Source organism: Paenibacillus sabuli (assembly GCF_014705605.1).
Taxonomy (GTDB): domain Bacteria; phylum Bacillota; class Bacilli; order Paenibacillales; family Paenibacillaceae; genus Paenibacillus_D; species Paenibacillus_D sabuli.
Genome location: NZ_JACXIZ010000041.1, coordinates 1 through 93,116 on the forward strand (window position 1 = coordinate 1; position 93,116 = coordinate 93,116).

The 93,116-nt window shown below is 59.4% G+C and carries 69 protein-coding genes, 1 pseudogene and 1 riboswitch; of the genes and pseudogenes, 16 read left to right on the forward strand and 54 right to left on the reverse strand.

What is annotated here, in order from left to right:
• Window positions 1-2,133: FAD-dependent oxidoreductase (locus IDH44_RS20330; protein WP_190920654.1), on the reverse strand; the 2,133-nt coding region annotated here is incomplete at its 3' end.
• A 190-nt stretch (window positions 2,134-2,323) separates the two neighbouring features.
• Here IDH44_RS20330 and IDH44_RS20335 point away from each other — a divergent pair.
• The gene (locus IDH44_RS20335; protein WP_190920655.1) at window positions 2,324-3,421 is read left to right on the forward strand and encodes an AraC family transcriptional regulator; all 1,098 of its coding nucleotides are present in this window, start codon (window positions 2,324-2,326) and stop codon (window positions 3,419-3,421) included.
• A 408-nt stretch (window positions 3,422-3,829) separates the two neighbouring features.
• Here IDH44_RS20335 and IDH44_RS20340 read toward each other — a convergent pair whose 3' ends face one another.
• From IDH44_RS20340 to IDH44_RS20445, 22 genes are all read right to left on the reverse strand, one after another.
• A complete protein-coding gene (locus IDH44_RS20340; protein WP_190920656.1) occupies window positions 3,830-4,588 on the reverse strand; it encodes a MerR family transcriptional regulator in 759 nt (252 codons plus the stop codon).
• Window positions 4,589-4,729: 141 nt separating this feature from the next.
• On the reverse strand, window positions 4,730-5,698 hold the full coding sequence (locus tag IDH44_RS20345; protein WP_190920657.1) for an RpnC/YadD family protein: 969 nt from the start codon (window positions 5,696-5,698) through the stop codon (window positions 4,730-4,732).
• An 80-nt stretch (window positions 5,699-5,778) separates the two neighbouring features.
• On the reverse strand, window positions 5,779-6,813 hold the full coding sequence (locus IDH44_RS20350; RefSeq protein ID WP_190920658.1) for a copper amine oxidase N-terminal domain-containing protein: 1,035 nt from the start codon (window positions 6,811-6,813) through the stop codon (window positions 5,779-5,781).
• 39 nt (window positions 6,814-6,852) lie between these two features.
• Window positions 6,853-7,800 (reverse strand): hypothetical protein, encoded by a 948-nt coding sequence (locus IDH44_RS20355; protein ID WP_190920659.1) that lies wholly within the window; start codon window positions 7,798-7,800, stop codon window positions 6,853-6,855.
• 54 nt (window positions 7,801-7,854) lie between these two features.
• Window positions 7,855-8,331, reverse strand: coding sequence for a VanZ family protein (locus IDH44_RS20360; RefSeq protein ID WP_190920660.1), 477 nt, complete (start codon window positions 8,329-8,331; stop codon window positions 7,855-7,857).
• A gap of 81 nt (window positions 8,332-8,412) precedes the next feature.
• The gene (locus tag IDH44_RS20365; protein WP_190920661.1) at window positions 8,413-9,441 is read right to left on the reverse strand and encodes an SDR family NAD(P)-dependent oxidoreductase; all 1,029 of its coding nucleotides are present in this window, start codon (window positions 9,439-9,441) and stop codon (window positions 8,413-8,415) included.
• Complete coding sequence (locus IDH44_RS20370) at window positions 9,434-10,792, reverse strand: UDP-glucose dehydrogenase family protein (protein ID WP_190920662.1); 1,359 nt, start codon at window positions 10,790-10,792, stop codon at window positions 9,434-9,436. The genes IDH44_RS20365 and IDH44_RS20370 overlap by 8 nt, the downstream gene beginning before the upstream one ends.
• 15 nt (window positions 10,793-10,807) lie before the next feature.
• Window positions 10,808-12,130, reverse strand: coding sequence for a nucleotide sugar dehydrogenase (locus IDH44_RS20375; RefSeq protein ID WP_190920663.1), 1,323 nt, complete (start codon window positions 12,128-12,130; stop codon window positions 10,808-10,810).
• 2 nt (window positions 12,131-12,132) lie between these two features.
• Window positions 12,133-13,416 (reverse strand): oligosaccharide flippase family protein, encoded by a 1,284-nt coding sequence (locus tag IDH44_RS20380; protein WP_190920664.1) that lies wholly within the window; start codon window positions 13,414-13,416, stop codon window positions 12,133-12,135.
• 20 nt (window positions 13,417-13,436) lie between these two features.
• Window positions 13,437-14,570: a glycosyltransferase family 4 protein gene (locus IDH44_RS20385; protein ID WP_190920665.1), complete on the reverse strand. Its 1,134-nt coding sequence runs from the start codon at window positions 14,568-14,570 to the stop codon at window positions 13,437-13,439.
• A 31-nt stretch (window positions 14,571-14,601) separates the two neighbouring features.
• Entirely contained in the window at window positions 14,602-15,714 is a 1,113-nt protein-coding gene (locus tag IDH44_RS20390; protein WP_190920666.1) for a glycosyltransferase, read from the reverse strand.
• Window positions 15,715-15,744: 30 nt separating this feature from the next.
• A complete protein-coding gene (locus IDH44_RS20395; RefSeq protein ID WP_190920667.1) occupies window positions 15,745-16,884 on the reverse strand; it encodes an O-antigen ligase family protein in 1,140 nt (379 codons plus the stop codon).
• 143 nt (window positions 16,885-17,027) lie between these two features.
• A complete protein-coding gene (locus IDH44_RS20400; protein ID WP_190920668.1) occupies window positions 17,028-18,212 on the reverse strand; it encodes a glycosyltransferase in 1,185 nt (394 codons plus the stop codon).
• 14 nt (window positions 18,213-18,226) lie between these two features.
• The gene (locus tag IDH44_RS20405; protein WP_190920669.1) at window positions 18,227-19,042 is read right to left on the reverse strand and encodes a glycosyltransferase; all 816 of its coding nucleotides are present in this window, start codon (window positions 19,040-19,042) and stop codon (window positions 18,227-18,229) included.
• A gap of 48 nt (window positions 19,043-19,090) precedes the next feature.
• Window positions 19,091-19,978, reverse strand: coding sequence for an NAD-dependent epimerase/dehydratase family protein (locus tag IDH44_RS20410; protein WP_190920670.1), 888 nt, complete (start codon window positions 19,976-19,978; stop codon window positions 19,091-19,093).
• Entirely contained in the window at window positions 19,975-20,595 is a 621-nt protein-coding gene (locus IDH44_RS20415; protein WP_190920671.1) for a sugar transferase, read from the reverse strand. Before IDH44_RS20415 ends, IDH44_RS20410 begins: the two co-directional genes overlap by 4 nt.
• A 38-nt stretch (window positions 20,596-20,633) precedes the next feature.
• Window positions 20,634-21,353, reverse strand: coding sequence for a hypothetical protein (locus tag IDH44_RS20420; protein WP_190920672.1), 720 nt, complete (start codon window positions 21,351-21,353; stop codon window positions 20,634-20,636).
• Window positions 21,350-23,278, reverse strand: a complete 1,929-nt coding sequence (locus tag IDH44_RS20425; RefSeq protein WP_190920673.1) for a polysaccharide biosynthesis protein — start codon at window positions 23,276-23,278, stop codon at window positions 21,350-21,352. The genes IDH44_RS20420 and IDH44_RS20425 overlap by 4 nt, the downstream gene beginning before the upstream one ends.
• Window positions 23,279-23,318: 40 nt before the next feature.
• On the reverse strand, window positions 23,319-24,011 hold the full coding sequence (locus tag IDH44_RS20430) for a CpsD/CapB family tyrosine-protein kinase (protein WP_190920674.1): 693 nt from the start codon (window positions 24,009-24,011) through the stop codon (window positions 23,319-23,321).
• Window positions 23,995-24,759: a YveK family protein gene (locus IDH44_RS20435; protein ID WP_190920675.1), complete on the reverse strand. Its 765-nt coding sequence runs from the start codon at window positions 24,757-24,759 to the stop codon at window positions 23,995-23,997. Before IDH44_RS20435 ends, IDH44_RS20430 begins: the two co-directional genes overlap by 17 nt.
• A 131-nt stretch (window positions 24,760-24,890) precedes the next feature.
• Window positions 24,891-27,368: an S-layer homology domain-containing protein gene (locus tag IDH44_RS20440; protein WP_190920676.1), complete on the reverse strand. Its 2,478-nt coding sequence runs from the start codon at window positions 27,366-27,368 to the stop codon at window positions 24,891-24,893.
• A 291-nt stretch (window positions 27,369-27,659) separates the two neighbouring features.
• A complete protein-coding gene (locus tag IDH44_RS20445) occupies window positions 27,660-28,442 on the reverse strand; it encodes a tyrosine-protein phosphatase (RefSeq protein ID WP_190920677.1) in 783 nt (260 codons plus the stop codon).
• 197 nt (window positions 28,443-28,639) lie between these two features.
• On the opposite strand from IDH44_RS20445, the gene IDH44_RS20450 reads away from it, so the two are divergent.
• Complete coding sequence (locus IDH44_RS20450; RefSeq protein WP_190920678.1) at window positions 28,640-29,686, forward strand: hypothetical protein; 1,047 nt, start codon at window positions 28,640-28,642, stop codon at window positions 29,684-29,686.
• 18 nt (window positions 29,687-29,704) lie between these two features.
• On the opposite strand, the gene IDH44_RS20455 is transcribed toward IDH44_RS20450, so the two are convergent.
• A complete protein-coding gene (locus tag IDH44_RS20455; protein WP_190920679.1) occupies window positions 29,705-30,703 on the reverse strand; it encodes an HD-GYP domain-containing protein in 999 nt (332 codons plus the stop codon).
• Window positions 30,696-32,576: a DUF342 domain-containing protein gene (locus tag IDH44_RS20460; RefSeq protein ID WP_190920680.1), complete on the reverse strand. Its 1,881-nt coding sequence runs from the start codon at window positions 32,574-32,576 to the stop codon at window positions 30,696-30,698. Before IDH44_RS20460 ends, IDH44_RS20455 begins: the two co-directional genes overlap by 8 nt.
• A gap of 79 nt (window positions 32,577-32,655) precedes the next feature.
• Window positions 32,656-32,741: riboswitch (cyclic di-GMP riboswitch) on the reverse strand.
• Window positions 32,742-32,997: 256 nt separating this feature from the next.
• Between IDH44_RS20460 and IDH44_RS20465 the strand changes: the two genes are divergently transcribed.
• Complete coding sequence (locus IDH44_RS20465; protein ID WP_190920681.1) at window positions 32,998-33,249, forward strand: helix-turn-helix domain-containing protein; 252 nt, start codon at window positions 32,998-33,000, stop codon at window positions 33,247-33,249.
• Between the two features lie 249 nt (window positions 33,250-33,498).
• On the opposite strand, the gene IDH44_RS20470 is transcribed toward IDH44_RS20465, so the two are convergent.
• The 3 genes from IDH44_RS20470 to IDH44_RS20480 form a co-directional block, all read right to left on the reverse strand.
• Window positions 33,499-33,921, reverse strand: a complete 423-nt coding sequence (locus IDH44_RS20470; protein ID WP_190920682.1) for a VOC family protein — start codon at window positions 33,919-33,921, stop codon at window positions 33,499-33,501.
• 489 nt (window positions 33,922-34,410) lie between these two features.
• Window positions 34,411-35,157 carry a type I methionyl aminopeptidase gene (gene map, locus IDH44_RS20475; RefSeq protein ID WP_190920683.1) on the reverse strand — a complete coding sequence of 249 codons (747 nt, stop codon included), beginning with the start codon at window positions 35,155-35,157 and terminating at the stop codon, window positions 34,411-34,413.
• 157 nt (window positions 35,158-35,314) lie between these two features.
• Entirely contained in the window at window positions 35,315-37,192 is a 1,878-nt protein-coding gene (locus IDH44_RS20480) for an ADP-ribosylglycohydrolase family protein (protein ID WP_190920684.1), read from the reverse strand.
• Window positions 37,193-37,334: 142 nt separating this feature from the next.
• Between IDH44_RS20480 and IDH44_RS20485 the strand changes: the two genes are divergently transcribed.
• Window positions 37,335-38,240, forward strand: a complete 906-nt coding sequence (locus tag IDH44_RS20485) for an AraC family transcriptional regulator (RefSeq protein WP_190920685.1) — start codon at window positions 37,335-37,337, stop codon at window positions 38,238-38,240.
• Between the two features lie 30 nt (window positions 38,241-38,270).
• Here the strand turns inward: IDH44_RS20485 and IDH44_RS20490 are convergent, their stop codons facing one another.
• Window positions 38,271-39,689 carry a sulfatase family protein gene (locus tag IDH44_RS20490; protein ID WP_190920686.1) on the reverse strand — a complete coding sequence of 473 codons (1,419 nt, stop codon included), beginning with the start codon at window positions 39,687-39,689 and terminating at the stop codon, window positions 38,271-38,273.
• A gap of 102 nt (window positions 39,690-39,791) precedes the next feature.
• Between IDH44_RS20490 and IDH44_RS20495 the strand changes: the two genes are divergently transcribed.
• On the forward strand, window positions 39,792-40,571 hold the full coding sequence (locus IDH44_RS20495; RefSeq protein WP_190920687.1) for an AraC family transcriptional regulator: 780 nt from the start codon (window positions 39,792-39,794) through the stop codon (window positions 40,569-40,571).
• 140 nt (window positions 40,572-40,711) lie between these two features.
• On the opposite strand, the gene IDH44_RS20500 is transcribed toward IDH44_RS20495, so the two are convergent.
• The gene (locus IDH44_RS20500; RefSeq protein WP_190920688.1) at window positions 40,712-42,766 is read right to left on the reverse strand and encodes an AraC family transcriptional regulator; all 2,055 of its coding nucleotides are present in this window, start codon (window positions 42,764-42,766) and stop codon (window positions 40,712-40,714) included.
• 80 nt (window positions 42,767-42,846) lie between these two features.
• Window positions 42,847-43,902: a zinc-dependent alcohol dehydrogenase gene (locus IDH44_RS20505; protein WP_223869879.1), complete on the reverse strand. Its 1,056-nt coding sequence runs from the start codon at window positions 43,900-43,902 to the stop codon at window positions 42,847-42,849.
• A 176-nt stretch (window positions 43,903-44,078) separates the two neighbouring features.
• On the opposite strand from IDH44_RS20505, the gene IDH44_RS20510 reads away from it, so the two are divergent.
• On the forward strand, window positions 44,079-44,945 hold the full coding sequence (locus IDH44_RS20510; protein ID WP_190920689.1) for an AraC family transcriptional regulator: 867 nt from the start codon (window positions 44,079-44,081) through the stop codon (window positions 44,943-44,945).
• A gap of 3 nt (window positions 44,946-44,948) precedes the next feature.
• Here IDH44_RS20510 and IDH44_RS27245 read toward each other — a convergent pair whose 3' ends face one another.
• The 4 genes and pseudogenes from IDH44_RS27245 to IDH44_RS20525 form a co-directional block, all read right to left on the reverse strand.
• Entirely contained in the window at window positions 44,949-45,071 is a 123-nt protein-coding gene (locus IDH44_RS27245; RefSeq protein ID WP_317890226.1) for a hypothetical protein, read from the reverse strand.
• A gap of 245 nt (window positions 45,072-45,316) precedes the next feature.
• Window positions 45,317-45,385 (reverse strand): annotated as a pseudogene (locus IDH44_RS27250) (hypothetical protein); the annotation flags it as partial.
• Window positions 45,386-45,763: 378 nt separating this feature from the next.
• Complete coding sequence (locus tag IDH44_RS20520) at window positions 45,764-48,244, reverse strand: pullulanase X25 domain-containing protein (protein WP_317890225.1); 2,481 nt, start codon at window positions 48,242-48,244, stop codon at window positions 45,764-45,766.
• 66 nt (window positions 48,245-48,310) lie between these two features.
• A complete protein-coding gene (locus IDH44_RS20525; RefSeq protein ID WP_190920690.1) occupies window positions 48,311-49,435 on the reverse strand; it encodes an AraC family transcriptional regulator in 1,125 nt (374 codons plus the stop codon).
• Between the two features lie 191 nt (window positions 49,436-49,626).
• On the opposite strand from IDH44_RS20525, the gene IDH44_RS20530 reads away from it, so the two are divergent.
• Complete coding sequence (locus IDH44_RS20530) at window positions 49,627-50,208, forward strand: NAD(P)H-dependent oxidoreductase (RefSeq protein ID WP_190920691.1); 582 nt, start codon at window positions 49,627-49,629, stop codon at window positions 50,206-50,208.
• 123 nt (window positions 50,209-50,331) lie between these two features.
• Here the strand turns inward: IDH44_RS20530 and IDH44_RS20535 are convergent, their stop codons facing one another.
• The 9 genes from IDH44_RS20535 to IDH44_RS20575 form a co-directional block, all read right to left on the reverse strand.
• Window positions 50,332-51,432 carry a GerAB/ArcD/ProY family transporter gene (locus IDH44_RS20535; RefSeq protein ID WP_190920692.1) on the reverse strand — a complete coding sequence of 367 codons (1,101 nt, stop codon included), beginning with the start codon at window positions 51,430-51,432 and terminating at the stop codon, window positions 50,332-50,334.
• Window positions 51,429-51,674 carry a hypothetical protein gene (locus IDH44_RS20540; RefSeq protein ID WP_190920693.1) on the reverse strand — a complete coding sequence of 82 codons (246 nt, stop codon included), beginning with the start codon at window positions 51,672-51,674 and terminating at the stop codon, window positions 51,429-51,431. Before IDH44_RS20540 ends, IDH44_RS20535 begins: the two co-directional genes overlap by 4 nt.
• The gene (locus tag IDH44_RS20545) at window positions 51,671-52,849 is read right to left on the reverse strand and encodes a Ger(x)C family spore germination protein (protein WP_190920694.1); all 1,179 of its coding nucleotides are present in this window, start codon (window positions 52,847-52,849) and stop codon (window positions 51,671-51,673) included. The genes IDH44_RS20540 and IDH44_RS20545 overlap by 4 nt, the downstream gene beginning before the upstream one ends.
• On the reverse strand, window positions 52,846-54,369 hold the full coding sequence (locus tag IDH44_RS20550; protein WP_223869880.1) for a spore germination protein: 1,524 nt from the start codon (window positions 54,367-54,369) through the stop codon (window positions 52,846-52,848). The genes IDH44_RS20545 and IDH44_RS20550 overlap by 4 nt, the downstream gene beginning before the upstream one ends.
• 163 nt (window positions 54,370-54,532) lie before the next feature.
• Window positions 54,533-55,246 (reverse strand): NAD(P)-binding oxidoreductase, encoded by a 714-nt coding sequence (locus IDH44_RS20555; RefSeq protein ID WP_190920695.1) that lies wholly within the window; start codon window positions 55,244-55,246, stop codon window positions 54,533-54,535.
• 211 nt (window positions 55,247-55,457) lie between these two features.
• A complete protein-coding gene (locus tag IDH44_RS20560; RefSeq protein WP_190920696.1) occupies window positions 55,458-58,094 on the reverse strand; it encodes a LuxR C-terminal-related transcriptional regulator in 2,637 nt (878 codons plus the stop codon).
• 8 nt (window positions 58,095-58,102) lie between these two features.
• Window positions 58,103-58,249, reverse strand: a complete 147-nt coding sequence (locus IDH44_RS20565; protein WP_190920697.1) for a hypothetical protein — start codon at window positions 58,247-58,249, stop codon at window positions 58,103-58,105.
• A gap of 279 nt (window positions 58,250-58,528) precedes the next feature.
• A complete protein-coding gene (locus IDH44_RS20570) occupies window positions 58,529-61,036 on the reverse strand; it encodes a TIM-barrel domain-containing protein (protein ID WP_190920698.1) in 2,508 nt (835 codons plus the stop codon).
• Window positions 61,033-62,874 (reverse strand): glycoside hydrolase family 97 protein, encoded by a 1,842-nt coding sequence (locus IDH44_RS20575; RefSeq protein ID WP_190920699.1) that lies wholly within the window; start codon window positions 62,872-62,874, stop codon window positions 61,033-61,035. The genes IDH44_RS20570 and IDH44_RS20575 overlap by 4 nt, the downstream gene beginning before the upstream one ends.
• A 212-nt stretch (window positions 62,875-63,086) precedes the next feature.
• On the opposite strand from IDH44_RS20575, the gene IDH44_RS20580 reads away from it, so the two are divergent.
• Together IDH44_RS20580 and IDH44_RS20585 are read left to right on the forward strand one after the other, a co-directional pair.
• Window positions 63,087-64,856 carry a cache domain-containing sensor histidine kinase gene (locus IDH44_RS20580; protein ID WP_190920700.1) on the forward strand — a complete coding sequence of 590 codons (1,770 nt, stop codon included), beginning with the start codon at window positions 63,087-63,089 and terminating at the stop codon, window positions 64,854-64,856.
• Between the two features lie 98 nt (window positions 64,857-64,954).
• On the forward strand, window positions 64,955-66,562 hold the full coding sequence (locus IDH44_RS20585; RefSeq protein ID WP_190920701.1) for a response regulator transcription factor: 1,608 nt from the start codon (window positions 64,955-64,957) through the stop codon (window positions 66,560-66,562).
• A gap of 254 nt (window positions 66,563-66,816) precedes the next feature.
• On the opposite strand, the gene IDH44_RS20590 is transcribed toward IDH44_RS20585, so the two are convergent.
• The 4 genes from IDH44_RS20590 to IDH44_RS20605 all read right to left on the reverse strand — a co-directional run bounded on the left by IDH44_RS20590 (window position 66,817) and on the right by IDH44_RS20605 (window position 75,264).
• The gene (locus IDH44_RS20590) at window positions 66,817-71,829 is read right to left on the reverse strand and encodes a family 16 glycoside hydrolase (protein ID WP_190920702.1); all 5,013 of its coding nucleotides are present in this window, start codon (window positions 71,827-71,829) and stop codon (window positions 66,817-66,819) included.
• A 139-nt stretch (window positions 71,830-71,968) separates the two neighbouring features.
• Complete coding sequence (locus IDH44_RS20595; protein WP_190920703.1) at window positions 71,969-73,489, reverse strand: extracellular solute-binding protein; 1,521 nt, start codon at window positions 73,487-73,489, stop codon at window positions 71,969-71,971.
• 51 nt (window positions 73,490-73,540) lie between these two features.
• Window positions 73,541-74,410, reverse strand: a complete 870-nt coding sequence (locus IDH44_RS20600; RefSeq protein ID WP_190920704.1) for a carbohydrate ABC transporter permease — start codon at window positions 74,408-74,410, stop codon at window positions 73,541-73,543.
• Entirely contained in the window at window positions 74,404-75,264 is an 861-nt protein-coding gene (locus tag IDH44_RS20605) for an ABC transporter permease (protein WP_223869888.1), read from the reverse strand. Before IDH44_RS20605 ends, IDH44_RS20600 begins: the two co-directional genes overlap by 7 nt.
• 294 nt (window positions 75,265-75,558) lie before the next feature.
• On the opposite strand from IDH44_RS20605, the gene IDH44_RS20610 reads away from it, so the two are divergent.
• On the forward strand, window positions 75,559-75,858 hold the full coding sequence (locus IDH44_RS20610; RefSeq protein WP_190920705.1) for a hypothetical protein: 300 nt from the start codon (window positions 75,559-75,561) through the stop codon (window positions 75,856-75,858).
• A gap of 193 nt (window positions 75,859-76,051) precedes the next feature.
• Here IDH44_RS20610 and IDH44_RS20615 read toward each other — a convergent pair whose 3' ends face one another.
• From IDH44_RS20615 to IDH44_RS20640, 6 genes are all read right to left on the reverse strand, one after another.
• Window positions 76,052-77,185: an alanine racemase gene (locus tag IDH44_RS20615; protein WP_190920706.1), complete on the reverse strand. Its 1,134-nt coding sequence runs from the start codon at window positions 77,183-77,185 to the stop codon at window positions 76,052-76,054.
• A complete protein-coding gene (locus tag IDH44_RS20620; protein ID WP_190920707.1) occupies window positions 77,185-78,552 on the reverse strand; it encodes an alpha-L-fucosidase in 1,368 nt (455 codons plus the stop codon). The genes IDH44_RS20615 and IDH44_RS20620 overlap by 1 nt, the downstream gene beginning before the upstream one ends.
• A gap of 75 nt (window positions 78,553-78,627) precedes the next feature.
• Window positions 78,628-80,331, reverse strand: coding sequence for an ABC transporter substrate-binding protein (locus IDH44_RS20625; RefSeq protein WP_190920708.1), 1,704 nt, complete (start codon window positions 80,329-80,331; stop codon window positions 78,628-78,630).
• Between the two features lie 15 nt (window positions 80,332-80,346).
• The gene (locus IDH44_RS20630) at window positions 80,347-81,246 is read right to left on the reverse strand and encodes a carbohydrate ABC transporter permease (RefSeq protein ID WP_190920709.1); all 900 of its coding nucleotides are present in this window, start codon (window positions 81,244-81,246) and stop codon (window positions 80,347-80,349) included.
• A gap of 16 nt (window positions 81,247-81,262) precedes the next feature.
• Window positions 81,263-82,240 (reverse strand): ABC transporter permease, encoded by a 978-nt coding sequence (locus IDH44_RS20635; protein WP_223869881.1) that lies wholly within the window; start codon window positions 82,238-82,240, stop codon window positions 81,263-81,265.
• 1,283 nt (window positions 82,241-83,523) lie between these two features.
• Window positions 83,524-85,869 carry a helix-turn-helix domain-containing protein gene (locus tag IDH44_RS20640; RefSeq protein WP_190920710.1) on the reverse strand — a complete coding sequence of 782 codons (2,346 nt, stop codon included), beginning with the start codon at window positions 85,867-85,869 and terminating at the stop codon, window positions 83,524-83,526.
• A 192-nt stretch (window positions 85,870-86,061) separates the two neighbouring features.
• On the opposite strand from IDH44_RS20640, the gene IDH44_RS20645 reads away from it, so the two are divergent.
• From IDH44_RS20645 to IDH44_RS20670, 6 genes are read left to right on the forward strand one after another with little or no spacing between them, the layout of a single operon-like run.
• Window positions 86,062-87,063 carry a beta-ketoacyl-ACP synthase III gene (locus IDH44_RS20645; protein WP_190920711.1) on the forward strand — a complete coding sequence of 334 codons (1,002 nt, stop codon included), beginning with the start codon at window positions 86,062-86,064 and terminating at the stop codon, window positions 87,061-87,063.
• Window positions 87,053-88,291 (forward strand): ATP-grasp domain-containing protein, encoded by a 1,239-nt coding sequence (locus tag IDH44_RS20650; protein WP_190920712.1) that lies wholly within the window; start codon window positions 87,053-87,055, stop codon window positions 88,289-88,291. The genes IDH44_RS20645 and IDH44_RS20650 overlap by 11 nt, the downstream gene beginning before the upstream one ends.
• The gene (locus IDH44_RS20655; protein WP_190920713.1) at window positions 88,291-89,280 is read left to right on the forward strand and encodes an NAD-dependent epimerase/dehydratase family protein; all 990 of its coding nucleotides are present in this window, start codon (window positions 88,291-88,293) and stop codon (window positions 89,278-89,280) included. The genes IDH44_RS20650 and IDH44_RS20655 overlap by 1 nt, the downstream gene beginning before the upstream one ends.
• Window positions 89,277-90,140, forward strand: a complete 864-nt coding sequence (locus IDH44_RS20660) for an MBL fold metallo-hydrolase (protein ID WP_190920714.1) — start codon at window positions 89,277-89,279, stop codon at window positions 90,138-90,140. Before IDH44_RS20655 ends, IDH44_RS20660 begins: the two co-directional genes overlap by 4 nt.
• Window positions 90,137-91,465, forward strand: a complete 1,329-nt coding sequence (locus IDH44_RS20665; RefSeq protein ID WP_190920715.1) for a F390 synthetase-related protein — start codon at window positions 90,137-90,139, stop codon at window positions 91,463-91,465. The genes IDH44_RS20660 and IDH44_RS20665 overlap by 4 nt, the downstream gene beginning before the upstream one ends.
• Window positions 91,462-92,619, forward strand: coding sequence for a GNAT family N-acetyltransferase (locus tag IDH44_RS20670; protein WP_190920716.1), 1,158 nt, complete (start codon window positions 91,462-91,464; stop codon window positions 92,617-92,619). The genes IDH44_RS20665 and IDH44_RS20670 overlap by 4 nt, the downstream gene beginning before the upstream one ends.
• Window positions 92,620-93,116 lie beyond the last annotated feature (497 nt).

A 93,116-nucleotide genomic window follows, 5' to 3' on the forward strand; every position in this document is an offset into this window, starting at 1 on the left:
GCCGCTCGCCAGCGCGGGCAGGTCGACGAACATGCGGCGCGCCCGCGTGAGCTCCCAGCCGAGCATCGCGCCGCGCTCCACCAGCGCGACGCGGCCGCCCCCACGCGCCAGCGCCGCAGCGGCCGCGCACCCCGTCACTCCGCCGCCCACGACGATGGTGTCGTAGTGGGCCAGGCAAGGCGCTCCGTCCGGCGCGGCGGCATGATTCGCATCATGGCGCTCCGCTGCATGGCGCTCTGCTTCGCCAACGACGTGCCGCTGCATCCGGGCAAGGCTGAGGCTCGCCGCCCTGCGCGCATGCCGTCTCGGGTCGCGTACATACCGTGCAGCGATTGCCTCGCCGTCGACGCCTAGCACCTGCAGCAGCTCGCCGGCCGTCAGCTCGAGACTCCAGCGCAGCGAGCTCGCCGCCGTCGAGGTATGCTCACCCCACAGCCGGTAGTCCTCGCCGAGCTCCGGTCGCGCCAGCATCGCGCCGAGCGCGCTTCGCAGCGACGCCTGCGCCTCGGAATCGAGCTGTGTTGCAATGGCGAGGCCGTAGCGCAGCACATACAACAGATCCGTGCTGACGACCGTCTCCGCCAATAGGGTCGGCAGCTCGGATGCGGCGGCCGCAGAGCGGACGCGCGTCATAGCGATCAGCGCAGCCACCCAATAAGGCGCCCCTTTGTTGTAGCGGCGATCTGCGGTCAGCTCGTCGTCGCGACGGCGCACGAGGTCCGCGCAGACGGCGAGGCCGTCGGCATGACCGTGCAAGGCAAGCGCCAGACCGAGCGCCCGACGGCGGCGACTCCCTGGCTCGGCTGCTGCGCATTCGGCCGCTGTTGCGCCACACACTGGCTCGGCAGGAGCATGTGCGAGCCACCACAGAGCCGCGCCGCTGTCCGGACCGCCCAGCGCCTCGATCAGCTCGGCGATGCGCTCCGGATCGCCGAGCGTCGGTTCGGTGAGCGGCTGGTCACGCTTCCTGCCGCCTGGGACCGCACGCGGTCGGGATGCTCGCGTCAGATTGTCCGTAGCGAGCACGCCGCGCGCCACCAAGCGCTCCTGCAGACGCGTGACATTGAGGGTGCGCGGCATCACTCCGAGTCGGACGCTCAACGCAGCGGCTACACCGGCGACCTCTCCGACTTTGTACATATCGCGTTGCATGCGCAGTGCAATTCCCGCATCATGATCGACCGACAGCGCGCGGCAGCCGACGAGCAGCCCGTCCACGCTGCGCGGCAAAAAACAGCGATACGGCACATCTCCGCCGATCGGCTGCTTGAACAGACCGCAGATCGATACCCAGAGCTGGGCCGAATCACTCTCGTTGGCATAATCGAAAGCATGATTGTCATAGTGAGATAAACAGGTCAGCACGACATCCGGGAAGCGCCGGTCAAAGGCAAAATCGGCATGCGTCAGCCGATAATCCCCCTCGATAAGCCGGCCTTCGCGTATGCCGATCATCGGACTGAGGTCGAGGTAATGGCGGGAGCGCGCATCCTCATCCGGCAGCCACGCGTATCGGCGCCCGTCGCGATGCGCCCGCGAGAATTCGCGCACATCGGTCGGATCGGTCCATCCCGCATCGAAATTAACATAGCGCAGCACGCCGTGCTCATCCACATAGCGCGGAATATACGAGTACGTATGGAGGGCGCCGTCCCGCTCGCGGCCGAGCGTATAGGCAGCGCCCGCCAGCGCGGCGACATCCCCGTCGCCGGTGGCGTCGATGACGACCCGGGCTTCGATCTCGAGCGGACCTTCTTCCGTCTCGGCCACGACGCCTGTCACGCGCCCGTCCACCACACGCACCTCGGCGACGATCGCGCCGCCCCGGACGACGACGCCCGCTTCCTCCGCCAGCTCGGTCAGCGCCGCTCTGCGGCCTTCCGGGTGGAAGCCGCGCACCTTGCCGCCCAGCCGCGCTTGCCGCTCCCTTACGAAGCGGTCCACCTGCTCTTGCATGCCGCCGCCGGAGCCGTGGTAATAGTGATGGATGCCCGCTCGCGTTCCCGTCCCGCCAAGCGCGTGGTCTTGCTCCAGCAGAATGACGCCCGCGCCTTCCTCCGCAGCCGCCAATGCCGCGATCATGCCTGCGGTCCCGCCCCCGGCGACCAGGACCTCCGTATGCATGCGTTCCATTGCCTGCTCCTCCTTTTTAGACTATCTTCTTACTATACTTAGCCTAGCGCGGAGAAAGCTCCAGCTCAAGCTGTCAAAGCAGGTCATTTTTTAACCATTTTCGGAAAATCTCCATCAACAACTATGGTATACTGCATAAAAAGGTTAATAAAGACAAAAGGCGTTGGAGGGAAGGGAGAGAGACGAGCTTATGACGGAAGTGCGTTATACCTTTGACAAGCTGAACCACACCCTGCTGTTGCACAGCTGCGTCTTTGGCAGCCGCCCGGCGGGCGTCGGCTACAAGCGTCACCGCAATCGGATGTTCGAGCTCTTTGCCTGCCGCGAAGGCGAGGTTGTCGCTCGCGTCGGCAGACGCTCCCGCCTTATGAGAGCTGGCGACTGGGCCTGCATTCGGCCCGGCGTCGGGCACGAATTTTTTCACTCGGGCGATGGGGCGTACACGTTCTTTCACTTGCACTTCGATATCGACGATCAGGAGCTGCGCGCCAGGCTCTACACTCCAGGGCGTATCTATATCGAGGCCACTGAGCCGGCCGCCGGCCGACTGGACGAATGCGCGGCGCAGATCGAGCGTCTGCTGCCCCCCGGCTGGAACATTGCGGGGGGTGACTCGGCAGCTAAGCCGGACGACAGAAGAAAGACAGTCCCCAGCGCGAAGGAGGAAGATGCTGCGACGAATGGAGCGCACGCACAGACCGAGGAAAGCGCCCAAGCTCTCAAGTTCGAAATAACGGCCCGGGGCATTCACACGCGGCTGTCGGTCACGGGGCGGCTGGCGCTGCAGGCGCATGTCTTGCTGCTCATCCGCGAGCTGACGGAGGCGCTCGGATCGGAGTCGTCCACGCAGCCGGCGCTAGCGCGGGAGGGAGCGAGCCCCTACCGGACCGAGCTAGCGCAGCAGATCGAGGAGCAGCTCGGACAGTTGGTTCAGCGGAGCGGAACCATCAAGGACGTCGCCAGTGGGCTCGGCATCAGCGAAGACCGGATGGCGAAGGTGTTTCGAAGCGTGTACGGCATTTCCCCTCGGCAATACGTGAGCGAGCACAAGCTTGCGAAGGCCAGGGAGCTGCTAATCAGCACGACCCTGCCCGTAGGCGCAATCGCGACGCGTCTCGGCTTCGGCTCGCCGCAGCACTTCTCGCGACAGTTCCGCCGCTGGACAGGCGCCGCGCCGGGCAGCCTGCGTCCGTCCACCCCTTCGGAGGAGCGGGTGACAGCCGAGCCCGTGGACGCGGCCGCCGCGGGGACATCGCCATCCGATGGACCTCCTGCGACGGACGGGTAGGCGACGGCGGACGATTGAGCGGCAGACGAGCGTCGAGATGGACTATGGACTGCGAAACGCCCCTCCTTTGGAGAAACGATCCTCCCCTCTCATACCTTCTACGGCTAACGGTTGCGGCAGCCGCTAGCGCCATCATCTCCTACCATCACCCCGCCAGTCCGACTACCATCACCTCACTAGACCGCCCACCGTCATCCCCTCACCAGTCCGTCTACCTTCACGCAGGCACAGGCAGTATTCTAAGCGGCGTGAAATTGGCTGGAGGCGCAATCTTCCTAGCTGCAGCTCTCCTCCCGATTGAGTCACAGTGACGCAATCGAGCAGGCCAGGCGTTTGCCTGGCCTGCTCGATTAAAAAGAGCCAACCTGTTCATACAAAGGGGCGCGCTTATGCCAATGGGCCATCCACTCAGGTGCTCGTGAAGATGCGCACCGCATCGCGCAGGAAGACCGCCGTCCCCGGCTGCTTGGCGTCGTAGTGCGCCGTGAAGCGCGGATCGTCGACGTACATTTGCGCCACGCCCGCATGGGCTTCCTTCGTATACGTCGGCCAATAGAAGCTCAGCCACTGCTTGTGCAGCTCGGCCGCGCGCTGCGCCTGCTCGCTGGCCGGGTCGCCCGTCCGGACGGCCTCCGCCAGCGTAGTATACAGCTCCTCCGTCAAGCGTTCCTGCTCCTCGTGTTGCGCCTTCGTCATGCCGAGCAGCTTGGCGTTAGCTTGCTCCACGACCTCGTCGCCATAGCGGGAACGCGTCTCGCCCCCGTATTGCGCCTCATTGTCCTCTACCATCTTTTTCTTGAAGCCTTCGAATTTCTGATCGTCGGTCATGCTCCCTCTTCCTTCCTTGACGGCCAGCGTCCGTTCGAGATTGCGAATCAGCGCGTCCAGCTGTCTGCGTTCGTTCAGGAGATGCTCGCGGTGCGACCGCAGCGCGCCCAGCGCGTCATGCTCCGGCGAAGCGAGGATCGCCCTCACATCCTCCAGCTTCACCCCGAGCTCGCAGTAGAACCGAATCTGCTGCAGCAGATCGACCTCCTCGGGCCCATAGATCCGGTAGCCCGACGAATTGACCCTGGCCGGCTTCAGCAAGCCAATTTCGTCGTAGTACCGCAGGGTGCGGGCGCTGACACCTGCAAGCCGCGCGAGCTTTTGCACGGTGTATTCCATCGTGTATCCCTCCTGACAATTCACAGTATACCGGGTTGACGCAGCGTCAAGGTCAAGGGGTAGGACAAAAAAAGAGCCGATCCCGATAACCTTGAGACGGCTCTTGCTCGTTAGACCCATTACATGTGCCTGGAATACCCGCTACTCCTGGAGAATTCGCTCAATCACCGCTTCCGCCGCGTTCAGGCTGTTCACCTTGAAGATTTCGTCGACGATCTGCTCCAAATGTTCCAGCCGTCTGACCGCCATCACCTTCTGTTGAAGGCCCTTCGATGGCTCGCCATATTGCGCCGCAAGAAACCGGCAGATAAATTCGGCTTTGCCTTCTGCTTTACCTTCTGCTTTACCTTCTGCTTTACCTTCTGCTTTCCATTTCAGCTTGCCTTTCTCTTCCGCCTCTTTTGCCCAATACGTTTTCAATTCCATGATTCGGGCCTCCTCTCGGGGATGCAGCTCGTGCATATGTGCTTGAAGTTGCTTCTCTTCCGTCTCGTCCCAGCCAAAGTAGGTTTCAAAAAAGCCGGCGATCAGCGCTTGTCGGGCAGGGTCCAGTTCAAGTCTCACCATCATGCGCAAAAATTCGAACTTGACCTGAACTCTTTCTTCCGGCCGATACCCCATTTTGCTCAAAAGCGCACAAGCGACCGGATTATCTTGTTGTACATATTCTTTCCAGTTTTTCTGGTTTAACTCCAGCTTGAAGAAGCGAAATCGCAGCACGTCCAGGAACGGAAAGCCAAGCCGGAATTCGTCCGACTCCTCCCGCTTTGGCTCGTAGCTGAAGATGGCGATCGGCACAATCCGGCGGCGGTACTTCTCGTATAATCGGCTGAAATAGACAAACATCCGCTCTTCAAAGCTGGCCTGGACATACGCTTGCGGCTCGATGTGGACGATGATAAGCCCGTCCTCGCCTTTCAGCTTCGTTTGAACCAAGAGGTCGACCCGCCGCTTATCCCCGGAGGTCACATCCGTAAATACTTCCTCGGATAAAAAAACAGATTCCGTGAAATCAATAGACGCATGCGCTTCGGGAAAAAACAAAAGCATGAACTCTTCAAAAAACGTCTGGATCAGTTCCTTGAACAAACGATCATGGTCGATTGGCATGCTGCAAGCCTCCCGCACTTCTTGACCTTATTATAGCAAAAAAAGACGGAGTTGGCTGAATATTATGATAAATTCTCCGCTCAGCCCGCAAGCTGCTCCACCAGCTCGCGTCCCGCCTCCAACTCCGCCTCGAACTCGTCGCGGAACGCATCGAGGATCGCCGCGCTGTGGCCGATCGCTTCGAGCTCGTCTGCGGCACTGGCCATGATGCGTTCGAAGTCGGCCGTGCACGCCGCCACCTCGTCCTGGCCCTCGGCCAGCAAGCGCTCGCGCTCGGCGCTGTCGGCGCTCAAATATTGCACCCCGAGCGCCAAGGCCGCCGACTTGCAGGCGGAGCGCAGCGCGTCCAGCTCGTCGTAGGCCGCTTGCTTGATCCGCTGCGCTTCATCGTCGTCTGTGTCGTCATCCCCGCCGCCGGGAGCAGGACCGGGAAGGATCGGATTGCCGCCCGGCCCGCCAGGCGTCGGCGCAGGCACGGACTGAGGCGCTTCGCCGTCAGGCGCCTCCCCGTCAGTGCCCGACTCGTCCGGCTGCACCGACGGGTCAGGCTGCTCCAGCCGTGCGAGATAGGCCGGCGACTCGGCCGTGAGCGCCTTGGCCTGATTATCCCAGCCGATGCGGGCGCCGACCGCCTCCGAGAGGAAGCGCAGCGGCACATAGGTGAAGCCGTCCACATTGTAGATCGGCGTGCTCGCCGGCAGCGTCACCGATTCGCCGAGCACGACCAGGTTCACGGACGACGGCGCCGCGGTCAACGTCTCCACCGGGTACGGTTGCGGCTCCGTCTGCGCAGCGTGTCCCAGCCACTCGCGCAGCTCCTCGCGCTGCGCAGGCGTCGGCTCCGAGAGCGTGACCGTGCGGGTCGACGACGTCCAGGTGACCTGCTTTTGCAGCGCATTGGCCGCCAGGCGCAGCGGAATATACGTCGTGCCTTTGTGAATGAAGGCATATTGTCCATTGGGCAGCGACACGCGCGCCCCGTCGAAGTGCATGCTGACGTAGCGCGACTGCACCTGAATCGCCTCGCGGCCTTCGCCCGCGGCACCAGCAGTAGGAGCCACCGCCCCGCTCAGCAGGGCTGTGCCAAGCACAAGACCGAGCCATTTCTTCCTCATCTGTCCTCCACCCTTTCGCGATCTGATCTTCGTCAACTACTAGCCTTCGCCGCCGGCCGACAGCTCCGAGAGAATGCGTCCGAGCGCTTCGGCCTGCGCGGCCGCCTTGGCCGATTCGTAGCTGGCGCTCCAGTCGGGCATGCTGCCTGCGGACAGTCCCGCGTCGCGGTAGTCCGCGCGGGCGTCCTGGAGGATCCCCTGGAACGAAGCGTCGCATTCCGCTTCCGCCTCGGCCACCTTGCCGAGATAAGCTTGCTGAATCTGCTGCAGCTCGCCGCCGCTCCCGAGCTCGCCCAGGATCTGATTGACCAGCGCATCGGACTGGCTGGCGCAAGCGCGCTGCAGCTCCTGCAGACGCCCGGTATAGCGCGCGTCCAGCTCCGCCTTGGCGGCAGCGTCCCCGTCGTCCGTCTCGGTCTGCCCACCGACAGCGGGAGGCGTGTCCGATGGCGCGTCCGACGGATCGGCAGACGGGTCCGACGGCGCAGACGGGGTGTCGCCTGCTCCTCCTCCTGCGGACGATTCGCCAGTAGCAGGCGATTCGCCCGCCGCATCGTCATCGGCAGAGCCGCCCGCATCCGCAGGGGATTGCGTCTCGTCCGGATGACCGTCGATGCGCCCTTCGCCGCTCGCCCCATCCGACGAGACTGGAGAATTCGGCGCCCCATCCCCGGCATCGTCCGTAGACGCGGCGCGATCCGGCGGAGGCACGGAGCCGCCCCCGTCTTCGCCGTCAGTACCGTCTCCCCCAGCTGTGCCGCCCTCGCCCGTTCCTTCCGGACTCGATTGCTCATCGCCAGACTGCTGCGCCACCGCGGGCGCCTCTTCATCCAGGCCCAGCCTGTCCCGCGCCTGCTCCGGCGTGAGCGAGCTCGCGTACCAATAGCTGCCTCCGACGACCAGCCCGGCGAACAGCACCAGCCCGATGGCCCCCCACAGGATACGCTTGCGCCATGGCTGCGGTTGTCGGGTAGTGGAATGCTTCATGGCATTCAGCTCCTTCCTGTTCCTCTCGCTTGCTCACACTGGTCACGCTCCGCGTCATCGATTACCCGAATCGGGCGCGTCCTTGGGTCCCCTGCGCCTGCGGAGCCGACTGCCCAAGGCGTACAAGCCGACGCCGAGCGATGCGCCGGCGCTGTCGATCAGCACGTCCCGCACCTGTGCGCCCCGCCCGGGCACGAACATCTGATGCACCTCGTCCGCCACCGCGTACAGCACGCATAGCAGCAGCGCCAAGCCTGCCGAGCGCCAGAGCCGGATACGGAGACTGCGCAGCGCCAGCATCGCGACGAAGCCCATGCCCAGATAGATGAAGAAGTGCGCATTCTTGCGCACGATATGGTTCAGACTGCGCGTATCCCAGCTTGCATCCGGCGCCACCCAGCCCAGCACGGACGCGATGGCCCGGGAGAAGCCGTCGCTCAGCTCGCGGGAGGTCGACGCCGGCTGATGCGACAGCATGAAGATCAGCCCCATCGCCAGCACGACCAGCAGCCATTTCAAGCTTGTGCGCATAGGCGGTCGTCCTTTCTTGCAGCCTCCAACGGGCCGCGTTCGTCCGCGCGTATTCGATTGCCACGCCGGCCTTTATGCAGATTACGACTTGCGGCCGTAATAGGCCACATACCAATCCGCGAAATGCTGGAGCCCGACCTCGATCGGCGTCTCCGGCTTAAAGCCGATCGCCTCCTGCAAGTGCGCAGTCGAGGCATAGGTGGCCGGAACGTCGCCGGGCTTGAGCGGCTCGAATATTTTCTCGAACGTTACACCTTGCCCCATCGCCTTGGACAAGGCGCGTTCCAAGGCTTCGATGAAGGTCATCAGCTTCTCGGGTCGGTTGTTGCCAATATTGTACACCTTGTGCCGCGGCTGCTCGGCCGGAGGGCGCCCGATCAGGCGCTCGATACCGGTCACGATGTCTTCGATGTATGTAAAATCGCGATACAGATCGTGTTCAAAATCGCCGTTGTTGAAAATCCGAATCGGCTTGCCCGCAAAATAACTGTCGGCGAACCCGAAATACGCCATGTCCGGACGGCCCATCGGGCCATATACCGTAAAAAAACGCAGCCCCGTCGCAGGGATGTTGTACAAATGGCTATACGTATGGGCCATCAGCTCGTTCGATTTTTTGGTGGCGGCATAGAGGGAGACCGGATGATCGACAAAATCCGTCTCCTCAAACGGCACCTTCTTGTTCGCTCCGTATACCGAGCTGGAGGAAGCATACAGCAAGTGCTCGACCGGGTAATGCCGACACGCTTCCAGCAGATTAAAAAATCCGATCAGGTTGGTCTGAATGTAGACATCGGGATTCTCAATCGAATACCGCACACCGGCTTGCGCCGCCAGGTGGATCACCACCCGGGGGCGATGGGCAGCGAACACGTCCGTCAACGACGCCTTGTCCGCAACATCCACATGGGCGAACGCGAAGTTGTCATAAGGATGGAGCATGTCCAGCCGTGCTTGCTTCAAGCCGACATCGTAGTAATCGTTCAGATTGTCTACACCGATGACACGGCAGCCCTGCTCCAATAATCGCTTGGACAAGAAGGAGCCGATAAATCCGGCTGCACCGGTAATGAGATAAACGCCGTCTTCGGATACGCTCGGATTAGCCAAGGATCTTCGACTCCTTTACGCGGCTTCGCAGGGAGGGCTCCCGGCCAATCGAATGGTACTCCACGTTCGCATCTCGCATCTGCGCCACCTCATACAGATTGCGGCCGTCGTAGACCAGCGGCGTCCGCATCAGCCGGTGATAGGCTTCCGGAGCCAGCTGCCGGATCTCTCCCCACTCCGTCAGAATGAAGCAGACATTCGCCTCCGTGAGCGCTTCCTCGGGGTCGGACACATAACGAATGCTGCCCTTGCCATGCGCGCCTTCCGGATACAGCCGCGCAAAGTTGGCTGCGCCGACGGGATCATACGCATGCACCTCCGCGCCTTGCTCCAGCAGGAGCGGCACATTTTCCAGCGAAGCCGCCTCGCGCAGATCGTCGGTGCCGGGCTTGAAGGTCAGACCGAGCACCGCCACCTTGAGGCCGTTGAACGTAATCAGGCGCTTGCTCGCCTTCTTGTAAAGCATCGTCTTCTGATCCGCGTTGACGCGGATCGCCGATTGCACCGTGCGCAGCTCGTAGCCGTGCTGACTGGCCAGATTGGCCAAGGCCTTCGTATCCTTGGGAAAGCAGGAGCCGCCGAAGCCGATTCCCGCGTTCAAGAACTGATTGCCGATGCGGGGATCGTAGCCCATGCCCTGCGCCACATCCTGAATGTCCGCGCCGACCAGCTCGCACAGATTGGCGATATCGTTCATGTAGGAGATCTTCAGCGCGAGGAAATCATTCGACGCATACTTGATCATCTCTGCGGAACGGCGGTTCACCGCGACAATCGGCAGCTGAAACGGCGCGTAGATGCGTCGCAGCAGCTCCTCGGCCCATGCGCTTTCCGTTCCGATAATGATGCGCTCGGCATGGAGCGTATCATGGACGGCCGAGCCTTGCGCCAGGAACTCGGGATTCGAGGCTACCTCCACCTTCACATCGTGTACGAGGAAGTCGCGAATGAATTGCTCGACCTTGTCGTTCGTGCCGACCGGCACCGTCGACTTCACGACGACCAGACAATCCTGCTCGATGGACTCGGCGATCTGCCGGGCGACAGTGGCGATATAGGACAGATTGGCCGAGCCATCCGGCTGCTCCGGGGTGCCGACGCCAATGAAGATCGCATCAGCCGCGCGATAAGCAGCTTGATAGTCGGTCGTATACTGGATCCGGCCCGCAGCGTAATTTTTGCGCATCAGCTCTTCGAGACCGGTCTCGTATATGGGAGATATGCCGTCGCGTAGTAGATTCACTTTATCTTCATCAATGTCAACGCAGGTGACGTGGTGCCCCATCTCGGCAAAACACACGCCTGCCACAAGGCCGACATAGCCGGTTCCGGCTACTGCTAGATTTGTCATTCTTCATCCCTCTTTTTAAAGTCTCCAGTATGTAAAGCCCTCATCAGTATATTTTTCCTTGTCATATATACTCTTAACATCAATAATAATTTTTTCACTTTTATCATTTTCTTCTTTAAAAAACGACTTGAAATCACTGCATTTCAAGTTTTTATAATCATAATGCCCTACAGCTATAACAATACAATCTACGTTTTTAATTTCTCGAAGTTCAACTAAATCAATCTTTAATTTCTCTTTTACTTCTTCTTTATTTGCTCTAGGGTCTGATACCATAATTTTAATTCCGTACTCTTCTAACGTTGATATAATATCAATAACTCGAGTATTTCGTATATCCGGACAATTCTCTTTAAATGTAATACCTAATATAGCTACTCTGGTTTTATTAACAATCTTTCCAGCTAAAATTAATTGTTTTAAAATTGAGTCTGCTATGAATTTACTCATCCCATCATTTATTTTTCTTCCAGATAAAATTATTTGACTATGATAACCTAAACGCTCAGCTTGATATATAAAATAGTATGGGTCAACACCAATACAGTGTCCCCCTACTAATCCCGGGTAATATCTGAGTGCGTTCCACTTTGTGTTCATGGCATCTATAACTTCTTTAGTATCAATCCCCATCTTATCGAACACCATTGCTAATTCATTCATAAATGCAATATTAATGTCTCTCTGACTATTTTCAACTACTTTGGCAGCTTCAGCCACCTTTATTGAACTTGCTATGTAAACACCTGCTCTAATAATCAAACCGTAAATTTTACTTATAGTTTCAGTGCACAGTTCATCAGTACTTGACACGATTTTAATAATATTCTCTAGAGTATGAACAGTGTCACCTGGATTTATTCTCTCAGGAGAGTAGCCTACTTGAAAATCTACTCCGCATTTCAATCCTGATTCACGCTCTAATATAGGAATACAAATATCCTCCGTGACTCCTGGGTAAACTGTTGATTCATAAACAACAATCGAATTTTTCACCAAGTTTTTCCCAACAATAGAACTAGCTTTTTCAACAGGTGTTAGGTTGGGTGTTTTATCTATATTAATTGGAGTAGGAACAGCAACAATATGAAACTTAGCTTCTCGCAAAAGAGAAGCATCTGAAGTGAATGATATTTTCGAACTCATAAGTTTAGTATTTCCAACTTCCTTTGTTGGATCTACTCCTTTTTTATAAGAATTGATTTTTTTTTCATCTAAGTCAAATCCAATTACATTAACTTTTTTTGAAAAGGCATATGCAAGAGGTAGTCCCACGTATCCTAGGCCAATAACTGAGATTCGTTCTCTTTTTTCTAATATTTCCTTAAACAAATCCATTTTTATAGTTCCCCATCTCTATTAATTTCCTTTATTTTCTCACCCAATATTTTTTGTGCAAAGAAATACAAAGTAAGTTGATATATAGACATTAATATAGAATACATAAATATAGTTAAATACTCATCAAACTGCATTAACCAAGCAGCCAAAAATAAAATGGCAATAGCAATGCTTTTTAAAATGTCAATTAGAATTTTTAATTTTTGCTTCTCAAAAATTTCATATATTCTACTCAAAGGAGCAAAAATTAATGTAAAAAATATCATTATTGCGCATATACTAGCAAATACCCCTGCTTTACTCCACTGGCTACCAAAGACGAGACTAAAGAGTTCTGGAGCAAAAAATATTAATACAAGTACAGGAATAGAACCAGCAAATATTAATTTTCTCATTAGTAATTGGGATAAATTTTTTAGTTTTGATGGGTCTGATCTTCCAATACTTGCAGCCTCAGAATAAAAAACATCTCCAACCGAAGTACCAATTAATCTTAATGGTATTCTAACAACTGTACTTGCTAGCCCAAAGTAACCGACAACTTGAGGGCCATATATTATTGACAAGAAAAGAATTGGAACCTTGATTGATAGACTATTAAGAATATGTGCAGGAAAATTATAAAGTGGAAAATCCTTGAATCTAATGAAGGAAGATAAAATCTCCGTCCATTTAATATATTTTAATTTGAAGAAATAACTTGAAAAATATTTTTTTGCAATGTTATATGCACCTAAACTTTCTTTTAGAATATTTCCAAATATTAATCCTGCTACACCTAATCCAGATAGCCCCAAAATAATATTTGATATACTCCCTACTACGCTTTGTTTAATGGTAGTTTTAGCGATAATTTTGAAATCTTTATTTCTATATGCCCACTGTTTAAATATCTGATATAGGCCTAATAAAGCAACGCCCAAAGGGAGTAAATAAATATAATGATCTAGAGGTTCTATCTTAAAAAACACTAATAATTCATCATGCCATAAGATAAATAGAATTAATAGCAATATTGCATGTGTAAATAATGCAAACATACTTAAAAAAGTAACATTTGCTGCGTTTTTGTCAGAATTAGAAATGGGAATTCCCATTTCTAATTTATAACCTCCAAAGGCTAATAAACCTAGCACTGTTGTGAATATTGTCAAAACACCGTATTCTTCTGGAGTATAGATTCTTGTAACTATTGGGGTAGCTAGAGTATTAATTATTTGAGCAAACGCAGTTCCACCTGCAACGAAGATTACACCTCGCAAAAAAGTATTATTTATCTTCATTCTTTCTAAAGGCTCCTCATCTATATTCTAAAACTATTTATAAGAGCATACCATTTTTCGATTTCTAATTCTTTCGAAAAATTTTTTTCCACAACTTCACGTCCATATAGACCGCATTGTATTCTTAATTCATTATCTGCAATATAAGTATTTATTGCTTCTCCCAAACTTTTTGGGGACTTTTTCTTAGCTATTAACCCACTATAATTCTGAGTTACAATCTCAGTGAAGGGAGAGATATCTGAACATATAACAGGACAACCGCATGACATCGCTTCAATTAAAGCCTTTCCTAATCCCTCAGAATGGGAAGGGAAGACGAAAAAATCACAATTCTTAAATTGAGTTATTAGTTGTTCTTGTTTTAACGGACCAGTAAACTCTAACTCGTGTCCCTTATTATATCTAGCAACCTTTGATGCTAGTTTATTAATGTATCTAATGTTTCCATTTCCACAAAGAACTATTTTTACAGATTTATCAATGAATTTCAAAGAATTAACCAGATCGTTTATACCTTTAGTCGGTTGAATATTTCCTGCATAAAGCACAATGAATTTTTCATTTTGTGCTTTCCTACCTTCGAAACTGTACTTATTCGTATCAACGCCCCTTGGAATGATTTCACATTTACTCAAGTCGAGTTTATAAGTCTCTATGCATGAGGACTGAACCGCACTTGAAATAGATATAATTTTATCTAATTTTGAAGCATAATTATGTACCAATAGTAATAACTTGATTGCGTCCAATACTGGAATTTTTCTCAATAAAATTTTTTTCAAAAAATTTACATAAAGTATTTTAGGTGCTATTTGTCCTTGATTTGAAATAAAAACAATATTCTGTCTACTCGCAATTGAAATTAAAGGAGAAATATTAATTATCCATCCAATAACCACTTTAAATTTATTTTTATCAATTATTTCTGAAAATAAACCCATGAAATTGATTGGATTCTCTCCATTTTTACCAGAAAAATAATAATATACATTTTTAGGTACTGTATAATTGCATTTTTTCGGTAGAACTCCTCCACTTAATATATGAACTTCTATGCCGCGTTCAGACAAGCCCCAAGCCAAATTTTCTAACCCAGTATTCATCCCTCTAGTTAACATGGAATTTTTTATAACAAACAAAACTTTTTCCATATATTCAAACTCCCAATACAATAGTGTAAATCTAATCTTTTTTTGTTACTTCAGCAAATAAATTTTCATATTCTAAAACAATTTTTTTTGCTTCAAAATGTTCTGCTCTTCTCAGTCCCTTTACCACAAAATCTTCTCTTTTTTTCTTACTCTTCAATAAAAAAATTATCTTTTCAGCTAAAATATCGGGTGATTGTACAGGTACAAGCAGTCCGAATTCATTATTTCCGATGATTTCTGACGGACCAGATTTACAATTGGTTGATATAACCGGTACTCCTACAGCCATTGCTTCTACTATTACATGACCAAAACCTTCCCATTTTGAGCTTAAAATAAAAATATCGGCTCTTTTCAAATATTTATACGGATTTCTTTTAAAACCCAAAAAAACAACATGATTATTCACGCCTAGACTAACTGTTAGATCTATTAATTGTTTTTCCATAGGTCCTTTTCCTAATATAAGCAATATTGCTCGTTCTGACTCCAAAACTTGACTGAATGACTTCAGTAATGTGTAATAGTCTTTTTGTTCTACTAACCTTCCTATTGCGATAATCACCTTGAAGTCTCCAGTAATATCAAATTCTGTTAAAACTTCTTTGCTCAACTCTTTAATTTTTAAAACTTCAACGGGATTATAAATAACATTAATTTTATTTTCTAAAATACAGAAATTATTAATCAGATCATCTTTTACTCCATTTGACAAAGCCACAACTTTCGAAGCACATAAATTATACAACATGTATGTAAGCAGCCTATTTACAATACTAACTTGTTTTGACTCAGTTCTATTGTTTGCTTCTCTCACAATAGCTGGAGCCTTAATGCGACCCAATAGTTTTGTTGTTAAAAGCATTATATTGTTATCAACTAAAGTTGAAAACATAATGTCAGGTTTCTCAAGATGAATTGTCTTCATTAATTTAAAAAAGCAGTTTCTAAGCTTAGTAGCATTGAGTTTCTTAATTTTAATATCATCACTAATTAAGTGCATATATTCATTATTATTATTTGATCCGAGTATTAATGTAATTTCAAATTTAGTTTTGTCAAGATTGTTAATGATATTAACAACTGTTCTCTCAGCTCCTCCGCCTTTTAAAGAAAAAATAAAAAAAACACATTTTACCTTCATTTAATCCTCCAAGTAACTTAATTGAGTTCTTTACGTTTGTTTTTCATTTGAATCTACATCATTTTTTTTGAGAACGTAATAAGTAAGTGCAGTGAGCCAAGCAAAAAGACCTGTTTGGAAATTCCCAATTCCATTTAAATATTGATCTTCAACTAACTGAGAAACAAAGAACGAAAAGAGTGCCCCACTATACAAAATAAGTTTTTTCCTTTGGGTTTTCTCAAGATTTGATTTAAACAAAGCCTTTTTCAATGAAAGGATTATTAAAGCAGCTGGCAGTATACATATAGCCAATAAGCCTAATAAACCAACCTCGGATAGCACCCTTAAATAGTGATTGTGAGAAGAATTAGCAATACTAAAATCGTAAAAAGAATACTCTTTTATTACCTCATTAGCATTCCACCATCCATACGAGCCTAACCATATATTAGATTTAAAACCTTCAATTAATATTTCCCAAGCTCGCTCTCTTTCACCAATTGAAGTTAATAATCTGCTAATAATTTGATCATTATCTGCTAAATAATACACCACTACTAAAAGTGATAATATAAAAAAACAAGTGGAAAAACTGTAAAATAATGATTTTTTTCTGTTAAAAGTATATTTTAATTTTGGGTTAAGCATAACTATTAAATAACATATAGCAATATAAAATATAAGTATAAGAAAACTAATAATTCTTCCTCGGGACATAGTCCAAAAAAGGATTACTACTGATAGTAATACTCCTACCACACTATACTTAATAAATAACCGATCAATTCTTAAATCCATAAACCAAACAAAACAGAACATGGATAACAAAGCCATCATTGTAGGCCCTATTCCTCCAGACATTCTCCATGTACTATCCCAATTCCAATGTGGAATAATTAAATTACCTACTAGCGATACAACTAATATGAACAATAAATGTACAGTGATTTGTTTTTTGTATTGTAAATTTTGATCCGCACGAGATATAAATGAACCAACTATATGAAACATGGCACCAAAGAGCAATATTACAAATAGTCCACTAAAGATTGAATATAGAGGATCTAAAGAAACAATATTTGTAATTACCATGATAATTAGAAGAATTAATATGTAGATATTAAAAATCTTTGTTTGTTTTGACCACAATGTTGCCCTTCGTTTGTCGATTTCCCATGTGCTGATCAAACAAACCATCCAAAAAATAAATGGAATTATCCATATTATAAAAATGAAATTATCCAAAATAGATAAAGTTCTCGTCGATAGAACAGTTGTTATGTAGGTTATCAGAAAATAATATATTGGTAACTTTTCTTTGTTTATTTTCATTAAAAGATTCCTTTTTGTGATTCCTGTATTTTTATCATATTTTCCCATTCAGGGATTATAATATCTTTCGAAAATTCACTTCCTCTTTTTAAACAATTTCCTTTAAAATCCGAATTCTTCCTTTCACTGTCGATTAATTTCACCATGTTATTCAGGCAAGTATTAAGAAAATTCACTTCTTTATTATAATCACCTTTACTGTCTGAAAGTCTAGGAAACAGATACCCATATTTAGTAAGCAAAATGTCTGAGTTATCGTAATCACAAACCTCCAACAGTTCCTTAGGTCCCGATTTACAATTTTTTGATATTATTGGAATTCCGACTGCTAGTGATTCTAATAGTACATTTGGGAAGCCTTCGTAATTAGAATTTAGTACAAATATTCGAGAAAATTTTAAATATTTAAAGGGATTATCCACATTCCCAATTAATATCACATTTTTCTCGAGCCGTAGCTTTGAAATATAATTGGATAGGCGCTCTCTTTGAGGACCTTCTCCAATTATTACAAGCTTATATTCGGAGTTGCGCTCTTTAAACTTGCTATAAGCCTCAATCAATTGTAATTGAGCTTTTTGGGTAGTTAAAGAACCAATATTTAAAATAATTGGGCTTTGAAATAATTCCTGATGTTCTAAGGGTAATTTTTCATTTTTCAAAAAATTAATCTTTTCTAGGTCAATTATGTTATAAATTACTTTTATTTTATGTTCCGGAATAGAGAAATTTTGAATTAAATCAAGCTTGGACTGGTGTGAATTTGTAATAATTAAATCAGCTTTGGGATAATATTTTTTAATCAAAATCTTTCTAAATGTATATTTGGGGTGTCGATACCTTTCGGACATAAAATTCCTTATAGAAATAATTGCTCTATGACCAGTCTTAAATGAAGATCTTATATTAATAATGTTGCTTCGTTCAAGAAAAGAAACAACAAGGTCCTGGGAATTGAATTTCGATTCAAGTTTTTTTGCAAACTGTATATCTCCATAAGGTCGTTTATAGATCTTCAACATATTTTCACTAAATTCATTAATTGGTTTACTTGTTGTTAGCTTATATTTCTTAACTCCTTCTAGAAGGAAAATTTCGTCAAATATATCTTGATTATTAATTAGATAAGTTGCTTGTCTTTCCGCTCCACCAAAGACTAAATTATCAATAATAAAAGCTCTCAAACCATGCACCTCCGTCAACTTCGCCTTGGATCCACTCTATTTATTAGTTTAGAAACTGGCCGCCGAATATAACTGGGTAATATCCCCTTAATGAAGGCTAAAGTTATACCAAAGTAGGCTAAGGGAGAAGCCTTGACTAATCTAGCCCCTTTAAAACCCATTTTAGCTTGCCCCAATTGCACTTTAAAATTATTTTTTTTATAATATTCCTCAGTAAATCTATAATATATTAATGGAACATCAAGGTTTGCAAATTTCAAACCTGCAGCACAACTTCTAAACCACAAATCGTAGTCTTGGCGCCTGTTCAGTTTAGCGTCATAGGAGCCAGCCCTTATAATCGAAGACCGTTTGAATAAAACTGTCGGATGGATTATTGGACATGTCCAAATTAACTTTACAATTTTACTGTGATCAGTAGGTACTTTTCTTAGTTCATTTTTCTCTCCAAATTCGTTTATATCAATTGCGTATCCTCCGAAAACATCCACATCTGGGTTTAATTCTACAAAACCCATTTGTTTCTCGAGCCTTCTTTTGAAAGCTATATCATCCGAGTCCATTCTTGCAATCCATGTCGAACCAATAAGTTCAACGCCCTTGGCAAGGTTTGCACTCAGTCCCTGTCTCATTGGATTGATAATTAGTTGTATTCTTTTATCTTTTTTGGCATAATATTTTAATATATCAGTGCTACCATCATTTGATGCATCATCAAAAATTAAAAAATCGAAATCACCATAACTTTGACTTAGAATGCTTTCAATGCTATCTTTTAAATACTTAGAATCATTATAAACGCTCATTAAAACCGTTAAATTAGGTTTCATGAATTCTCCTCTTTAATTTTTCTTTTTAAAAATAATGTATTGTTTACTTTATTGACCTCGCTCGGTCAGCCATATTGACTCTTTGAAACTGTAAACCCAGTAATTCTTCCTATAGGCCGACATTTCTTTTGAATATTTATAGGTTCCAAACAATTTGTTTAGCCGGTCCATTCTTTTTGAAAAAAGCTTTACAAGTGGATTAAACGCCTTTATAAAAATCATTTTTTTATTCTGAACGCGAGCAATCAAGCCCACGAGTTCTGTCGTGTTTACGTACTCCTCATTTTGAGGATGAAAGATTCCATGCTCCTGATGATCGATCAAGCACTGTATGAATGCACACAAATTCTCGATGTAGAGCATACTTCGTTGATTCTCAATCTTAGGAAAGATCGGCAATTTAGTTGCAAGCGCCGCCAGTTTGGGGAAATTCCCTTTGGAATTTCTACCATAGACCATGGGAGGACGGATAATAGCTACTTTGAAATGCTCACTGTGCAATGGCAGTATGCCTTGCTCAGCTTGCAACTTGCTATCCCCATAAAAACCGCTCGGACTAGGTTGTGTGTTTCTCGTGATAACAATGTTACCATTCTTTCGATTGCTTTCGCCAAAAACAATCATGCTGCTCAAAAAAATGAATTGCTTAACGCCTTCTCGCTTTGCTTTTTGCGCCAGTTGTATCGTCAAATCGCGATTAACCTTGTAATACAAAGACTCCTGATTCGCTTTGGCTTCAATGTGTGCAATACCAGCAACATGCAGAATCACATCGTACTTTGAAAAATCAGTTTCCACCCACTTCTCATCGCGGCATGAAAAATAAGCTGTTTCGAACTGTGGTTTATCCTTTACCCAATTCGAAAAATTATTGCCGATGTAACTGTTTTGAGCTGTTATTAAAATCTTAACTGGCTCGTTCGTTGTAGGTGTCATTTGGCAATAGACTCCTCGCCAGGCTTCGTTTGGTGGTTCCCGCCCTCGACGATTCCATCCCGTTTTAGCACGCTCACAATGGTTCCAGTGAAGCACTTCATATCCATTACAATACCAATGCTTTTCACATACTCACCATCCAATCGGGCTTTTTCCTCAATCTCCAGCTCATCCCGCCCATTAATTTGCGCCCATCCGGTAAGGCCGGGTAAAATCGCATTTGCCCCATATCGGTCGCGGGCCTCAAGCAAATCATTTTGATTCCAGAGTGCCGGTCTCGGTCCAACAACACTCATATGTCCGACGAAGATATTCCAGATCTGTGGCAGCTCGTCTAAACTAGACTTGCGTAGCCATTTTCCTGCCCTAGTGATGTATTGCTCCGGATTGGCTAGCAGATGCGTCGGCATATCCCGAGGCGTATCGATTTTCATTGTTCGAAACTTCAACATTTCAAAATGTGTTTTATGGATTCCGATACGTTTCTGCCTGAACAATACCGGGCCCTTGGAATCGACTTTTATTGCGATAATTAGAAATAAAAATACTGGCGATAACAAAAGCAAACCCAGTAATGAAAGCACCACATCTCCACATCGTTTGAGTATTAAATACATGCTGCAACAATCACTCCCATTTGAGTTGCATTCCAGTCTCACTCTTTGGAGGCCTGCTCCTCATAGGTTTTCCCCGTACTAAGCCCATGCTTCTCGGCGACGGCGATGATCTCGTCGTATTGCTCCGGGGTCAGCTTCTCCAGGAAGAGCGCTCGCGCTTCCTTCTTCTCCTCAATCGTCAAGCCCCCGCTCGCCAGCTCCTGCAGGCGCTTCATGTCCTCGAGGCTGAGCTGGCTCAGGACGATGGATGCGACCTTCGTCTTGTCGCCGACGGTTACGCTGTTCTGCACATGCTCGGCCTTGTCGGTGCTGATCTCGGCGGCGTAGCCGTCCAGATCCTCCTGCGGCGGCTGTGCATCTGCCGCCCCGTCAGTGCTCGGGGTGTCGCCGCCGGTGCCGGAGGATGGCCCATTCGCGCCGCCGGTCGTACCGTCCGCATCGCCTGCGCCTTCCGCGCCGCTGTCGCCTTCTTGCCCGGCTGCATCCGCGTCGCCGTCCGCAGCATCCACGCCCCCGCCATCCTCGCCGGCTCCGACTTCGGCCCCGTCGCCGGGGGTCGTCGTCTCGTCTTGCGCGCCGGCAGTCTCTACGACGGCGATATCGGCGACCATACTCTCAAGGAAGCGGTTGATGACATAATTTGCAGCAAAAAGGCCACCGATCCCCAGCACGAGCAGGATGGACAGTGACCACAGCATGATTTTTTTCCAGCGCTTCATCTTGCGGCGCGGCCGCGCTTCGATGACGTATTCGCTCATGAGACTCCCACGTCCCTTCTTGTTAGCCCTGCCCGCTGCTTGCCCGCATCCGCCACCTTGGCGGCACCCTTCGCCGCAGTCTCCGGAGCGGCCGCCATCACCGGCTCCACTTGCTCCATCAGCGGCACGATTGCCGCCACTGCGGCGCGCACGCGCTCCTCGCCTTCCGGCAGGATCAGCTTGAGCCGCGCCAGCTCCAGGTCGAGCGCGTCGTGATCGATGCGCTCCAGCCTTCCGATATAGATGCGCTCGTGCTGGGTCGAGCTCACCGCCTCGTCGCGGGTCAGCAGCTCCTCATACAGCTTCTCGCCCTCCCGGATGCCGGTGAAGTGGATCGGGATGTCGAGGTACGGATCATAGCCGGAGAGCCGGATCAGATCCTCGGCCAGCTTGAGAATGTTGACCGGCTCGCCCATGTCGAGCACGAAGATCTCGCCGCCTCGGGCGAGCGAGCCCGCCTGGATGACGAGCTGCACCGCCTCGGGGATGGTCATGAAGTAGCGCACCATCTCCGGATGGGTGACCGTGACCGGTCCGCCGCGGGCGATCTGCTGCTTGAACATCGGGATGACGCTGCCGCGGCTGCCGAGCACGTTGCCGAAGCGCACGGCGACGAACTTGGTGCCGCTCATCTGGCTCAGCCCCTGCACGTACATCTCGGCGATGCGCTTGGTGGCGCCCATCAGACTGGTCGGATTGACCGCCTTGTCCGAGGAGATCATGACGAATCGCTCCGCGCCGTACTTGTCCGCGCCGTCGGCGACGTTCTTGGTGCCGAGCACATTGTTTTTGACCGCTTCGCCGGGGTTGCGCTCCATCAGCGGGACGTGCTTGTGCGCCGCCGCGTGGAACACGACCTCCGGCCGGTGCTGCCGGAATACCGTGTCAATCCGCTCCCGATCCTGGATATCCGCGATGATCGTCTCCAGCTCCAGCCACGCGAAGCGGCTGCGCAGCTCCATCTCGATCGTATAGATGCTGTTCTCCCCGTGCCCGAGCAGGAGCAGCCGATCCGGACGGAAGGCGCCGATCTGCCGGCACAGCTCCGAGCCGATCGAGCCGCCCGCGCCGGTGACGAGCACGGTCTTGCCCGCGACATAGCTGGCGATGCCCGCCATATCGGTCTGCACCGGATCGCGGCCGAGCAGGTCCTCGACGCTGACGTCGCGGATCGCCTTGACCGACACCTTGCCCGAGATGAGATCGCTCAGCGCGGGGATCATCTTGACCTTGGCCCCGGTGCTGAGGCCGAGCTCGATCAGCTCGGAGATCGCCTTCTTGGGCGCGGACGGCATCGCGATAATGAGCTCCTCGACGGCATGCTTGGCGACAAGCGCAGACAATGCGGTCCGGTCGCCGACCACCGGCAGGCCGTACACCTGCATCCGCTGCTTGGCCGGATCGTCGTCGACGAAGCCGACGAGTCTCCAGTTTGCAAAGGACGGGCTAAGCAGCTCCTTGGCGATCAGCGCGCCGCAGTCGCCGGCGCCGATAATGAGCACCGGCGACTTCTTGGCATTGGCGCGGCCGCGCGTATGCATGCGCACGAGACGCCAGAGGAAGCGTATGCCGCCGGAGAGCAGCAGCGTCGTCTCCAGCGTCCGCACCGCTATCCCGAGCGGCACCGAGACGCCGAGCAGGACCGAGGCGACGAAGTAGGAGCCGAGCCAGCCGATGCCGACGGCCTTGGCGATCGCCAGCATCTCGCTGATGCTGGCATACTGCCACATCCGATGATAGAGCCGATAATAGATCATGGCGGCGCCGCACAGGACCATCGAAACTGCCGAATACACCAGGAACGGCTGCAGCTCCGACCGGAACGTCGCTTCCCCGTAACGCAGCCAGTAGGAGGTTCCGATACTGAACCAGATGATGGCAATATCCAGTATGAATAACCCGAGCAGTTTCGATTTGGTCCCCATGACAGCCCCCAGTTAATCGATGGATCGACCGCCCCGGCGTCTATCGCGGTATGTCGCCCGATCCATAATAATAGTAATAATTGTCCTTGGCATTGCGCTTGACGTTGTTCATGACGACCCCGAGAATGCGAGCCCGCACCTTGTCCAGACTCGCCTTGGCCTGCAGTGCGATCTCCCGCTTCACCTTGCCGTAGTCGATCACCAGCAGTACGCCGTCGCTCTTGGTCGCCAGGATCTGCGCGTCCGTCACGGCCAGCAGCGGCGGCGTATCGAGCAGCACCATATCGAAGCGGCCGCGCAGCTCCTGCAGCAGCGCGTCCATGCGCCTCGAGCCGAGCATCTCCGACGGATTGGGCGGGACCGGACCGGACGTGAGCACGGTCAGATTCGGCACGCTCGTAGGCTGCAGCACTTGATCGAGCTCCGCCTGCTGGGCGATGACCGACGAGAGGCCGACGATGTTGCTGAGTCCGAAGGTATAGTGCTCGGTCGGCTTGCGCATATCGGCGTCGACCAGTACGACGCGGCGATCCATCTGCGCATACGTCACGGCGAGGTTGGCGATGGTGGTCGACTTGCCTTCTCCGACGCCCGCCGAGGTGACCATGACGAGCTGCATGTCGTCGTCGATGGCCGAATAGTCCACATTCGTGCGGAGCGCGCGATACGACTCGGCGATCGGCGACTTGGGATTGGCGACAGTGACCAGATGACGCTTATTTGACCGAGACACGTTCGAGCTCCCCCGCTTTCGTATAGGATGTCGGGACTTCCTGGGCCGCTTCCTGCTTGTCCGCATCGTCCACGCGCGTGATCATGCCCATGATCGGCAGACCGAGCAGTTGCTCCACGTCCTGCTCAGTCTTGAGCGTGTCGTCCATATACTCCAGCAAGAAGGCGAGGCCGACCGCGATCATCAGCGAGACGACGAAGCCGATCGCCACATTGAGCGGCACATTCGGCGACACTGGCTCGGGCGTCAGCTCCAGCTTGGCCTGATTGAGGATGGACACATTCTCGATGTTGAACAGCTTCGGGATCTCCTGCTGGAAGATGACCGAGACGGCATTGACCATCTCGGCCGCCCTGCGATAGTCGGCGTCCTGGATGCTGAGCGTCATCACCTGCGTGTCATTGACCGCACTGACGCCGATGCGTGCGATCAATTCTTCGGCGGTCAGGGCGAATTCCGGATGCTCGGCGACGACCAGATCCATGATCGCCGGCGTCTTGATGATTTCCTTGTACGTCTCGATCATGCGGATGTTCGTGTTGATTTGGTTCAGGTCCAATGGCTGGGCAATCACGTCGGCTGCCGAGCGATTGACGATGATTTTGGTCGAGGCTTGGTATACCGGCTCCTGCAAGAACATGCTGTAGATCGTGGCGGCAAGTGTGGACAGCAGCACAATAACGAGTATGAGCCTCATCCGCTTGCGCAGTATGCGAACGTAATCGCGCAAGTCTAGTTCATTGGACAACGTTAGTTCCCTCCGTGACTGTAAAAGCGGGCCTGCGGCCGCTTCGTAATCGTAACCGGCATCGCATCTGGCCCTCGCCGGGGCGGCGAAGGACAGATGCGAGCGGCAAAGCAAGAATGTGGACTGAGCGTCTACTCGACCAGCTTGAACGCGCGATAGGCCATGACCGCCGCTTCGGCGCGCGTAGCGTAATCATTGGGATGGAAGCTGCCGCCGTACCCGGTCACCAGTCCCTGATCCGTAGCAAAGGCGACGCCTTCGCGCAGCGTCGGATGAATCGCGTCGGCATCGGCGTAGGCCGCCAGCGCCTTCTCGGCGCCGGTGATCGTCGTGATGCCCATGAAGTCCTGCACGGCCCGGGCGAGCATCGTCGCCAGCTCGGCGCGGGTAATGTTCGCATGCGGTGCGAATGTATCCGCAGAGCGGCCGTTGATAATGCCCAGCTCCGATGCAGCCGCGACGTACTGGCCGTACCAGTCGCTCGCCGCCACGTCGCCGAAGCTCTCGCTCGCCGAGCGATTCTCCAGATTGAGCGCGCGTACGAGGATCTTGGCGAATTCGGCGCGCGTGACGTGATCGCCCGGCGCGTACACGCCCTCGGCGCGGCCGTCGATCGCGCCCTTGGCCGCCATCACCTGGATCGCACGGCCGGCCCATTCGTCGACGGGCGCCGTATCGTCGAATGCGACATGACCCTCTACGACAGCGTAGGAAGAGAAGCTGTCGCGCGACTCGACCATCTGCTGGCCGCGCACGAAGCCGCCGTGCGATTCGAGGGTGCCGTCCGGCAGCAGCTTGACCGTCGTCAGCAGCTCGTTATCCGTACCTGGACCCAGATCGAGAGGCATCTTGATCTGCACCGGCGTCACGAACGACATGACAGGCCCGCCGCCAGTAGTCAGACCGAAGTCATATACCTGCGAAACAGCCGTCATCGCCGTCAACGCAGGCTCCTCGGCCGCGTCCCGCGTGCCGATCGAGAGCCGCACTTCGCCACCCGTGAAGTCGGAGCTCGCCGGTACGGTCACCTCCGCGCCGCCAGCCGCGAACACGATGCCCGGCAGTCCGGCTGCGGCAGCCGCTGCGAACAGGCCGTCCGGCACCTCGACCGCCAGCTCGGCGGCGTCGACCTCGCCCAGCTCGATGCGGATCGGGCTCGCCAGGCCGCTCGATGCGCCTGCGACGAGCGAGTCGAGCTCGTCCAGCACGTCGCGGATCGCGTCGATCGCTTCCTTGACCGCCAGCGCGGACAGCTTCACGGTCGCCTTGCCGTCCGCGATGCTGACATCGCCGGATACGTCGAGCTGCGCCAGCTGGTCCACTGCAGTCTTGACCCCGTCGATCGCCTGCCGGACCAGCTCGGCGAGCGCGTCGGCATCGGCTGCGCTATCCAGAGCGCCGACCAGATTCGCCAGCTCGCCCTTGATCGCGCTCACGACCTGCGTCACATCCGTGCCCGGCGTCGTCGGCACCGGCACATACGGCGCGCCGCCGCCCGACCCGGAGCCGCTCAGCGTGATCGTCTCCCGGTACACATCCTGACCGGCAATCGTGGCGACGAGCTCGGTCGTCTGGCGCGACGAGCTGGACAGGACGAGCTTGCCATTCGTGACGCCGCCGTTGATGTTGGCCGTGTTGGACCACGTCCAGGTGATGCCGTTCATGCCCGCAGGCAAGGCGATATCGAACAGGTGCAGCGTCTCGTATGCGCGCGTCAGCCCGCCGTTCGAGCTTGTGTACGTGGCCGTCGACTCGCTGCGCACATAGGCGGCGATCATCGCCTTGGTCGCCGTGTTATAGTGCGCCTCGATCCCCTCGGTCTCTACGAATGCCGTGTAGGCGTCAGCGATGTCGTCCGCCGTCACATTGCCGGACGGGTCGCCGTTGTCGTCGAGGCCCGCCAGGATGCGGCTGATCGCGTTGTCCGCGCCGCGTACGTCGAGGATGATGTCCTTGACGAGCTGCAGGCGGCCTTCGCCGCTCACCAGCGCGAGCACGTTGGCCAGCGAGCTGATCTCGTCGATCGTCGTCGCCTCGATCGCTTCGAGGAAGGCATTGACGTCCGCCGTGCCGACGACCGGCTCGTCGCCTGCCGCGTCCAGAGCGGCCGCCGCGGCGAGAATGTCGAGTCCTTCTTGAATGTCTTCTTCATGAATCGCATCGAGGCTGCTCAGATCCTCGTCGTACAAGGCGCCGAATATGAGCGGCAGCAGCTCGCGCAGCGCTGCCTGAGCCTTGTCGCGATCGGCCGGATCGTCGATCTTGCCTTGCACCTTGTTCCAGACCGGGTCGATGATGGCGTCGCGTTCGGCTGTCGTCAGCGTGTCGATCGCGCCGCGCAGGTCCGCGACCGCCGCCGCGGCGTCCGCGTACGCCGCATGATCCAGCTCCGCGTAGACCCGCTCCAGCTTGGCGGAGAAGCTCGTGTCCGCGAATGGCGTCTCCGCAGCGGCTGCGATGCCGGCGGCTAGCCCCGCCTTTTCGGCCAGACCCTTCGTGCTGAGCGGCAGTCCCGCGAAAGCGGTAGCCGCCAGCGATGCCGCCAGCGTGGAGGCCGCAATTTTGCTCTTCCAATTCATTTCTTCATTCACCTCATTCAATGATTTCATCGCCAAGATCCGGCAAATTTCGCCACAAAAGAAAACAATTGCCATTCTAGCAATTGAAAGACGAAAGGTCAACTGGATGCAATGCATATAATTAGGAAAAACTATGGTCCAACTACAAATCCATTTCTTGTTCGTTCTCTATTCGAGAACATAATAAATGATTCTTTATTCATGGAGAACAAGTCCCAGTGACAGTTTGTATCACTTTCTTAATTGTCACATAATATTCACAACTTCCCGACTATGTAGGCAACCATTTCCATTCTAGCACCGAGAAGTTGAGAGCGTCAATCATTTCCGGAAAAACTTTGAAAACAAATTCCATGATTCGCCACGAATTTTCACATTTTCCGGAGGGGGGCCGATTGGACTATTATGCAGCACGGCTGCGGCATTGGCTTGATAATAGCGACTTAAGTCCTCCCCCGCTTTGCGGGCAATTGTCGCATAGACTTCTTCCATATAAAAGCCCCTGCGCTCGTGATGATGCGCGTCCGAGGACACCAGATGAATGAGGCCTTGGCCGCACAGCTCCCAGCCCGCCTGCATGCAGCGCTTGCCGAATGCGCCCAGCAGCGAGCCGGACGTGACCTGCGCGCAGGCTCCCAGCTCGATCAGCTCGGCCAGCCGACGGGGATGCTTGACGACCTCGGCATTGCGCTCCGGATGCGCAATAATCGGGTGTACGCCGAGCACGCGCAGCTCGTGTATCCATTCGCCCATGCGCCTTGGTATTGATGTGAACGGCATCTCCAACAGGAGGTAGTCCGAGCCCGCCAGAGTGAGCAGCTCGCCGCTCGTCCACGCCTCCAGCATGCCCTCGTGCGCCCGGATCTCCTGTCCGGCGGCGATCGTCAGCGGCACGCCCTCCCGCTGCAGCAGCGCATTGGCCTGTTCGACCAGCGGCGCGACAACCCCCGCGGGATTGGTATACGCGCCGTTGGCATGGTGGGGGGTGGCGATCACCGTCGCGATACCGTCCTTCGCCGCCGCTCTGGCCAGTTCGAGCGTGTCCTCCCAGTTTTGGGCGCCGTCGTCGATGCCCGGCAGGATATGCGTATGGATGTCGATCATCGTCCATTCCGCCTTTCTCAATAATAAGGTTGCGCAAGCTATCAGGACCGCGCTTCTCTCTTATCCTACCATTGCCGCCGCATTTCGACCATTTTGTTCCGATTTCTTCGTATGCTGTTGATGCGCGAGGTGCTATAATTGTAGAAAAACAAATAATATGAAATAGAATCGGTAGAAAGAGGAACAGGAGAATGGACATGACCCACACCCGCCAGCCTCGGGCCGCTCGTCATATCGCCGCATCGGACCGCCCCCCTGCCGCGACGCATTCGAGCACTGCCGCGCACCCTCTGCTGCACCTGCAGCAAGCAGCCGGCAATCAGGCGCTGACGCGCATGCTGGGCGAACAAGCCGCAGCCGATCCGCCGCTGCAACGCGCAAGAATCAGCTACGATAGCGACGATAGCAGCGACGAGGCCGAGGGCAAGGACGACGATCCCGATTTCATCGTAAAAGAACCGTCCAGCAAAAAAAGAGCCAATCCGGATGCGAATATTAAAAAAAACACCTACGTAAAAAGCGTCGGCTCGCTCTCCTACGAAACGATGGGCGGCGCCAAGCATGAGGAAAGCTTCGATGAAAAAAGCTTGAAGCGCACGACCCATACGACCGGCTTGAAATTCCAGGCGCCGGAATTCCGCAACAACGCCGTGCGGGACAAGGACGACTTCAAGGTGCATAACCCCTACGGTCTGAGCAAGGGACAGAACAGTCTGAACCAGATGGTCATCAGCCACAGCACGCCCAGCTATCTGGGCATGAAGGCCGGCAAGCAATTCGGCAACGGCTCGCTCACCTCTCCCAAGTTCAACAGCATGATCGAGGCCAAGGAGAAGGATGCCCGCGACGCCATGATGGATTATACCTCCACATACGACTACTTGACCGAGACGCAATACGAATCGCTGGCGGAAAACCCGCGCGTCGACGAAATCGCAAAAAAAATGACCAATCCCAAATGGGACAAGGACCGGATCAAAACACGCCTGGACAACGTGCTGAAGCGGGACAAGAAAGCGATGCGGGTGAAGTCCGAAAAGCGCAAAATGAAATCGCTGACGAACAAAAAAGAGCGGACCATCTCGATGAAGGATCCCGACCTGCTCGCCTTCATCCCCAGACGGGCTTACGACCCGGAGGCGCTGCGCAAGTACATCGAGGCCCGCGGTCAGGACTCGGAGGGCAGCGACGCGGAATTGGAGGAAACGAAAAAAAAGGTCAAGAAAAAACGGAAGATGCAGTAAACGCGTCTTCCGATGCTTTTATTTCAGCGACAAGGTCTCTTTGATCTTGAATGGATGGCGGCGCAAATCGTAGTAGACCCCGTCCGAGGCGACGAGCGGATTGGTCAGATCGTCGGGGTGAAGCAGCACGATGCGGGCCAAGCGCCCGTCTTCCAGGACGACCTGCTCGCCGATCAGCCCTGTCATGACCTGATGGACGAGCGCATGCACCGCAGCGGGTTCGAAGCTACCGTACGCGCCCCGCTCCAGCCGCTGCAGCACCTGATAGAGAGGCAGCGGCTGCTTGTACGCGCGGGCCGAGATCATCGCGTGGAACACGTCGGCGACCGCCACGATCTTGCTCGTCTCGAGGATCGCGTCCCCCGTCAGGCCGGACGGATAGCCGCTGCCGTCCTCGCGCTCGTGATGCTGCAGCGCCGCCAGCGCCAGCCGCTCGCCGGCCTCCGGCATCGCGCGGATCATCTCGTATCCCAGCCGGGCGTGACGCTGCATCTCGAGGTATTCCTCGGGTGTCAGCCGCCCCGCCTTTTGCAGGATCTCGTCCGAGATGCGCGTCTTGCCCAGATCGTGGAGCAATCCGGCGACCAGCAGCTCCTGCTGCTGCGCGCGCGAATGCCCGAGCCAGCGGCCGATCAGGCAGGAGAGCAGCGCGACGCCGACGCTGTGCCGGTACGTGTCCCGGTCTTTGCGGCATAGCAGCTGCAGCAGCGCGGGCAGGCGCAAATGATCGTAAAGCCGCTGCACGCGGGGTACGATGCGGCGGCGAATCGCGCCGATCGTATAACCTTCCGACGCCGCTGCCAGCCGTGCGAAGAGATTCTCGACTTCGCCGACCAGTTCGTCCATGCAGGCGGCCGCTGCCAGCTCCACGTCCTCTTCCCACAGATCAATCCCGTGCCGCCGCAACGCCGCCATCTCCTCCGCGCCGATACTGCGCCCCCACGGCAGCAGCAGGCCGCCTTGCCGCGTGTAAATGCTGCGCGTGAGCGTGCGGCCGAGCAGGCTTGTCTCATTCACCTCGCGCACCCGCCTTTTGACCGGCGCGTCTGAGCGTGCGCCGATCAAAGACGGTCTCGCCGATCGGTTCGAGGACTTCGAGCGTGCTGCGATCGATCGCGATTTTGCCGGCGTACATTTTTTTGACGCTAATCTTGGTCCCCGCCTTCAGCGTCGACGGCGCGCCGCCCTCGCCGCCGACGACGCCGGCCGCGATGCGCTCGCCCGCCTCGAGCCGGGAGCCCCGACAGAGGGCGTCCTCCATCGTGAACCCGATGCTCCCCGCCGAATACAGATCGCATTGAATGATGCCCTCGCGCCGAATCAGTATATCGCCGTTGGACTTGAAGACCGCCTGCTGGCCTTGGCCGACGCTGATCCGCACTTGCGATTCCTGACTGAGCGCTACGCGCAGGTGGGCTTCATTCAGCAGCTCGATCAGACGCTCCAGCTTGGGCTCCGTCATATGCGTGACGACGTGGGCCTGGGACAAGAACATCTCCATGTACTGCTTCAGCAGCTCCATTGCGTTGCGATCGTGCAGCTGAATGCTCGTGATGACGCCGAGCAGATCGCTGACGATCTGGCGGGTTTGCCCGTATTTGCTCTCCATCATCAGGATCAGCACCTGGCCATAGCGTACCTGCAGATTCTTTTTCGCCACCTCTTGCAGCAGTTGGGAGGCTCCGCCCTTCATTTTCGTCAGAATGTCCAGCAGGTCCTTGGAGCCTGTATAGAATCGATTGTACAAAATGCCGAAGTATCCCGAATACAGCCGGGCACCGATGACGTTGCCCTTTACCGCGATGCTGCCTGTCGCCGTCAGCGTCGCGTTGAACACGCTGCCGCTGACATAGATGTTGCCCAGCGACTCTATGATCATATTGTCCTGGACATCGCCGTATACGATGACATCGCCGGCGAATACGATGTTGCCGGTCTGCATGTCGACGTCGCCCGGTACGATGAAGGCGGTATTGATGTCAAAATATTTGATCTGGCCGCCCGTGACCCGCGGTCGGCCCGGCTGCCGGGCAATGACGATCGATTCCGGCGTAATCTCGACATTTTTGCGGGCGAGGATGCGAATGTCCTTTGCAGGCCTCGGCAGCAGCGTCTGGCCGAACACGTCGTAGCCCGGTTCGCCCTCCACGGCCGGCTCCTTCTTGGCGATGACGTCCCCGCTTTTGACAGACGGAATATTCATGTGATTTTTGAAGTCGACCTGTCCCTTCACCTCGGTGAACAGACTCTCGATCTTCTCGGAGAAAAACAGATCCAGCCGCGCGTCCTGCCCCGGAACCGGCGGCTTGCCCCGGGCAATGAGCAGCGGCTTGAACGCAGGGCGCAGCAGCTCGCTATGAATCGTCGCCATGTCCAGGTTCATCCGGATGCCCTGCCGGTCCAGCTCGGCCAGCACGTCCTCCGGCCCGATCGTTTTGACAATATTCTCCTGATTCTCCTCGGCGCGCACGACCAGATGCTCGCCCATCGGCTGATCGGTCAGCATCCAGGCGTGGCGACGCAACTCGTGTACCGTCAGCATCGCTTCCATGCCGTCCTTGGAGACGCTGATCTCGAACATCGGCATTTGTTCGAGCGCCCATTCGATTCGGCTCCCCGATGTGACGCGGACCGGTTCCTTGACGATCTTGCCGCCCACCGTCAATCGAATCGGCCAGGTCGCCTCGACAGTGGCGGCGCGCTCGCCGATACCGGGGTCCTCTACGAGAATGACGCCGTCCCTCACGCCCGCCAGCCCGGGCGAATGACGGGCGTCCACGCTGCCCTCGTGGCCGGCTTCCTGCGTGAACGGATCCGGGTAGCTGCCTATCGGACGCTCCATCCGATGCAACAGCTGAAGAATTTCGTGCTCGCTGATCGTTTCAGCCATCGTTTCGCACCTCGCTTTTCGATACCAACGCAAAAAGCATCCCTCCAAAAGAAGGATGCGTTGGATGATCCATCCCGCTTTCGGCAGCCTGGCGACCGTAGAAACCCCTTCTTTAGGCCCATAGCTTTGCGTCCCTGCTTTTCAGCAGGTTTGCCATTTCGTGCATTCGAATCTATTTAGTTCAAAATATCTAGAAGAACAGTATGGATTTCGACGTTATTAGCGACTAAATCTATTATATTTGTCTATCCTTGGTCTTTTCAATCGATTCCTGTCGTCTCGTTTTTACAATTCACAACTTTGAATTTTCAGGCCTTAATTTACATTAATGCCCAATATTATCAGTATTCTCGGTTGATGCGAAATGCGACCGAATTGAGTATTATCGTAAAACGGCATACCCCTGCAAGGAGAGCTTGTGTTGGAGGAGAATACGTCATTTTCAAAAATATTGCGCGCGTTTCGTCTCAAAAAAGCGCTTAGTCAGGAAGAACTAGCCTTTCGCAGCAACCTGGATCGCACCTACATTTCCATGCTCGAAAGAGGTCGACACCAGCCCACGCTGCCTACCTTGTTCGCCTTGGCCAAAGCGCTCGATATAAAGCCGTCCGCCATCGTGCAGCTCATGGAAATCGAAGAAGCCAGGCAAGCCGAGCTCTCCGAAGACGGCTGAGTCCGCATGCCTTCCAAGCGTGCTCAGATTATAATCCTGTTCCGATGGCCCCAAGGCGAAACGGCTGCCGCCGTCCGCTGGCGACGACACAAGGCGCGTTCCGAAAAATCGAGCGTTGCGTTGCGAGTAAGATAAGACCGTGTATGCGCGATCAGCTCATCCTTTTTTTATCAAAAAAACCGACCTCTCCCAAGCGGGAAGACCGTTTTTTTACGCGCTCTTCGGCTTATAACTTCTGCTCTACTCGGCTTACAACTCCAGCACCCAGGCGGGATTCCAGACAATCTCCCACAGGTGGCCGTCCGGGTCCTGAAAATGACCGGAATAGCCGCCCCAGAACGTCTCATGGGCCGGGTCCGTGACGTTGGCGCCCGCTCTGACGGCTTGGGCCATCACCTCGTCGACCTCTTCCCTGCCGGCGACATTGTGGCCGATCGTGAACTCGGTGGCGCTGGGCCGCTGAAGCGGCACCTTCGCTTCGTGCGCCAGGTCGGTGCGCTTCCAGAGCGCCAGCTTGACCCCGGCCTGCAGCTCAAAAAACACCGCCGCACCGTGCTCGAATTCCGTGCCGATGACGCCTTCCGTCGCCAGCCCGAGCCCGTCCCGATAAAACGCGAGCGCCCGTTCCAGATCCTCCACGGCCAGTGTAAGTACTGTGATGCGCGGTTTCATTTCGCGCCCTCCTTTCGTTGTCACTATAAGTATGCCACAAGACCCGGCGACCGGTATTGTAAAATTCGGACAACCCCCGCCATCGCAGACGAGTCGGCCGGGGCGCGGGCTGTCATGCACGCGGCAGACAAGCGCGAGACGGACAAACGCACGGCTGGGCGGAACGGGACGAGCGCATACAGCAGACGGTCGCATCGGATTTCCTGCCGAGCTGCCAGCATGGAGCCTTGGCTGAGTAGATGCAACAGCAAGCCACATGGAGCCGTGGCTCGCCGGATGCAGCGGCAATTCACATGGAGCAGCAACTGGGCAGATGGAGCAGCGAGCCACATGGAGCACCTCAGCGACTTCTCCCGTGGCGCACCTAGGGCTGCTGCTCCTACAACTGCGCTACTCCTGCTGGCGGCTCCCGCGACTGCGCTCCGACTGCTCCCGCGACTGTACTACTCTGCTCCTGCGCTGCGGCGGCGGGCTCCTGCGCATTCAGGCTCAGAGCGTCGTCAGGACGACCGGGCCGTCCTCGGTAATCGCAACCGTGTGCTCGTACTGCACGCAGATCGAACCGTCGAGTGTGCGGGCCGTCCAGCCGTCCTCGTCGACAAACGCCTCGTCGCCGCCGAGCGTCAGCATCGGCTCGATCGCCAGCACCATTCCGCTCTTCAACCGCGGGCCGGAGCCCGGCCGCCCGTAGTGCGGAACGGAGGGCTCCTCCCACAGCTCGCGTCCGACGCCGTGCCCGGTGAACTGCCGTACATTCCCGTGGCCGTGCGCGCGGGCGAAGGCGTCAATCGCATGCCCGATATCGCCGACCCGGCGGCCCGCCTCCGCCTGCGCAATGCCGAGCCGCAGGCTTTCCTCGCCGTGCGCCATCAGCGCGGCCAGGGCCGGCTGCGGCCGGCCGACTGCGTATGTCCAGGCGGAGTCGCCGTGATAGCCCTTATAGAGCGCCCCGAGATCAATCGAGACGACGTCTCCCTCGCGCAGCGGATTGCTGCCCGGGAAGCCGTGGCAAATAACGTCGTTGGGCGCCGAGCAGATCGAAGCCGGAAAGCCTTGATGCCCCTTGAAACTCGGCACTGCCCCCCGCGCGCGGATATGCGCTTCGACCAGCGCGTCCAGCTCCAGCGTCGTCACGCCCGGTGCGATCCGCTCCGCGATCCGTGCATGGCATTCCGCGACGATACGACCCGCTTCCCGCATGATGCCGAGCTCATCCTTGGACTTCAATACGATCATTTCCCGCTTCCTCCTGCTTCCAGTGTCTTGTTCTTAGCAGATTCATGCCCAGCGGCATTTGTGACAGCAGATACGGCTGACTTGTCGGTCATTCCGTCTCTTGTCGTGATCGCTCATGTCGTTCATCGCATGTGATCCCGCTCGACGACTCACACGCCTAATCGTGCCACAGGATATCGGTGTAGCTGTAGTACGGCCCCGGCTGCAGCGTCTGACGCGGCGCCACCGCCAGCACCCGCACGCGCAGCGGCGCGCCGGCGCGCTCGGCGCTCACCTCCAGCTCGTGGCTGCCCGCCGTCAGCTCCAGCTCGGCCGCCTGTGCATCCGGAGCCCGGTGGTAGGCGGGCATGAACGGTCCGGACGCCGCGCAGGCGATGATGCGCGCGCCGTCCAGCGTCACCGTCACCGGCGCGTCGCAGGCGGCGATCAGCCGCACGGTGCGGGCGCTCGGACAGTGCAGGCGGGTGCGGGCGCGGTAGCGGCCGTCCGCCGTCGTACCGAGCGCCTGCTCCCACGCCAGCGCGCTCCCGCCGAAGGCCGCGGCCCGGCCCGCGCCGCCCTCCGGCCCCCAGATCGTCCATTCCGCAGCCGGCACGAGCGCGAAGCGTTCCCGCAGCTCGCTCCACACCTGTCCGTCATGGCTGCGGACGATCGCCGCCGTCAGCTCGTACGCGGACGCGACTGCTTCCCCGGCCCGGACCGTATACGCCAGCGAAGCGCCGGCGCCCGGCTCCAGCTCGAACGGACGCGGCTCGCCGCCCGTCCAGCCGTCCGGCAGCTCCAGCCCCAGCCGCCCGATCCAGCGCTCCGCGCTGTGATTCGTCACGGTCAGCGTCAGCGTCTTGGTCGCGCGGCGTGCGATCGCCGGCCCGTCCGCGCCATAGTCGATCGTCAGCTCCAGGCCGAGCGGCGCTATCGTGCCTTCCGGCAGCAGCCGGCGGTCGGTCCGCACGTCTGCCGCCCATAGCCGCTTCACAGCCTCCCCCGGCGCGGCCCCCAGCTCGGTCGCGCTCGTCGGCAGCTCCGGATGCACCAGGATGCCCGTGTCCCAGGCGGCCAGCACCTGACGGCCGACGCGGATCGTACGCCGCGTCAGCTCGTCCAGATTGGCCGGAGCGGGGAAGCCCTTGATCGGAGCGCTGACGACGATCCGGTCGCCGACCGGCGCTACCCAGCGCTCCGGCAGCGCGTCCGGCCCCGCCAGCATGCCGAGGATCGCGCCCAGCGTCGCCGCCGTGCAGTCGGTGTCGTAGCCGCAGTTGACCGCCTTGAGGATCGCATCCTCAAAGTCCGTGCCGTACAGCCAGCCGAGCAGGGTAAAGGCAATGTTTTGGGGCGCGTCGGTGAAGTTGTCGCGGCCGTGATGCGCGAGGATGAGATCGCGCGCCTCGAGCCAATCCTTGCCCTCGCGGTGCCAGCGCAGCAGGTCGTTCACCGCCTTCGCGGTGCGGCAGTCGTCGGGAATATAGGCCATGCCGATCGCGATCAGGCGATCCCGGTCCTTCTCCACGAAGCAAGCGCTCTCGATCGCGGCGAACAGCATCTCGCCATACACGCCTTCCCCGCCGGCATGGTCCACGACGGCATCCTGATACGCATAGTAGGCGGCCACCTGCGGCGCGCCCGGCGCGGCCATCGCCCAGATCTCGGAGCGGATCGGCGAGCCCATGCAGTCGGCGAACGGATTGTCCCAGCTCCCCGTCAGCGGCGCCCGCAGGCCGCGCCGCAGATTGGTGAGCGCGTAGCCGTATTCGTCGAACGGGAAGAAGACATGCTCCGTCCACTCCTGCCCCAGCTCGCGGCTCGTCAGCCGCGGCCCGTATTGCTCCAGCGCATGCAGCCAGACGAGCTGCAGGTCGAGGTCGTCGTTCTCCAACGGACCGTCCTGCAGCACCGGATAGAAGGTCAGATCCAGCCGCTCCATCCTGCCCTCCACCGGCGCGCCCAGCGTGCCGCCGATGTTTTTGCCGAGCCAGCCGCCATAGACCGTGCGGTAATAATCCTGTTCGTTCAGTATGCGAGTGGTTGTCATCATACGAAGCCTCCCGTTTGCTAGTTTGCTATAATGATGATGCATGCAAGCGCCGCCGCTCTCTCATTATAGGAGGGCGGGTCCGGGCAAGACCATGCACGATCTTCATTTCTCACAGCGCTTCGAAAAGGGGAGGCCGTCAACTATGCACTACTCGTTCTCGCGCCTGGCCGCGCTCGATATCCGCTGGGCCGACCAGTTCCATGCCGCGGACGCGTCATTTCGCTGGAATCACGCGAATCCGCACTATCAGCTCATCGTCGCCAGCGACGGCCCGGTCTGGATCGAGGCGGAGGGCCGGCGCTACACCCTGCGCACCGGGGAGTCGCTGCTGCTGCTGCCATGGGAGTCGCACACCGGCTGGAACCACGCCGAGCAGCAGGGCAGCTTCTTTTGGGCGCAGTTCGCATGCGAGCCGGCGCTGCGTCCGTTCGACGCTGACGCAGCGCCCGACCTGACGATTATCCATGCCGACCGGAGCGAGCTGCGCACCGCCGGGGACCGCCACGAGGATCGGATCGTCGTGCCGAAGCTGCATCTGTCCAGCCGGCGCTACCGGCTGCTGCAGCTGTTCGAGCAGCTCGTGGAGCAGTCACGCGCGGCCCAGGGGTATTTTCGCTTCCGGCAGACGCTGCTGCTCGGCGAGATCCTGGGGCTGATCGCCGCCGACGTGCTGGAGCAGAGCGAGCGCGATACGTCGCTGCCGCAGTCCTACTTCACCTACCGCCGACTCGTCAATCTGCTCAATAACGGCTTCGCCCGTCCGATCGGCAAGGCGCTGCTGGAGCGCGAGCTCGACCGCAAGTACGCGTACCTGTGCCAGGTGTTCAAAAAATACGCCGATCTGACGATCGTCCAGTATGTGCAACGGCTGCGCGTGCAGCGCGCCTGCCACCTGCTCACCAGCACTGGCAAAAGCGTCGGCGACATCGCCGCCGAGGTCGGCTTCGAGGACGCCTTCTACTTCAGCCGCGTCTTCAAGCGGCTGGAGGGCGTCTCGCCGGCGCGCTACCGGGACGCCAAAACGACGCAGTCCGGGAAATCCCGTTGACTGCGCCTGCTTGCTCTGGCGGCAATTAAATTAAGACACCCTGTCCTCGCACGCCGCCGGCTCGTCCAGCACGGCGAGCTGCTGCGCGCGCAGCTCCCGCTTGAGCGCAGCGACGGTGTCCGCATAAGCCGGATCGGCGTACACATTGCGCAGCTCGTGCGGATCGCGCTCGAGGTCGAACAGCTCCCACTCCGGCGCGCGATCCTCGTCCACCGAGCCCGAGGTGCCGAGCGCCTGGGCGTAGTAGTAGATCAGCTTGTAGCGATGCGTGCGGATGCCATAGTGCGAGTACACATTGTGAATGTGGTCCAGATGCATCCAGTAGCGATAGTACATCGACGTGCGCCAGCCCTCCGGCGTCTCGCCGCGCAGCACGCCGCGCAGGCTCGCGCCCTGCATCTCCTCAGGCACGGCGATGCCGGCGTACTCGAGGAAGGTGACCGGGAAGTCGACGTTGAGCGCCATCGCTTCGCTCACGCTGCCGGCCCGGATCTCGCGCGGATAGCGGATGACCATCGGCATGCGCAGCGACTCCTCGTACATGAAGCGCTTGTCGAACCATCCGTGATCGCCGAGGAAGAAGCCCTGGTCGGACGTATACACGATGATCGTGTCGTCGGCGATGCCCTCCGCGTCGAGGTAGTCGAGCAGCCGCCCGACGCTCTCGTCGATGGACGCGACGCAGCGCAGATAGTCCTTGATGTAGCGCTGATACTTCCAGCGCTTGGCCTCCAGCTCGCTCAGCTCCGCCGGCGCCGTGCCCTTGAGATCGACCTCGTCGTGCATGTCGCGCTCGATCCGCATCTTGGCCACCCGGGCGGCCTCGGCGCGGGTCGCATAGTCGTCGTAGAAGGTCTCCGGCTCGGGCAAGTCGACGCCCTCGTACAGGTCCTTGTACTTCTCGTGCGGCTGCCACGGCCGATGCGGCGCCTTGTGATGGCACATCAGCATGAAGGGGCGCGTCTTGTCCCGGGCGTCCATCCAGTCGATCGAATAGTCGGTGATCAGGTCCGTGGCGTAGCCCTTGACCCGCTTGCGCTCGCCCATCTCGATGAATTCGGGATCGTGATACTCCCCTTGTCCGGGCACGACATTCCAATAATCGAAGCCCGTCGGGTCGGCGTCGCCGCCGTGCCCGAGATGCCATTTGCCGACGATGGCCGTCTGGTAGCCCTCCTGCTGCATCAGCTTCGGATAGGTCATCTGGCGGCCGTCGAGCGCATCGTGAATCGACTTGACGCCGTTGAGATGGTTGTACTTGCCGGTGAGGATCGCCGCCCGGCTCGGCGAGCAGATCGAATTGGTGCAAAAGCAGTTGTCCAGCCGCATCCCTTCGCTTGCAATCCGGTCGATGTTCGGCGTTTCATTAATCCGGCTGCCGTAGCAGCTCATGGCGTGCGACGCATGGTCGTCCGACATGATGAATACGATATTTGGCCTTTTGGTCATGGGAATCACCTCAGGCTCATTATACCGCTTACACTCGCAACGATGGAGGTAGTATGTTACGATTCCGGTATAGACTCACATTGAATGAGGGAGGCGTAGAGGGTGCTCGAAATCTACAGCAGCCACTTGGACGACCATATCCCGGATTGGTATAATCTTGCGCGTCAGGTGGACACGCATATCATCGCTCTGGTCACCGAAGGCAAGGTCCATTATCGGCTGGACGGCAAGGCGGTGCCGGCGAACAAGGGCGATCTGCTGTTCATTCCGCGGGGCACGCGGCGCGAGGCGCGCAACGATGCGGACGGCACGCACCAGAAGTACACCGTGCTATTTGGCGGCTCGCTGGACGAACTGCCCTTTTTTGGCGCGGCTGCGCCGATCGTGCGACGTACCCGGAGCTTCGATTATTTCAAGGAAAAAATGCAGCTGCTGCACCGCCATTCCATCGAACGCCGTCCCTACTACGAGACGATCCGGAGCGGCATCCTGACGGAGCTGCTCGCCACGCTCGGCCGCGAGCTGCTGACGCCGCCCGTACCGCTGCGCAAGCTCAGCGCCGTCCGCAAGCTCGAGCAGCATATCCTGACCCACTTCCGGCGGGCGGTAACGCTGGGCGAGCTCGCCCGATTGATTGACCGCTCCCCCAATTATACCCTTACCGTGTTCAAGGAGGTCACTGGTCAGACGCCGCAGGCGTATATGCAGTCGCTGCGCATCTCGACCGCGATGGAGCTGCTGCAGCACACCGACCTGCCGGTCAAGGCGATCAGCGAACACCTGGGGTATTACGACACCTCGTACTTCTACAAGATGTTCCGCCGCGCCACCGGCATGTCGCCGTCCGCCTACGCAAAGGCGCGGCGCCGGGAACCGCGCTGAGCCGGCAACCGGCAACGGGGGCATGCCCGTCGCCGCTCGTGCAGATGCTGCTGGCTGTCCGCCATGCTCCATGGAACGGCAGCCGGGCGGCGGCTCGCAATACTCATGAGCGCCGCCGCCCGGCAAAATAGGACTTGCAGTTATTGCGCGCCCGTGAGCGCCCGTACCACATCGTCGATCTTCATCGCATCGGCAGTCGGACCGTTGAGCATCCAGTGGCGTGCCGACACCATGTATACCTGCTCTTGCTTCACCGCCGGGTGCCGCTTCCAGATCTCCAGTTCCTCCACCTCGGCCATCCCGCGCAGTTCCTCCTCGTACTGCTCGGCCGTCGAGTAGGAGGAGCCGACCACGACGAACAGATGGTCCGCAGTCAGTTCGGGGAATGTCTCCAGTGCCGCGATCTCGCCCCATGTCCCTTCCTCGGCGTCCTCCATCCGCGCCGCGATAGCAGGCGATACCTCCAGTCCGAGCTCGCTGTAGAGCAGCTCTGTGTATACGAACCAGGGATAGAAGACCTGCACCTCCTTGATCGACGGGCGAATCGCGGCGACCGTGCTCCCGCTATTACCGGCTTGTTTGATCGCCGCGCTCGCCTGCCCCAGCTTGTCCGCATACTGCTGCACGACCCGCTGCGCCTGCTCCTGGCGGCCAAGCGCTTCTCCCAGCTCGACAATTGAGCTCCGCCAATCGCCGCGTGCATAGACGATCGTCGGCGCGATCTTGCTGAGCTGATCGTAGATATCCTGCTCGTATACCGCCAGATCGGACGCAATGATCAGTTCGGGGCTGCCCTGCAGGATCGCCTCGTAATTGAGCGTATCGCCGACATCCGCGATGATCTCCACGCCCTGTCCCTCCAGCGTCTCATACAAGTAGTGACCCGTCGGCACGCTTGCCTGCGCCAGCGGCACCTCCAGCGCGAGCGCGATATCCTCCAGCCCTGCCACCATGATTCGCTGAGGCTGCGCCGGAATGTCCGTCGTGCCCATCAGATGCTGAACCTGGCGCGTCTGCGGCTGCTCCGCATGCGCTCCCCCGTTGCTCGGCTGCTGTCCTTGCCGCGACGCAGCGTTGCCGCTGGTCGCCCCCTCATTGCCCGTTGCGGCGCTGTTGCCGCTCGGCGTCTCGTTCGCCGGCGCGGCCGTGTTGCCGGCCGGTGCGCCGCACGCCGCGAACAGCAGCGACATGCCCAGCAGCATCGCCGCCATGGTGGACGGCTTGTACATTCGTCCCACTTCCCATTCCCCTTCCTCTGCTTGACGATTCTCATTCTCATGTAAATGATAATGATTATCACCTCGGGGTACAATGGATCGATCCGAACCAACCGATGGATATATCTGAACCTTGCCGCTCGGAAGGGTCTCGCCCTGCCTGAATTGCAGCGGCGATACCAGCGCATGCTTCTTGAACACGCGGCTGAAATAATATTCGTCGCGGTAGCCCACCTCGGCGGCGATCTCGCGCAGCGAGGCGTCCGTACTGCGCAGGAGCCGAGTGGCGTGAGACATCCGCACATGAGTCACATAATCGAGCGTGCTCATCCCGAGCCGCTTGCGGAAGGCGCGGCTCAGATAGCTCGTGCTGCAGCCGAGCGCCTCCGCCAGCGCCTCGACGCTCAGCTCGTCGGCGTAGCGCAGCTGGATCCACTGCATCGCCTGGGCGACCACATCTCCCCCGGCCGCCGCGGACGCGGCATCGAGCTGCCGGATCAGCTCGCCGACGAACTGGTACAGCGCCCCCTTCGCCTGCAGCCGGCCGAGCCGGCTCTCCAACTGCCAGCAGCGGTGCATCTGCAGGGCGGTCGCATGCAGGGTCAGCGGCTCCGGCGGCGACAGGCCGTACGCCAGCTTGAACGGATCCCCGCCCTCCAGCAAGCGATCCAGGCCGCGGCCGTATGGCGGCACCAGCGCTGCTTTGTACAAGATCAAGTAATACTCGAGCCGCTGCTCGGCGTGTGTGATCTCAACCAGAGCACCCTTGCCGCCGTGCAGCACGTGGAAGCGGCGCACCGCATGCTCGATGCCGTCCAGAGCCAGCCTGCCGGAGCCCCGCACGAGCAGAATAAATGCGCTTGCCGGCAGGCGATAGCGCTGCAGCGGGACGTCCGCCGCATCCGCATGGCCATGCCGGACGTCGAGCAGACGCACGTCCGCCTCCGACCAGATGAATACATGCTCCTTCCACTCCACCTTGCTTCACCTCGCATCCGCATACGTCTATCGTCTCAGTATACGGTCCGGCGGAGCAATATGCCAAGTGCCTGGCCACGTCAATCGTACGTCAGCACCACCTGAATGACCGCGTCCGGACGCGTATCGATCTGCGCATACGCATCGGCGATCTCGCCATACGGCACCCGATGCGTGATCAGCGCCTCGAGCGGCAGCTCGCCGAGCAGCTCGAGGCAAGCCTGCGTCTTGCGCGCCTGTGTCCACATGCCCGCGATCGCCGGATCGGTGCCCCCCGTATGCGAGGAACGAAGGGCGACCCGATTGTGATGGTACTCCTCCGACAGATTCAGCGCCTCGCATTGGCCGGGGTACCAGCCGACCGTCGTCACCGTCGTATCGTAGCCCGCGATCCGGATGGCCTGCTGCAGCGCGCGCTGGCTGCCCGACGCCTCCAGCACCAGATCGGCGCCGCGGTTGTCCGTCAGTCCGCGCACCTCCAGGGCGACATCTCCCTCTCCGGCCGCATTGAAGACATGGTCGGCCCCGCCGGCCTTGGCCGCTTCCAGCCGGGCGGGAATGACATCGACGCCGATCGTCTGCCCGGCGCCCGAGCGCTTGACGAGCCGCAGGATGAGCTGGCCCATCACCCCGAGTCCGGAGACGACGACCGTATCGCCCAGCTTGATCCGGGAATCGAGCACGCTGTTGAAGGCGGTCAGCAGATTCGTCAGCAGCACCGCACGCTCCGGATTCACAGCTTCTGGCAGCTTGATTGCCGCGGAGGCCGCACACACGACCTCGCTCTGATGCGGCGCGTTCACGTAGACGAGATCGCCCCTGCGCAGCGCATTCGCGTCCGCGCCCGTTTCGACGACCTCGCCGACGCACGCGTAGCCCATGTACCAGACCCCCGGCTCGCTGCTGCGGATCGGGTAGGTCCAGATCGCTGCCTCCCCGCCTTCCTCGAACAGGCCGGTTCGAGGATTTTTGCGGCGCCTGAAGAATGGCGCCTGACCGCGGTATACCTGCATTTCCGTGCCGTGGCTGATGCCGCTGTACAGCGTCCGCACCCGCACTTCCTCCGGGCCGACGGCCCGGCTCGGCTCGTTTGCGATTTTGATGCGCTTCGGTCCCTCATAGACCATAATTTTCATGTTCATCACCCTGACTTTTGTGGTTTCGGCATTCCGGGAAGCTTCCGCGTGTCTTTTATTATACGGAGCGTGTCTGATCTTCGGAATGCAACTTTGGGTGATGAACTTGCATTTTTGTGTGGTGAACTCTACACTAGGCCTGTATTGCAAGTGAATGTCCGAGAGGGGGGGAGGGATTGCGAATTGAATGCAATCACGCACCGGATGCCGCAGCAGAGGCGGATCTGTTCTACTGCGGCTATGAGGACTGCGCGCCCGATTTTTCACTCGGGCCGAATGTCCGGGACTGCTACCTGCTGCACTATGTGGAGAAAGGCAGGGGACATTACAAGATTGGCGATGCCGAATACCCGCTGGAGGCGGGCGAGCTGTTTGTCATTTACCCCGGCGAGGTCGTCTATTACTGGACGGAGCGTGACGATCCCTGGTCTTTTTGCTGGTTCGCGTTCGATGGCAGCGGCGCTGCCGGGCTGCTGGAGCGAGCCGGACTTGGCCGGGATCGCCCGACACTGCGGCTGCGGGACGGCCGGATGCTCTCGTCCTGCGTCACCGGCATGATCGCCGCCGTCTCGGAACGGCCGTACGGCTATGAGACCGAGGTGCGGGGCCGGCTATACCTGGCGCTGGCGGAGCTGGAGCGCGCCTACCGGGACGCGCAGCCGGGCACCGCGGCGACCGCCAAGCCGGCCGAGACCTATGCGCGCGAGGCGCTGCGCTACATGGCGTTCCATTATTCCGAGCCGGTGTCGGTGCGCGAGGTCGCAGCCTACGTCGGCTTGGAACGCACCTATTTCGCCAAGCTGTTCAAGACGGTCTGCGGGCGCTCGCCCAAAGCGCATCTGATCGCACTGCGGATCGACAAGGCCTGCACGCTGCTGCGCACGACCGCCCTCCCGGTGAGCGAGATCGGACGGTGCGTCGGGATCGACGACGATTACTACTTCTCCCGCCTCTTCAAGCGCGTAACGGGCCAGTCCCCCTCCGCGTACCGGCGCATCGCAGCAAAAAACCTTCCCTCCACCTCAGGTGGAAGGAAGGAATAAAAATCAGATGATGTGCGGTTTGCCGTCTTGCCAACGCAGCTTGACGTGCGAGAGGTACCACGTTTTGCCCTTATCGTTGTTGCCCTGGTAGAACAGACACGTCTGCCCGTCGTCGTCCGTGAACACGAACGGATGGCCCGACTCCGCTTCGTTCCAGCTGCCCGCACCCCATTGGGCAGGAACGGCTCCTGGAACAGCCGCGACCAGCGGATGCCGTCGTCGCTGACCGCGCAGCCGATCTGCTGCGGCCGTTGTTCCATGCGCCGGTCGGTCGAAATACCGGATTGGTCGGATTTTTGCGGAAGGTCACGCCGCAAGGAGAGCGGCAGCACGATTTTCGCGACCAGCCGCCATTCCTTGCAGCCGTCGATCCGCGCCGATTCGACCACTTCCTCGGGGATGTTCTGAAAGAAGGTGCGCATCACCAGCATGTTGAACACGCTGACCAGATTGAGCAGCCAGACTGCCCCGAACGTATTGATGACGTGAAAAAACTTGAACGCGAGAAAGGTCCGCCGGCCAGACTGTATTGCTTGAAACCAGCCCGAACATCGCGCCGTACTTGAACAAAAGAAACTACAGCAGGAAGGGGGCGAACATCACCATCAGCGGAATGTTTTGGCGCAGCTTTTTTTTCCATTTCATGTTGTGCGGCTCCTCTCTCATTCCAAACCATTGATTAAACCATTCGGTGCTTTGCGGCAGCGGCTAGCATACCCGGCAGCGCGGTTAAAATTCGCCGCATCAGCGAATGGGAATTGCAGCCGCTGTCCGCACATGGGAATCGCGCCGTCCGCGCATGCAGACGACGGTCGCACTCAGCTCACGCGAATGACGACTGCGCTCAGCGCATCGAGCGTGACGGCACGCGGCGTCAGCACCAATCCGGATGGCCGGACAATCGCGTCCGTGCCCGCCGTCCCCGCGTCGACGAGCACCTCGCCGCGCGTCAAGTCCGTCTCCAGCGAGACCGTGCGCGTGCGGGTATCGGCATTGACGAAGACATAATAGCAGGCAGGCAGCACCGGCGATTCGGTGTGATTCGGCACGGCGGACCCAGGCGGCGCCTCGCAGCGATAGGCGATCAGCAGGTCCTCCTCGCCGATCTCCGGGGCGACGAGCCGCGTCACGCACCGGTCGACCTCGGCTCGGCTGCGCAGGCGGAAGACCGGCGAAGCGCGGCGCAGCCGGATCAGGCCGCGCGTGTAAGCGAGGGTGCGCGCGCATTCCGGATAGGCGCTCGCATCCGTCGCCCGGTCCCACTCGAAGCGGTTGACCGCGTCGGAGGCATTGTAGGAATTGTGCACGAAGTACCCGAGCGTGCGGCCCTGCCGATTGTGCAGCCGGTGCGTGTGCGCAGGCGGCCGCCCGGCCCCGCGCCAGCGCTTGGTCCGGCCGTACTCCTGACCCGCATGCAGGAATGCCGTGCCCTGGCTCGTGAAGAGCAGCACCTGACCGAGCCGGATGCGGCGCTGGATCTCGCGCGCGCCGGCCGGGTCGTCCGGGTCCAGGTGCAGCGTCAGGGCGATCACGTCGTGCAGCGTCAGATTGTCATGCGCCTCGATGTAATGCACCATGTCGCCCGGCGCATCGGCGGGCGTATTGTACGGCTGCGCCTTCAGATTGCGCAGCAGCGTGTCGACGCTGCGCGGTCCGCCGGTCAGGAAGCGCGGCTCGCCCTCGCTGCCGAAGCCGGCCTTGAGCTCGTCGCGCAGCTCGTCGGCGAATACGCCGACCGCGTCCGTCTTGTCCATCCAATCCTGATCCGCTGCCAGCCCGGCGAGCTCGGGCTCGGCCAGATCGCCGGAGAACGTCCGCCAGCCCTCGCCGATGAACAGCGGCTGCGGGTGCAGGCTCGCCGCGACGTCATAGGCGCGCTGCAGCGCCGGGTATGTAGCATCGCCCATCATGTCCCAGCGCATGCCGTCGATCTTGTATTCGCGGAACCAGTACGCGACCGAGTCGAGCATCAGCTTCTCGGCCATCCGGTGATTGGTCGCCAGGTTGTTGCCGAAGCCGCCGAGCAGCTTGCCCTGCTCGGTCTGATAGAAGTAATAGTCCGGCACGATGTCGCTCAGCAGCTGATGCCGCGCCATATGCGTATAGACGACATCGAGGATGACGCCCATGCCCGCCTCGTGGATCGCGGCGATCAGCGCCTTGAGCTCGCGGATGCGCAGCTCGGGGTCGCCGGGATCTGCGCTGTAAGCGCCGTCGGGCGCGAAGTAGCCGTGCGGGTCGTAGCCCCAATTGTATCGGTTGCCCGCGACCGCGTATTCGAGCTCGCGCTCGCCCATCTCCGTCTCGTCGCCATAGTACCAGGCCATCACCGGCAGCAGTTGGACGTGGGTGACGCCGAGGCTGCGGATGTAGTCCAGCCGCTCCGCGAATGCGCCGAAGGTGCCCCATCTGGCGCCGAGCTCGCCCTCGATCGCCGGATCGGACGTGAAGTCGCGCACATGCACCTCATAGATCACCGCGTCCTCCCGGCTCTCATAGCCGTCAATCTGCGACCAGCCCAGTCCCCCCTCCGGGTCGGTGCCGGCCAGCTCGACGATCGCCGCCTTGCCGGCCGCGTCCTTGTCCCGGCCGAGCGGCACGCCCGACGGACTGGTGCGAAACGGCGCCATCGACTTCGCATACGGATCGAGCACGCGGCGCATCTGCCGCCCGTGCAACACCTCGTATTGGTAATAGTAGCCGCGCAGGTCTTCCGTTCCGAGCGCTTCCGGCGCCGCCTCTGCCGTCCATACCCCGCGATCGACTCGTCGCATCGGCAGCGCGCCGATGCGGCGCTCCGGGTTCGCCCGGTCGTAAAAGACCGCCGTCGCCGCCGTCGCCGTCGGCGCCCACAGCTTGAGCGTCGCGGAGCCGCCCGCATACACCGCGCCCAGATCGTCGCCATCGTAGGCAAAAAGCGCGTCGAGCACCGCCCAGCCCGCACCCTCCAGCGCCGCCGGCGACTCGCCGGCGTGCCAGGCGATCAGCTGCTTGCGCCGCATCGCGTCTACGAAGACAAACGCCACCTCCGTTCGCGCTTGCAGCGTCAACGCCAGGTTGGCGCCGTTCTTCTCGCCGCCTGCGCCGTAATTCTCGTGCCAGCTCGCGCCGGCCGTGGCCTTGTATTCATAGCGTCCCGCCGCGAGCGACAGGCGCAGCACATACGTGCGATTGCCGACCGGTCGCATCCGCATCGTCTCGTCGCCCGGCGTCCAGTCTGCAGCCTGCCCCGCTTGCTTTTGTAACGTTCCGGCGAGATAGATCGCCCGTTCATGCGCTTCCCTTTGAATCGTCTTCACAACCTTCGGCCTCGTATTTCCGTCGCCGGATGCATCTCCTTATTATATCGGAAGGTGACGGAATAGTTATACCTTTTTTGCCGCGCGGTATTGGCCCGGGGTCAGGCCGGTCCATTTTTTGAAGGCGTACTGGAAGGCGCTCGGCTCGGAAAAATGCAGCGCGTAGGCAATCTCGCCGATTGAATGCTGGCCGCGCCGCAAATAGTCGACAGCCAGCTCGGTGCGAATGCGGGAGGCCAGCTCATGGAAAGAAGTACCCGAGCGGCTCAGCCGGTGCTGAAGCGTACGCGGCCGGAGCCCGAACGCCTCGGCCGTCTGCTGCAGCGTCGGATACGAGACGGGGAGCTGCCCCCGCAGCCACTGCGCGACCTGCTCCGCCAACGTCGCTTCGGGCGAGGACTGCTGCCGCGGCTCCGGGGACGGCGACGACTGCGCAGCATGCTGCCGCGAATCCAGAGCCTGCAACGACTGCGCGGGCTGCTGCCGCGAATCCAGGGCCTGCAACGGCTGCGCGGGCTGCTCCGACGTCTTCACCATGTCGCGGAATACCTCGAGCAGCTTCTCATCCGCGTACAGGACCGGCGCCCGCAGCAGACTCGTGTGGAATTGCAGCTCGTGCGCAGGCGCACCGAATACCGGCATCCGTCCGAATATTCGGACATGCGGCTCCACATTGTCGGGCGCCGCATGGGCGAATGCGACCTCGTCCAGCTCGATGATCCGATTGGCCAGCTGCCCGATCAGCCTGTACAGCGAGCACGCCATGTCCTCGGCGCAATGCCGGGCCAGTTGCCTCCGGCCCCCAGCCTCCAGGCGCAGTGTCGTCCGATCGCCCTGCACGCTCCAATCGATCGCGAAGCCGCTCCATACGACGTTGTTGTAACGCCGATAGGCGGACAGCGCGTGCTCGATCGTATCCGAATGCATCATGACATAGCCGAGCATCCCCAGATCTGCGAACTCCATCGTCTCGCCCTGATGCAATCCGAAATGCGCGTCCCCGGTATAGGCGATTGCCGCGAGCGTCAGCGCTTCAAAGGCCTCCCAGCTCATTCTCCCGTCCCGTTGCCGCAGCCGCTCCTCCTCAAAGCCGGCATAACGGCAGAAGGCCGCCGCGTCATGCCCCTTGCGGACGATTGTTTTTAAAATAGGCGCGACCATCGTCAGCGCGATGCCTTCTCGTTTCACCATGCTCTCCCCTTTGCGCCAATTCGCAATTCGACTGCGCATTTCAGCATTCCCGTCATGCCCGCAGCACGGTACACTAAGATCTAGTCCGAATGGCGCTTGCTTTATTATACCAGACGAATCCGCATACCGCGCCTGACGGACACGCCTGACGGACATATTCGAAGGTACACAAAAAAGGAGGAATCCCCGACATGCCTCAAAACATGCTCATCGTCAACGGCCACCCCTACGCGCAAAGCTACTGCGCCGCGCTGGCCGACGCTTATGCCGCCGGCGCGCGCGCCGGCGGTGCCAATGTGCAACGGCTGGAGCTGCACGAGCTGAAATTCGATCCGAATCTGCGCCACGGCTACGCGAGCCGCATGGAGCTGGAGCCGGATCTCGTGGCCGCGCAGGAGCAGATCCGCCGGGCCGACCATCTGGTGTGGGTCTATCCGATCTGGTGGGGCGCGATGCCGGCCCAGCTCAAGGGCTTCATTGACCGCGTGTTTTTGCCCGGCTTCGCTTACAAGTACCGCACCGACTCCGTACTCTGGGACAAACTATTGCAAGGTAAATCGGCCCGGCTCATCGTGACGATGGACACCCCGGGCTGGTACAATCGACTCTTCTACAAGCAGGCAGGACATATCGTCATGAAGCGTAATATTTTGGGCTTCTGCGGGATCAAGCCGGTCCGGATCACCAGCCTCGGCCCGGTCCGGGGCTCCTCGGACACGCGGCGCGCCAGGTGGCTGGAGCAGGTGAAGCTGCTGGGACGAGCGGGCAAATAATGACGCGGCGCCATTTTGGCTTTGAAAGGCCGTGATGTCCATTAGAGTCGGGCTATCGGCCAGGATGCCCGCTAAGCGTCGCCTGTGTCCATTCGAACTTCCACAGGAGCGCCGGATTATTCCTCACGACGTGTCCGCCATCGCCTTAAATCCCAAGACCACCGCGAGCAGGACAACCGGAGCCGCATAGGCGAGAGTAGTCAGGAGCGGCCATGTGACGTTCACGATCTGTTCCGTGGCACTCTCGGTCGTATATGTAGTCAACGATAGCAAAAAGCAAATCAACGCGACCGGAAAGGTGAGCAACTGCTCATCCTGCAGCCGCAGCAATGCGGCGAGCAGCTTGATTAGAATGAGCAGCGCGATGGCGGTTTTGAAGTAAAAACCGACAATGAGCGAAAAGCCGATGACCAACTCGATACGTTCCACGATCTCCCGGATGTAAATTAGCCTGGCCAACTGGTACAAAGAATACTTCAACTCGCCGGTAAGCGGGCCGAGCACCATCAAGCTGCCAAGGATCGCGCACACGAATGTCAACCCATTCACAGCCAGAGCGATGTAGAGATGTCTGCTGATGCGTCCGGCCTCCCTGGCTCTGACATGCGGCAGTAACACAGCAAAAATGAATAGCTCCGCATACGGAAACCCGTAGGCGATATAGGCTCCGTGCAAAATTGGCTTAATGCCTTCCGGTAAGATCGGAAGCAAGAATTCGATGCGATACAAACCGCTGACGAGGACGAGAATGAGCGCGACAAAGCCGAACATGAGCAGAAGAAGCAGCGCGGCCATGCGGGCCATCGTCTCGAGACCGGCGCGAACCGTGAGGGCAATAATCAAAAAGAGCATGCCGTTGACCGCGTAGGTCGGCGTTTCCTTCAACATCGTGCTTTTGAAAAAAAAACCGATTTCGATGACAATTCCCGCCACGTTCCAAAAAAGGAGCAGTGCGAAAGGCGCCATAACAAACCAGGTCAACGGGCCGCCTAGCGCTGATCGGGTATAGGCAATAAACGGTCTGCCGCCTCCGGCACGATGCACATAAAGCAGGACAGCCAGCATAGCCATGCCCAGCAGCAGCGCCAGCAGCAGCGAGAGCCACGCTCCGCTCCCAGCCACACTGGTCAGGGGCGACGGAATGATGACAATGGACGAGCCCGTCAAGAAGAACAGGAACAGTACCGCCATTTGCAACGAACCGACCGATTCGGTCTGCTTCATCCTTTCGCCCCCCCTTCAAACCAGTGTACAATACGCTGTGCGGCAGGCGTAAACCAGCCAAAAACCGTATCGACATTCGGCCCGGACAATTCCGTAACGAACAGCCAGCCGAGATAAATCGCAGGTCCCCATAACATCAGATACAAGCGGCGCCCCCTGCGATCAGACTTTTTGAACCGGCTTGCATCCGCCCAAGCGATCAAAACCGCAATGAGCAGCAGACACCCGAGCCTTTCGCTCATCGCTCCTTCTCCTCCTCTTGGCCGAATGGAAATCCTATATTTAGGCCGGTATCCAGTACATCGACATGTACCGCAATCTCGAACTCGGCTTCGGCAAAGCGTCGTTCCCAGTCGTCCTCCCATTTACTCCATAGCGCAGGATGCCTGCGGTAGATGCGATTGCCGATGCCGAGGCTGTCCAGCCGTTCACGCTGTAACATTCCCACCACCGTTTGAAGCCGTTGTTTGATCTGATCCGCGATTGATGCTTGATAAGCGTCGACCTCCTGCAGCGCGCGCAACGAAGAACAGCGCAGCTCGCCGACACTGCCCCTTAGCCGAATATCGACCTTGACGACTACCCGATCTTCTTGCAGATACGGCGTAACCTTGGCCTTGTATTCCTGCACCTCGAACGATTCCTGACGTTGAAGCTGATCCGCGGTGACGGCGTTTTCGGTGCAAGGAAATTCGATACTCCCCCTCTTATACCGGTTAGTCAGCATCAACAGCCCTTCCGTGTCCTTGCCGCCGAGCACCGTAGTCAACTTTCCACTCCGCAGCATCGCCGTACCGGCAACGACCGCCCGCTTGCCGAGCGGTTGAATATACGGGAGCTCGGATACCCTGGAGGCGCTTTTCATCTGAATAGCCAAGTCGTATAGCGGGATTTTTGACGTTTTCGAGGCATATTCCGCCCCGTTTTTCGTCATTTTTTTGAATTGTTGACCAATGGTCTGTTCAATGAAGGGCTTGATCTGCAGATAAGGTGCCGCTTCCCCTTGCGTGACGATCGGGATGACAGTGCCGCGCGGCTCGTGATCCCGCGAGAAGTAATCGAATATTTCGCCGATATTCTGGCGGCGCAGGAGCTCTTCGCTGACCAGGATGACCCGCATATGGTCCCACTTGGCCTTGCGTCCAAAATACAACGGAATGTCGCGAACGGCTTCAAAAATCGTGTCTCCGCTCGTCTGAATGTTGAGGCCCTGCTGTGACGCATCGGCCTCCTCCATGCTGCCCATCGGGCTCGATGGATTGTAGAAATGGGTCGTCACCTTGACCCGGCCCTCCCCCAATCCGTCAATTGCCACTGCTTGAACGTAGCCGAAAGTATCCGGCTCGTTATTGTCCCAGCAACCCGTCATCGCGCTCATGCCCAGCATGGCAAGCAGAAAAATGCACGTGATTCTCATCTGCCCCCCCTCCCGCCCTTGGGAGCGGACGAGGCCTTGGCCTGCCTTGGCCCGGCGATGCTCAAAAACATACGCCGCAATCGGCCCGATTGAAGTGGTGCCAGCGGGGAGAGATACGGCTGGCCGAGAGATCGCAACGAAGAAAGATGAAGGTAAACAAGCAGCAGTCCGGTCATGATGCCCAGCCCGCCAAAGGTGGCGGCCAGCAGCATCAGTGGGAATCGCAGCAGCCGAACCGCTATCGCCATGTTGTACTGAGGGAACGCAAAAGAAGCAATGCCGGTCAAGGCAACTACGATCACCATCACCGGGGAGGCGATCTGCGACTGAATCGCAGCTTGGCCAATCACGAGCGCCCCGACAATGCTGACGGCCGAGCCGACCGGACGCGGCAGACGCAGCCCTGCCTCGCGCAGCAGCTCGAAAAAAAACTCCATAATGAGCGCCTCCAGCAACGCCGGGAACGGAATCCCTTCTCGAGACTTCAGGATCGCGAGCAGCAGCACGGTCGGGACTAGCTCGGAATGAAAGGCGGACAAGGCGATATAGGAACTGGGCAGCATAAACGCGATTAAAAATCCGGCCATGCGCAGCATTCGAATCAAGGAGGAGAATACGGGACGGCAGTAGTAGTCCTCGCTTGATGTGAAAAATTCCAAAAAATGTACCGGGCAAATCAAGACCGTCGGACTGCCGTGGACGAGCGCGATGATTTTACCGTCCAGCAACGCGAGCACTGCCGTATCCGGCCGTTCCGTATACCGGACTTGCGGGAAGGGCGTGGTCCGGTCGCCGCCGACGCATGCTTCGAGATAAGACGTGTCTACGATTTCTTCCTGTTCGATCCCCTTGACTCGGCACAGGAAGGCCTCCAAAATGTCAGGCTGCACCGCGCCTTCCAAATAGCCGAACGCGATTTTCCTGCGGCTTTCTTTACCCGCGATTCGGTAGTCGAACCTGAGCCTTGGCGATTTCAACAAGTTGCGCAACATGCCGATGTTGCGCTCCAGATCCTCAATCATACTCCTCTGCGGCCCCTGCACACTCGGCTCGGTAATCGGCTCCGAGGTATGCCGCTGCTCGACATCCATCGTATCAAACGTAAACGCTCGCGTCTGATGCTGCAGGAAAATGACCGTCTTGCCGTCCAGCACCGCTCCGACCGAAGCGCGGATCGTGCCTACGATTGTCCCGGCTTGCCAAAGGGGGGCCTCATCAGGCATTGGTCGGGAAGGCGCCCGCTCCACTTCGTCCCGGTCCTCGTACTCCGCGATGCGATGAAGCAGCAAGTGCTGGAAGGCCTCCTGCTCTTGCAGCCGGGCGATCAGCTTCGAATCGACCAGCGTGTCCAAATAAACCGCAAGCACCTCCTGCCCGGGAAGCGCGCCAAAGCGCCACCGCTGGACGATCAGATCCGCACTATTCGAAAAGGCCTCGGTCATTGCCTTTTGGTTGCTTGCGAGCTCTGCAGCGATCGGGGCTTCGCCCGCAAGGCTGCGGCTGTCCGCTTCCATTGTCATGCTGCATCTCCTTCTGGCAATTGGATAGGTGTGCCAATCCTATCTTTTGCAGAAGCGAAGGCTGTTATTCGCAAGGATCGCCTTGCATGGTTACCCTGAATGGGGCGCGTTGCAGTTCACTCTGATTCGGGTCACCGTCCGCGCGGATATCACCACAAGCTTTTTATTTATTATAAATCACCGGTGTCTTACCCTCCCAGCTCCCCCAAAGCATTGGATCTGTGGCAAGCTCCGTAATGAAATGCCCTACATTTCTTCGGCTTGTTTTTCCAGAATTAAACAAAGGGCTTCTGACAGGGGAGCTAGTTATTTCATAAGGGCTTGCTTCATCCTGATTGACTAACGTGTCCGGTCTTACGACAACCCAACGGATCGCCTCATTTCCTTGTCCCAATACGTTAACCAAGTAATCGGCTGCCATGACATTGTCACGTTGCGGGGGCAGGAGCACGCTCAATGCAGAGAAGATCATCCGCTCCCCCAAGGGATGAGACTCTCCTATCGAGCGATTCGTATAGCCCGTAGTACTCATCAGGACGAGTTTCAGTTTGCGATCGGATCTCTTTACAGTTTCGCATATGCCCTGAACTGCATCGGTAACCAAATGACGGGGCTTTCCGAATATTCCCTTTAGCGTAGGTGTGTGCCCGAGACAAGAGATCACCACGGTACAATCCCTTAGCAGATCGCATAGCTCGGATCGACCAAGCTCGCTAATACTTCCTCTCACGATTTCAACATATGGACTTTTCTCAATATCCGAATCAAGAGCAGCCGTTTTTCGGATAAGAATCCTTGTTGGAATGCTGCGACTCATCAATTCCCTGACCACTAGCCGACCCGTGGCTCCATTGGCACCTAGCACGACGATTATCATACGTTATGCTTTGCTCCTCTCCGCTCGCTTCCGTCAACTTTTATTCCTTTAACGATCAGCACGACAGCCAGGATCACTTCGCCAACATAGCGTATACCTACGATTGCTGCAGTCATTCTGTACGTTTTCATTGTTTTCCCTTCCTCTCGGCCGACCATGATGAGTATAGTATATTAGCCGCAAGGATGACCTTGTAGATACTAAAGTATGTTTAGATGATCCCAAGCTCTCTGGCGCGGGCGATCGCTTCGGTTCGCCTTTTTACCTGTAATTTGTCGAAGATGTTGCGGTTATACCCCTTCACTGTACTTAAAGCAAGAAAAAGCCGTTCGCTAATCTCTTGATTGGAGCAGCCCTGGGCGATCAAATTCAGAATCTCCAACTCACGCTCGCTAAGCGACTCGACGAGAGGGGCGATCCGGTTCGTGACGCCTTGAGCAGCGAAATCGAGGAGCTTTTGTTCGTGTTGCATGTGGGTGAGCAAAAACTCGGTATATTCAGGCTGCATGCGACGGGCAGCCGCTGCAGTCAACAGATCAAGCATGGACTTTCCTTCCTCGACAAACAGACGAACGAAGCCTTCCGTTTTCGCCTTTACCAAAGCCTCATTCAATCGTTGCAGCGCCCTCTCCATATTGCCAAGGGCTTGAAAAGCCAATGCTTGTAGGATCAGCAGCTTAAGCTCGACGTTTTTCCACTGCTTCGCTCTCGCTTGATCATGCAAGGTGCCTAGCATCGCAATAGCCGCTCTACCGTTTCCTTGAATGATGTGGATTCTTGCCTGCAGCATTGGGTATCCGCTTGTAACCATGTGCGTGACCATTTCCCCAAAGTTGTCACGATGAAGAGCAATCATCAGCTCCTGATGAATCAACTCGCCCTGCAGACGGTTATAGGGATGAGCTGGCATCTCATGGCGGACTTTGGTCAGCAAAGCTTCCGCCGCTGTGACATCGTGTCTTGCGAGCTTCAACTTTGCAGCAAAGCATTCGCTGTCCACCAGTCTGTCCGTATTGTCGATCTGCTTGGCTAACCGCATACTCCGTTGGATATGCTGTTCTGCAGCATCCAGGTCGTTCCGTTCATACGCGATCCTAGCCATACCCAAGTAGGCGTCACAAGCAACCGGCAATGGCGGTTCACCAGCAAGTTGGAGGACTTGCTGATAGGTTTGCGCGGCCTGGCTCAATTGATTGTCGGACGCCTGTATCTCGCCTAGACCCAGCGATGCCATCAGCGTAATCATGTGGTGTCCGATGCTTTGGCTGATTGAGATGGCTTCACTATATGCTCTCCTTGCAGCCGCGCGATCCCCCTGCAGCTGGCAGGCGACGCCTAGTGTCCAGGTTGTTGCAGCGCGCACAGGCAGGTTAAGTGGATGCAGATGCTCAAGAGCGATGCGGGATTGCGTCATAATCGTATCCGCATCATGCCGGATCACTCCGAGCGTAGCCCTGATCGATGCGATATGTCCGATCAGATCACGATCCGCCTCACGGGGTTCGATATGTGACATGGCGGCTTCTGCAGCGGACAGTTTCTGCTCGATGCCGTCCAGTTGACTGAGCATCAACAGTGCAGAAGCATAGCTCACCCAGAGCGATGGCCGCTCATCGAGCGTAGACTCCTCCTGGCGCTGTAACCAGTCCAAGACCGTCTTGGCCGCCCCGCGAAAATGTAAAGGCATGCCTTGTCCTTCGATTAATGCTGCCGCCCGGTCCACGTCTTGAGCCGCTGCAGCGTGCTGAAACGCTTCGATCTCCAGCCCATTCTCCTCAAACCAGTGGCTAGCCCTCCTGTGAAGAGCTTCCCTATCATCGCCCGTATCCTTGTTTACATGGTCTAAGCGCTGACGCAGCATATCCGTAAAAAGATGATGATATCGATACCATTGCCGTTCGTTATCCAACGGAACGATGAAAAGATTGGATCGTTCGAGATGCGCCAGGATATCATGCCCTTCTCCATCACTCTGCAGCATCGCATCGCAAAGGGGAGCGCAAAAGCGTTCTAATATGGAGGTTTGAACCAAAAAGGTCTGCACTTTATCGGGCTGCTGCTTCAGCACTTCCTCCATCAAATAGTCCAACACGAAACGGTGGCTGCCTGTAAAGGACGAGATAAATTGGGCCGGATCCGAATAGCCCTGCATGGAGACAGCCGCTAGCTGCAGTCCGGCAATCCATCCTTCCGTGCGCGCCTCCAGGGAAGACACCTCTGCAGATGACAATTGGAGTCCCATCGTCTGATGGAAAAACAATGTCGATTCACTCCGGGTAAACCGCAGGTCACGTCCACGCAGTTCCATCAGCTCGTTTTTTGCTCGTAATCTGGCGATGGGCAGTGTCGGCTCTCCACGAGTCATGATGATCAAGCGCAGCTGTAATGGCTGATGATCGATTAGAAAAGAAAGCGTGTTATGTATAGATTGCGATTCAATGACGTGATAGTCGTCAAGAACGAGAATGAAAGGATCTGTAGTTAATGCGAGTTCATTGATGAGAGCAGTAAGGATATAGGTCATCGGCAGCGGCTGCTGAGGCGGCAAGGCTTCCCATATCCCGTGGTCGCTAACCTTCACAACTCTCTTGATGGCCTCGATAAGATGAAGGAGAAAGCGTATAGGATCGTTGTCCCCTTCATCCAGCGATAACCATGCGGTCAGGCGCTTGCTTTGGGCCAGCCATTCGCTTGCCAGTGTTGTTTTTCCATATCCCGCAGGAGCGGAGATTAAGGTCAATTTTCTATACTGTCCCTCGTTCAGGCGCCTGAACAAATGTGAACGGAGAACCGCGTTGGGTCGGGCTGGCGGGATGTGCAGCTTGGTAGTTAATAAGGTTAGGCTCATACTATCGCTCATCGGGCTGCGTAACCGTCCAACTTATGTTCACCCGGCACCTGATACATGGCTACAGGCAAGCTTGCCGCATTGGCGGTGCTCTTGATCGCAATCCATTGTGCTTTATCGGCTTTGGCACGTTCAGTCATTGCCCTTATTTTCATACCTTCACCTCTAATCATATCCGTGTGACTTGAGGTCTATTTTATCATGCGCATTATCATTTTATCCATGGTTCTGTCACGATGTATTTTGTCTTCTAAGAGGCCGTGATGTCCATGAGAACCGATACATCAGCCGAGACCGCCGGGGCATGACAGCAGAAAGCCCCGCCTGGACCCGATTGTGTATCGGGCCAGACGAGGCCAATCCGCACTGCATCGCCACTTCGCCATACATTGCTGCACACCACCGCACCGCCATTTATATCCGGCTGCGCGACTCTACCTGCGCCCCTCTGGCGCAAGCCGGTAGTGCCGGCCCGGCTCCAGCGTGAAGCGGTACGCGCCCGTCCGCGCATCGCGCGTATGCGCCGCAATGCGCGCGGCCGTGCCCATGGGCTCGGCCGTATCCTCGTGGTCGCCCAGGCCCTCGTGCTCCCCCGTGTCTTCGGGCTCGGTCGTGTCCCCGCGCGCAGCTGTGTTCTCGTGCTCGGCCGTGACTTCATATACGGCCAGATCCTCCGCCGTCCAATCGTCGTGGTCGATGCGAACCGTGGAGACCGCCACTCCGTCCGGATGCGTGAAGACGTAGACCGCTCCCCGTGCGGCGACCGGATACACCTCCGCGACGAGCACCGCGTCGCCGCCCTCGCGGCAGACAATGACGCCTGGGCCGCCGACGAAGACCGGCACCTTGTCCGGCGGCAGCGGATAGTCGATCAACGTGACCGGGCCCGCGAAGTGCTCCCCCGTTTCGTAATCGATCCAGCGACCAGCCGGCAGATAGACATCGCGCGACATCGCCGTGTCGAAGTCGTTGCCGAACACCGGCGTCGCCAGCAACGACGGCCCCAGCATCCATTCGTATTGCCGCGTATGGCGGTTGATCAGGCCATAGGTCGCCGGGTCGTCCGCATACGCAATATGTAGCGGCGTCACCGCGTGGGGATAGCCGGTCCGATGACTGTCCAGCACCGCGCTGTAGATATACGGCGCGTGCCGATTATGCCAATCGGCGGCCTTCTTGACGATCCGCTCGGACTCGGGATGCTGCATCTCCCACGGCCGCCGCCCGAGCGACATCGCCGGCATGAGCGCGTTGAACATCGCATTGCGCACGAAGTAGCGCCGGTAGCTGGGCAGCAGCGGGTCGGTCTTGGGCGTGCCGCCGGTGATGTCGGGGTACAGATTGGCCGCGCCGCTGGCCGCGTAGTTGAGCAGATTGATCGGCACCCGGTCCTGGTCGAAGTGATAGCCTTCGCCGAGGCCGTAGTACGTGTCGTTGATCCGCAGCACGTCGCCGGGCACGGCGTATGCGGTATTGCGCACGATCACGAGCCGGCCTTCGTCCATCCACCCTTCGTTGATCGCATTCCAGTTGCCGTCGGCATAATGCTTCGTATACACCATCGCATCTTCCTTGAAGCCGTCGGCCCCCCACGTCGCCGCCTGATCCAGGTACCACCGCACCGCCTCCGGGTTGCCCCCGTCCAGCACATACAGCGTCCCCTTCGGAAATTCGGCATTGGTGATCGCTACCGGCTCCCCGTCCCGGCCACGCAGCAGATAATCGCGCGCCTGCGCCTCGTGCAGGAACGGGCCGTTGTAGGGCACGTGATGATGGCCGCCGTCGGCCGCCTCCGCCTTGAAGTGGTTGCGGATGCCGAGCAGCAGCTTGATGCCGCGCGCGCGGAAGAAGCGCTTCAGTCCGTCCGGATCGGGGAAGCGCGGATTGGGCAGGCCGTCCGTGCGCCCTTCCTCGCGCGCGTCGTCCCAGAGGCCGAAGCTCGTCGTCGTGCCCTGCTCCGGCCGCTTGCGGTCGCCCCGCCAATAGCCCGAGCCGACCACGCCCCAGGCCAGCTCGTACCCGCGCTCGGCATACTGGGTCAGCGCTTCCTCCACCGCCGCCTGGTAGGCGCCCCAGCCGAGCGAGCCGTAGGCCTCCCAGCCGACCTTGAACATCTCGTACCTCGGCTGCTTATCGCGGTAGCCTTCACGCTCGCGGGCTTGCTTGTACGCCGCATAGATGCCGGGCATCGTACCGACGAAGTAATACAGCCCGTCCAGCGCCTGCACGCCTGACGCGCCCAGCGCATTGTCATGCTGCGTGATGGCCACGCGCTTGCCGCCTTCCTCGAACAGCACCTGCGCGAAGCCGAGCGACGGGAACACCGCGAAGGTGCTCACGAAGCGCATGTTCGTCCCTTGGTTCACCATGTCGCGTCGCACCAGACCGGTCACCTCCGCGCCGTCGCGCGCCGGAATGTCCAGCTTGCCCTGTGCGGGCGCATCCTCGCTCTCCACTTCGTCGATATGCGAGCCATAGTCGCCCAGGCCATAAGCCGGCGCCGGCGCAAGCGCAGCCGTACGCGCCTCGATGACATAGCGGGCGGGCGGCGCCGGAACGACCGCCAGCCGCACGCCGCCCGCGTCGCTACTCGGACTGCCGCTTGCCGCGCGCGTCGCACGGTCCCCGTCGGCCAGCGTGATCCGCACCTCGGCGCGCGTGCCCGCGGTGCTCACGATCTGCAAGCGCACCTCCTCTGCCGTCACGGCGCTGACCGTCGTGGACTCCACGTCGTGCAGCGCGCTGCCATTCGGCGTGCTGAGCCGCAGCCCGCTGACCGGGTGCGCTCCCGCCAGCGGGCGCCCCTCGCCGTCCTCGAAGCTGTAGCGGAAGCCGCGCTTCTCGATGCGCATGCGGAAGCGGGGCGATCGGATCGTCACCGCGTCGCTCCGGTCCTCGACGCGCCACTGCTGCTTGTCCTCATTCGTAAGTTGCACACTCATCGCCCTTCCTCCTTCGCTGGCTTCACGACGGCGACGAAGCCGTCCGCCGCGCCGAGCTGCAGGCGCAGCGTACGCTCGCCGGGCGCAAGCCGCAGCATCTGTCGCCCCAGTCTGCGCGGCTGCGGGCTGCAGACCAGCTCCACATCAAGCGCCCCCGACCCGACGAAGACCAGATCCAGCTCCAACGACAGCGGCCCTGCCGTGTCGCCGTGCAGGCCTGCGACGTACCAGCGCTCGCCGGTGCGCCGAGCGAGCAGCGCCAGCCGGCCGATCTCGCTCGGCTCCAGCACCCGCGTCTCGTCCCACACGCTCGGCGCGTCGCGGATGATCGCCAGCGCCGGTGCGAACACCTCATCCTCCAGCAGCAGCGCCGGGTATTCGGCGAGTACCTGGATCGGCGAGGTGAAGGCGATCCACGTCGCCAGCTGATGGCCGTATGTGGTCGCTCCAGGATTCGAGAAGCCCGTCGGCGTGTAGTCGCCGTGCCCGGCCAGGAAGCGCGTGAACGGCAGCGCCGCATTGTGCCAGGCCGGGATCGGCCCTTCCTTCATCTTATTGAGCTCCAGGCCGCGGATGCCCTCGCGGGTCATCTCGTTGGGATAGGTGCGCGCTTCGCCGGTCGGCTTGGATATGCCGTGGAAGTTGATCATCAGCTGCCGCTCGGCCGCGAGCCGCAGCGCGGCGATCTCGAAATCGATCGCATCCTTCGACTCGCGGTCGATGAAGTCAATCTTCACGCCCGCCGCACCGGCAGCGCGGACCCGATCCAGGAACTCGCGCAGCGCGCGTCGATCATCAGTCAGATCGTCCAGCTCGCTCGACCGCTTCCAGACGAAGATGCCTACACCAAGCGCCGCCGCCTCGGTCGCCAGCCGCTCCAGCGTCGCCCACGGCTCCGGCCACCGCTCCCAGCCTTCGTCGATCGTCGTATATTCGAAGCCGAGGCGGTGGGCATAGTCGATCATCGTGCGCTCCTCCTCCGGCGAGCCGGTCCCCCGGCTCCACCAGCGCCAGACGCTCCGCCCGGGGCGGATGTAGTCCGTCCTGGCGAACAGGGCGGGATCGGGCGGCGGGTTCAGACCAGCGATCAGGTCGCTGTTGACGAGGCCGTCCAGCCCCTCGGCGAGCAGCGTCACCCGCCACGGGGTCGTGCCGGGCAGCGCCATCTCGAAGCCCGCCTCGCCCTCCGTGAAGTGCGCCTGGAATCGCCGGCCCTCCAGCGCCTCCAGGCGCATCCCGCTATAGCCGTATAGCGCAGCTTCCATGATCGCGGCATACCCCTGCCGCAGCTTCGCCACCAGCGGCGTCCCCTGCACCGGTCCTTCGGGCGAGAGCAGGGGGAGCTGCTCGACCGGTGCGCTGATCCACTCCCCGGCGTAGCTCTTCAGCTTCCACGCATTGGGTCGCTCGAACAGCCACACCTGCGCCTCTGCGGGCAGCGTCCAGCTCGACGCCTCGCCCGTTATATGCGCTGCCGCCTCCCCTTGCTCAGCAGCAGGCAGCACATAGCGCCATGCGAAGCCGTCATCGTATACCCGCGCTTCCAGGGTGAATGCTCGCCCGGTATGGGTGTGCGTGAGACTGATCGTGAGCGTATGCCCGTGCCGCTGCGCCTCGGCATGCCCGCCGCGCACCGCGAAGCGGTCGCGGACCACGCCGCGCGCTTCGTGCCAGCACTTCACGTCCCGGCCGAATGCAATGCCGTCCGCCGTCAAGCCGAGCGGGGAACGTTCGACAGCGGGTCGACCCTGGTAGTCCACTTCGTAGGCGAGCTCGCCCCCGGCAAGCATAATCCGGGCTTCCACGCGGCCCGACGGGCTGATGATTCGTGTTAACATCGGTTGTCGATTCCTCCCTGGCGTCCATCTCCCCTCATTATAGGAAGTCCGCCGGGCGCTTCCTATCCGCAATCCGCTGAAATGCTTCAACAAACCGCCGCCTTTTCTTACGTTATCGCACGAAATGTTGCATTATCCCGCTGCTTCGCGCCCGGCGCTCGCAAAATCCTTTATAATATAAGAAAACGTTCTTCCCGCAAGGAGACGCACCGATGAATCTGCATGCGCTGACAAGGCTACACAAAAAAATGAGACTCGCGCCCAAAGTGTTCCTGGTCACCTTCGTACTGCTGGAGACGCTGGTGCTGCTGCTCGGGTACTCGTATCAAACGCATTCGGCGCGCACCCTGCTCACCACGCAAAAGGAATACGCCAAGCAAATGGTGCACCAGTCCGACGAGTACTTGCGCCTGAATCTGCAATACATCAGCAGCTTCATGACCTCTATCGTGCACGATAGCCGATTCACGGCCGGCGACGATACCGAGATTCGGCGCTGGTTCAACGATAACCTGATCTACTTCATCCCGAATGTGACCAACATTCACGTCCTGGAGCACAACGCCAGCCTGCTGAGCACGTCGCCTTACAACTGGACACTGGCCGACAACGCCTATCTGCAGGAGCGGCTGCATGAGTTGACGCCCTCTCGCAGGGTGCAATGGATCGGACCGTACGCCTCGCTCGTCTCCGGTCAGACCGTCAGCGCGGCGCTGCCGATCCCGGACGCAGGCGGCGAGGAGAAGCTGCTGCTGATCGATCTGGACCTGGGGGAGCTGTATGAGCGGCTGCTGCCCGATGACGCCTCGATGGCACGCGGCGAGCTGCTGCTGATGGACAATGCCTTCACGCCGATCTACGGGCGCAAGCCGTACGTCCACTATGACGTGTTCGACAAGCGATTCGAGCTGCAGTCCATCTCCCCGGACGTCTTCACGCAGCTCTGGAACGATCAGGAGACGGTCAATGGCGACGGCCGGGACATCTTCCTGACCCGCAGCCACGGCAACCCGCTCGGCTGGCAGCTCGTGTGGGTGATGGACCGCACCGAGCTGCTGCGCCCACTGGAGCAGTCCACGCGCTTCGCGGTCATTCTCGCCTCAGCCTCCGTGCTGCTGTCGTTGCTCATCGCCTACTTGATCTCGGCCTTCATCTCCCGTCCGATTCGCTTGATTGCCTCATCGGTGCAACGTGTCGGCAGCGGCGACTTCGACATCGCCGTCGAGCTCAATCGTCAGGACGAGCTCGGACAGCTCGCCCGCTACTTCAATCTCATGACCCGGCGCATACGGGAGCTGATCGGCGAGCTGAAGCGGACCGAGGCGCGCAAGCAGCAGTCCGCCTTCCGCGCGCTCCAGGCGCAGATCAATCCGCACTTCCTGTACAACACGCTGAATACGATCAGCATGGCTGCCCGGGAGGGAGAGACGCGCAAGATCGACGAGTTGATCGCTTCGCTCACGAATCAGTTGCAGTACAGTCTCGACGCCTCCCCGCAGCCGGTCGCGTTGCGCGAGGAGCTGCTTCACCTGGAGAATTATGCCGTGCTGATGATGAATCGCTACCCGGACAGCTTCACGCTCGATCTGGATATCGATCCGCTGACGCTGTCGTGCACCGTGCCGAAGTTCATCCTGCAGCCGCTCGCGGAGAACGCGATCTTCCACGGGCTCGTGCCCAAAAAAACATCCGGCACCTTGTTCATCTGCACGTATGTGGAAGAGACGCGCTGGCGCCTGATCGTCGAGGACGACGGCGTCGGCATGACGCCCGCCAAGCTGGAGGAGCTGCGCCGCAGCCTCGCCGAGGCGGAGCAGGGCTCCCCGCTGACCGGCGGTCACATCGGACTGCGCAATGTCCATCAGCGACTGTCGATGCGCTTTGGCGAGCAGTACGCGATGGAGATCGAGAGCCGCGAAGGCGAAGGCACGCGCCTTGCCCTGACGCTGCCGCTGCCGCATGATCATCTGCCCGCGCCATGAAGCGGTCGGCCCGTCGACGCCGGGCCGATGCCGTTCCGACGGTGTGCCGACGATGGGCCGACGCCATACATTGCCAACCCGAGAAAGGAGCGCCCGAAATGAATCGACACGTGATGCTGGTGGACGACGAACCGCTCGCGCGCAAGCATATCCGCAGCAGCTTCCCCTGGGATGAGTGGGGCTACGAGATCGTGTGCGAAGCCGACAACGGCGCCGAAGCGCTGGAGCAATGCCGCCGCCATGCGCCGGATATCGCCCTGGTGGATATCACGATGCCCGTGATGGACGGACTGACGCTGCTGGAGCGCATGGCCCGGGAGCATCCGCGCATCCGCTGCATCGTGCTGACTGCACATCGCGACTTCGCCTATATTCAGAAGGCGCTACAGCTCGGGGCGGTCGGCTATATCCTCAAGTCGCCGATCCATCCCGAAGAGACCAGACAAGCGCTCGACCGCGCCAGCGCGGCCCTGCAGCAGGATACCGTCTACACAGAGGCCGCCAGGGAACGGCGGCTCCTGCTGCAGACGAATCGCTATCCGCTGCGCCGCAGCATGCTGGAGCAGATGCTCTCCGGCGTGCTGGAGCGGCGCGAGCATGTGCTGGAGCGCGGCGCCGCGATCGGCGTAGCGCTGGAGGCCGACGCGTACATCGTGGTGGCCGCGGCGATCGACCAGCCGGAAGAAGTGCTCGGCCGCTACCCCGAGAAGGACCATCCACTAATCGAATTCAGCTTGCTGGAGATCGTCCGCGAATCGCTCGCCGCCGTCATGCCCGGCCGCTTCGAGCTATTCCCGGCGGCGATCGGCCGACTGGCCATCGTGCTCAAGCAGAGCGCCGCGCCCGGCAGCGATGCACTGGAGGATCTGCCTGCGCTGGCGGAAGCGGCCCTGCAGCAACCGCTCGCTGACTATATGAAGCTACAGCTCTGCCTCGCCGCCTCGCCCTGCATGCGCCCGGAGCAGCTCGGAGCGGCTTACCGACGCAGCGCCGCGCTGCTCGTCCACCGCTTCTATCAGAGCCGGCCGCATCTGATCCTGGAGCAGAGCGCCGCTCCGTTCCAGGACGTATCCGATGAGCTGCTCAGCGGCTTGGCCGCCAAGCTACAGGACAGCGTCGCTGTCTATACGGCGGACCGCTATGCGGACTGGACCGCGCAGACCCGCAACTACCTGCTGCTCGTCCGTCCTCAGCCTGAGAAGGTACGCCGCTGGTTCGGGGGGCTGCGGCGCTGCTATCCGCCCGAGGAGGAGCTGCACCTGCCGCCGTGGCCGGACTTCGAGAGCTGCGCCGACCTGTACGCCTGCTTCGAGACGCTCGCCCGGTGGACCGAGGCCTGGCAAGAGGCACGCAGCAGCATGATCGCGATTCGTCCCGAGATCGCCCGCGCCGTCGCGTTCATCCGGGCGAATCTGAGCCGCGAGCTGACGCTGGACACGATCGCCGGCGAGGTCGGACTCAGCGCCTCACATCTGAGCCATCTGTTCAAGCGGGAGATCGGCAGTCCGGTCATCGACTACGTGCTGGAGCAGCGCATTGAGCAGGCCAAGGTGTATATCGCCGAGGGCAAGTATCGGAATTACGAGCTGGCGGAGAAGGTCGGCTTCCGCTACTACTCCCACTTCTCCACCATGTTCAAAAAAATGGTCGGCTGCTCGCCCAGCGACTACAAAAAAACTGCGCTCACCAAAATCACGAAATCGTAGGCGGCCATTGAGTAGTCGGATCGCCTGAGCAGCCGGATAGGCGAAACACGTCATTAATAGTCGGATGTAAAGAGCCGGACCCGGGATACGTCTCCCAGGTCCGGCCCACTTCCTGCTACATCTTGCTACTGCGACTCATACTTTCACCATTCTCGCGATGTGACGCACGCTATCGCCGCTTTTGCTACAATTCCATTCATTCTCACTGGTGTCCAACAGGCCTGCTTGCTTTGTGCTCTCGCCTTGTTCCCGCCTTATTCCCCCGGCGAGGCCTCCGTCACCGTGACGCTCACCTCGACGGGATGCACCGGCTCCTCCGGCAGCGTCGAGATTGGCACCGCCCGAATCTTCGCTTCCCCTGCCGCATGGCCGGTCACCAGCCCGGCCGCATCGACGGTCGCGATCTCGGGCGCGTCCGAGTACCAGCGCACCCCCGGATACGCCGAGTCGTCATCCGCGAGCAGGGCTTCGAGCTGCAGCGTCCCGTCGATCTCCAGCTCACGCAGCTCCGGCAGCACCGCCAGCTTGCGCGGCGTCAGGATCGCCGTCGCCTTGACGTTGTCCGCCGCCAACGGCTCGTCCAGCGCCACGATCGCGATACCGCCCGCTGTCAGCGGCTCGCTGTCGCTCACGGCAATCCGTTGCACGCCGTTCACATAGCCGCGGATGCGCTCGCCCTCGACCTCCAGCTTGAGCCGGTACCACTGTCCGGCCACGACCGACATCGACGCTTCCCCGAGCGCGGTCATCTGGCCGTCTTGCTTCTTGAATAGCTGAACCGTCGACGTATCGGAGAACAGCCGCAGCAAGTAGTAATTGTCCACATCGGCATAACGCGCCGCCAGGCCGGACTGAATGATCGTCGACGCGTTGAGGTAACGGATATCCGCTTCCACAGCATAATCCGTCCAGCTCGCGCTGCCCGCCGAAGCGATCCCCTCTCCGGACGGCGAAGTGTGCCGCAGCGCCTGCGATTGATCCTCGGCGCCGACCGTCCACGTGCCGCCGCCGCTGTACGTCCATCCTGCCGCCTGCCCGTCCTCAAAGTCCTCATCGTAGAGCGGCATGCGCCGCGGTGTATCGTACAGCCACACCTGGTAATCGTCAAAGGAGACCTCTTGATTCCAGACGCGCGCCCCGATGCCGCCGTAGGACAGCGAATCATCCTCCATCTCCAGCACGAGCTCGCCGTCGACATAGCCGCGCAACTGATTGCCCTGCACGTCCAGCTTCAACGTATACCACTGCTCCAGCTCCAGTGCGAGCGAATCAGAGCCCTTGAGCGTCGTCCAGACGCCGTCCTGTTTCTTAAGCAATTGCGCCTTGCCCAGGCTCCAGTGCAGACGCAGCAAGTACAAATTGTCCGCATCCGACGCCCGGGCTGTAATGCCTGATGCATAGCCGGACGTACCGTTGGCATGCGCCTTCACCTTCGCTGCGACCGCATAGTCGCTCCATGTGACATCGCCGCCGAGCAGCATACCTTCCTCCTGGCCCTGCGTGGTCGCGTCAATCCGGTACACGCCGTTGTTCGTCCCTTCCGTGACCGCCGTCCATGTGCCGGCCGGTGCGCTCCAGTCCTGAGGCGCACCGGACTCGAAGTCCTCCGTGTACGCCAGGACCGGCGGTCCGGACGGCTCCTCGCCCGGGTCCGGCTCCAGCGGCTCGGGTTGTGGGCAGGCCTCGATCGTCGTATCAGTCACACTGCCCGTATCCGCCGCCTCCGAGAGCCACAGCCTCTGCTCCTCGGAGGAACGCTCCTCGGAGTCGACCATGTAATAGACGATCTCCTCCGCCCCGCTGCCGAGCGGCACGGTGAATTCGAACGGGTAACGATCGCGTGTCATTGTCTGCCACGCGCCGCCATCAATCGCGTAATGCAACGTCATGCTGCGCGCCGCATCCTGACCGGTGCTCGCATACAAGTACGCGCTGCTCAGCTCCGGCCCGGCGGACAGCACCATCCCGCTCATGCTGCCGAACGGCGTGCACGCCTGCGCCATGCTCGTGCGCCGGAGTTGTCCGTCGCCGCTCGATTGCAGCTCCTGCTGCAGCTCCGTCTGCGCCGTGACGCCATCGATCGCCAGCGCCGTCAGACCGCCCGCCGCGATGGTCACGGTTACCGCCCCGTCCAGCAGTTGCACCGCGCCTTGCTCGATGTCCCCCTGCCACAGCCGAGCCGTGTGGGAAGCGCCGTAGGTGACCAGCTCCTCATTCAGCTGCACCGTCACCGTCTGCGCCGTGTCCGACGGGTTCGTCAAGGCGAGATACAGCTTGCCATTACCGTAGCCCGCGATGTAATTGGCCTGCTTGTTGTCCGTCGTCAGCAGCTCCTTAGGCATCCACAGGTTCACGCCCTGCTCGTCGTAGAATCGGCCCGGGCGATCGCCGTACACCTTGTTCTTGAAGTACGCCCCGGTATCGGAGTAGCGCGACGGGAAGACGATGCCGCGCTCCGAGCGGTCAAATGCGTCCGCGACCATGTATTCAATGATCATCGACGCCATCGGTAGCGGATGGTTCATGTGCGCCGTGTTGCTGTACGTGGCGTACCATTGCAGCGGATAATCCGGATCGCCGAACACCGGCGAGTACTCGCCGCGCAGTGTGTAGCCGGGATAATTACCGTAGCGGCCGATCAGACTCGATGCCGCCAGATCGCGGAGGAAGTCGTCATCGGCGTACGCCGCAGCCAGCGCCAGATATCCGGAATAATACGGCATGAAGATACCGCGGTGACTGTGACTCGTGCCGGCCGCCTCCGAGGTCAGGCCGATCTCCGACAGCGACCAGGCGGGCACCGTCTGTCCGCCGAGCGTCACTTCGCCCTCTGGCACTTGCGGAGCCAGTTGGATGTACTGGGCGAACGGCTTCATGCCGGCGACGAAGGCCGCCTCGTACTTCGCCTCCCCGGTCAGCTCGTACAGCTCCAGGAGCGCATAGTACATCGGTGCCAGATCCGTCCAGAAGGAGCTCTGCGCATCGTAATAATCGGTCGCCGCTTCCTCCAGACGATACGCGATATAATCGTCGGCGACCTTGCGCGCGTCGCTCAGATACTCGCTCTCGCCGGTCAGCCGGTAGGCCGCCATCAGCGGCTGCAGCCAGCGCTTGGCATGATCGAGCGCCTGCTCGCGCGTGTAGCTCGCCTGCGCGTCGATGATCGCCTTCCAGTCCGCCGGCGCCCCCAGATTGGCGGCCTTGAGCCGCATCCCGTCCTCGAACAGCTCGGCGAAGGCCGGCGTACGGCTGCCCGTCATCTCATACAGCGTCACCCAGTCCTCGATATAATTGCGCACCGGTCCGCCCATCGGATACTGCGCATCATATCCGTTCAGCTTCGTATATTGCGTCTTGCGCGAGGCCAGGTATTCAATCGTCGGCAGGGCGCGCTCCTCGTACAGCTCGCGGCTGTCCCGCACCATCGCCAGCGCGAGCGCGTAGACTGCCGATTGCTGACGTCCGTAGCCCGGCTTGTCATTGACGTAATCGTAGGCCTTGTATTCCTCGTCCCAGTACGAATAGTTGTAACCGCTGGTATTGAGAATGAAGTCGACGAGATTGTCCAGCGTCTCGTTCAGCGTCGTCTCGCCGTTCTCGCGGTAGGCGTCGAAGGCGAACAATTCCTTCGCAAGATGCTTGTACGTGCCGTAGCTGTCATCCTCCCGTACGAACAGCCGCAAGGCGAACGTGTACGGCTCTGCACGGTAGGAGCCTTCGCCACCGTACACCGGCGCATATACCGAAGGCGTCATCTGCCCGGCGTCGTCGCGGATCAGGAGACCGAAGCCGGAATTGGCCAGCGTGGCCAGTCGGAACGGCAGCTGCTGCGGATCGGCGGCCACGCCGACGCTCCGTCCCTGCTGGCCGTACATGACGACCGGCAGCGTGCTGCGCGATTCCTCGGTCAAGTACGACTTGTCCGGCACGCGCTGCTCCTGCCAGATCGGCGGCTGATAGATCCAATCGGTCTGCTCCGGGCTCGCCCCCGGGGCGCCCGTGAAGCCGACGCTGTAGTAGCGCGCCGCGCTCGGCGTCAGCGTATACGAGAGCTGCGGCTCGCCGCTGCCCGGCTCCAGCGCGAGCGACGCATGCAGCGTGTAGCCGTCGCCGCGCTCGTACAGCCAGTCGATCGCAGCGCCGTCATAGACGGCATAGGTCGCCGTATGCACCGCGCGCGTGCCGGGCGCGGCGCTGAAGTCGGTGTTGCCATCCCAGGCGAGCACGGTGTAGTTCACATCGCCGTTGCCGCTTCTCCACGGGGCGCCGGTCAGCTTGCCAGTGCCCTTGCGCGGATTGTCGTCGCTGTAGACGACGGTGAAGGTCGGATCGAAGACTGCGCTCGCTCCGCTGGCCTTCTGCTCGATGACGAAGCTGCGGTCCGCCTGTCCCGTCACGATATAGGCATCATTCTCCAGCACGGCCGGTCCGCCCCCGCCCTGCGGCGCCCGGAATACAGTGAGCGCGTAGGTCTGCCGATACGACCGATCCTCGGCGCGCACCTCCACCTCCACGTCCGTGTAGCCGACTTGCAGCGTCACAGCCGGTGCGGGCTCGCCGCTAGCCGTCACCTGCCCGTTCACGCGGATCTCAGCCGCCGCATCCTCGGCGGTCGGGACGAGCACGATCGAGGCGGTGGACGGCAGCGCTTCATACGTATACGCCGTCACCGTAGGGGAGAAGGCCGGGTCCAGTACGCCCCCGCCCTGGATGCTCAGATCGGCCAGCCTGGCGTTCGTATTGCCGTCGGGCGCCCGCACGAACTTCACCGCATCGGCGTGCACATAGCCGCTGGAGCCCGTTTGCTTGGCCAGCCGCACATATTCGCCGGCCGCACCGGTGAAGGTGTATGTACCCAGTTCCTCGAATCCCGAAGCCGCTTGCTGATCCAAGTCGAACGGCTGCGCGTCCGGCGAAGCCGCACCTCCGTGATGCACCTCCAGCTCAGCTGTCGCATTGCCCGACGTGCGCTTCACGAGATACACGTAGACCGTGTATTCCCCCGGCTCGAAGGCATCCGATTCCGCGGGTGTCCAGGTAGCGTAGCTGCCGTAGTAGCCCGTGTAGACTGTGGACGAGCCGTTGTAGCCGCGCACCGAGGTGGCGTCGCTGAATCCCGACTGGTCGAAGCCCGGGTCGCCGTTGTCGATGATGAATTCTCCGCCCGCCGCCGCGGCGGGCGCGGGCGGCACAGTCAGCCCCAGGGTACCGAGCAGCACCAACAAGCTGAGCATAGTCATGACGCTTTTCTTTATTGCTAGTTGCATTATTATTCCTCCTGTTCTTCGAGTGAATGAGAGCCATTTCTTATTGGAAGCGCTGACAATATGAATGAAAAAGAATCGACTGCGCCGCCGTGATGCATTGTGCCGACGCAGTCGTTCTATCCGACTGACGCGTTGCCTTCTATTCCAGAATCCCCAGCTCGGTCAATTGTTGCTCGGCCGCATCCATGTAAGCCTTGTAGCCGAACGTCGTTTCCAGCGTATTGAGGAAGTCGTCGTATTCGTCCAGCGAACGCTTGCCGTAGAGGAATTTATACAGCTCTTCTTCCATGTAACGGCTCGCATCGGCTGCATTGTAGCCTTCCGGATTGTCGACGAACGAATTGTACACCGGCAGCAGCGGCATTTCATTGGCGAACGTGTACGCCGCTTCCTGATTCGGGAATTTAGACTTCAGATACACCATCTCGTCTCGACCCGTGAATTGGAAGAGGTAGGTGAATGCCGCTTCCTGCACCGCCGCCTCGTCCGACACCGGTACGATCTCGCCGTCCTTGATCTCGTAATGCACGTCCTCCAGCCCATACATGACCAGTTGCGAGCCTTCCGGCGAGGATACGTAGTTGAGCAGCTCGATCAGCTTCTCCACCTTGGCCGGGTCCTTCTCCACCGATTTCGGGAACGCCGCCACCGTCGCCGCGCCCAGATCGTCATAGTAGGCGTACTGCCCGCCCGGCCCCTGCGGCAGGTCGAGCTGCACCCACTCTGCATCGGGATTAACCGTCTTGTATTCCTGAATCTTGTCCTCCCGGGCAATGTTCGGCCAGTTGAAGTACAACATTCCGATCTGGCCCTGGAACGCCTTGTCCTTATGCTGCAGCTTCGTGTTGCCGAGCATCTCCGGATCGATCAGATCGGCATCGAACAGCCCTTTGATATACGCCAGCGCATCCTTCATGGCCGGATCGTACAGCGAATTGACGAGCGCGCCGTCCTTGACGTAGAAGTAGCCCGGATACGTCGTGCCGAAGGCGCCGAACAGCGGGCCGAGCGCTTCGTTCGGACGTCCGCTGTAGCCGTACGTGTCCTTCTTGCCGTTGCCGTCGGGATCATCGTTGCGGAAGGCGCCCAGCACCTCCTGGAATTGCTCCAGATCCGTCGGAGCCGCCAGCTCCAGCGCATCCAGCCAGTCCTGCCGCGCCCACAGCGAATATTGATACGCCCGCGCAGTCTGCGGAATGCCGTACTGCTTGCCGGCCGCTTGCCCCTTGACCAGATTGTCCTCGCCGACGAAGTCCACGGTCGGCTGCAGCTGATCCATATACGGGTCGAAGTCGAACAGCACGCCTTGCTTGGCCAGCTTGTTGAACATATTGCGGTCGCTCAGGAAGAAGATGTCGGTGGCCGAGTCGCTGGCCAGGCCGGTATTGATCTTGCTCGTGTAGTCGTCCGGCAGATACGTCTGAATGTCCAGCTTGACGCCCAGACGCTCTTCCAGCTCATCGATCATGAAGTAATTGTCCGGCAGCGGCTCAGCCGCCTGCAGCATGATGCTGATCTCCACCGGCTCCGCTGCATTGCCGCCGCTTGTCTCCGGCGTTCCTTGATTGTTCGAATTCGCGTTGCCGCCGCTGCATGCGCTCAGCGCGCCCGCGAGCATGGCGGAGGCGAGCATTGTGGTCATGATCCCCTTTTTGTTCATGCCATTCCCTCTTTTCTGCATAGCTGCTAGTTATTTATATCAGCCCTTGTATCAGCCCTTGACCGAGCCGAGCATCGCGCCCTTGCGGAAGTATTTCTGAATGAACGGATATACAATGATCATCGGCAGCGTCGAGATGATGACCGCCGCCATCTTGAACGTCTCGCTCGGAATCTTCGCCCCGGCCTCGACGAGATCGAGCGATTCCGCGCCGACCAGGATTTCGCGCAGCACGACCTGCAGCGGATACAAGGAGCGGTCGTTGACGTACATGATTGCCGACAGCAGCGTATTCCAGTGCTGCACGGCGTAGAACAGTCCGACCGTCAGCATGACCGGCACGGACAGCGGCACGACGAGTTGGAACAGGATGCGCCACTCCTTGGCGCCGTCGACACGCGCGCTCTCGAACAGCTCCTCCGGCAGGTTCTCCACGAAGCTCTTCATGATCAGCAGATTGAAGGCGCTAATTGCGGAGGGCACGATGAGCGCCCAGACGCTATTGAGGATGCCGGTCGCCTTGACGATCAGATAGGTCGGGATCATGCCGCCGGAGAACAGCATCGTGAACAGCACCATCATCAGCAGCAGGCTCCGGCCGGGCAGCGTTTTTTTGCTGAGCGGATAAGCCATCAGGAAGCTGAGCAGCAGATTGATCGCCGTGCCGACGACTGTGATGAATACCGTCACAAGGAAGGCGCGCGGGATGTGATCATCCGATAGCACTTGACGATAGCCCTCCAGCGTGACCGAGCGCGGGATGACGATGAAGCCGCCATTCTTCAGCACCTCGGCATAGGGCGTCACCGACATCGACAGCACGAACAAGAGCGGGAACACCGCGGTGATGCCGACAATCGCCAGCAGCACCACCGTGATCGTGTTGAAGACGCGATCCTCGGTTAAGCTCGATTTTACCATATGCCGCCCCCCCATCTGCGCGCCAGGGCATTGGAGCCGAGCACCAGCACGAGTCCGATTGCGGACTTGAACAGGCCGACCGCCGAGCCGAGACTGAAGTTCAGGTCCTGCAGGCCGACGCGATACACCCAGGTATCGATAATATCGGCGACCGGATACACCTGCACGTTGTACATCACATAGATCTGCTCGAAGCCCGCGTCGAGGAAGTGCCCGAGCTGCAGGATCATCAGCAGCACGATGACGTTGCGGATGCCCGGCAGCGTAATGTGCCAGATCATGCGCAGCCGCGAAGCGCCGTCGACCCGCCCCGCTTCATACAACGTCGGATCGATCCCGGCGATGGCCGCCAAGTAGATGATCGAGCCCCAGCCGATGTCCTTCCAGATGTCGGAGCCGACGAGGATGCTGCGGAACCAGTCCGTCGAGGTCAGGAACGGCACCGGATCGCCGCCGAACTCGCCGATGTAGCGGTTCACCAGCCCGCTCGACTGCGAGAGGAAGGCGGTCAGGATGCCGAAGATGACGACCCAGGACAGGAAGTGCGGCATGTAGCTGAGCGTCTGGATGAAGCGGGCATACCGCGAGTAGCGGCATTCGCTGATCAGCAACGCGAACACGATCGGCGGCGCCATCCCGAACAATAGCTTGTAGAAGCTGATCAGGAACGTGTTGGCCAGCAATTGGCCGAAATACGGCGATTCTACAAATTGCTTGAAATACTTGTACCACGGATCGGCCCAACCGCTGGCGAATACGCCGTCGACGAGATTGTACTCTTTGAACGCGATGATGACGCCGTACATCGGAAAATACTTGTACACGACGAACCACAGCACGCCGGGCAGCAGCATCAGATAAAAGACGCGATGCCTCCATATTGCACCCGGCAGCCTGCGCCGCGGTGCGGCGCGGGCAGATGTGACCCCGCGGGCGTCGCTTGTTGCGGGCATGCTCATGTTGAGTGACTTCCTTTCGCGGCTTGATGCTATTAGTATGCCAGCCCGGCGCGCCCGCTTGAATCCGGTTTCGCACGAAATGTTCTAGTATCTTGCGGAGCAGCCGGGCCGCGGCTGTTCGCTGGCGTAATTCACGGCTACCGCTCCCATGCGAGGGATGTTGAGGCGTGGCGGTTCAAGGATTTGTGCTTGAAGCAGGCCTTGCTGGGACTCGACGACTGGTTGTTTTTCCCGCTGGCGTATTTGTCGATTGAAGAAGAGCCCGCGCTATGCAGACAGTTGGTGCTTGCTTTTGTGGGGAAGTTCGCGGCTTTTACGAACGAGGTGCAGCAAGATTGGATGTCTTCCGAGACGCTTCGGTATGCTCGCCGGTTGCTACGGCCGTTCAGCGCGAACGAGCTGGCTACACATCTGCAACGCTCCGAACGGCAAGCGCGGCGGACGCTGCAGCAGTTGGTCGAGCGACGCTTAGCGCAGTATTTCGTGTGAAAAGTTGGCCGATTAGCCTTCTAAGAGGCTGTGGCGTCCGTTAGAGCCGGCAAATCGGCCAAGAGGACCTCTAAGCGTCGCTCATGTCCATTAGACACCAGTCGCGACAAATTGCGCGGGGTCGTGACTGGGTCGAGGTGGTTCGCGACAGTTAACGTGGGGCCGGCCTGCTGACCGGCGCCGGCGCAGCTGCTCAGTAGCTGCACCCGCGCGCGTCGATCTCGATCCACTCGCATAGCCGGCCCTCGCGCACGCCGGCAACCCGGGGATGCAGGTTCGGGATGACGCAGGCATGATTCGGAATCAGCTCGACACGCTCGCCGATCGCCAGCGGCGGACCTGCGGGATCGTACTGCAAAAAGCCATGCTCCTCATTGAGCATGACAACCCGCACATCCGGGCGGCCGACGACGAGGCCGAAGCCGTCCCGGTGGTGGGCCTTGTCGCTCGTCAGCGTCTTGGTGCCGGCGTCGATCGTCGCCCGGCCGGGCGCAGGAGTGCTGACGACAGTCGCGATGACCCGCAGCGCGCAATCCGCTTCGGTCGCGAGCCCGAGGCCGATGCCCGAGGCGTCAAAGAATACGTAGTTGCCCGCCCGCGCCTCCGTGACGCCCGTCATCTGGCCGCTCATCATCGCCGCCGGCGAGGTGCCGCCGCTGAGGATCGGCACCGCCAGCCCGGCGCGGCGGCACTGCTGCGCCGCCTCCTCCAGGATGCGGGCTTCGGCGCGCGCGGCCGTGGCCAGCTCGGCCTCGCCCCGGCGGCCGTAGATCGTGCCGAAGTAGCCCATCAGTCCCGCCACCTCGATGCCGTCCAGCGCCTGCACCGCCAGCGCGAACGCCACCGCGTCCGAGCCCGGCTGACGACCGCCGCGCTGCAGCCCGCCGTCGAGCTCGATCAGCACCCGCACCGGATGGCCCGTGCGCATGCCGACCGCCGCCAGTCCCCGCGCCCCTGCCAAGCTGTCGACCGTCGTCAGCAGCTCGAGATCGGGGCGGACATGCAGCCGCTCGAAGCGCGACAGCTTGTCCGCGCCGATAATGGGATACGCCAGCAGGATCGAGGCGACGCCCGCATCGGCGAACACCTCGGCTTCCGCCAGCTTCGCCGTCGTGATGCCGATCGCACCCGCCGCGAGCTGGCGTCGTGCGATAGCGACCGATCGATGCGACTTGATATGCGGGCGATGGCCGATACCGGCGGCATGCAGACGCTGCGCCATCGCCGATATATTACGCTCGAGGATATCCAGCTCGATGATCGGCGCTGGTGTCGTCAGCTCCGCATACCGGATCGACGACGACACGGCCAGCCCCTCGCCGCTCATCAGCGCTCCTCGCCGTCCGCGTAGACCGAGCTACCGCGCTGCTTCCGCGCCCAGTCGGCGACACGCTGCGGATCGCCCTCCCACAGGCGCTCGCTTCCCCATTGATTGGTCGTCGGCGCACCCTCGCATGTGATCCGGATGACCGGGAATAGCCGGGTCGGCGCTTCCTGCGGCAACCCGTCAATGAGTAGCTCTTCACCCTGCTGCGTGAAGTCCAGTCGTTGACCGGTCGTGAGCAGCGTTACTTCCTTTACTTCCGACGCCAGATCCGTCAGACGCAGCTGCGGCCGACCGTCCCAGAAGCGGATGATCAGGTACAAATGGTCACCCTTCGTCGTCTGACGGCCGCGCGTGATGAACTCGGTCAGCGCGCCGCCGTCGGTGCCGTAGATCGCCTCGCCGTGCACCTCGAGCCATCGTCCGATCTCGAGCGCGCGCTCCACGAATTCGGGCGGCAGTTGACCATCCGCCATCGGGCCGACGTTGAGCAGCAGATTACCTCCGTGCGCGCCGCCCTTCTCCGTGCATTCGACCAGGATATCCAGGAGATGGTCGGCGGAACGCCAGCGCTCGCCGCTGACATGACTCCACAGCCGCCACGTCGTCGTCTGACACGATTCCCAGAGCCGCTTGCGATCGGCTTCGATCGTATGCTCCGGCGTGCCGAAGTCGCCCAGCGTATCGGAGTCGCCGGCGCCGATGCCGCCGTCGGCGCGATAGCCGTCGACCTGCTCGGAATAGCCGAGCCGGTTGTTGATGAGAATATTCGGCTGCAGGCGCCGCATCTCCTCCACCAGCTCGATGCTGCCCAGATCGTCCGCGTTGCGCGGCCAGACGCCATCGAAGAAGAAGTGATCGATCTGACCGTAGTTGGTCAGCAGCTCCTTGACCTGGTTATGCAGATAAGCTTTCGTCCTCGCCCAGCCCTCCGGGTCCTTCTCCGGACCCTCGTAGTAGGCCGGCAGCCGCCAGTCGATCCACGAATAATACAGCCCGACGCGCAGCCCCGCCTTGCGGAAGGCCTCGACGTATTCGCGCACGAAGTCGCGGCCCGCCGCCTGCTTGGCGCTGGAGTAATCGGTGTACGCGCTGTCCCACATGCAGAAGCCATCGTGATGGCGCGTCGTGAAGCAGGCGTACTTGAAGCCGGCCTTCTTGGCCGTAGCCGCCCATAGCTCGGGGTCGAAATGCTCCGGGTTCCAGGCGCAGGCCTGGGCGGCGTAGTCCGCCTGATTCAGATGCTCGCGGAACAGCACCTGCTCGCCGCGCGCGTACCGGGCATACGGCCCCCAGTGGATGAACATGCCGTAGCGCGCCTCGGTGAACCACTTCCACTTGTCCGGTACTGCAAATGCGGGTTGCGTCATTTTACATCGTTCCTTTCTTAACAAAACGGCTCCCGTAGCCGATATGGCGACGGGGCCGTTTTGCATCATTAGTCCCTACTGAACTGCAGCCTTGCGCGTCTCGTAGGCCTCCTGGTAGATCTCCAGGTAGCGCGCCAGATTCATGCCGTCCAGCGTCGCCAGGTACTCCTCCCACTCGGCATCGTCCGCAATATCCGCGTCGCCGATAATGAAGCGGGCCAGCATTTCATTGGTGTAATCGTAGATCGTCTTGGACAGATCGGCCATCTCCTGCGACTGATCGACGGTGAAGTTGAGCGGCGGCAGCACGGTTTCGACATCGACGCGGTACGGCTCGTACTTGTCCTTCGTCTCGTCGTACAGGATCGTCTCCAACGGATTCTCCTCGTCGGCGACCTGGCCGAGTCGCAGCTCGTTCGGACGGTAGGCGATGCCGGTCTGCGACCAATGCTTGTTTTGCGTCACGCCGAATTTGGACATGTCCTTGTAGACGGCCGCCTCGCCGTTGATGCCGATCTCGCCGTCCTCGGCCCAGCGCCAGTCGGTCTCCGGCTCGCCGATCGTCGAGCGCAGCGTGACCTCGCGGTCGTAGAGCGCGTCAGCGAAGCGGAAGGCCGCTTCCGGATTGGCCGCTTCGCTGGTGATGACGAATTGGCCGGGGGCTACCTGGTACGGATCGTATTGCGTCAACTGCACGCCATCCGGTCCCTTGAGAGGCGGCACGGCGACGTAGTCCATCCAGCGGCCGCTGGCGCCGTTGAGCTGCGTGACGACGCTCATATTCGGACCGGAGACCGCGCCGAGTACGGCGACGTCCGGATTCTCGCCCAATTGCACGAGCTGCGCCGGATCGCGCATCAGCGCCTGCGGATCCATCAGACCGTCGGCATAGAGCCCGTTCAGATAGGCCAGTCCTTCGCGCCATCCGTCCTGTACGAACGGCACCGTCACCTCGTCCTGCTCGTTCAGGTAGACGCGTGTATAAGGCGCATAGGTGAAGCTGTTCATCAGGAAGTTCTCGACGCTGGTCGTCAGCGTAGACGTCTGTGATTGCGGCGGGGCGCCGGAGAATGGAATCTCGTCCGCTTTGCCGTTGCCGTTGGGGTCCTGCGTCTTGAAGGCTTCCAGCACGTCGTAGAATTCCTCCGTCGTCGTCGGCATGTCCAGACCGAGCTCGTCCAGCCACGGCTGGTAGATCCACATCTTCTGGCGCATCGAGCAATGGTAGCACTCGTTGGGGGCCGGCAGCGCATAGATGTTGCCGTCCGCCGAGGTGATCGTCGGCTCGACGAGCGGGCTTGCCTCGAACATCTTTTTCGTATTGACGCCGTATTCCGCGATGTAGTCGTTCAGCGGCAGCAGGATGCCCTGCTCGCCATAGAGCGCCTGCTGCTCGGCCGTGACGCCCATCGTCATGATCACATCGGGCAGATCGCCGCTCGCCAGCGTCAGATTGAGCTTCTCCGATACCATGCTCGACGGCACGAGCTCCCATTCGACATGGATGTTCGTCTGCTCCTCGAACCACTGCGTGAAGGCATTGGTCTCAAAGTCCTCCACCGCCGCATTGGCCCCCGTCATGACGCGCAGCGTGATCGGCTCGTCGACGATCGGGAACGTGCCCGCCGCGTTGACCGCAGGCGCCGAATTCCCGCCGTTGTTCCCGTTGCTATCCGTCGTCCCTCCGTTGTTGCCTCCGTCGCTGCAGGCCGCCAGCATACCGATGACCAGCGCGCTTGTCATAGCAAGCGCCGCTCCTTTTTTAATCCCCTTTTTCATGCCCCATCGTCCCCTTTACCCTTTAAGTGAGCCAATCATGACGCCTTTGACCAAATATTTCTGTATGAATGGATAGACGACCATCAGCGGGACCGTCGAGATGACGATCAGCGAATATTTCAGCAGCGTCTTGAGCGCTTCGCGCCGCGCCGCATCCAGCGGATCGCCGGAGAGCATCGCGACGTCTACGTCGTTCTGCACCAGGATATCCTTGAGCACGAGCTGCAGCGGGTACATATCCTGCGTCTTGAGATAGATCATCGCATTGAAGTATTGATTCCAGTTGGCAGCCGCGTAGTACAAGGTGATGACCGCCAGGATCGGGCCCGACAAGCGGATCACGATCTTCCAGAAGAACTGGAAGTCGTTGCACCCGTCCAGCTGAGCCGCCTCCAGCAGCTCGTGCGGGATCGACATCTGAAAATAAGTGCGGGTAATGATGACGTTCCATACCGTCAGCGCCGTAGGCAGCACCATCGACCATACCGTATCCAGCATGCCCAATTCGCGGACGAGCAAGTAGTTGGGGATCAGCCCGCCGGTGAACATCGTCGTGAACATGAAGAGAATCATGAACACATTCTTCCCGAAAAAGTCCCGCCGCGACAGCGGATACGCCGCCAGCACCGTGACCGCTACATTGATCGCGGTGCCCAGCGACGTATAAATAAACGAATTGCGAAAGCCGGTCCATACTTGATTATACTCGAAAACCGCCGTATAGCCCTCCAGGCTCGGCCGCACCGGCCAGAGCCACACCTCGCCGGAGACGACTGCCTGCGAGTCGCTGAAGGAGGCGCTGATGATGTAGAGGATTGGATAGAGCACGCTGAGGAACAGCAGAGTGATGAACACCCCGTTGGCCAGCGTAAACAGCTTGTCCGTCCACGATTCGTGCCGCAAAGAAAGATTCACGCCCTACGCCTCCTCTCTACCACAGGCTGGCCTGTCTTGTTTTTTGGGCGAGCTTGTTGACCGTCAGCAGCAGGATCAGATTAATGATTGACTTGAACAGTCCGATCGCCGTCGAATACGAGTAATTGGCGACCTGCGCGGTCAGTCCGACCTTGTACACATACGTATCGATGATTTCCGACGCCTTCAGATTAATTGGATTCTGGAGCAACAGCACCTTCTCGAAGCCCACATCCAGAATATGGCCGGTGTTGAGGATCAGCAGAATGACCGCCATCGGCATGATGCCCGGCAGATCGATGTGCCATACCCGGCGGAGCTTGCTCGCGCCGTCGACGACCGCCGCCTCGTGCAGAGCCGGATCGATCGAAGCCAGCGCCGCTATGAAGATAATACAGTTAAAGCCGGCATGCTGCCAGACGTCCGACCAGACATAGATGGACGAGAAAAGATTGATCTCCCCCATGAAGTTAATCGGTTCGAAGCCGAGAAAGCCGATGATCTTGTTGACGATGCCGATGCGCGGGTCCAGCAACTCCTTGATAATCCCTACCACCACGACGATCGAGATAAAATGCGGCGCGTAGGTGACCAGTTGGACCGCCTTCCGGTAAGACGTGCTGCGCAAGTAGTTGAGCCCCAGCGCAAGCAGGATCGGAAACGGAAAGCTCGCGACGAGATTGTAGAAGCTGAGCACGAGCGTATTGCGCAAAATACGCATGAAATCGTACGAGGTAACGAAACGCTCGAAATGCTTCAGCCCGACCCAATCGCTGCCCCAAATGCCTTTGGTGACGACAAAGTTTTTGAAGGCGATCTGCGCGCCGTACATCGGCACGTATTTGAATACGATGAGATAGAGGAACGGCAAGGACATGAGCACGTACAATTGCCAGCTTTTTTTTAGTTTCTTCAAGAACAGCGAAGCGCCCCGCTCCCGGCCGTCCATAGCCGCCGTCCCGCGCCGACGATCAACCGTGCTTTTCAGCTCCATTTGTTTCACCCCCTGTGTGTATCATGTCAAGAAGACGGCTGACGCGTGCGGCTGAGCCCGTGTCAGCGCCCCGACTGCGCCGCCAGGCTGCCAAAGCGTCATTGTGCAGGCGCTGGCCCAAAGCGGATTGCCGCACATGCAGCCGTGTTGCTCGCAATAGCGCAGCCCATGGCGCTCGTCCGCAACCCGTGCCGCTCGTCGCAACCGCAACCCAATGGCGCTCGTCCGCAGCCCGTGCCGCTCGTCGCAACCGCCCATGGCGTTCGTCGCAACCGCATCGCTCGCCGTCGACGTGTTCCCAGCATAGGTCGGATCGGCATGTCATGTAAATTGCAAGTTGCCCGGATGCTGTGCAAATCGTAAGAAAATCGCCTTTGCATTTACGCATTTCGTTTGCTTTTAGATAGATAAAAGCGTTTACTTTCCTTTATTTTCTAATTTAAGCGAATTCATTTTTAACTTCCATGTTAGTTTATTTAACATTATAAAAGTCTGGTTGGATGCCTCTAGCTATTCTTAAGCCATCTTATTCGCAGCAAACACCGATTCGCCGCCGAATAAAATCGCAAATAGACCCTCGATCGATCGCTGCACAACCTAATTCTGAGGCGTGCATGGCCCACTCTGCTCCCGCATCGCGAAAAGAAGCAAAAAACAGTCATTCAATTTTGAAGTGTGCTCATTTTTGAAGAAGTCCGTTGCGGTGCCAATCGCACGCAACATAATAAACTGACAGTTCACAGTTGCAGAAAATAAGCTCAAATTGTGAGGTTGCGCGGCGTATTTTGCTCCGGAGGCGGTTTTAAGCTCAAATTGTGAGGTTGCACGGCGTATTTTGCTCCGTGGGCGGATTTAAGCTCAAATTGCGGGGTTGTACAGTGTGCAATCTTACGGTGCTACCGAATGGACGCACGCGAGATCGAACCGGTGTGAGCACTCTAACTCGTGCGGGGCGGTGTAAGTCGAACGGCCAACCAACTCAGGCGGGGCGATCTAAAGTTGAGCGACCAATCCAACTCGATCTGAGTCGGCCGAAGGTGAGCGGACGATTCAGGTCGAGTGATTGGCAAATGCCAGATCGCGACACCACTTGGCGTGCATAACGGCTGCTTGGACGCAGCGGTGCTTGCGGCGCATGACTGGCCGATGCTTGAACGACGCGGTGCCTGTGGCGCATGACTCGCGACGGCTTGAGCGACGCGGCGCCTGTGGCGCATGACTCGCGACGGCTTGGGCGCCGCGGTGCCTGTGGTGCGTGACGGCGCCGCCAGCAACTCCGCGCTCTAAGTCGCAGAATTGCTGGCAGCGCCGGGCGGCGCGTCCTTTTGCGCCGATTCGCGGTAAGCGGTGGCGCTCACGCCGCTGCCGCGCTTGAAGGCGCGCGAGAACGTGCTGGCCGAGTGGTAGCCGACCTGCTCGGCAATCTGCCCGACCGGCAGCTCCGTCGCGGCCAGCAGCTCCCGAGCCTTGTCCATCCGCAGATTTTCCAGATACTCCGAGAAGGTCAGGCCCATCTGCTCCTTGAAAAACTGCGACATGTAGCCCTTGGAGATATGCATATGGTCGGCCGCCGTATCCAGACTGAGTCCGGAATGGCCGTAGCTTTGCTGCAAATATGCGAGAATGTCGTCCAGCAGACGGCTGTTGCGGCTTTTTTTGCGCTTGTCCACGACCGTGCTGATCGACTGGAACGCATCCGTCAGCGCATCGAGCGCCTGCTTCGGATTGTCCTGCATCCCGAGCTGCTGCTGCAAGTGCTTGATCTGTTCCGGGTCCGGCTGCATGAGCTGCTCCCGGACCTTGACCAGACAACTGATGATTTCGTAAAAAAACAGCTGCTGCATCGCGATCGGCAAATGACGCGCCTGGAAATTCACCTCGAACAGCGTGTGCAAAAGCCGCCCGACCTCCTCCGTTTCGCCCGCCTTGGTGCAGTTGATCAGCCGATTCTCCGTCTCGGGCGGAAAATAGAAGCCGCCTTGCACCGTCGGCAGTTCGTCGTACCAGACGATACCCGTGCCCGGGTCCGCGCCTTCCTGCATCGTGTAGAGCGACTGGCGCGCCTCCTCGTAGGAGCCCGCCACTTCGACTAGCGATGGGCAGATGCCGCCGACCGCGATGTGCAGATCGAGCTCCAGCCCGTCGCGGATGTTTTTGGCGATGTTGCCGAGTCGGCGATCGATCATGCTCCGGAAGACGGCCGGATCGCCGGACGCGTCGGTGAACAGGAGCGCAATCTTGTCCTCGGCAATCGGATAAGCCAGACGATCGTCGTCCAGCGTCTGCTGCAGCACCTTGCCGATGAGCACGCGCTCGACGTCCAGCGCCTGCAGCGTCTCGTCGCTCATGCCGCGCTCCCCGGCGCGAAAATGCAGCAGCGCAACCGCATACCCTGCCCCGCTCAAATCGACGCCCTGATGCTTGAGCAGCTTGTGAATCTCGTCGGCGCTCAAAAAATCGCCCTTGAGCAGCCGGACTAAAAAAGACTCCCACAGCATCCGCGATTGCCGCTCCATGGCGTTCTGCAGGGCGCCGTTGTCGTCAATCAGCCGATCGAGCGAATTCTGAATATAGCCGTACATGTCCTTGGGCCGCTCCGGCTCCGCCGATTCGAGACGTCCGGTCAGCGTCGATACGATCCGGACCAGCGGCCGGCCGTTGCGCGTGGCGAACAGGTAGGCCAGCAGCAGACCAATGACGAGAAACACCGCCACGATGGACAACGTTGTCTGCTTGATCGAGTCGACCTTGCCGAGCACGACGTGCGGCGGCTGCGCCACCACATAACGCCAGCCGTTGTATGCCGAGGTCGTGTAAGTGACCATCATGTCCCCGGTCGCCGGAGAAGCCTCGATCGTCCCCCTCGCCTCGGGGTATGCGACGCCGTCCGCAGCCGGCGATGCTCCCTTGGACAGCGAGCTGATGACCCGCCCGTGCTCGTCAAGGATCGATACCCAGCCGCCGTCGGAGATATCCAGGCCGCTCAACATCGCTTGCATGCTGCGATTGTCCACGAGCACGACCAGCGCCCCCTGAATACGGCTCGGGTAGCCGAGCGACTGCACATAGGTCAGCAGCGGCATCGGCCGCTCCTGATAGCTCGCCGCTCCGGCGAGCATCACCTCGCGATTGCGGTAGGTGCCCAGCAGCTCCTCGCGCCACATCTCGTAATCCATGCCTTCATAGGACAGCACATGGCGGTAGAAGGCTGGCAGCTCGTAGATGGAATTGGTCGACAGGGCGAGATCGCTGTTGCCGAAGATGAGATAATAGTCCAGCACGAAGTGGTTCGACGCGTTATAGGAATACAGATTTTTTTGCGTCTCGATGACCTTGAGCGTATTCTCCGAATTAAAAGGGTCGCGCACCCGTTGAAAGTTCTGCACCCGCGCATCGCCAGAGAGCTGAAGCGCGATCCGGTTGATCTCCGAGAAGCGGTTGTCCATCGTGCCCTTCACCTGATCGAGCAGCTGCATGTTGTTGCGCAGCACCTCGTCCTTGACCACATCGTAGGTCTGATTGTAAAAAAGTCCGCCCAGCAGCAGCGCTACGAGCATGAACAGGAAATAGGGAATCATCAGACGGACGAACAAATGCTGCCGTCCGAGCCGCTTCACCAGATACCTCATACGCCGTCCCTCCGTATCCATTGCATATTCATATTGTAAGCGGGGCTTGATCGACGCGCAAGCGATATTATCCTTCCCTGATTCCCTTAAGTATGGTTAAAAATTTCGTGCTTTGACAGGAATCGCCGCCGCTCTTGTCGAATTGAACCGCGTTACATTTGCTTTTTGCCAGCGACCGATAAGGAGAACAACATGAACATACGCAACGTAAAAATACTCGGCACGGGCGAATATGTGCCCGCCACAACGCTTACCGATCTGGAAATGGACGAGCGGCTCGGCATGCCGCCGGGCTGGTCCAGACGCACGACCGACGTCCAGAGCCGCCACTTCGCCGCGCCGGGCGAGCGCGCCGCCGTGATGGGCGCGCGCGCCGCAGAGGCCGCGCTCGAGGCGGCCAGCCTCGCACTGGAAGACGTGGATTGTCTCGTCTGCGCCAGCGGCACCCGGCAGCAGGCCTTGCCCTGCACCGCCGTCTTCATTCAGGAGGCGATGCAGGCCGGGCAGAGCGGCATCCCCGCCTTTGACATCGATGCGACATGCCTGAGCTTCCTGACCGCGCTCGATGTGATGAGCAGCCTCGTAGCGGTCGGCCGCTACCGGCGCGTGCTCATCGTCTCGGCCGAGATCGCGTCGGTCGGCCTGGACTGGACACACAAGGAGAGCGCCGCCCTGTTCGGCGACGGCGCCGCGGCTGCCGTCATCGGCCCTGCCGACGAGGCCGGGCCCTCGCGCATCCTGGCCGCCTCGCTGCGCACCTACAGCGCTGGGGCCGCCTTCTCCGAGATCCGCGCAGGCGGCACGCTTCGTCATCCCGACGGGCCGACGCCTGCGGCGGCCCAGGATTATCGCTTCGCGATGAACGGGCCCGCGATTTTCAAGATGGCCTCCCGCCTGCTGCCGGATTTTGCCCGCGAGCTGCTGACAGCGTCCGACACGACGATGGCCGCGATCCAGGCCGTCGTGCCCCATCAGGGCAGTGCGCTGGCGATGCGGCTGCTGGAGCGAAAGCTCGGGATTGCCCGCGAGCAGCTCGTCTACATCACCCCGACCCGGGGCAATACGATCGCGGCCTCGATCCCGATGGGGCTGCATGCCGCGATCGGCAGCGGACGCGTCAAGCGCGGCGACCGCGTGCTGCTGCTCGGCACAGCCGCCGGTCTGACGCTGGGGGGAGTCGTGCTTGACTATTAGCCAACGCGGGCGCCACAGCGCAGGGCGCGTGCTGTTGACCGGAGGGCGGGCGCCGGCTGCGCTCGAGCTGGCCCGTCAGCTCCATGCCGCAGGCTATGCGGTGGTGGCCGCCGAGAGCGCGCCGTACCATTTGTGCCGGGCCTCGCGGGCGATCGAGCGCAGCATCGCCGTACCCGCGCCGACCCGGGATCGGGCCGGCTTCATCGCCGCGCTCCAGGATGCGGTGCGGAGCTGGGACATCGATACGGTCCTGCCGACCTGCGAGGAGACGTTCCATGTCGCCCGGGATGCGGAGCGGCTCGCCGAGCGCTGCCGGGTGCTGACCGCCCCCTTCGCGCTGCTCGCGCAGCTGCATCACAAGGGCGAATTCATCCGCCTCGCCGAGCGCTGCGGCCTTCCCGTGCCGTATACCGCCACGCTGGAACGGCCCGACGCGTGGCAACGGCTGCGCACCGATCCGCGCTATGCGGACGGCCTCGTGCTCAAGCCCGCGTATTCGCGCTTCGCCGCCTCGGTCATTCGCATCGCGCCCGGCCCGCTGCATGCCTCCGGCGTCCTGCGCATCGAACGCCAGATCGCGGCCGCGGGCGCCTCGCCCGCGCGGCCATGGGTGGCGCAAGAGCTGCTGCAGGGCCAGGAATGGTGCACCTACAGCGCCGCCTGGAAGGGACGGCTGACTGCGCACGCGGCCTACCGCAGCCGGTTCCGCGCCGGCCGCGGCGCCAGCATTCACTTCGCGGCCGAGGCCCAGCCCCGGCTCGCGGAGTGGGTGGAGCGGTTCGTCGGCGCGATCCGGTATACCGGCCAGATCGCCTTCGACTTCATCGTCCTTCCGGACGGTCGCCCGCGCCCGCTCGAGTGCAACCCGCGGGCGACGAGCGGCGTTCACCTGTTCGGACCGCGTGATCGGCTGGCCGAGGCGCTGCTGACGCCGGAGCGGCTTTTGCATAGCGGAGAGCGCGCTGAGCCGGCGCCGGGAGGACGCGGCGCCATGGTGAGCGCGGCGATGCTGAGCTACGGACTCGCACAGGCGCTGCGCGAGCGGCAGCTGATGTCCTGGCTGCACGCCTGGCGCGCAGGCCGCGACGTCGTATACCGGCGCGGAGACCGGCGGCCGGCCCTCGAGCAGCTGCGGCTGCTCGCCTGGACTCGCCGCCTCGCCAGACGGCGGGGACTGACCCTGCTGGAGGCGTCGACGCTGGATATCGAATGGAACGGAGAGCCCTGATGCGTATACTTGTCACCGGAGCAACCGGTTTTCTCGGCAGTCGAACTGCTCTATTATTGAAGGAAGCGGGCTGGTCGGTCACCGGCGGCGGACGCGACCCCCAGGCCGGCGCGCGGCTGGAGGCGCAGGGCGTGCCCTTCCTGCCCCTGGACCTGCGCGACGGCGCGGCCATCGATCGCGCCTGCTCCGGCATGGACGCGGTCGTGCACTGCGCGGCGCTCTCTTCGCCATGGGGACGTTACCGCGACTTCTATGCGACCAATGTCGAAGGCACCGCCCGGATCGCCGAGTCGTGCTTGCGCGGCGGCGCGGGCCGACTCGTGTTCGTTTCCTCGCCGAGCGTTTATTTTGATTATCGGGATCGCCTCTTGACCAGGGAAAGCGACCCGCCGGCGCGCAGACCGGCCAATGCGTACGCCGCGACCAAGCTGGAGGCGGAGCGCGTCGTCGCCGCCTGCTCCGAGCGGGGGCTCGCGGCCGTGATCCTGCGTCCGCGCGCGCTGTTCGGACCCGGCGACCCGGCGCTGTTCCCGCGCCTGATGCGCGTCGGGAGCGGCCGCGGCATCCCGCTCATGAAGGGCGGCGCGGCGCTGATCGATCTCACCTATGTCGACGACGCCGCCCGCGCGATCATACAAGCCTGCACGGCTCCCGGCGCACCCGGACAGACGCTGAATCTCTCGGGCGGCGAGCCGCGCACGCTGCTGGCCATCATGACCCGGCTGTCGGAGCTGCTGGAGCTGCCGCTGCGGACCCGTCCGGTCGCTCGTCCGGCGGCGCTGGCCGCCGGCTCCCTGCTGGAGATGGCCTATCGCATACTGCCGCTGCCGGGCGGCGAGCCGCCGTTCACGCGCTACTCGGTGGCGCAGCTCGCCTACAGCCAGACCCTCGACCTGACGGAGGCGCGCCGCGTGCTCGGCTACGCCCCGCAGGTCGGCGTCGACGAGGGGCTGCGGCGCTTCGCGCAGTGGTGGAGGAGCAGCCGATGAGCGCGCGCCGCATCGTGCCCCTCGGGCTGCAGCTGCTCGCGGCCGGCAGCTGCAGCCATCCGGCGTTCGTGACGATCCGCGGCGGCTCGCTGCGCAAGACCGACTACCCGGCCGGGCTGGCGCTGATCCGCCATCCCGAGCATGGCTGGCTGCTGTTCGATACCGGGTATTCGGCGCGCTTCGCGGCGCTGACCGCAGCGCTGCCGTACGCGCTCTACCGCTGGCTCACGCCCGTCCGTCTGCGCGAGGCGGACACCGCGCTGCGGCAGCTGGCGCGACTGGGCATTGGCCCGACGGAGATCGGCACCGTCATCGTCTCGCATTTCCACGCCGATCATATCGGCGCGCTGCGCGACTTCCCGCTCGCTCGCATCCTTTACCCGCAGGCGGCCTACGAGGCCGTCCGCAGGCTCGGTCCGGTGCGGGCCACGCGCGCGGGATTCCTCCGCGGTCTGCTGCCGGAGCGCTTCGAGCGGGCGGCGCTGCCGATCGAGCGCTGCCCCGAGGCGGCGCTGCCGCCCGGCGCGCCGACTGCGACGGGACGCGACCTGCTCGGCGACGGCAGCCTGATCGCCGTGCCGCTGCCGGGCCACGCCGCCGGACAGATCGGCCTGCTGCTGACGACGACGGAGGGGCGGCGCTGCCTGCTGTGCGCCGATGCCGCCTGGTCGAGCCGCGCGCTGCGCGAGGACCGGCCGCCTCACCCGGCGGCCGGGCTGATCATGGACGACCGCGCCGCGTACCGCCGCACCTTCCGGGCGCTGCAGCGCTGGCAGACGGTCGATCCGGAGCTCGTCATCGTGCCGAGCCATTGCCCCGACTATTACGATCCGACCTGCAAGGAGGTGCGCCGGCTATGATCGATCAGGCAGCGGCATTCCTGCTCCGCTACGCCCGCAGCCGCCGGCCCCGGCGCTGGCGGGACCGCGCCCATCTGGAGGCCTGGCAGGAGCGGCGCATTCGCCGCCACGTCGCGCAGGTGCGGCGCCGCTCGCCGTATTACCGGGAGCTGTGGGACGGCATCCCGGACGAGCGCTGGCGCGAATTTCCGCAGATTGACAAGTCCGCGATGATGGCGAATTTCGAGCGCCTCAATACGGCCGGCATCGATCGCGAGGAAGCGTTCGCGGTTGCCGCGAGGAGCGAGCACACGCGCGATTTTCGCCCCACGATCGACGGCGTCACGGTCGGCCTGTCCTCCGGCACCTCCGGCCATCGCGGCCTGTTCCTCGTCGGCCCTCGCGAGCAGGCGGCCTGGGCCGGGGCGATGCTCGGCCGGATGCTGCCGGGCGGCCTGCTGCGGCGCTGTCGGATCGCGCTGTTCCTGAGGGCGGACAGCAATCTGTACGAATCGGTCGGCCGCGGCAGGCTGGCGTTCGGCTTTTACGATCTGCTCGTGCCGATGGAGGCGCATCTCGAGCGGCTGGAGCGCGAACGGCCCGATTGCCTCGTCGCCCCGCCGTCCGTCCTGCTCCGGCTCGCGCGCGCGGCCGAGCGCGGCGCGCTGCGCTGGCGGCCGCGGCGCCTGATCTCGGCCGCCGAGGTGCTGGACCCGCGCGATGGCGAGCGGATCGAAGGCGCATTCGGCCAGGTCGTGCACCAGATCTACCAGTGCACCGAAGGGTTCCTCGGCTGCACCTGCGCGCACGGCACGCTGCATCTGAACGAAGACCTCGTCGCGATCGAGCGCGAATACGTCGCGGGCCGTCCGGACACATTCGTCCCGGTCGTGACCGACTTCTCGCGCACGACGCAGCCGATCATCCGCTACCGGCTCAACGATCTGCTCACGCTGCGGCGGGAGCCGTGTCCGTGCGGCTCGCCCTTCACCGCGCTGGCGCGGATCGAGGGGCGGTGCGACGATGTGTTCTGCGCCGAGCCGCTCGCAGGCGGCGGGACGGGGCCGCTGATCGCTGTCTATCCCGACTTCGTGACGCGGGCGATCCTCGCCGCCTCGCCGGCGATCGAGCAGTACCGCGCGATTCAGATAGACGCCGAGACGTGGACGATCGAGCTGGACGTCGCCCCTGCGCAGCGCCGCTCGGCGGAGGCGGGGGTGCAGCGCGAGCTCGCCGCGCTGTGCCGGCGGCTCGCCTGCAGGATGCCCGCGCTGCAGTTCGCGCCGTATGCCGCGCACCACGGCCCGGCCAAGCTGCGCCGCGTCGAGCGGAGGTGGCAGCCATGAGCGTGCAGGTCCGGCTCTACGAGGCCGATGAGGCGCTGCGCCGCGTGTCCTGGCCCGATAGCGCCTACGGCCGCTACGCCCGGGCCTATCTGACGCCCCTGCTCGCGCATGGGTCCGCTCACTATGTGCGCAATGTCCGCACCCGGCTGCTCGTCGCCGAGGTCGACGGCATCCCGCTGCCGCTCACCGTCAACGAAGCGGAGTACGACAACGCCTATGTGTGCTCGCCGTACACCCACTATATCCGCTACGCCCGCCAGGAGCTGCACGCGTATGTCAACCGTCCGCTGGCGGCGGTGCTCTCGCCCGTGCTCGGCGGCGTAGGGGCGCTGCTGCGGCTCAGCGGCTTTGATCGCGTCGTCCAGGTGAACAATTGGCTGCTGTCGACCAATCTGTATCCGCGCCTGAGCCTCCGGCAGCATGCGGCGCTCCTGGACGTGCTGCGGCAAACGATGCCGAAGCATGCCATCGTCTGCCGCTCATTGACCGCAGCGCTCAATCCGGATGCGATCAGAGCTGTGCGCGACAGCGGCGGGCTGCTCGTACCGAGCCGGCAGGTGTACCTGCTGCGCACCGATCGGGAGCCGCTCGCAGACGCCAAGGCGCGGTGGCTGCTCAAGCGCGACGGCGCCCTCGCCGCCGCGCACGGGTACGAGCCGGCCGGGCCCGGCGAGCTGACGGCCGCGGACATCCCGCGCATCGTCGAGCTGTACGAGCTGCTGTATCTGGACAAGTATTCGCACTGCAATCCCGCCTTCACGCCCGCGATGATCGCAGCCGCGCTGCAGGACGGCATCCTCGAGCTGCACGGCTACCGCCGTGAGGGACGGCTGGATGCAGTGCTCGGCTTCTATGAGCGCAACAGCGTCATGACGACGCCGCTGTTCGGCTACGACACACAGCTGCCGCGCGAGCTCGGCCTGTATCGCATGCTGTCGGAGCGGCTCATCCGGCTGGCTCAGGCGCGCGGCTGTCTGCTGCACGAGAGCTCCGGCGCGGCGCAGTTCAAGCGCAATCGCGGCGCCGTCGCCGAGCTCGAATACACCGGCCTCTGCGCCGCGCATCTGCCGCTCGGCAGGCGCCTGGGCTGGCGCGCGCTGGAGCGGCTGCTCGGCGGCATCGGCGTCCCGCTGCTGCGCAAGTACAAGCTTTAAGGCATGCGCCCTATAGCACGCATCACTGCAAATCGTGCTACAGGGCGCATGAGCCACCGCTCACGCTGCAAGACTTGCACCAGGGTCCATGATCCGGCGCGCATCCTGCAGATCGTGCTCCTGAGCTCCTGCTGCCGGCGCGATCACTGCAGATCGTGCTCCAGAGCTCCTGCAGCCGGCGCGATCGCCGCTGGACCTATAATCTGGAATCTGCAACTGCGAGATACAGGACGCAGGAGATTCCAAGAAGATTTACATAGCGAAGGGGATATAGCAGCAAGGAATAGGGAAACAATGCATGACAGCGTACCATTGAAGGAGGGAGTCCCCCATGTCACAAGATCGGAACCGAACCGTGCTGCCCGTCGCCCCCGTCGACCTCGTGACCGGCGCTTCGAGCGGCTTCGGCCTGCTGATCGCAATCGAGCTGGCCGGGCGCGGCCGCCGCGTGCTGGCCGGTCTGCGCCGCCCGGAGCGCGCCGCCGCGCTGCTCGGCG

What these genes read in the sequence shown, in the direction of transcription:
- IDH44_RS20445 (WP_190920677.1), bottom strand. Translation starts at nt 28,442, where the DNA reads ATGATCGACATCCATACGCATATCCTGCCGGGCATCGACGACGGCGCC.
- IDH44_RS20405 (WP_190920669.1), bottom strand. Translation starts at nt 19,042, where the DNA reads ATGAAACCTAATTTAACGGTTTTAATGAGCGTTTATAATGATTCTAAG.
- IDH44_RS20595 (WP_190920703.1), bottom strand. Translation starts at nt 73,489, where the DNA reads ATGAACAAAAAGGGGATCATGACCACAATGCTCGCCTCCGCCATGCTC.
- IDH44_RS20640 (WP_190920710.1), bottom strand. Translation starts at nt 85,869, where the DNA reads ATGAGGTATCTGGTGAAGCGGCTCGGACGGCAGCATTTGTTCGTCCGT.
- IDH44_RS20560 (WP_190920696.1), bottom strand. Translation starts at nt 58,094, where the DNA reads ATGAGCCTAACCTTATTAACTACCAAGCTGCACATCCCGCCAGCCCGA.
- map (WP_190920683.1), bottom strand. Translation starts at nt 35,157, where the DNA reads ATGATCGTATTGAAGTCCAAGGATGAGCTCGGCATCATGCGGGAAGCG.
- IDH44_RS20385 (WP_190920665.1), bottom strand. Translation starts at nt 14,570, where the DNA reads ATGGAAAAAGTTTTGTTTGTTATAAAAAATTCCATGTTAACTAGAGGG.
- IDH44_RS20620 (WP_190920707.1), bottom strand. Translation starts at nt 78,552, where the DNA reads ATGACGCAACCCGCATTTGCAGTACCGGACAAGTGGAAGTGGTTCACC.
- IDH44_RS20670 (WP_190920716.1), top strand. Translation starts at nt 91,462, where the DNA reads ATGAGCGTGCAGGTCCGGCTCTACGAGGCCGATGAGGCGCTGCGCCGC.
- IDH44_RS20345 (WP_190920657.1), bottom strand. Translation starts at nt 5,698, where the DNA reads ATGCCAATCGACCATGATCGTTTGTTCAAGGAACTGATCCAGACGTTT.
- IDH44_RS20410 (WP_190920670.1), bottom strand. Translation starts at nt 19,978, where the DNA reads ATGACACCTACAACGAACGAGCCAGTTAAGATTTTAATAACAGCTCAA.
- IDH44_RS20655 (WP_190920713.1), top strand. Translation starts at nt 88,291, where the DNA reads ATGCGTATACTTGTCACCGGAGCAACCGGTTTTCTCGGCAGTCGAACT.
- IDH44_RS20535 (WP_190920692.1), bottom strand. Translation starts at nt 51,432, where the DNA reads ATGAAGCAGACCGAATCGGTCGGTTCGTTGCAAATGGCGGTACTGTTC.
- IDH44_RS20550 (WP_223869880.1), bottom strand. Translation starts at nt 54,369, where the DNA reads ATGACAATGGAAGCGGACAGCCGCAGCCTTGCGGGCGAAGCCCCGATC.
- IDH44_RS20450 (WP_190920678.1), top strand. Translation starts at nt 28,640, where the DNA reads ATGACCCACACCCGCCAGCCTCGGGCCGCTCGTCATATCGCCGCATCG.
- IDH44_RS20355 (WP_190920659.1), bottom strand. Translation starts at nt 7,800, where the DNA reads ATGAAGCATTCCACTACCCGACAACCGCAGCCATGGCGCAAGCGTATC.
- IDH44_RS20360 (WP_190920660.1), bottom strand. Translation starts at nt 8,331, where the DNA reads ATGCGCACAAGCTTGAAATGGCTGCTGGTCGTGCTGGCGATGGGGCTG.
- IDH44_RS20580 (WP_190920700.1), top strand. Translation starts at nt 63,087, where the DNA reads ATGAATCTGCATGCGCTGACAAGGCTACACAAAAAAATGAGACTCGCG.
- IDH44_RS20645 (WP_190920711.1), top strand. Translation starts at nt 86,062, where the DNA reads ATGAACATACGCAACGTAAAAATACTCGGCACGGGCGAATATGTGCCC.
- IDH44_RS20585 (WP_190920701.1), top strand. Translation starts at nt 64,955, where the DNA reads ATGAATCGACACGTGATGCTGGTGGACGACGAACCGCTCGCGCGCAAG.
- IDH44_RS20485 (WP_190920685.1), top strand. Translation starts at nt 37,335, where the DNA reads ATGCACTACTCGTTCTCGCGCCTGGCCGCGCTCGATATCCGCTGGGCC.
- IDH44_RS20480 (WP_190920684.1), bottom strand. Translation starts at nt 37,192, where the DNA reads ATGATGACAACCACTCGCATACTGAACGAACAGGATTATTACCGCACG.
- IDH44_RS20665 (WP_190920715.1), top strand. Translation starts at nt 90,137, where the DNA reads ATGATCGATCAGGCAGCGGCATTCCTGCTCCGCTACGCCCGCAGCCGC.
- IDH44_RS20525 (WP_190920690.1), bottom strand. Translation starts at nt 49,435, where the DNA reads ATGGTGAAACGAGAAGGCATCGCGCTGACGATGGTCGCGCCTATTTTA.
- IDH44_RS20555 (WP_190920695.1), bottom strand. Translation starts at nt 55,246, where the DNA reads ATGATAATCGTCGTGCTAGGTGCCAATGGAGCCACGGGTCGGCTAGTG.
- IDH44_RS20625 (WP_190920708.1), bottom strand. Translation starts at nt 80,331, where the DNA reads ATGAAAAAGGGGATTAAAAAAGGAGCGGCGCTTGCTATGACAAGCGCG.
- IDH44_RS20460 (WP_190920680.1), bottom strand. Translation starts at nt 32,576, where the DNA reads ATGGCTGAAACGATCAGCGAGCACGAAATTCTTCAGCTGTTGCATCGG.
- IDH44_RS20530 (WP_190920691.1), top strand. Translation starts at nt 49,627, where the DNA reads ATGCCTCAAAACATGCTCATCGTCAACGGCCACCCCTACGCGCAAAGC.
- IDH44_RS20590 (WP_190920702.1), bottom strand. Translation starts at nt 71,829, where the DNA reads ATGCAACTAGCAATAAAGAAAAGCGTCATGACTATGCTCAGCTTGTTG.
- IDH44_RS20545 (WP_190920694.1), bottom strand. Translation starts at nt 52,849, where the DNA reads ATGAGAATCACGTGCATTTTTCTGCTTGCCATGCTGGGCATGAGCGCG.
- IDH44_RS20540 (WP_190920693.1), bottom strand. Translation starts at nt 51,674, where the DNA reads ATGAGCGAAAGGCTCGGGTGTCTGCTGCTCATTGCGGTTTTGATCGCT.
- IDH44_RS20415 (WP_190920671.1), bottom strand. Translation starts at nt 20,595, where the DNA reads ATGTATTTAATACTCAAACGATGTGGAGATGTGGTGCTTTCATTACTG.
- IDH44_RS20565 (WP_190920697.1), bottom strand. Translation starts at nt 58,249, where the DNA reads ATGAAAATAAGGGCAATGACTGAACGTGCCAAAGCCGATAAAGCACAA.
- IDH44_RS20470 (WP_190920682.1), bottom strand. Translation starts at nt 33,921, where the DNA reads ATGAAACCGCGCATCACAGTACTTACACTGGCCGTGGAGGATCTGGAA.
- IDH44_RS20420 (WP_190920672.1), bottom strand. Translation starts at nt 21,353, where the DNA reads ATGAGCGAATACGTCATCGAAGCGCGGCCGCGCCGCAAGATGAAGCGC.
- IDH44_RS20490 (WP_190920686.1), bottom strand. Translation starts at nt 39,689, where the DNA reads ATGACCAAAAGGCCAAATATCGTATTCATCATGTCGGACGACCATGCG.
- IDH44_RS20660 (WP_190920714.1), top strand. Translation starts at nt 89,277, where the DNA reads ATGAGCGCGCGCCGCATCGTGCCCCTCGGGCTGCAGCTGCTCGCGGCC.
- IDH44_RS20635 (WP_223869881.1), bottom strand. Translation starts at nt 82,240, where the DNA reads ATGGAGCTGAAAAGCACGGTTGATCGTCGGCGCGGGACGGCGGCTATG.
- IDH44_RS20425 (WP_190920673.1), bottom strand. Translation starts at nt 23,278, where the DNA reads ATGGGGACCAAATCGAAACTGCTCGGGTTATTCATACTGGATATTGCC.
- IDH44_RS20335 (WP_190920655.1), top strand. Translation starts at nt 2,324, where the DNA reads ATGACGGAAGTGCGTTATACCTTTGACAAGCTGAACCACACCCTGCTG.
- IDH44_RS20370 (WP_190920662.1), bottom strand. Translation starts at nt 10,792, where the DNA reads ATGACAAATCTAGCAGTAGCCGGAACCGGCTATGTCGGCCTTGTGGCA.
- IDH44_RS20380 (WP_190920664.1), bottom strand. Translation starts at nt 13,416, where the DNA reads ATGAAGATAAATAATACTTTTTTGCGAGGTGTAATCTTCGTTGCAGGT.
- IDH44_RS20615 (WP_190920706.1), bottom strand. Translation starts at nt 77,185, where the DNA reads ATGAGCGGCGAGGGGCTGGCCGTGTCGTCGTCGATCCGGTATGCGGAG.
- IDH44_RS20440 (WP_190920676.1), bottom strand. Translation starts at nt 27,368, where the DNA reads ATGAAATCATTGAATGAGGTGAATGAAGAAATGAATTGGAAGAGCAAA.
- IDH44_RS20350 (WP_190920658.1), bottom strand. Translation starts at nt 6,813, where the DNA reads ATGAGGAAGAAATGGCTCGGTCTTGTGCTTGGCACAGCCCTGCTGAGC.
- IDH44_RS20390 (WP_190920666.1), bottom strand. Translation starts at nt 15,714, where the DNA reads ATGAAGGTAAAATGTGTTTTTTTTATTTTTTCTTTAAAAGGCGGAGGA.
- IDH44_RS20575 (WP_190920699.1), bottom strand. Translation starts at nt 62,874, where the DNA reads ATGTTAACACGAATCATCAGCCCGTCGGGCCGCGTGGAAGCCCGGATT.
- IDH44_RS20605 (WP_223869888.1), bottom strand. Translation starts at nt 75,264, where the DNA reads ATGCTGCTGCCCGGCGTGCTGTGGTTCGTCGTGTACAAGTATTTTCCG.
- IDH44_RS20340 (WP_190920656.1), bottom strand. Translation starts at nt 4,588, where the DNA reads ATGGAATACACCGTGCAAAAGCTCGCGCGGCTTGCAGGTGTCAGCGCC.
- IDH44_RS20570 (WP_190920698.1), bottom strand. Translation starts at nt 61,036, where the DNA reads ATGAGTGTGCAACTTACGAATGAGGACAAGCAGCAGTGGCGCGTCGAG.
- IDH44_RS20505 (WP_223869879.1), bottom strand. Translation starts at nt 43,902, where the DNA reads ATGAAAATTATGGTCTATGAGGGACCGAAGCGCATCAAAATCGCAAAC.
- IDH44_RS20375 (WP_190920663.1), bottom strand. Translation starts at nt 12,130, where the DNA reads ATGGATTTGTTTAAGGAAATATTAGAAAAAAGAGAACGAATCTCAGTT.
- IDH44_RS20600 (WP_190920704.1), bottom strand. Translation starts at nt 74,410, where the DNA reads ATGGTAAAATCGAGCTTAACCGAGGATCGCGTCTTCAACACGATCACG.